The 114,826-nt window shown below is 39.0% G+C and carries 118 protein-coding genes, 1 tRNA gene, 1 other RNA gene and 1 pseudogene (2 of these 121 cut by a window edge); 73 read left to right on the forward strand and 48 right to left on the reverse strand.

Going from position 1 to position 114,826, the window contains the following annotated elements; translation table 11 throughout:
- Together AC0VYT_RS05905 and ilvA are read right to left on the reverse strand one after the other, a co-directional pair.
- Nucleotides 1-103, reverse strand: partial view of a potassium channel family protein gene (locus AC0VYT_RS05905; RefSeq protein WP_005014642.1) — the beginning only. The gene continues 548 nt to the left of window position 1, outside the view; the window shows 103 of its 651 coding nt (coding positions 1-103); it begins with the start codon at nt 101-103; its stop codon lies off the left edge, out of view.
- A gap of 246 nt (nt 104-349) precedes the next feature.
- Nucleotides 350-1,888: a threonine ammonia-lyase, biosynthetic gene (gene ilvA, locus AC0VYT_RS05910; protein ID WP_005014641.1), complete on the reverse strand. Its 1,539-nt coding sequence runs from the start codon at nt 1,886-1,888 to the stop codon at nt 350-352.
- A gap of 105 nt (nt 1,889-1,993) precedes the next feature.
- On the opposite strand from ilvA, the gene rpiA reads away from it, so the two are divergent.
- From rpiA to AC0VYT_RS05945, 7 genes are all read left to right on the forward strand, one after another.
- A complete protein-coding gene (gene rpiA / locus AC0VYT_RS05915; protein ID WP_005014640.1) occupies nt 1,994-2,665 on the forward strand; it encodes a ribose-5-phosphate isomerase RpiA in 672 nt (223 codons plus the stop codon).
- A complete protein-coding gene (locus AC0VYT_RS05920; RefSeq protein WP_005014639.1) occupies nt 2,665-3,339 on the forward strand; it encodes a YgjP family zinc-dependent metalloprotease in 675 nt (224 codons plus the stop codon). Before rpiA ends, AC0VYT_RS05920 begins: the two co-directional genes overlap by 1 nt.
- 80 nt (nt 3,340-3,419) lie before the next feature.
- The gene (gene argC / locus AC0VYT_RS05925) at nt 3,420-4,475 is read left to right on the forward strand and encodes an N-acetyl-gamma-glutamyl-phosphate reductase (protein ID WP_171053870.1); all 1,056 of its coding nucleotides are present in this window, start codon (nt 3,420-3,422) and stop codon (nt 4,473-4,475) included.
- A gap of 76 nt (nt 4,476-4,551) precedes the next feature.
- Nucleotides 4,552-5,301, forward strand: a complete 750-nt coding sequence (locus tag AC0VYT_RS05930) for a DUF6776 family protein (RefSeq protein WP_005404179.1) — start codon at nt 4,552-4,554, stop codon at nt 5,299-5,301.
- Between the two features lie 16 nt (nt 5,302-5,317).
- On the forward strand, nt 5,318-5,731 hold the full coding sequence (clpS, locus tag AC0VYT_RS05935; protein ID WP_005014635.1) for an ATP-dependent Clp protease adapter ClpS: 414 nt from the start codon (nt 5,318-5,320) through the stop codon (nt 5,729-5,731).
- 9 nt (nt 5,732-5,740) lie between these two features.
- Nucleotides 5,741-8,017: an ATP-dependent Clp protease ATP-binding subunit ClpA gene (gene clpA / locus AC0VYT_RS05940; protein WP_005014634.1), complete on the forward strand. Its 2,277-nt coding sequence runs from the start codon at nt 5,741-5,743 to the stop codon at nt 8,015-8,017.
- Between the two features lie 55 nt (nt 8,018-8,072).
- Nucleotides 8,073-8,426: a YnfA family protein gene (locus tag AC0VYT_RS05945; RefSeq protein ID WP_005014632.1), complete on the forward strand. Its 354-nt coding sequence runs from the start codon at nt 8,073-8,075 to the stop codon at nt 8,424-8,426.
- A 35-nt stretch (nt 8,427-8,461) separates the two neighbouring features.
- Here AC0VYT_RS05945 and AC0VYT_RS05950 read toward each other — a convergent pair whose 3' ends face one another.
- From AC0VYT_RS05950 to AC0VYT_RS05960, 3 genes are all read right to left on the reverse strand, one after another.
- A complete protein-coding gene (locus AC0VYT_RS05950; protein WP_005014630.1) occupies nt 8,462-8,929 on the reverse strand; it encodes a hypothetical protein in 468 nt (155 codons plus the stop codon).
- Between the two features lie 94 nt (nt 8,930-9,023).
- The gene (gene argF / locus AC0VYT_RS05955) at nt 9,024-9,944 is read right to left on the reverse strand and encodes an ornithine carbamoyltransferase (protein ID WP_005014629.1); all 921 of its coding nucleotides are present in this window, start codon (nt 9,942-9,944) and stop codon (nt 9,024-9,026) included.
- Between the two features lie 103 nt (nt 9,945-10,047).
- Complete coding sequence (locus AC0VYT_RS05960) at nt 10,048-10,626, reverse strand: TetR/AcrR family transcriptional regulator (RefSeq protein ID WP_005014628.1); 579 nt, start codon at nt 10,624-10,626, stop codon at nt 10,048-10,050.
- Between the two features lie 329 nt (nt 10,627-10,955).
- On the opposite strand from AC0VYT_RS05960, the gene prpB reads away from it, so the two are divergent.
- Together prpB and prpC are read left to right on the forward strand one after the other, a co-directional pair.
- Nucleotides 10,956-11,840, forward strand: a complete 885-nt coding sequence (prpB, locus tag AC0VYT_RS05965) for a methylisocitrate lyase (protein WP_005014627.1) — start codon at nt 10,956-10,958, stop codon at nt 11,838-11,840.
- 4 nt (nt 11,841-11,844) lie between these two features.
- Complete coding sequence (gene prpC, locus AC0VYT_RS05970; protein WP_005014626.1) at nt 11,845-12,987, forward strand: bifunctional 2-methylcitrate synthase/citrate synthase; 1,143 nt, start codon at nt 11,845-11,847, stop codon at nt 12,985-12,987.
- 62 nt (nt 12,988-13,049) lie between these two features.
- On the opposite strand, the gene AC0VYT_RS05975 is transcribed toward prpC, so the two are convergent.
- From AC0VYT_RS05975 to glnL, 3 genes are all read right to left on the reverse strand, one after another.
- Complete coding sequence (locus tag AC0VYT_RS05975) at nt 13,050-13,685, reverse strand: hypothetical protein (RefSeq protein WP_005014625.1); 636 nt, start codon at nt 13,683-13,685, stop codon at nt 13,050-13,052.
- Between the two features lie 199 nt (nt 13,686-13,884).
- Nucleotides 13,885-15,360 (reverse strand): nitrogen regulation protein NR(I), encoded by a 1,476-nt coding sequence (gene glnG / locus AC0VYT_RS05980; protein WP_005014624.1) that lies wholly within the window; start codon nt 15,358-15,360, stop codon nt 13,885-13,887.
- Nucleotides 15,347-16,456, reverse strand: coding sequence for a nitrogen regulation protein NR(II) (gene glnL, locus AC0VYT_RS05985; RefSeq protein WP_005014623.1), 1,110 nt, complete (start codon nt 16,454-16,456; stop codon nt 15,347-15,349). The genes glnG and glnL overlap by 14 nt, the downstream gene beginning before the upstream one ends.
- Before the next feature lie 339 nt (nt 16,457-16,795).
- On the opposite strand from glnL, the gene rimO reads away from it, so the two are divergent.
- The 12 genes from rimO to lpxA all read left to right on the forward strand — a co-directional run bounded on the left by rimO (nt 16,796) and on the right by lpxA (nt 29,120).
- A complete protein-coding gene (rimO, locus tag AC0VYT_RS05990) occupies nt 16,796-18,139 on the forward strand; it encodes a 30S ribosomal protein S12 methylthiotransferase RimO (protein WP_005014622.1) in 1,344 nt (447 codons plus the stop codon).
- A gap of 58 nt (nt 18,140-18,197) precedes the next feature.
- Complete coding sequence (pyrH, locus tag AC0VYT_RS05995; protein ID WP_005014620.1) at nt 18,198-18,926, forward strand: UMP kinase; 729 nt, start codon at nt 18,198-18,200, stop codon at nt 18,924-18,926.
- A 77-nt stretch (nt 18,927-19,003) separates the two neighbouring features.
- On the forward strand, nt 19,004-19,558 hold the full coding sequence (gene frr, locus AC0VYT_RS06000; RefSeq protein WP_005014619.1) for a ribosome recycling factor: 555 nt from the start codon (nt 19,004-19,006) through the stop codon (nt 19,556-19,558).
- 3 nt (nt 19,559-19,561) lie between these two features.
- Nucleotides 19,562-20,311: a polyprenyl diphosphate synthase gene (gene uppS, locus AC0VYT_RS06005; RefSeq protein WP_005014617.1), complete on the forward strand. Its 750-nt coding sequence runs from the start codon at nt 19,562-19,564 to the stop codon at nt 20,309-20,311.
- Nucleotides 20,312-20,314: 3 nt separating this feature from the next.
- On the forward strand, nt 20,315-21,139 hold the full coding sequence (locus AC0VYT_RS06010) for a phosphatidate cytidylyltransferase (protein WP_005014616.1): 825 nt from the start codon (nt 20,315-20,317) through the stop codon (nt 21,137-21,139).
- A complete protein-coding gene (gene ispC, locus AC0VYT_RS06015) occupies nt 21,140-22,336 on the forward strand; it encodes a 1-deoxy-D-xylulose-5-phosphate reductoisomerase (RefSeq protein WP_005014615.1) in 1,197 nt (398 codons plus the stop codon).
- A 2-nt stretch (nt 22,337-22,338) separates the two neighbouring features.
- Nucleotides 22,339-23,694 carry an RIP metalloprotease RseP gene (rseP, locus tag AC0VYT_RS06020; protein ID WP_005404177.1) on the forward strand — a complete coding sequence of 452 codons (1,356 nt, stop codon included), beginning with the start codon at nt 22,339-22,341 and terminating at the stop codon, nt 23,692-23,694.
- Between the two features lie 24 nt (nt 23,695-23,718).
- Nucleotides 23,719-26,223, forward strand: coding sequence for an outer membrane protein assembly factor BamA (gene bamA / locus AC0VYT_RS06025; RefSeq protein WP_005014612.1), 2,505 nt, complete (start codon nt 23,719-23,721; stop codon nt 26,221-26,223).
- A 46-nt stretch (nt 26,224-26,269) separates the two neighbouring features.
- Nucleotides 26,270-26,767, forward strand: a complete 498-nt coding sequence (locus tag AC0VYT_RS06030) for an OmpH/Skp family outer membrane protein (RefSeq protein WP_005014611.1) — start codon at nt 26,270-26,272, stop codon at nt 26,765-26,767.
- Nucleotides 26,768-26,770: 3 nt separating this feature from the next.
- A complete protein-coding gene (gene lpxD, locus AC0VYT_RS06035) occupies nt 26,771-27,841 on the forward strand; it encodes a UDP-3-O-(3-hydroxymyristoyl)glucosamine N-acyltransferase (RefSeq protein ID WP_005014609.1) in 1,071 nt (356 codons plus the stop codon).
- Nucleotides 27,842-27,847: 6 nt separating this feature from the next.
- Nucleotides 27,848-28,324, forward strand: a complete 477-nt coding sequence (fabZ, locus tag AC0VYT_RS06040) for a 3-hydroxyacyl-ACP dehydratase FabZ (protein ID WP_005405310.1) — start codon at nt 27,848-27,850, stop codon at nt 28,322-28,324.
- Nucleotides 28,325-28,331: 7 nt separating this feature from the next.
- Nucleotides 28,332-29,120 carry an acyl-ACP--UDP-N-acetylglucosamine O-acyltransferase gene (gene lpxA, locus AC0VYT_RS06045; RefSeq protein WP_005014606.1) on the forward strand — a complete coding sequence of 263 codons (789 nt, stop codon included), beginning with the start codon at nt 28,332-28,334 and terminating at the stop codon, nt 29,118-29,120.
- 80 nt (nt 29,121-29,200) lie between these two features.
- Here the strand turns inward: lpxA and AC0VYT_RS06050 are convergent, their stop codons facing one another.
- Nucleotides 29,201-30,025 carry a YbgF trimerization domain-containing protein gene (locus tag AC0VYT_RS06050; RefSeq protein WP_005014603.1) on the reverse strand — a complete coding sequence of 275 codons (825 nt, stop codon included), beginning with the start codon at nt 30,023-30,025 and terminating at the stop codon, nt 29,201-29,203.
- A 338-nt stretch (nt 30,026-30,363) separates the two neighbouring features.
- On the opposite strand from AC0VYT_RS06050, the gene ffs reads away from it, so the two are divergent.
- An RNA gene (gene ffs / locus AC0VYT_RS06055) (signal recognition particle sRNA small type) lies at nt 30,364-30,460 on the forward strand.
- A 9-nt stretch (nt 30,461-30,469) separates the two neighbouring features.
- Here ffs and AC0VYT_RS06060 read toward each other — a convergent pair.
- From AC0VYT_RS06060 to AC0VYT_RS06075, 4 genes are all read right to left on the reverse strand, one after another.
- Nucleotides 30,470-30,955: a regulatory protein RecX gene (locus tag AC0VYT_RS06060; RefSeq protein ID WP_005014602.1), complete on the reverse strand. Its 486-nt coding sequence runs from the start codon at nt 30,953-30,955 to the stop codon at nt 30,470-30,472.
- 53 nt (nt 30,956-31,008) lie between these two features.
- Nucleotides 31,009-32,055 (reverse strand): recombinase RecA, encoded by a 1,047-nt coding sequence (recA, locus tag AC0VYT_RS06065; protein ID WP_005014601.1) that lies wholly within the window; start codon nt 32,053-32,055, stop codon nt 31,009-31,011.
- Nucleotides 32,056-32,203: 148 nt separating this feature from the next.
- The gene (locus AC0VYT_RS06070) at nt 32,204-32,644 is read right to left on the reverse strand and encodes an RNA-binding S4 domain-containing protein (RefSeq protein WP_005014594.1); all 441 of its coding nucleotides are present in this window, start codon (nt 32,642-32,644) and stop codon (nt 32,204-32,206) included.
- Nucleotides 32,628-33,314 (reverse strand): HAD-IA family hydrolase, encoded by a 687-nt coding sequence (locus AC0VYT_RS06075; protein ID WP_005014592.1) that lies wholly within the window; start codon nt 33,312-33,314, stop codon nt 32,628-32,630. Before AC0VYT_RS06075 ends, AC0VYT_RS06070 begins: the two co-directional genes overlap by 17 nt.
- A 757-nt stretch (nt 33,315-34,071) precedes the next feature.
- Here AC0VYT_RS06075 and AC0VYT_RS06080 point away from each other — a divergent pair.
- Nucleotides 34,072-34,920 (forward strand): 3'(2'),5'-bisphosphate nucleotidase CysQ family protein, encoded by an 849-nt coding sequence (locus AC0VYT_RS06080; RefSeq protein WP_005014588.1) that lies wholly within the window; start codon nt 34,072-34,074, stop codon nt 34,918-34,920.
- Between the two features lie 62 nt (nt 34,921-34,982).
- Nucleotides 34,983-35,729: a phosphoglycerate mutase family protein gene (locus tag AC0VYT_RS06085; RefSeq protein ID WP_005014586.1), complete on the forward strand. Its 747-nt coding sequence runs from the start codon at nt 34,983-34,985 to the stop codon at nt 35,727-35,729.
- A 225-nt stretch (nt 35,730-35,954) separates the two neighbouring features.
- Here AC0VYT_RS06085 and rpsT read toward each other — a convergent pair whose 3' ends face one another.
- Entirely contained in the window at nt 35,955-36,224 is a 270-nt protein-coding gene (gene rpsT / locus AC0VYT_RS06090; protein WP_005014584.1) for a 30S ribosomal protein S20, read from the reverse strand.
- A 213-nt stretch (nt 36,225-36,437) separates the two neighbouring features.
- On the opposite strand from rpsT, the gene AC0VYT_RS06095 reads away from it, so the two are divergent.
- The 7 genes from AC0VYT_RS06095 to AC0VYT_RS06125 all read left to right on the forward strand — a co-directional run bounded on the left by AC0VYT_RS06095 (nt 36,438) and on the right by AC0VYT_RS06125 (nt 44,744).
- A complete protein-coding gene (locus tag AC0VYT_RS06095; RefSeq protein WP_005014583.1) occupies nt 36,438-37,103 on the forward strand; it encodes an NAD(P)H-binding protein in 666 nt (221 codons plus the stop codon).
- 13 nt (nt 37,104-37,116) lie between these two features.
- A complete protein-coding gene (gene rraA / locus AC0VYT_RS06100) occupies nt 37,117-37,626 on the forward strand; it encodes a ribonuclease E activity regulator RraA (protein ID WP_005014582.1) in 510 nt (169 codons plus the stop codon).
- 15 nt (nt 37,627-37,641) lie between these two features.
- Nucleotides 37,642-38,415 (forward strand): glutathione S-transferase N-terminal domain-containing protein, encoded by a 774-nt coding sequence (locus tag AC0VYT_RS06105; protein ID WP_005014580.1) that lies wholly within the window; start codon nt 37,642-37,644, stop codon nt 38,413-38,415.
- Between the two features lie 175 nt (nt 38,416-38,590).
- Nucleotides 38,591-38,950, forward strand: a complete 360-nt coding sequence (locus tag AC0VYT_RS06110) for a hypothetical protein (RefSeq protein ID WP_005014579.1) — start codon at nt 38,591-38,593, stop codon at nt 38,948-38,950.
- 96 nt (nt 38,951-39,046) lie between these two features.
- A complete protein-coding gene (mfd, locus tag AC0VYT_RS06115) occupies nt 39,047-42,508 on the forward strand; it encodes a transcription-repair coupling factor (RefSeq protein ID WP_005404176.1) in 3,462 nt (1,153 codons plus the stop codon).
- 228 nt (nt 42,509-42,736) lie between these two features.
- On the forward strand, nt 42,737-43,171 hold the full coding sequence (locus tag AC0VYT_RS06120) for an HIT domain-containing protein (protein WP_005014577.1): 435 nt from the start codon (nt 42,737-42,739) through the stop codon (nt 43,169-43,171).
- Between the two features lie 64 nt (nt 43,172-43,235).
- The gene (locus AC0VYT_RS06125; protein ID WP_005014576.1) at nt 43,236-44,744 is read left to right on the forward strand and encodes an adenylate/guanylate cyclase domain-containing protein; all 1,509 of its coding nucleotides are present in this window, start codon (nt 43,236-43,238) and stop codon (nt 44,742-44,744) included.
- Between the two features lie 53 nt (nt 44,745-44,797).
- Here AC0VYT_RS06125 and fdx read toward each other — a convergent pair whose 3' ends face one another.
- From fdx to AC0VYT_RS06165, 8 genes are all read right to left on the reverse strand, one after another.
- Nucleotides 44,798-45,136 (reverse strand): ISC system 2Fe-2S type ferredoxin, encoded by a 339-nt coding sequence (gene fdx, locus AC0VYT_RS06130; protein ID WP_005014575.1) that lies wholly within the window; start codon nt 45,134-45,136, stop codon nt 44,798-44,800.
- A gap of 17 nt (nt 45,137-45,153) precedes the next feature.
- Nucleotides 45,154-47,013 (reverse strand): Fe-S protein assembly chaperone HscA, encoded by a 1,860-nt coding sequence (hscA, locus tag AC0VYT_RS06135; protein ID WP_005014571.1) that lies wholly within the window; start codon nt 47,011-47,013, stop codon nt 45,154-45,156.
- A 37-nt stretch (nt 47,014-47,050) separates the two neighbouring features.
- Nucleotides 47,051-47,566 carry a Fe-S protein assembly co-chaperone HscB gene (gene hscB / locus AC0VYT_RS06140; RefSeq protein ID WP_005014570.1) on the reverse strand — a complete coding sequence of 172 codons (516 nt, stop codon included), beginning with the start codon at nt 47,564-47,566 and terminating at the stop codon, nt 47,051-47,053.
- Between the two features lie 82 nt (nt 47,567-47,648).
- Nucleotides 47,649-47,969 carry an iron-sulfur cluster assembly protein IscA gene (gene iscA, locus AC0VYT_RS06145; RefSeq protein ID WP_005014569.1) on the reverse strand — a complete coding sequence of 107 codons (321 nt, stop codon included), beginning with the start codon at nt 47,967-47,969 and terminating at the stop codon, nt 47,649-47,651.
- Nucleotides 47,970-48,003: 34 nt separating this feature from the next.
- The gene (iscU, locus tag AC0VYT_RS06150) at nt 48,004-48,390 is read right to left on the reverse strand and encodes a Fe-S cluster assembly scaffold IscU (protein WP_005014568.1); all 387 of its coding nucleotides are present in this window, start codon (nt 48,388-48,390) and stop codon (nt 48,004-48,006) included.
- A gap of 68 nt (nt 48,391-48,458) precedes the next feature.
- Nucleotides 48,459-49,676 (reverse strand): IscS subfamily cysteine desulfurase, encoded by a 1,218-nt coding sequence (locus AC0VYT_RS06155; protein WP_005014567.1) that lies wholly within the window; start codon nt 49,674-49,676, stop codon nt 48,459-48,461.
- Between the two features lies 1 nt (nt 49,677).
- Nucleotides 49,678-50,151, reverse strand: a complete 474-nt coding sequence (locus AC0VYT_RS06160) for an Rrf2 family transcriptional regulator (protein ID WP_005014565.1) — start codon at nt 50,149-50,151, stop codon at nt 49,678-49,680.
- A 111-nt stretch (nt 50,152-50,262) separates the two neighbouring features.
- Nucleotides 50,263-50,907 (reverse strand): hypothetical protein, encoded by a 645-nt coding sequence (locus AC0VYT_RS06165; protein WP_005014563.1) that lies wholly within the window; start codon nt 50,905-50,907, stop codon nt 50,263-50,265.
- A gap of 202 nt (nt 50,908-51,109) precedes the next feature.
- On the opposite strand from AC0VYT_RS06165, the gene AC0VYT_RS06170 reads away from it, so the two are divergent.
- The 3 genes from AC0VYT_RS06170 to AC0VYT_RS06180 all read left to right on the forward strand — a co-directional run bounded on the left by AC0VYT_RS06170 (nt 51,110) and on the right by AC0VYT_RS06180 (nt 54,016).
- Nucleotides 51,110-51,586 carry a phasin family protein gene (locus AC0VYT_RS06170; RefSeq protein ID WP_005014562.1) on the forward strand — a complete coding sequence of 159 codons (477 nt, stop codon included), beginning with the start codon at nt 51,110-51,112 and terminating at the stop codon, nt 51,584-51,586.
- A 157-nt stretch (nt 51,587-51,743) separates the two neighbouring features.
- On the forward strand, nt 51,744-52,016 hold the full coding sequence (locus AC0VYT_RS06175; protein ID WP_005014561.1) for an HU family DNA-binding protein: 273 nt from the start codon (nt 51,744-51,746) through the stop codon (nt 52,014-52,016).
- A 128-nt stretch (nt 52,017-52,144) separates the two neighbouring features.
- Nucleotides 52,145-54,016 carry a SurA N-terminal domain-containing protein gene (locus AC0VYT_RS06180; RefSeq protein ID WP_005014559.1) on the forward strand — a complete coding sequence of 624 codons (1,872 nt, stop codon included), beginning with the start codon at nt 52,145-52,147 and terminating at the stop codon, nt 54,014-54,016.
- Between the two features lie 54 nt (nt 54,017-54,070).
- Here the strand turns inward: AC0VYT_RS06180 and AC0VYT_RS06185 are convergent, their stop codons facing one another.
- The 5 genes from AC0VYT_RS06185 to AC0VYT_RS06205 all read right to left on the reverse strand — a co-directional run bounded on the left by AC0VYT_RS06185 (nt 54,071) and on the right by AC0VYT_RS06205 (nt 59,294).
- On the reverse strand, nt 54,071-54,562 hold the full coding sequence (locus AC0VYT_RS06185; RefSeq protein ID WP_005014557.1) for a GNAT family N-acetyltransferase: 492 nt from the start codon (nt 54,560-54,562) through the stop codon (nt 54,071-54,073).
- Nucleotides 54,563-54,653: 91 nt separating this feature from the next.
- Nucleotides 54,654-55,853, reverse strand: a complete 1,200-nt coding sequence (locus AC0VYT_RS06190; protein ID WP_005014550.1) for an acyl-CoA dehydrogenase family protein — start codon at nt 55,851-55,853, stop codon at nt 54,654-54,656.
- A gap of 31 nt (nt 55,854-55,884) precedes the next feature.
- Nucleotides 55,885-57,177 (reverse strand): acyl-CoA dehydrogenase family protein, encoded by a 1,293-nt coding sequence (locus AC0VYT_RS06195; protein ID WP_005014548.1) that lies wholly within the window; start codon nt 57,175-57,177, stop codon nt 55,885-55,887.
- A 222-nt stretch (nt 57,178-57,399) separates the two neighbouring features.
- Nucleotides 57,400-58,773: an ABC1 kinase family protein gene (locus tag AC0VYT_RS06200; protein WP_005014542.1), complete on the reverse strand. Its 1,374-nt coding sequence runs from the start codon at nt 58,771-58,773 to the stop codon at nt 57,400-57,402.
- Nucleotides 58,774-58,991: 218 nt separating this feature from the next.
- Nucleotides 58,992-59,294 carry a hypothetical protein gene (locus AC0VYT_RS06205; RefSeq protein WP_005014541.1) on the reverse strand — a complete coding sequence of 101 codons (303 nt, stop codon included), beginning with the start codon at nt 59,292-59,294 and terminating at the stop codon, nt 58,992-58,994.
- Nucleotides 59,295-59,481: 187 nt separating this feature from the next.
- Between AC0VYT_RS06205 and AC0VYT_RS06210 the strand changes: the two genes are divergently transcribed.
- The 3 genes from AC0VYT_RS06210 (at nt 59,482) to aroC (ending at nt 62,101) form a co-directional block, all read left to right on the forward strand.
- Nucleotides 59,482-59,856, forward strand: coding sequence for a hypothetical protein (locus AC0VYT_RS06210; RefSeq protein WP_005404174.1), 375 nt, complete (start codon nt 59,482-59,484; stop codon nt 59,854-59,856).
- A 130-nt stretch (nt 59,857-59,986) separates the two neighbouring features.
- On the forward strand, nt 59,987-60,997 hold the full coding sequence (gene prmB, locus AC0VYT_RS06215) for a 50S ribosomal protein L3 N(5)-glutamine methyltransferase (RefSeq protein ID WP_005014538.1): 1,011 nt from the start codon (nt 59,987-59,989) through the stop codon (nt 60,995-60,997).
- Nucleotides 60,998-61,009: 12 nt separating this feature from the next.
- Entirely contained in the window at nt 61,010-62,101 is a 1,092-nt protein-coding gene (gene aroC / locus AC0VYT_RS06220; protein WP_005014537.1) for a chorismate synthase, read from the forward strand.
- A gap of 34 nt (nt 62,102-62,135) precedes the next feature.
- On the opposite strand, the gene AC0VYT_RS06225 is transcribed toward aroC, so the two are convergent.
- A complete protein-coding gene (locus tag AC0VYT_RS06225) occupies nt 62,136-62,615 on the reverse strand; it encodes a CinA family protein (protein WP_005014535.1) in 480 nt (159 codons plus the stop codon).
- Between the two features lie 265 nt (nt 62,616-62,880).
- Here AC0VYT_RS06225 and AC0VYT_RS06230 point away from each other — a divergent pair, with 265 nt between their 5' ends.
- The 6 genes from AC0VYT_RS06230 to AC0VYT_RS06255 all read left to right on the forward strand — a co-directional run bounded on the left by AC0VYT_RS06230 (nt 62,881) and on the right by AC0VYT_RS06255 (nt 65,273).
- The gene (locus AC0VYT_RS06230; RefSeq protein ID WP_005014533.1) at nt 62,881-63,114 is read left to right on the forward strand and encodes a hypothetical protein; all 234 of its coding nucleotides are present in this window, start codon (nt 62,881-62,883) and stop codon (nt 63,112-63,114) included.
- Nucleotides 63,115-63,348: 234 nt separating this feature from the next.
- Nucleotides 63,349-63,792, forward strand: a complete 444-nt coding sequence (locus tag AC0VYT_RS06235) for a hypothetical protein (RefSeq protein WP_005014532.1) — start codon at nt 63,349-63,351, stop codon at nt 63,790-63,792.
- Nucleotides 63,793-63,806: 14 nt separating this feature from the next.
- Nucleotides 63,807-64,358, forward strand: a complete 552-nt coding sequence (locus tag AC0VYT_RS06240) for a M23 family metallopeptidase (RefSeq protein WP_005014531.1) — start codon at nt 63,807-63,809, stop codon at nt 64,356-64,358.
- A 98-nt stretch (nt 64,359-64,456) separates the two neighbouring features.
- Nucleotides 64,457-64,651: a hypothetical protein gene (locus AC0VYT_RS06245; protein WP_005014529.1), complete on the forward strand. Its 195-nt coding sequence runs from the start codon at nt 64,457-64,459 to the stop codon at nt 64,649-64,651.
- 86 nt (nt 64,652-64,737) lie between these two features.
- Nucleotides 64,738-64,814 (forward strand) — tRNA-Met (locus AC0VYT_RS06250).
- A 249-nt stretch (nt 64,815-65,063) separates the two neighbouring features.
- Entirely contained in the window at nt 65,064-65,273 is a 210-nt protein-coding gene (locus tag AC0VYT_RS06255) for a cold-shock protein (protein ID WP_005014527.1), read from the forward strand.
- A gap of 73 nt (nt 65,274-65,346) precedes the next feature.
- Here AC0VYT_RS06255 and AC0VYT_RS06260 read toward each other — a convergent pair whose 3' ends face one another.
- Nucleotides 65,347-66,027 (reverse strand): DUF421 domain-containing protein, encoded by a 681-nt coding sequence (locus AC0VYT_RS06260; protein ID WP_005014525.1) that lies wholly within the window; start codon nt 66,025-66,027, stop codon nt 65,347-65,349.
- A 235-nt stretch (nt 66,028-66,262) separates the two neighbouring features.
- Here AC0VYT_RS06260 and AC0VYT_RS06265 point away from each other — a divergent pair, with 235 nt between their 5' ends.
- The 3 genes from AC0VYT_RS06265 (at nt 66,263) to AC0VYT_RS06275 (ending at nt 68,670) form a co-directional block, all read left to right on the forward strand.
- Nucleotides 66,263-66,859 (forward strand): phosphatase PAP2 family protein, encoded by a 597-nt coding sequence (locus tag AC0VYT_RS06265; protein ID WP_005014523.1) that lies wholly within the window; start codon nt 66,263-66,265, stop codon nt 66,857-66,859.
- A 262-nt stretch (nt 66,860-67,121) separates the two neighbouring features.
- The gene (locus AC0VYT_RS06270) at nt 67,122-67,478 is read left to right on the forward strand and encodes a BLUF domain-containing protein (RefSeq protein ID WP_005014522.1); all 357 of its coding nucleotides are present in this window, start codon (nt 67,122-67,124) and stop codon (nt 67,476-67,478) included.
- A 271-nt stretch (nt 67,479-67,749) separates the two neighbouring features.
- Nucleotides 67,750-68,670, forward strand: coding sequence for an alpha/beta hydrolase (locus AC0VYT_RS06275; protein ID WP_005014521.1), 921 nt, complete (start codon nt 67,750-67,752; stop codon nt 68,668-68,670).
- Between the two features lie 359 nt (nt 68,671-69,029).
- Here the strand turns inward: AC0VYT_RS06275 and AC0VYT_RS06280 are convergent, their stop codons facing one another.
- Entirely contained in the window at nt 69,030-69,395 is a 366-nt protein-coding gene (locus AC0VYT_RS06280) for a NirD/YgiW/YdeI family stress tolerance protein (protein WP_005014517.1), read from the reverse strand.
- 314 nt (nt 69,396-69,709) lie between these two features.
- On the opposite strand from AC0VYT_RS06280, the gene AC0VYT_RS06285 reads away from it, so the two are divergent.
- From AC0VYT_RS06285 to AC0VYT_RS06305, 5 genes are all read left to right on the forward strand, one after another.
- A complete protein-coding gene (locus AC0VYT_RS06285) occupies nt 69,710-70,483 on the forward strand; it encodes a glucose 1-dehydrogenase (RefSeq protein ID WP_005014515.1) in 774 nt (257 codons plus the stop codon).
- A complete protein-coding gene (locus tag AC0VYT_RS06290; protein WP_005014512.1) occupies nt 70,476-71,678 on the forward strand; it encodes an alpha/beta hydrolase family protein in 1,203 nt (400 codons plus the stop codon). Before AC0VYT_RS06285 ends, AC0VYT_RS06290 begins: the two co-directional genes overlap by 8 nt.
- A 405-nt stretch (nt 71,679-72,083) precedes the next feature.
- On the forward strand, nt 72,084-72,251 hold the full coding sequence (locus tag AC0VYT_RS06295; RefSeq protein ID WP_005014510.1) for a hypothetical protein: 168 nt from the start codon (nt 72,084-72,086) through the stop codon (nt 72,249-72,251).
- Nucleotides 72,252-72,513: 262 nt separating this feature from the next.
- Entirely contained in the window at nt 72,514-73,083 is a 570-nt protein-coding gene (locus AC0VYT_RS06300) for a hypothetical protein (protein WP_005014508.1), read from the forward strand.
- 988 nt (nt 73,084-74,071) lie between these two features.
- Nucleotides 74,072-74,515: a BLUF domain-containing protein gene (locus tag AC0VYT_RS06305; RefSeq protein ID WP_005014506.1), complete on the forward strand. Its 444-nt coding sequence runs from the start codon at nt 74,072-74,074 to the stop codon at nt 74,513-74,515.
- Between the two features lie 649 nt (nt 74,516-75,164).
- Here AC0VYT_RS06305 and AC0VYT_RS06310 read toward each other — a convergent pair.
- Both AC0VYT_RS06310 and AC0VYT_RS06315 read right to left on the reverse strand, forming a co-directional pair.
- Entirely contained in the window at nt 75,165-75,605 is a 441-nt protein-coding gene (locus AC0VYT_RS06310; protein ID WP_005014499.1) for a BLUF domain-containing protein, read from the reverse strand.
- A 391-nt stretch (nt 75,606-75,996) separates the two neighbouring features.
- Nucleotides 75,997-77,580, reverse strand: a complete 1,584-nt coding sequence (locus AC0VYT_RS06315; protein WP_005014494.1) for a sensor domain-containing diguanylate cyclase — start codon at nt 77,578-77,580, stop codon at nt 75,997-75,999.
- Between the two features lie 299 nt (nt 77,581-77,879).
- On the opposite strand from AC0VYT_RS06315, the gene AC0VYT_RS06320 reads away from it, so the two are divergent.
- From AC0VYT_RS06320 to AC0VYT_RS06330, 3 genes are all read left to right on the forward strand, one after another.
- Complete coding sequence (locus tag AC0VYT_RS06320; RefSeq protein ID WP_005014493.1) at nt 77,880-78,008, forward strand: hypothetical protein; 129 nt, start codon at nt 77,880-77,882, stop codon at nt 78,006-78,008.
- Nucleotides 78,009-78,745: 737 nt separating this feature from the next.
- Nucleotides 78,746-79,054, forward strand: a complete 309-nt coding sequence (locus AC0VYT_RS06325; RefSeq protein ID WP_005014488.1) for an I78 family peptidase inhibitor — start codon at nt 78,746-78,748, stop codon at nt 79,052-79,054.
- A gap of 801 nt (nt 79,055-79,855) precedes the next feature.
- Nucleotides 79,856-80,092 carry a hypothetical protein gene (locus AC0VYT_RS06330; RefSeq protein WP_005014486.1) on the forward strand — a complete coding sequence of 79 codons (237 nt, stop codon included), beginning with the start codon at nt 79,856-79,858 and terminating at the stop codon, nt 80,090-80,092.
- A 329-nt stretch (nt 80,093-80,421) separates the two neighbouring features.
- On the opposite strand, the gene AC0VYT_RS06335 is transcribed toward AC0VYT_RS06330, so the two are convergent.
- The gene (locus tag AC0VYT_RS06335) at nt 80,422-81,912 is read right to left on the reverse strand and encodes an amidase (protein WP_005014485.1); all 1,491 of its coding nucleotides are present in this window, start codon (nt 81,910-81,912) and stop codon (nt 80,422-80,424) included.
- A gap of 236 nt (nt 81,913-82,148) precedes the next feature.
- On the opposite strand from AC0VYT_RS06335, the gene AC0VYT_RS06340 reads away from it, so the two are divergent.
- A complete protein-coding gene (locus tag AC0VYT_RS06340; protein ID WP_005014484.1) occupies nt 82,149-82,637 on the forward strand; it encodes a hypothetical protein in 489 nt (162 codons plus the stop codon).
- Between the two features lie 98 nt (nt 82,638-82,735).
- Here AC0VYT_RS06340 and accC read toward each other — a convergent pair whose 3' ends face one another.
- The 7 genes from accC to tusD all read right to left on the reverse strand — a co-directional run bounded on the left by accC (nt 82,736) and on the right by tusD (nt 87,329).
- Complete coding sequence (gene accC, locus AC0VYT_RS06345; RefSeq protein WP_005014482.1) at nt 82,736-84,109, reverse strand: acetyl-CoA carboxylase biotin carboxylase subunit; 1,374 nt, start codon at nt 84,107-84,109, stop codon at nt 82,736-82,738.
- 15 nt (nt 84,110-84,124) lie between these two features.
- Entirely contained in the window at nt 84,125-84,544 is a 420-nt protein-coding gene (gene accB / locus AC0VYT_RS06350) for an acetyl-CoA carboxylase biotin carboxyl carrier protein (protein ID WP_005014474.1), read from the reverse strand.
- A gap of 16 nt (nt 84,545-84,560) precedes the next feature.
- Nucleotides 84,561-85,019, reverse strand: coding sequence for a type II 3-dehydroquinate dehydratase (gene aroQ, locus AC0VYT_RS06355; protein ID WP_005014473.1), 459 nt, complete (start codon nt 85,017-85,019; stop codon nt 84,561-84,563).
- A gap of 913 nt (nt 85,020-85,932) precedes the next feature.
- Nucleotides 85,933-86,247: a TusE/DsrC/DsvC family sulfur relay protein gene (locus AC0VYT_RS06360; protein ID WP_005014471.1), complete on the reverse strand. Its 315-nt coding sequence runs from the start codon at nt 86,245-86,247 to the stop codon at nt 85,933-85,935.
- 16 nt (nt 86,248-86,263) lie between these two features.
- A complete protein-coding gene (locus tag AC0VYT_RS06365; protein WP_005014470.1) occupies nt 86,264-86,548 on the reverse strand; it encodes a hypothetical protein in 285 nt (94 codons plus the stop codon).
- Between the two features lie 18 nt (nt 86,549-86,566).
- Nucleotides 86,567-86,917, reverse strand: a complete 351-nt coding sequence (locus AC0VYT_RS06370; RefSeq protein WP_005014469.1) for a hypothetical protein — start codon at nt 86,915-86,917, stop codon at nt 86,567-86,569.
- Nucleotides 86,918-86,960: 43 nt separating this feature from the next.
- Nucleotides 86,961-87,329 carry a sulfurtransferase complex subunit TusD gene (tusD, locus tag AC0VYT_RS06375; RefSeq protein WP_005014468.1) on the reverse strand — a complete coding sequence of 123 codons (369 nt, stop codon included), beginning with the start codon at nt 87,327-87,329 and terminating at the stop codon, nt 86,961-86,963.
- 87 nt (nt 87,330-87,416) lie between these two features.
- Here tusD and AC0VYT_RS06380 point away from each other — a divergent pair, with 87 nt between their 5' ends.
- Complete coding sequence (locus AC0VYT_RS06380) at nt 87,417-88,424, forward strand: NAD-dependent epimerase/dehydratase family protein (RefSeq protein ID WP_005014467.1); 1,008 nt, start codon at nt 87,417-87,419, stop codon at nt 88,422-88,424.
- Between the two features lie 120 nt (nt 88,425-88,544).
- On the forward strand, nt 88,545-89,939 hold the full coding sequence (fumC, locus tag AC0VYT_RS06385) for a class II fumarate hydratase (protein WP_005014466.1): 1,395 nt from the start codon (nt 88,545-88,547) through the stop codon (nt 89,937-89,939).
- Nucleotides 89,940-90,583: 644 nt separating this feature from the next.
- On the opposite strand, the pseudogene AC0VYT_RS06390 reads toward fumC, so the two are convergent.
- Nucleotides 90,584-90,730, reverse strand: a pseudogene (locus tag AC0VYT_RS06390) (DMT family transporter); the annotation flags it as partial.
- A 449-nt stretch (nt 90,731-91,179) separates the two neighbouring features.
- Between AC0VYT_RS06390 and AC0VYT_RS06395 the strand changes: the two are divergent.
- Nucleotides 91,180-91,656: a GNAT family N-acetyltransferase gene (locus AC0VYT_RS06395; protein ID WP_005014465.1), complete on the forward strand. Its 477-nt coding sequence runs from the start codon at nt 91,180-91,182 to the stop codon at nt 91,654-91,656.
- 182 nt (nt 91,657-91,838) lie between these two features.
- On the opposite strand, the gene AC0VYT_RS06400 is transcribed toward AC0VYT_RS06395, so the two are convergent.
- Both AC0VYT_RS06400 and AC0VYT_RS06405 read right to left on the reverse strand, forming a co-directional pair.
- A complete protein-coding gene (locus AC0VYT_RS06400; protein ID WP_005014463.1) occupies nt 91,839-92,195 on the reverse strand; it encodes a hypothetical protein in 357 nt (118 codons plus the stop codon).
- Nucleotides 92,196-93,278: 1,083 nt separating this feature from the next.
- The gene (locus AC0VYT_RS06405) at nt 93,279-93,491 is read right to left on the reverse strand and encodes a hypothetical protein (RefSeq protein ID WP_005014460.1); all 213 of its coding nucleotides are present in this window, start codon (nt 93,489-93,491) and stop codon (nt 93,279-93,281) included.
- A 551-nt stretch (nt 93,492-94,042) separates the two neighbouring features.
- On the opposite strand from AC0VYT_RS06405, the gene AC0VYT_RS06410 reads away from it, so the two are divergent.
- Nucleotides 94,043-94,534 carry a hypothetical protein gene (locus AC0VYT_RS06410; RefSeq protein WP_005014458.1) on the forward strand — a complete coding sequence of 164 codons (492 nt, stop codon included), beginning with the start codon at nt 94,043-94,045 and terminating at the stop codon, nt 94,532-94,534.
- 85 nt (nt 94,535-94,619) lie between these two features.
- Here AC0VYT_RS06410 and AC0VYT_RS06415 read toward each other — a convergent pair whose 3' ends face one another.
- On the reverse strand, nt 94,620-95,822 hold the full coding sequence (locus AC0VYT_RS06415) for an MFS transporter (protein WP_005014457.1): 1,203 nt from the start codon (nt 95,820-95,822) through the stop codon (nt 94,620-94,622).
- Nucleotides 95,819-96,256 (reverse strand): MarR family winged helix-turn-helix transcriptional regulator, encoded by a 438-nt coding sequence (locus AC0VYT_RS06420; protein WP_005014456.1) that lies wholly within the window; start codon nt 96,254-96,256, stop codon nt 95,819-95,821. The genes AC0VYT_RS06415 and AC0VYT_RS06420 overlap by 4 nt, the downstream gene beginning before the upstream one ends.
- 268 nt (nt 96,257-96,524) lie before the next feature.
- On the opposite strand from AC0VYT_RS06420, the gene AC0VYT_RS06425 reads away from it, so the two are divergent.
- The 7 genes from AC0VYT_RS06425 (at nt 96,525) to AC0VYT_RS06455 (ending at nt 102,428) form a co-directional block, all read left to right on the forward strand.
- Complete coding sequence (locus tag AC0VYT_RS06425; RefSeq protein WP_005014455.1) at nt 96,525-96,959, forward strand: DUF2946 family protein; 435 nt, start codon at nt 96,525-96,527, stop codon at nt 96,957-96,959.
- Nucleotides 96,960-97,242: 283 nt separating this feature from the next.
- Nucleotides 97,243-98,688, forward strand: coding sequence for a cytochrome ubiquinol oxidase subunit I (locus AC0VYT_RS06430; protein ID WP_005404114.1), 1,446 nt, complete (start codon nt 97,243-97,245; stop codon nt 98,686-98,688).
- Complete coding sequence (cydB, locus tag AC0VYT_RS06435; RefSeq protein ID WP_005014451.1) at nt 98,681-99,685, forward strand: cytochrome d ubiquinol oxidase subunit II; 1,005 nt, start codon at nt 98,681-98,683, stop codon at nt 99,683-99,685. The genes AC0VYT_RS06430 and cydB overlap by 8 nt, the downstream gene beginning before the upstream one ends.
- A gap of 16 nt (nt 99,686-99,701) precedes the next feature.
- Nucleotides 99,702-99,809, forward strand: coding sequence for a hypothetical protein (locus AC0VYT_RS06440; RefSeq protein WP_005014449.1), 108 nt, complete (start codon nt 99,702-99,704; stop codon nt 99,807-99,809).
- Nucleotides 99,810-99,947: 138 nt separating this feature from the next.
- Nucleotides 99,948-100,760, forward strand: a complete 813-nt coding sequence (locus AC0VYT_RS06445) for a hypothetical protein (RefSeq protein ID WP_005404113.1) — start codon at nt 99,948-99,950, stop codon at nt 100,758-100,760.
- The gene (locus AC0VYT_RS06450; RefSeq protein ID WP_005014443.1) at nt 100,753-100,902 is read left to right on the forward strand and encodes a hypothetical protein; all 150 of its coding nucleotides are present in this window, start codon (nt 100,753-100,755) and stop codon (nt 100,900-100,902) included. Before AC0VYT_RS06445 ends, AC0VYT_RS06450 begins: the two co-directional genes overlap by 8 nt.
- A 53-nt stretch (nt 100,903-100,955) precedes the next feature.
- Nucleotides 100,956-102,428 (forward strand): aminotransferase-like domain-containing protein, encoded by a 1,473-nt coding sequence (locus tag AC0VYT_RS06455; protein WP_005404112.1) that lies wholly within the window; start codon nt 100,956-100,958, stop codon nt 102,426-102,428.
- Here the strand turns inward: AC0VYT_RS06455 and AC0VYT_RS06460 are convergent.
- Nucleotides 102,425-103,345 carry a LysR family transcriptional regulator gene (locus AC0VYT_RS06460; RefSeq protein ID WP_005404111.1) on the reverse strand — a complete coding sequence of 307 codons (921 nt, stop codon included), beginning with the start codon at nt 103,343-103,345 and terminating at the stop codon, nt 102,425-102,427. The two genes, AC0VYT_RS06455 and AC0VYT_RS06460, sit on opposite strands and share 4 nt — an antisense overlap.
- A 91-nt stretch (nt 103,346-103,436) precedes the next feature.
- On the opposite strand from AC0VYT_RS06460, the gene AC0VYT_RS06465 reads away from it, so the two are divergent.
- From AC0VYT_RS06465 to AC0VYT_RS06485, 5 genes are all read left to right on the forward strand, one after another.
- Nucleotides 103,437-104,678 (forward strand): acyl-CoA dehydrogenase family protein, encoded by a 1,242-nt coding sequence (locus AC0VYT_RS06465; RefSeq protein WP_005404110.1) that lies wholly within the window; start codon nt 103,437-103,439, stop codon nt 104,676-104,678.
- A 20-nt stretch (nt 104,679-104,698) separates the two neighbouring features.
- Nucleotides 104,699-105,820, forward strand: a complete 1,122-nt coding sequence (locus AC0VYT_RS06470; protein WP_005404109.1) for a phosphotransferase family protein — start codon at nt 104,699-104,701, stop codon at nt 105,818-105,820.
- Entirely contained in the window at nt 105,817-106,515 is a 699-nt protein-coding gene (locus tag AC0VYT_RS06475; RefSeq protein ID WP_005014429.1) for a histidine phosphatase family protein, read from the forward strand. The genes AC0VYT_RS06470 and AC0VYT_RS06475 overlap by 4 nt, the downstream gene beginning before the upstream one ends.
- A 12-nt stretch (nt 106,516-106,527) precedes the next feature.
- The gene (locus AC0VYT_RS06480) at nt 106,528-107,271 is read left to right on the forward strand and encodes an SDR family oxidoreductase (protein ID WP_005025800.1); all 744 of its coding nucleotides are present in this window, start codon (nt 106,528-106,530) and stop codon (nt 107,269-107,271) included.
- Between the two features lie 186 nt (nt 107,272-107,457).
- Entirely contained in the window at nt 107,458-108,048 is a 591-nt protein-coding gene (locus AC0VYT_RS06485) for a uracil-DNA glycosylase family protein (RefSeq protein ID WP_005404999.1), read from the forward strand.
- 81 nt (nt 108,049-108,129) lie between these two features.
- Here AC0VYT_RS06485 and putA read toward each other — a convergent pair whose 3' ends face one another.
- Complete coding sequence (gene putA / locus AC0VYT_RS06490; protein WP_005405000.1) at nt 108,130-111,882, reverse strand: trifunctional transcriptional regulator/proline dehydrogenase/L-glutamate gamma-semialdehyde dehydrogenase; 3,753 nt, start codon at nt 111,880-111,882, stop codon at nt 108,130-108,132.
- Nucleotides 111,883-112,018: 136 nt separating this feature from the next.
- Between putA and AC0VYT_RS06495 the strand changes: the two genes are divergently transcribed.
- Nucleotides 112,019-112,507, forward strand: coding sequence for an Lrp/AsnC ligand binding domain-containing protein (locus AC0VYT_RS06495; protein WP_005014418.1), 489 nt, complete (start codon nt 112,019-112,021; stop codon nt 112,505-112,507).
- A gap of 32 nt (nt 112,508-112,539) precedes the next feature.
- Here AC0VYT_RS06495 and putP read toward each other — a convergent pair whose 3' ends face one another.
- A complete protein-coding gene (gene putP / locus AC0VYT_RS06500; RefSeq protein ID WP_005404104.1) occupies nt 112,540-114,030 on the reverse strand; it encodes a sodium/proline symporter PutP in 1,491 nt (496 codons plus the stop codon).
- 432 nt (nt 114,031-114,462) lie between these two features.
- On the opposite strand from putP, the gene aspA reads away from it, so the two are divergent.
- On the forward strand, nt 114,463-114,826 hold the start of the coding sequence (gene aspA / locus AC0VYT_RS06505) for an aspartate ammonia-lyase (protein ID WP_005404103.1). The gene runs 1,091 nt beyond the window's last position; 364 of the gene's 1,455 nt are visible here — the first part of the coding sequence; the start codon lies at nt 114,463-114,465; the stop codon falls past the right edge of the window.

Raw genomic sequence — 114,826 nt, forward strand, 5'->3', positions numbered from 1 at the left:
GTTTAACCAGATCTATACCAATCACGTCATGCTTGAGGCGGGTAAGTTCGGTAGCGACAGTAGCTCCAAAGCTACCCAGACCAATTACGGTAAATAAAGCCATTCAGAAAACCTGCTATCTTTCTTCTAAAGTCTGCACTGTAAAGAGTACAAAGCTTAATCTATTATACAGCGTGATAATATCACTTTAGTTTTAATTATTTTGAGGTTGCTGTGTTACAAAAAATACAGGGTATTACCTTAATAAAAAAGAAAATTTTAAAGTGTTTTAAAACCCCAAACGGATAGGTTTAAATAAAATGATATAAAATAAAAAACCGGCTCTAGGCCGGTTTCTATTTACCAGAAACTATTTAAGAAAACGCTTATAGCCAATATTATGAGTTATTTCTTCATACGGATAAGTGATTGTTTTCAAGGTTTCAATTATTCCATCCGGATTCTGCTTGGCATCTGTCGCTTCCATACCCACCAGAACCCGTCCTTCAGCTGCGCCATGGTTGCGGTAGTGGAACAGGGTAATATTATGAGTCGGGCCAAGGCGTTCAAGGAACGTCAGCAGGGCACCTGGACGTTCCGGAAACTCTACCCGGAACAGGCGCTCATTTTCAATATTGGCATGGCCACCAATCAAATAGCGGATGTGCAGCTTGGCAACTTCATCATCGGACAGGTCATCCACCTCGTAACTTTCTTTTAGCAGGTTATGGATTTCATGGCGTTCTGCTTCACCACCTTTTAAACTGATGCCCACAAAAACCTGTGCCGAGTCACTTTCACTGGCGCGGTAGTTAAATTCAGTAATATTACGACCTTGCAGGGTCCGGCAAAATTGTAAAAAGGCACCTTTCTGCTCAGGAATGGTTACAGCATAGATTGCTTCACGACGTTCACCCAGTTCTGTACGTTCAGCGATATAGCGTAATCGGTCAAAGTTCATGTTTGCACCGCAAACAATAGACACAATATTTTTACCAGTCAGTTTATGCTGTTCAATATACTTTTTAATACCTGCCAATGCCATTGCACCAGAAGGTTCGACAATACTGCGGTTTTCATCAAATGTTTCTTTAATTGCTGCACAAATTTCGTCTGTATTTACCAGAACAACCTCAGGCTCAACAATCGGGCCCGAATTATCAGATTTCTGCAAGCGGATTACTTCAAAAGGCTTTTCACCAATCTGTGCTACTGCTGTACCATCTGCAAACAGGCCTACCGATGGCAAAATTACACGCTCACCAGATTCTAGGGCTGCCTTTAAACAGGCTGATTCATCATATTCGACAGGAATCACTTTTACATGTGGCGCAACATCACCTAAATAGGCAGCTATACCTGCTATCAGGCCACCGCCACCTACTGCAACAAATACATATTCTACATCACGCCACTGGCGCAAAATTTCATTGGCGATGGTCCCTTGTCCGGCCATAACCAGTTCATCGTCATAAGGCGGGATAAAAGTCATACCTTCTTCTGATGCACGTTGAATTGCATATTTGTTGGCAATATCAAAAGAATCGCCGTGTAGAACCACTTCACCACCAAGGCGTTTTACAGCCTGAATTTTAATATCTGGTGTGGTTTTTGGCATAACAATAATGGCACGAATTCCCAGTTTCTTTCCAGACAGGGCAACACCTTGGGCATGGTTACCTGCTGAAGCTGTAATTACGCCACGTTCTAGCTGAGTTTTGGGTAATTGGCTAATGCGGTTATAAGCACCGCGCAGCTTAAATGAAAAAACTGGCTGTAAGTCTTCACGTTTAAAGCGAATATTGTTGTTTAGTTTTTCACTAATTCGTGGCGCTGCTTCGAGTGGGGTTTCGATTGCAACATCATAAACCGTTGCTTGTAAAATTTGTCGAACCAAACGAGACAGCATGTTAATCTTCCATCTAACAGTTTAAAATAGGGGCTTATTGTAACAAACCCCTGTACATTTGCGCCGTTTAATTGGCCAATTTGCTAAAAATAGTTGAGTGAAGTCATGAGTCTGTATACCACCCAAGATGAAAAAAAACAGGCAGCTGCCAAAGCGGCGCTAAAACATTTGCCTCGAGGCGGTATTTTGGGCGTAGGCACAGGGAGCACGGTTAATTTCCTGATCGAGTTATTGCCAGAGCTGCAACTTGAAGCAGCAGTGGCCAGTTCTAATGCAACAGCAGAGCGACTGAAAAAACTGGGCATTGAAGTGGTTGACATGAACCATGTTGGCGGTTTGGATGCCTACGTCGATGGTGCAGATGAAATCGACCGTCATATGCATATGATTAAAGGGGGCGGTGCAGCACTGACTCGTGAAAAGATTGTTGCTTCAATTGCTAAGAAATTTGTTTGTATTGTAGATGACTCGAAGTGGGTAGAACAGCTGGGCCGTGATTTTCCTTTGCCTGTAGAAGTCATTCCTATGGCACGTTCTGCGGTAGCACGTAAACTGGTAAGTCTGGGCGGCGATCCGGTATATCGTGAAGGGGTGATTACAGATAATGGTAATGTGATTCTGGATGTCTATAATCTGAATATCTTGAATGCACTCGAACTTGAAAAAACCATCAATAATATTCCGGGAGTAGTAACCAACGGTATATTTGCGATCAACAAAGCTGATATTGCAATTGTGGCTACCAATAATGGCATTGAAGAACGTACAGCCATTTAATGCAGCAGGCTGAATTACCTGAAATCAGAATTGTTCGGCATGCAACAGCAAAACGCTTGCGCTTGCGTGTCGAACCACAAGGGGTGCGGCTCACTGTACCTCTGCGTTGTACTAAGAAACAGATAGAACAGTTTTTATCTCAGGCAGAGAACTGGTTATTAGAGACATGGCATAAACAGCAGAGCCAGATACCAGATCTGTTTTCTATTCCAGAGTCTATAAAATTTTTTAATTGCCCTGCCGAGCTTGCAATAAAGCAATGTGCGCAAAAAAACTCTTTTATTTTAAATATAGAGCAGCAGATTCTTATTAATCAGAATCACCCTGAACATAGCTTAAAAGCCTGTGTAATAGATCAGGCAAAGCAGCTTCTACCTGATTATCTCGAATCCATAAGTCAGGAAATTGGGTTGCCTTATAAAACATGCAGTATTCGCCAGCCCAAGACCCGTTGGGGGAGTTGCAGCAGCGTACATGATATTATGCTGCATGCAGGCGCGATATTAATGCCAGAGCAACTGGTGCGCTACCTGTGTATTCATGAACTGGCACATACCCGGCATTTTAATCATAGTCCTCTGTTTTGGGCAGAAGTGACGCGGCATGATCCAGATTATCTGGTGCACCGTCAGCAGCTTAAGAGTTATAAGTTACCTGGCTGGTGGTATGTATAGACTGTGATCCGATGCAGTTGCACATTGTAGAAAATGAGATGAACTGCCATACTAGCCGGGTTTAGGTAAACCTTGAGGAAATAAGAGTGATTTCTGTCGGAATTGTGGGTGGTACAGGTTATACAGGCGTTGAATTGCTACGTCTTTTATTACGGCATCCCGATGTTCAAGTCAGTGTACTCACCTCACGTACAGAAGCAGGCAAGCGTGTAGATGACATGTTCCCAAGTCTGCGCGGCCATACCGATCTTCAGTTTTCAGATCTGGATATGAATGTCCTGAAACATTGTGATGTGGTGTTTTTTGCTACACCGCACGGTGTTGCCATGAAGCACGCTGCCGAGCTGGTTGCTGCTAATACCAAAGTGATTGATCTGGCAGCTGACTTCCGTTTACAGAACTTGCAGCAGTTCGAGAAATGGTATGGTCTGGAACATAGCTGTCCGGATATATTGACTGAATCAGTTTACGGTTTAACCGAACTTAACCGTGAAAAAATCAAGCAGGCTAAGGTAGTAGGAAATCCGGGCTGTTATCCAACTACGGTTCAACTTGGTCTGGCGCCACTATTTAAATCTGAACAAGAGCTGGTTAAACCAGCCAGTATTATTATTGATGCTAAGTCTGGCGTTTCAGGGGCGGGTCGTAAAGCCAGTCTTGGCATGATTTACAGCGAAAATGCCGATAATTTTAAAGCTTATGGTGTTGCCGGTCACCGTCATCATCCAGAGATAGTAGAGGCGTTAGAGAACATTTCTGGCCAGAGCGGTGTATTTGACCAGATTCTGTTTATTCCACATCTGGTACCGATGATTCGCGGTATGTTCAGTACTATTTATGTTGATTTAACTGAACAGGGACAAAATACTGATCTACAGTCACTTTATGAAATCTTTTATGCCGATGAACAGTTTGTTGATGTAATGCCATCCAGTAGCTCACCTGAAACTCGTAGTGTACGTGGTGCCAACCAGTTACGTATTGCCCTGTATAAGCCACAGCCAACAAAACTGGTTATTTTAGTGGTTCAGGACAATCTTGTTAAAGGTGCAGCGGGTCAAGCGGTACAAAATATGAACCTAATGTTTGGTTTTGCTGAAAATGCTGGTCTGACCGGTATTGGCTTATTACCATAAAAAACGCTTTTGAACTTCACACATATTTATTTTTAGATTTAAATGTGTGCTTTGAAAAAATTTTTGTATTTTAGAGATGACGATGCAAAACACAGAACCTAATACCACGTCACATAAAGTGAAGAAGCCATTTTTGCAAACCAATATACCATTGGTTATGGGAGGAGCACTTCTGACATTAGGAAGCCTGGCATTAGGATATTCAGTTGGCCATCGTCAAGGCTTGTCAGTGGTCGGTTATGATGCAGATGCCGAGCAACTGGTTGAAGTGGTCCAGAAGCAGAAAACTGCTCTAAATGCCTTAAACAAGAGCTTGAATGCAGCAATTCAGGAGCGCGATGTGGCGGTAAGCAATTCTAACGATTTGTATACTGCATTAAATGAAGCCCGTGCCAAGCAGTCTCAGGTTGAGGGTATGAGCCTGATCTATCGTGAAGTACTACGTGACCGTGGTGGCCTGAGTCTGACTATACAAAATTTGGGAATTAAACCGCTTCCTGAAAATGCTTATGAGTACCAGCTTGATCTGGTACAGGTCAGCCCCAATAAACGTCGTGCTTCAGGTTCGGTTGAGCTGCGCCTGATTCAGGGCACAGAGGTGCTGGTTGTACCTCTTGAAGACAATAAATTTAATTTCGAAGACTTTGAGCGTCTGACCGGGCGCTGGACTATGCCAAAAGGCTTTACACCTCAATTTATTGAGGTCCGTTTAACTGGAGCAGGCACGCCAGTCATCAAGCGTTTCAGCTGGCAACGTGGAAAACCTGTTGAAAATTCATCAGCATTTATTTCTGAAATTCCTCAAGCAGAAGCAAATGCACAGTAAGTGAAATAAAGATTGTATGCGAGCTACTAAGCGTAAAATAACCTTAAACGAAGTGAAAGCCTCTTTTTGTCAGACCGGCCTAGTTGATTGGCATCTTAATCCACGCTTAAGCGATTCGCAAAATGATGAAGCTGATGGAGAAATTGCAGTTAAACCTGCACCTCCGCAGTTAAAAAAACCACCCCTGTATGCCGTTGTTTTACTAAATGATGACTACACCCCAATGGACTTTGTAATTGAAATTTTACAACAATACTTTGCATTAAATCTTGACCAGGCAACTCAAGTAATGCTAACAGTACATTATGAAGGAAAAGGGGTTGCTGGCATCTATCCGCGAGATATTGCGGAGACCAAGGCAAACCAAGTAAACAATTATGCTCGGTCGCAAGGTCATCCATTACTTTGCCAAATTGAGCCAAAAGATTAAGGGGGTCGCATGCTCAGTCGTCAACTCGAAGTATCCTTACGTTTGGCTGTAAGCATGGCTCGACAAAAGAGACATGAGTTCCTAACGGTTGAACACCTATTGCTGGCTTTGCTGGACAATGATTCTGCAGTCAATGCGTTAAAAGCATGCGGTGCAGATATCGTTTTACTGCGTAAAGAGCTAGAAGAATATGTAGAACAACATACCCCTAAACTTGGTGAAAACAGTGACCAGGCACCACATCCGACAGAAAGCTTTGACCGGATTCTGCAACGTGCTATTTTTCATGTACAGTCCAGTGGCGGTGACCGTACTGTAGAAGGTGCCGATGTTTTGGTTGCAATGTACTCTGAGCGGGATTCCTTTGCAGTCTATTTGCTCAAGCGTCATCAGATTAACCGTTTGACCCTGACTCAATATCTTTCGCATGGTACTCGAAAAGACGAAGTACATATGGAAGAAGAAGCTGAAGATATTGAAGGCGAGGCTACCAGTTCTGCCAATGCAGGGCCGCTGGAACTCTATACTACAAATCTGAATATTGAAGCTCAAAAAGGTAAAACTGATCCACTGATTGGTCGTGAAAAAGAAATCGAGCGTGCCGCACAAATTTTATGTCGTCGCCGTAAAAATAACCCGCTTCTGGTGGGTGATCCAGGTGTGGGAAAAACTTCAATTGCTGAAGGTCTTGCATGGCTGATCGTCAATAACAAGGCGCCTAAGCCGCTGGCGAATGCTGAAATTTACAGTCTGGATATTGGTGCGCTAGTCGCAGGCACCAAATACCGTGGAGACTTTGAAAAGCGTTTAAAACAGCTGTTAAATGCCCTGAAGAAAAAACCGGAAGCTGTGTTATTCATTGATGAAATTCATATGATTATTGGTGCTGGCTCTAGCATGGGCAGCACGATGGATGCATCAAACCTGATTAAGCCAGCGCTGGCAAATGGTACTTTACGTTGTATTGGTTCAACCACGTTCCAAGAATACCGTCAAGTATTTGAAAAAGATCATGCCTTATCACGTCGATTCCAGAAAATTGATGTAAACGAACCCACAATTTCAGAAAGTATAGATATTCTACGTGGCTTAAAACCTAAATTCGAAGACTTTCATCATGTAGAGTATGAAGATAGTGCCTTGGTTGCTGCGGTAGAGCTATCATCCAAGTTTATTAATGACCGCTTTCTGCCAGACAAGGCAATTGACGTAATTGATGAAGCGGGGGCACAGCGGAGATTAAAAGCTGATGCAGACAATACCCTGATTACAGTTGAAAATATTGAAGATATTATTTCAAAAATTGCCCGTATTCCACCCAAAACTGTCTCTAAAGATGATAAAACAGTACTGAGTCATTTAGAGCGTGATCTAAAACGTGTTGTTTTTGGACAGGATGAAGCAATTACTGCACTGGCTTCAGCAATCAAGCTATCGCGGGCCGGCCTTAAGTCGCCAGATAAGCCGGTTGGCAGTTTTGTATTCGCAGGACCAACAGGTGTTGGTAAAACTGAAGTGACCAAACAGCTGGCAAAAATTTTAGGGCTTGAGCTGGTACGCTTTGATATGTCCGAATATATGGAGCGTCATACGGTTTCACGTCTGATAGGTGCTCCTCCTGGTTATGTTGGTTATGATCAGGGTGGTCTGCTGACTGATGCAATCCATAAAAATCCGCACTGTGTATTGCTTCTGGATGAAATTGAAAAAGCTCATCCGGATGTATTCAACCTGTTATTACAAGTGATGGATCATGGGTCACTGACAGACAATAATGGCCGTAAATCAGATTTTCGCAATGTGATCCTGGTTATGACTACGAATATCGGTGCAGAAAGTATCTCGCGTACTAGTATTGGTTTCGTAGAGCAGGACAACAGTAATGATAATCAGGAAGCAATGAAGAAAGCGTTCTCACCAGAGTTCCGTAATCGTCTGGATGGCGTAATTCAATTTAAGCCATTACCAACTACGATTATCGAATCTGTAGTAGACAAGTTCCTGACAGAACTGCAAGCACAATTGGATGAGAAAAAAGTTGTGCTGGAAGTGGATCAGAGTGCGCGTGAATGGTTAACAGAACAGGGTTATGACCGTCTGATGGGTGCACGTCCAATGCAGCGCTTGATTCAGGAACATCTGAAAAAACCGCTTGCAGAAATGATCCTGTTTGGTGAGCTGGCTGAACATGGCGGTAACGTTGCGGTATCCGTGAAAAAAGAAAATGGACAGGCTGTTGGACTGAAACTGGAAGTCTTTGAAGACCAGACAGCTGAACCTGCTTAAGCTCTATTTAAAGCTATAACCCGTGTTTCGACACGGGTTATTTTTTGGAAATTTTATGGACTTACAGTTTACCAAGATTTTAACAACTTTCTTTTTATTCTTTATGACAGCGTTGGCTGAAATTCTTGGCTGTTATTTTCCCTATCTGATATTAAAAGACGGTAAGTCAGCCTGGTTGTGGCTACCCGCAATAATCAGTCTGGCAATTTTTGTATGGTTGCTGACTTTACATCCGGCAGCCTCAGGAAGAATTTATGCAGCCTATGGCGGAATTTACATATTCACAGCGCTCTTATGGTTACGCTGGGTTGACCAGGTCATACTGACGCGCTGGGATCTGTTAGGCGGAGCAATTGTGCTTTTGGGTGCAAGTATTATCATTTTACAGCCTCAAGGGTGGCTACGTTAAAGCACCTATAGTAATTTGCCCCTTGAGTCTTTATTTTAAAACTTGCATTGGGTATTTTTCATTTTAATCTGATATCGTCCATAGTCAGAATTAAGTGTCATGTTTAATTCATATGGGTTAACGCGCTGAAACTCATGTTCAAAAAAGTGCGAACAGTTGTTGATGACTCCTTTTCTAAATAATTGTTCTACTTTATTTTGTCCTACAGACTGGGCAAACTGCCTAAAATCAGGTGTAACAATTAGTCCCTGTACCTCTATATGATCTGCATAGCTCATGACCTGTTCAAGTACAGTATTTTCATCGACCTGATAAGGTAGAACACGTGAATTTTCTTCACTCAAAGCTTGTAGCACATCATTCAGACGGTTTTTATCAGTAATCTTATAATCGGAGCTTATAATGCGCTCTTGTATTAAGTACTGATCTAGACTGGTGGGCTGTGCGTATAGAGTAAAACTAGATAATAGGGCAGAAAGGAAAAGAGTCGTTTTAATCAGCATTATAAAATCACATATAAATATTATGGTTTTTATTATATGAAGATCAAGGCTTAAAAAAGCACCCGAGGATGCTTTTAATACAAAAAGATACTTATTAAGACTGTTTCATATTTTCATTGAGCAGGAACTCTACCAATGCTTTTTGAGCATGCAGACGATTTTCGGCTTCATCCCATACTACTGCATTTTTATGATCCAGCATGTTCTCTGAAATCTCTTCACCGCGGTGAGCAGGTAAACAGTGCATAAACAGACAGTCCGGATGTGCAAGTCCCATCAATTTTTCATTTACTTGAAACTGTGCAAACGCCTGTTCACGGTGTTTCTGTTCTTCTTCCTGCCCCATGCTGGCCCAGACATCTGTTACGATCAAATCGGCATTGACGGCAGCATCTTCTGCATTGTTAAAGACTTCAACACAATGTGCAAATTCGGTAAGAAATTCTTCTTTAGGTTCATAACCTGCTGGAGATGCAATCTTGAGTTTAAAGCCCATCATATGTGCAGCTTCAATATAGGAGTTACACATATTATTGCCATCACCGATCCACGCTACAGTTTTGCCTTCAATCGAACCACGATGCTCGATATAGGTTTGCAGGTCTGCTAGTAACTGACAAGGATGATGATCATCGGTTAAGCCATTAATTACTGGAACTTTGGAGTAAGAAGCAAACCGTTCGACAATGTCATGACCAAAAGTACGGATCATGACAATATCGAGCATACTTGAGATTACACGGGCTGAGTCTTCAATAGGCTCACCTCGGCCAAGCTGGGTATCACGTGAAGACAGAAAAATTGCATCGCCACCAAACTGGCTCATACCGGCTTCAAAAGAGATACGGGTACGGGTGCTTGATTTTTCAAAGATCATTCCCAATACTTTACCAACAAAGGGTTGATAGACTTCATTGTTGTGCTGCATGCGCTTGAGTTCGCTGGCGCGTTCCAGGATGCGGTTGAGTTCCAGACTTGATAAGTCGCGTAAAGTAAGAAAATGCCGTAGAGTCATGTTTGCTCCACAATAATTGCTGTATAAAACAACAATTAGTTGCTTGCTGTTAGTGGAAAGGAAACGAATTAATATACTATAAGAGAATCAAAATGCAAAAGAACTAAGCCTTTTGATGGCCTTTTAAGAATAAATCTACACAGTAATGAATATATTCCATCATTTCCTGATGATCTTCAGCAGGTGCAAGGCCCATCAGGATCCGCCATTCAAAATTTCTCAAAATTCCAAAAAACATCATCGCAGAATAATTAGGATTAGGACAAACCAGTTTACCTTGCTGATGGCCTTTATCTAAAGCGACCGCAATACACTGCTGGATATGTTGTGGGCCTTGAGTGTGTAAATAGAGTGCCAGCTCAGGGTTACGCTGAGCCTGTTCAATCACCAGACGCATAAATGCCATATTTTCAGGCTGTATCAAGTGTTGATAGAAATTGATGGGTGTATGCGCAAGATAGTGACGTAACTCGCTAATATGAAAGTCGAAAGGAATACAAATATCTTTAAAAAATAATTCCCGGCGATAGTCACAAATCGCTGTAAACAAACCTTCCTTATTACCAAAATATTTATAAATTGATGCTTTTGAACCTCCGGCATGTTGGACAATATCATCAAGCGATACCGCATCATAACCCTTATCAAGAAACAGCTCATTCGCACTAAGCAACAAAGCCATTCGGCGTTCCTGTCCTCGACGGGTTTGCGGTTTTTCGCAATCAGTAGATGCAAGATGGACCAATGAATGATACCTACAAAGAAACAGTAAGAAAGGAAGATAACAATAAGTTTAAAATAATATAGCAAAACTATGCGCTAATTTCTGTAACGCTGTGTGGTCTCAAAAGCTTAATGTCAGTCATAATTTAATAAACAAAAAAATGAAAATGGATTCATTTTTCTTTGACTAAAGTTTTAGAGTCTGTATTCTAAAAGGCCATACCGGTTTAAAAGATTAAACCTTATACTGAAAATTCAATAACGATAGAAAGAACTGTGGAAGAGATCATGACACAACAAATGTCTGCAGGTTTAAGATTTAGACAAGCATTGGAAGCAGAGAAACCGCTACAGATCATGGGCACAGTGAACGCCTATGCAGCCATGCTGGCAACCCAGGTAGGCTATAAAGCAATATATTTATCAGGTGCAGGTGTTGCGAACTATTCATACGGTTTACCTGATCTGGGCATGACCAGTCTAGATAATGTTCTAGAAGATGTATGCCGTATTACTGAACGTGTAGATACGCCACTTTTGGTCGATATCGATACCGGCTGGGGCGGCGCTTTTAATATCGCCCGTAGTGTCAAGCAAATGATCCGTGCTGGTGCAGCAGCAGTACATATTGAGGATCAGGTTGCCCAAAAACGTTGTGGACACCGTCCAAATAAAGAAATTGTGTCACAGCAGGAAATGGTTGACCGTATTAAAGCTGCAGCCGATGCAAAAATTGACCCCAATTTTGTCTTGATGGCACGAACCGATGCGCTGCAAAAAGAAGGCCTGCAGGCAGTAATTGACCGGGCCTGTGCTTGTATTGAAGCAGGTGCAGATGCAATTTTTGCCGAAGCCATGACCGATATTACCATGTACCGCACTGTATGCGATGCTGTGGGTGTGCCAGTGCTTGCCAATATAACCGAGTTTGGTGATACGCCGTATTATACAACGGAAGAGCTGGCTGAGCAGGGCATTCGTATGGTGCTGTATCCGCTTTCTGCAACACGCGCCATGCAAAAAGCAGCGCTTGAAGTGATGCGCTCCGTTCGTGAACAAGGTACACAGGTGCATGTTTTAGATAAGATGCAACCACGAAAAGAACTTTACGAATTTTTAGATTATCACTCTTTTGAAAATACCTTAGACAAACTCTTCAAGCAGGAGAATTAAAACAATGGCTGAAGGAAAAGTACTGACAGGCGCTGGACTGCGCGGACAGGTTGCTGGTAAAACTGCACTTTCAACTGTAGGAAAAAGTGGAGCAGGCCTGACTTATCGTGGTTATGACGTACAGGATCTGGCAGAAAACTGTCAGTTTGAAGAAGTAGCTTATCTGATTTTCTTTGGTGAGTTGCCGACTGCTGAGCAGCTGGCTTCTTACAAGGCGAAGTTAAAGTCTTTGCGCCAACTGCCCCAAGCTTTAAAAGAAGTACTGGAACGTATCCCGGCTGATTCACATCCGATGGATGTTATGCGTACTGGTGTTTCAATGCTGGGAAATCTGGAAACAGAAGAATCATTTGACCAGCAGCAGGATATCGCGGACCGTATCCTGGCGACTTTACCAGCAATTATCTGCTATTGGTATCGTTATAGTCATGATGGTGTACGTATTGAAGAAAGTACTGATGATGATTCTATTGGTGCACAGTTCCTGCATTTGTTACATGGTAAAAAACCCAATGAACTGCATGAACAGGTGATGAATGTATCGCTCATTCTGTATGCAGAGCATGAATTCAATGCTTCAACTTTTACTGCACGTGTCTGCGCTTCTACTTTATCTGATATGCACTCGTGCATTACTGGCGCAATTGGTTCATTACGTGGTCCGTTGCATGGTGGCGCCAATGAAGCCGCTATGGATATGATTGAAAACTGGCAGTCTCCAGAAGAAGCTGAGCGTGAGATGCTGGGTATGCTGGAACGTAAAGAAAAAATCATGGGCTTTGGTCATGCCATCTATAAAGATAACGATCCGCGTAATGGGATTATTAAAGTCTGGTCTGAGCGTCTTGCGAAAGATGTCGGAGATACTGTTCTATATCCGGTATCGGTACGTTGTGAAGAAGTCATGTGGCGCGAGAAAAAGCTATTCTGTAATGCGGATTTCTTCCATGCCTCTGCTTATCATTTTATGGGTATTCCAACAAAGCTGTTTACACCGATTTTTGTAATGAGCCGTGTTACTGGCTGGGCTGCTCATGTGATGGAGCAGCGTGCAGATAACCGTATTATTCGCCCAAGCGCTGATTATATCGGTCATGAACTGCGTAAAGTTATACCTATTGCTGAGCGTAGCAAGCAGTCTGCTTAATACTGAAATATAAAAAGCAGAGGCATAATGCCTCTGCTTTTTTATGAAGTATAAATTTAGCGTTATATTTTACTTTTTACTGTTAAAGAAATCGGGTCTTCAGTGGTATAGCCCGTTTCTTCAGGAAATGCCAGATAACGTACTGTTACCAAGACTTGGTTTTGTGCAGGAATATAATATGCTTGTTTGACTGAAAGTGAAGGTTTATAGCTGACAGCCTGCTGTAGCTGACTGTTGAACCATATAGAACTCACTTTATATTGATAAGTGTATTGAGGTACTTTGAGAGTTTTATCTATCCAAATTGCTGGCACATTCGTTTGCTGTTTTTTTAAAATATGAATATTAAAAATTTTGGGAGTAATAAGCTGTAAAGGTTGAAGTCGTTGTTTTATTTTATTGAGCTCAGGCTGAAGTACATCGATTGACTGGTCATAATCAATCTTCCGGGTGCGTTGATTAATGTATAAAGAATTTACTTTAAACAGCTTGGGTGGTTGATTAGCTTTATAAAACTGATAGTAATAAAGTTGCGGCAGGCGGCCACGTCCATCTTCATAATGGCGTAACAAATAAACTTTTTTGTCGGTAGGTTCATACCCTAAAAATTCAATATACTGCCCACCACCAACTGTAGCATGACTGATCATAGGTATAGCTATACATAAAGGTATAGTAAATAAAATAGGCTTTAACATAGCTTTTGTCCTACCAGATAGTCATAAGCTATAAATGCCATAAACTGGTAAATTTTTAAAGAAGACTTTTACATGGGGACTATCAGCAATAAAACAGATTTTTACTTATTCTTTTAATTATTCCAAGCTGGTTATGAGCAATAAAAAGTAAATAATTTCAATAGCACTTTAAAAAAGTGCTATTGATAACAGGAAGAAGTTAATCTTCAATTTCTTCTTCGATCTCATCGTCGGCTGTACTCATACCCAGTTCTTTAAGTTTACGAGTCAGCGTGTTACGACCCCAGCCTAAAAGCTCGGCAGCATGACGTTTACGTCCACGAGTTTGTTGCAGTGCTGCCTGAATCAAAGTACGTTCAAACAGGGGTGTGGCAATATCCAGAATTTTCATTTCACCATTTTGCAGTTTCTGAATCGCCCACTGACCTAACAGTTCATCCCACTGCTGGCTGGAGGCACGCTGTATGCTAGGAGATGAAATGGAGGCGTCTTCAGCCCTCTGGATGGGTATCTGTTTAAGTTCTGGAGGAAGATCTTCTGGATAAATTTCTCGGCCAGTAATCATGACCGTTAGCCAGCGGCAGGTATTTTCAAGTTGACGTACATTACCCGGCCAAGGAAGTTGCTGCATATACTGTACGGTTTCCTGTCGCAGTATTTTTGGGCTAACTCCCAGTTCTTTACCTGCACGCGCCAAGAAATGCTGAGCCAGCATTGGAATATCTTCACTACGGTGCGCAAGTTTAGGAATATGAATCCGAATAACATTTAAACGGTGAAATAAGTCTTCACGGAAACGGCCATCGTGAACCAGTTTTTCCAAATCCTGATGAGTTGCAGTCACAATACGGACATCAACTTTTACTGATATATGTCCACCCACCCGATAAAATTCGCCATCGGCCAATACCCGTAAAAGGCGGGTTTGTGTTTCAAAAGGCATATCTCCAATTTCATCAAGAAAAAGAGTTCCGCCATTGGCCTGTTCAAAACGTCCCTGACGCTGACTGTTTGCACCGGTAAAAGCACCCTTTTCATGACCGAACAGTTCAGTTTCAATCAGATCTTTTGGAATAGCCGCCATATTCAGGGCAATAAATGGTTTGTTTTTTCGTGGTGAATGCTTGTGTAAAGCATGTGCTACCAGCTCTTTGCCTGTACCCGATTCACCATTGATTAAGACAGTAATATGAGACTGTGTTAAACGGCCAATTGCACGGAATACTTCCTGCATCGCCGGCGATTCACCTATTATTTCGGTTGACTGGATAGGAGCAGTGACTCGGGATTCCTGTTGCTGCAATTTACTGATATGCAAAATTGCACGCTGTACCAGAGCCAAGGCTTCATCGATATCGAAAGGTTTGGGTAAATATTCAAAAGCACCTGTCTGGTAACTTGATACTGCAGATTCAAGGTCAGAATGTGCAGTCATAATAATGACTGGTAAATCGGGGTTACTCTGTTTGACTTTGCTTAGAAAGGTGAGCCCGTCAATACCAGGCATGCGTATGTCGGTTAAAATAACATCTGGTGGTGCCAGCATAAGCTGATCCAGGGCAGACTGGGCCTCTTCAAAGCTTGTTACCTCGAAACCTTCTTCTTTGAAAGTTTTTTCCAGTACCCAGCGCATGGTGCGGTCATCATCAATAACCCAGATTTTATTTTGCGGCATGGTTTAACTCCCAAGGTAAATATAAGCTGAATATGGTTTGTCCTGGAACAGACTGGCATTCAATCATGCCGTTATGCTGGTGCATAATGTTCTGTGCAATGCTTAAACCTAGTCCAGTGCCTTTGGCACGTCCGGTAACAAGTGGATAAAAAACAGATTCCTGTATCTCTTCTGGAACACCTGGTCCATTATCTTCAATATCTATACGTATAGCAGAGCGATGTAATAATCCATTAATTGTCACCAGTCGCTGTATGCGTGTTCTAAAAATAAGTTCAGGCCGGTGATGCACAAAAAAATCCCTGTTTTCTGATATTGCCTGTACTGCATTTGCACCAATATTGAGCATAACTTGGATTAATTGATCGCGGTCAGCATGAACTTCAGGTAAGGACAAATCATAATCCCGCACAATCTTGATTTTATTTTTAGTTTGATTGGCAATTAATGAGCGTACACGTTCTAATGGTTCATGAATGTTGACATTTTCATAGCTTGGTAGCTGACGCGAACCCAGCATGATATCTGCCAGATTTCTAAGCCGGTCTACTTCATTAATAATAATATCGGTAAATTCTGCATATTGCGGGTCATTCAGGCTGCGTGCCAGTAGCTGGGTGGCCCCTCTGATACCTGCCAGCGGATTTTTTATTTCATGTGCTACACCACGGATCAATTGCCGTGCGACCTGATGCTGCTGAATAAAGTTCTCTTCTTTGGAAATTTTGAGCATGCGGTCAATCGGATTAATCTCGATTATGAGCAGGGGGTGATAGGATTTACCCGAATTTAGCTCTGAAACGGTATAATCTACATGAATATCCTTAAAATTGACGCTAACAATTGCCTCACGGCGGGTATAAGGCTGGCCTGTTTTAAAAGTGTTGAGCAGTGCTTCTTCTGTATTAAAAGTATCATCCGGTGTTTGCAGTAAATTAATAACAGGAAGGCCACTTGCACGTAACAGGCTAATATCAAACAGTGCTTCACAAGAAGAATTCAGGTAGAAAATATCGAGATTGCTATCGACAAGTAAAATTGCTGTAGTCAAGTGGTCTACAAGTAAACGATAGTCAATTTCTGTATATTGCTCCATTATTTGATCATTCCTGTATTAAAATAGCGCAAAGCTTTCTTCATAAAACTCTTTCATGACTTCATTTAAGTAAAATTAAGCAAAATATAAGCCAACTCTAAAAGATTTGAAAATTTTTTAGTTTATGAGGGCTAATAATTTAAAAACATAAAAAATACTTAAATTATAAAATGTCTACTTATTTAAGTAAAAAATATTATGAACCAAATTGGTGCAACTATAACATTTATATATAATGTTGGATGTATATTGGTGCATTGCATAAAGAGTCGGGATTTAACCTATGCTTGGAACAAGAAAAGACATACAATACGCGCATTCTAGTGGAGCGCAGGATTCATGAAGTCCCCCAAAGTCGGTTTTGTTTCTTTAGGTTGTCCTAAGGCATTGGTAGATTCTGAACGAATCTTAACTCAGTTGAAAACTGAAGGTTATCAAGTAGCATCAGATTACGATGGTGCTGATTTAGTTGTTGTAAATACCTGTGGTTTTATCGAATCGGCAGTACAAGAATCCTTGGATGCGATTGGCGAAGCCATGAGTGAAAATGGCCGGGTCATTGTAACCGGTTGTCTTGGAAAAGATGAAGACAAGATTCGCCAAATGCACCCGAATGTCCTGAAAGTGACTGGTGCAGCAGCGTATGAAGATGTTATGTCTGCAGTACATCAGTATGTACCGGCACCACCCAAGCATAATCCTTTTATTGATCTGGTTCCTGAACAGGGCGTTCGTCTGACCCCTAAACATTATGCATATTTAAAAATATCAGAAGGGTGTAATCATCGTTGTACATTCTGCATTATTCCAAGTATGCGCGGTGATCTGGTTTCACGTCCGGTTGGTTCTGTGCTTGAAGAAGCTGCTGCACTTAAGCGTGCCGGTGTAAGAGAAATTCTGGTCATTTCTCAGGATACTTCAGCCTATGGTGTCGATACCAAGTATAAGCTTGATTTCTGGAATGGACAGCCGGTAAAAACCAAATTCTTCGACATGTGTGAAGCACTAGGGCAACTGGGAATTTGGGTGCGTCTGCATTATGTCTACCCTTACCCACATGTGGATGCTGTTATTGACTTAATGGCGCAAGGTAAGATCTTACCTTATCTGGATATCCCATTCCAACATGCCAGTCCGCGTATTCTGAAGTTGATGAAACGTCCCGCGCATAGTGAAAATACGCTAGAACGCTTAAAAGTATGGCGAGAAAAATGTCCTGATCTCGTGATTCGTTCGACATTTGTAGTAGGTTTCCCCGGTGAAACTGAAGAAGATTTTCAAATTTTGCTGGAATGGCTCAAAGAAGCTCAGCTTGACCGTGTAGGCTGCTTTACCTATTCACCTGTAGAAGGTGCAACTGCAAATGATCTGCCAGATCATGTGCCAGAAGAAGTAAAGCAGGAGCGTTATGAGCGTTTTATGCAGGTACAGCAGGAAATTTCAGCTGCAAAACTGCAAAAGCGTATTGGTCAAACTATGACGGTGCTAGTTGATAATCTGGAAGAAGAATTTCCAGTTGCTGTTGCCCGCTCTTATGCTGATGCGCCAGAAATTGATGGTAATGTATTTGTAGAAGATATTGATAAGAGCCAGATCAAGTCCGGCGATCTGCTTGAGGTGGAAATTACAGATGCAGATGAATATGACCTGTTTGCAAAGCTGATCCGTATCAAGTCGGTTTAAACACCGTAGCTTAATATACAAAAAAGAATTTAATTTTAAACCGATTTGGAGTGAAATTATGGCAGATAGTAATAGCCCGCGTTATTCACGCATCCTGCTTAAATTGTCAGGTGAAGCCCTGTCAGGTAATAAAGACATGGGTATCGATGCGAATGTGCTTGATCAAATGTCTTTATCTATTGCGCACTTGGTAGGTCTGGGCGTACAGGTAGGTATTGTGGTAGGTGGCGGCAATCTTTATCGTGGAAGTCAGCTGCAAAAAGATGGTTTGGTAGGTCGTGTAACAGGGGACCAAATGGGCATGCTGGCTACAGTGATGAATGGCCTGGCCCTACGTGATGCTCTGGTGCGCCGTAACATCAAAACCCGGTTAATGTCAGCATTACCGATTGGTACGGTGGTTGAGTCTTACTCTAGTCGTGATGCGATTCGTCATCTGGGCCAGAACGAAGTATGTGTATTTGTAGCAGGTACAGGTAACCCATTCTTTACAACTGATACAGCGGCTTGCCTGCGTGGTATTGAAATTGAGGCTAACCTGATTCTAAAAGCTACTAAAGTTGATGGGGTTTATAATAAAGACCCAAGCAAATATGATGATGCGGTCCGTTATGATCATTTAACTTTTGATCAGGTATTGGATGAGAAGCTAGGTGTGATGGATTTAACAGCAATCTGTCTATGCCGTGATCACAATGTACCGTTACAAGTATTTGATATGAATAAGTCAGGTGCTTTACTTTCAGTGGTAATGGGTGAAAAAGAAGGTACGCACGTTACGAACTAATGTACGTGTGACCTAAAGCTCTTTATACTATTGCTATTTATACTCCTTTGATTCTATTAAAGTAAGGAAAATCACATATGATTAACGACCTTAAAAAAGACAGCGAACAGCGTATGCAAAAGTCCCTGGAGTCTTTGGAACAGGGTTTTGCTAAAGTCCGTACTGGCCGTGCCCATCCGTCTATCTTAAATGGCGTTATGGTTCCTTACTATGGTTCTGATGTACCATTAAACCAGGTTGCAAACGTTGGTGTTGAAGATTCCCGTACTCTGGTGGTTCAGCCTTTTGAACGTACGATGGTCTCTGCAATTGATAAGGCAATTCGTGAAAGTGATTTGGGTCTGAACCCGATTACTGCAGATGCTATTCGTGTTCCAATGCCTGCACTGACTGAAGAAACCCGTCGTGATATGCAGAAGGTTGCGCGTACAGAAGCTGAAAATGCTAAAGTTGCTATCCGTAATATTCGACGTGACGTTCTAGGTGATATCAAGGCATTATTGAAAGAAAAAGAAATTTCTGAAGATGATGAGCGCCGTGCTGGTGAAGAGATCCAGAAAATTACTGACAAATATGTTGCTGAAGTTGATAAACGTTTGGCCGCCAAAGAAGCTGAATTGATGAAGGTCTAATTCATGACCGCATCCGAAGAGAAACATCTTCCTGAGCATGTTGCCATCATTATGGATGGCAACAACCGCTTTGCTAAAAAGAATCAGATGCAAAAAGGTGAAGGACATCGTGAAGGTAAAAATGTCCTCGATCCTATTGTTGAGTGCTGTGTAGAACAGGGTGTAAAAGCTTTAACTGTTTTTGCGTTTTCAAGTGAAAACTGGAATCGCCCGCAGTTTGAGGTCGAGTTGCTCATGTCTCTTCTTGAAGAGACAATTCATGACCAGATGCCACGGATGGAAAAGTTCGATATCTGTCTGCGTTTTATCGGAGATCGCTCACGGTTACCTGCACATTTGCGTGAATTAATGTTGCAAGCTGAACAAAGGACTGCTAATTTCAGCACAATGACGCTTGTTATTGCTGTCAGTTATGGTGGTATGTGGGATATTGCAGAAGCTGCAAAGCAGATTGCTCAAGATGCAGTAAACCAGAAAATCCAGATTGAAGATATTAATGTTGATTTGTTCGGACAGTACGCCTCGCTTGGAGATTTACCTCCTGTTGATCTGCTGATTCGTACCGGCGGAGATTATCGGCTTTCGAATTTCCTGCTTTGGCAGGCTGCTTATGCCGAGCTATATTTCACCCCGACGCTATGGCCTGAATTTACCGTAAATGAGTTCAACCACGCGCTCAACATTTTTAATAGCCGTGAACGGCGCTTTGGCAAAACTTCAGAGCAAATCCAACAAAAGAAACTTGAGAATTAATAAATGTTAGAGCGGATAATTACCGCATTGGTGTTGGTAGCAGTAGTACTGAGCTGCATGTTTGCTACCCAGTCAGATTATCCAATGTTAGGGCTTATGGTGTTGGCAGCGGGGGTCGCAGGATATGAGTGGTTTAAGCTCATGCCCAGAACTACAAAATATGTGATAAAACCGATTGCTTGGTCCTATGGTGTTCTCAGTGCCGCCATCTCGGCTCTGGTTCTCTATTTAAATGATATTGCCCTGTTACTGTGGGCTGCCTCTATTTTAACCTGGATTTTTAGTATTTACTGGGTAAAGTCATACCCTGAATACGATAACTGGTACAATGCTACACTTAAGGGTATTGGTATTATTCTTATATGTGCGGCAGTTACAGCAATTTTTGCAGTCTGGCATAGCTCACCTTGGTGGCTGATGTATCTGTTTCTGCTGGTCTGGGGTGCAGACAGTGGTGCTTACTTTGTTGGTCGTAAGTTTGGACGAAAAAAACTGGCCCCCTCGGTTAGCCCAAATAAATCGGTAGAAGGCCTATATGGCGGAGTAAGCGTAGCCGCTATTATTATCGTTGTGGTGGCATGGATCTATCTCGATCTTACACTGATTCAATATCTGCTCTTCATTATACTTTCTGTAGCTACGGTACTAGGTTCAGTACTGGGTGATCTTTTTGAGTCCATGATTAAACGCCGCGCAGGCATTAAAGATTCCGGTCGTGTTCTTCCAGGACATGGCGGTGTACTCGATCGTATTGACTCTCTACTGGCCGCTGCACCTATATTTGCAGCGGGTATGTATCTGTTAAAACTTATTGGTGTAGATTTATAGATGTCACAATCTGTTTGTATATTGGGTGTTACAGGCTCTATTGGTCAGAGTACTTTAAAAATATTGGAGCAGCATCCAGATCAATATTCGGTGTTTGCAGTAAGTGCTTATAGCCGTATAGATGAGCTTGCCCAGATATGCAGACAATATCAGCCTAAAATAGCTGTAGTGCCCGCTGACCGTGTGGATCAGCTTAGCCGGCATTTAAAGGATTTGCAGCTCAGCCATATTCAAATCTTGAGTGATGAGGCAGGCCTTATAGCCGTAGCTAAACATCCGGAAGTTGATGTGGTAATGGCAGCAATTGTCGGAGCAGCCGGGCTTTTACCGACTTTATCCGCTGTTAAAGCAGGTAAGCGAGTACTGCTAGCCAATAAAGAAGCACTCGTTATGTCCGGTGACATTATGATGCGTGCAGCGCGAGATCATCATGCTTTACTTTTGCCGGTAGACTCTGAGCATAATGCCATTTTTCAATGTTTGCCTCATGACTATATGAATGCTGATGCGCATGGCAAACCTGTAAAAGGGGTGTCGCGTATTTTGCTTACTGCATCAGGTGGCCCATTCCGTCAGCATAGTCTTCAACAGTTGCATGAAGTCACTCCACAGCAGGCCTGTAAGCATCCAAACTGGTCAATGGGACAAAAAATTTCAGTTGATTCAGCTACCCTAATGAATAAGGGGCTGGAATTAATTGAAGCCTGTCATCTATTTTCAATTGCTGAGCACTTTGTGACAGTTGTGGTTCATCCGGAAAGTATTATTCATTCCATGGTGCAATATGTAGATGGTTCAACTTTGGCACAAATGGGGAATCCGGATATGTGCACACCGATTGCTCATGCATTAGCTTGGCCTGAGCGTATACAGACTCATGTACCTGCACTTGACTTGTTTGCACAGCAGCAATTGAATTTTCAGGAACCGGATATCGTACGTTTCCCCGCGTTAAAGCTCGCAAGAGAAGCAATGAAAGCGGGAGGCGTAGCCCCTGCAATTTTAAATGCAGCCAATGAAGTGGCAGTCGCAGCTTTTTTAAAAGAACAAATCCGTTTTACTCATATTGCTGAAATAGTTGAGCAGACCTTAAATACCGTTCACAATAGGTCTGCAGAACAGCTTGAGACCATACTTGAGGCTGATACGCAAGCGCGTGAAGCTGCATTTGACTCTATTGGAAAAATGAGAAGCTGATGATGAATGCTTTGTTTATGATTGTCGCAGCCATACTTTTACTCGGACCGCTGATTGCAATTCATGAGTTTGGACACTATTTTGTGGCACGTAAACTGGGTGTAAAAGTTCAGGTTTATTCGATTGGCTTTGGGCCAACCCTGATCAAGTGGAAATCAAAAAAATCAGGTATTCAGTATCAGCTTTCAGCCTTGCCTTTTGGTGGCTACGTCAAAATGCTGGATGAGCGTGAAGGAAATGTTGCTGAAGAAGACTTGCCGCAGGCATTTAACCGCCAGTCTCCCTGGAAGCGTATTGCTATTGTTGCGGCGGGGCCGCTCATTAATCTGGTATTTGCGATTGTACTTTTCTGGATTTTATTCCTGCCTTCACAAGAGCAGTTAAATACACGTGTAGGCAAGATTTTTCCCGGTACCCCCGCTGCAGCTGTGCAAATGCAGACCGGTGACAAAATTACTGCTATAGACGGCACACCAGTGAGCACTTGGGAAAAATTAAATTACGCTATAGTAGATCGTGCTGGTGAAACTGGAGTGATTCAGGTTCAGGTTGAACGGCAGGGACAATTACAACAGTTTAGTCTACCAATACAGAATTTCCTAAAAGATCAAAGTAAATCTCCTTTGGAAACTTTGGGTTTTATTCCTTATCGTCCACAGATTCCGGCAGTGGTGACCAAGCTGAGCGAAGATGGTGCAGCGATACGTCAGGGAATAAAGGAAGGTGACAAGATTGTTGCAATTGATGGCGTAAAAATGAAGGACTGGTTCGATGTAGTTGAAATCGTGCAAGCATCACCAGAGAAGCTTCTAAAGATAGATGTATTGCGTAATGGCGAAATCAGGCAGCTTGATGTGATGCCACAAGGGCAACGAGACAATATGGGAAATGTCATTGGCATGCTGGGAGTACAAAGTACGCCAGGTAAAGTTACAATTCCTGACGAATATAAACAAACAATTCAATATAATCCTGCACAAGCTTTAATGATGGCAGTAGATAAAACTGGTCAAATCTCCGGGATGATTTTGAACTCGATGGCTAAAATGGTTCGAGGGCTGATCGGTCTGGATAATTTGTCTGGTCCAATTACAATTGCCAAGGTGGCAGGCCAAAGTGCCGAGATGGGATGGCAAACTTTTATTTCTTTTATGGCTTTAATGAGTATAAGCTTGGGAATTTTAAATCTGCTTCCAATACCAATGCTTGATGGCGGACATTTAGTCTATTATTTTATTGAAGCGATTCGTGGTAAGCCCGTTTCTGAACAAATACAAATATTTGGTTTGAAAATTGGTATGGTACTGCTCGGTAGTATGATGCTCCTGGCATTATTTAATGATTTTATGCGTTTATGACGTAGATGATGGAATAAACTAACTATGCGGCACACACATCTATTTATGCCTCTAGCTCTTGTTAGCGCTATGGCAGCAGTACAACAAGTATATGCAGCAGACGAGTTCATTGCTCGTGATATAAAAATACAGGGACTTGTACGTCTGTCGCCTGCAAGTGTCTCTACCATGTTACCCATTAACAGTGGTGATCGGGTAGATGATGCAGCGATTTCAAATGCTGTACGGGCACTTTATGCTACCGGCCTGTTTGATGATATTAAAGCTTCCAAAGAAAATGACATACTGGTATTTAATGTGGTCGAGAGACCAATTATTTCTAAAGTAGAGTTTCAGGGTAATAAGCTGATTCCAAAAGAAGCACTGGAAGATGGCTTAAAAAGAATGGGCGTGGCTGAAGGAGAAGTATTTAAGAAGTCTGCAATTCAGACAATTGAAACTGAACTTGAGCAGCAGTACACCCAGCAAGGCCGTTATGATGCAGATGTACGTGTACAGACTATTGCCCGTCCAAATAACCGTGTAGACCTGAAACTTGAGTTCGTTGAAGGCACTGCAGCAAAAGTGGTTGATATCAACATCATTGGTAATACCGTTTTTAAAGAAGACGAGATCAAACAGGTTTTTGCAGTACGTGAAAGCAGCTGGAGCTCAATTGTTACACGTAATGACCGTTATGCACGTGAGAAAATGGCTGCAAGTTTGGAAGCTTTACGCGCTCTATATCTGAATCGTGGTTATATCAATTTTAAAATCAATAACTCTAACCTGAACTTGAGTGAAGATAAAAAACATATCTTTATTGAAGTTTCTGTAGATGAAGGCGAGCAGTTTAAATTTGGCCAGACCAAGTTCTTGGGCGATGCGCTTTATAGTCCTGATGAACTCAAAGCACTAAAAATCTATAAAGATGGCGATACATATTCACAAGAAAAAGTAGATGCAGTCAAACAACTATTACTTCGTAAGTATGGTAATGCTGGTTACTACTTTGCCGAAGTGAATGTTGCACCGCAAATTAATAATGAAACTGGTATCGTAGATTTAAACTACTATATTAATCCAGGCCAGCAGGTTACTGTACGGCGTATTAACTTCTCCGGTAACAGTAAAACAGCAGATGAAGTACTGCGTCGCGAGATGCGTCAGATGGAAGGCGCATTAGCAAGTAATGAAAAAATTGATCTTTCTAAAGTACGCCTTGAACGTACCGGATTCTTCGAGAATGTTACGATTAAGCCGGCACGTATACCGGGTGCACCGGATCAGATTGACTTAAATGTCGATGTAAAAGAACAGCACTCTGGTACTAGTACACTAGCAGTTGGCTATTCACAAAGTGGCGGTATTACGTTCCAGGCCGGTTTAAGCCAAACTAACTTTTTAGGTACGGGTAACCGTGTATCTATCGATCTGTCCCGTTCGGAAACTCAAGATTACTATAATCTGAGCGTAACTGATCCATACTTTACCATTGATGGCGTCAGCCGCGGTTATAACCTGTATTATCGTAAAACCAAACTTGATGATGACTATAACGTCAATAACTATGTAACTGATAGTTATGGTGGAAGCCTGAGTTTTGGTTATCCGATTGATGAAAACCAAAACCTGAGTGCTTCTTTAAATATTGATAATACAGAAGTAACTACAGGACCATACGTTTCTACTTATGTTCGTGATTATCTGCTTGCCAATGGGGGTAAAACTCTAGATACCACCCAATATTGTCTTGTTGATCGTGTAAAAGATGAAGCCACTGGGGCTTATAATTGTCCTGAGGGTCAACTTTCAGATCCTTATGGAAATAAGTTTGGGGGTGAATTCCTGACCTATAACCTAAATTTAGGCTGGTCTTATAATACTTTGAACCGTCCTGTATTCCCAACCAATGGTATGTCGCATCGTATTAATGCTGAAATTGCACTTCCAGGCAGTGATGTGGAATATCAGAAATTGACTTATGATGCCCAGGCATTCTTCCCGTTAGGTAAGGATTTTACTTTACGTACCTATGGTAAGCTTGGCTATGGTAATGATTTGCCATTTTATAAAAACTTCTATGCGGGTGGGTATGGTTCGGTCCGTGGCTATGACGTAAGTACTTTGGGTCCTAAATATCCGGGTGTAACCTATTCTGAAACTAAAGTAGAAGATCCGTCTCCTGAAGAAGTCGGGGGTAATGCTTTAGTACAGTTTGGTACTGAACTGGCACTGCCACTTCCATTTAAAGGCGACTGGACCCGCCAGGTGCGGCCTGTAATCTTTGCTGAAGGCGCACAGGTATTTGATACACAATGTGACGTTTCAAACTCAACCATTTTCTATAAAGGGCAAAGTTTAGATAGTAAAAAATACTGTGAAGATAACTTTGGCTTTGATTTGGGCGAAATGCGTTATAGTGTGGGTGTAGGCTTTACTTGGATTACCATGATTGGTCCTATTTCACTCAGCTATGCATATCCTCTAAATGATAAAGAGGGTGACGAGACCCAAGCTGTACAATTTGAAATTGGCCGTACTTTCTAAGTACGGTTTGATACTAACTACATTAAATATGACAGGGATGTTCTACATGAAAATAATAAGACCACTGGTGGTAAGTTTAGGCCTGAGTCTGGCTGGTCTTACTCATGCGGCAGGGTATGGGGTGATTGATCTGGAGCGTATTGTTGAAAACAGTACCTATCTGAAGCAGCAAAATGCCAGCTTGAGCCAGTCAGTCAAACCTTCTAGCACCCGTCTGGAACAGATTGGTAAAGAGATTGAAGCTTTACGCCAGAAAGCACAAAGTAATAATAAAATCAGCGAGACTGAAGCACAGAAACTAAGTGCGCAGTATCAAGCTAAAATGGGCGAATTTAATACACTGCAGCAATCTTTACAGACACAAGTGCAGACTACACTTCAAACTATGAATAGAACCTTTGAGGCTCGTGTCAAACAGGCTGCTGAACAATTGCGCCAAGAAAATAACCTTGATCTTGTTTTGAATAAAAACTCGGCACTTGCCTATGACCCTAAACAGGATTTAACTGATAAAATGATTCAAAAGGTCAATGCAATTAAATAATCAATGAAACAACAACGTTATCGTCTGGAAGAGCTGGCTCATCTGGTACAGGGGCAGCTTGTCGGACAACCGCAATTCGAATTGCAAGGGCTTGCCAGTCTGGAAAATGCCCAGAATAATCAGATTGCTTTTGTAAACGGGCATAAATATCTTGAGCAGGCACGTTCTTCCAAGGCGGGCGTGCTGATTACCACTGCAGAGCTACAGGCACAGCTTCCAGAGCATCAGAATTTCTTGATTGTGCCTAATCCCTATCTAGCTTTTGCCATCTTAACCCATGCTTTTGAGAGAAAAACAAAAGCAGTAGGTATTGAAAATACGGCTCAGATTCACTCTTCCGCAATTATATCTGATACGGCTTATATAGGTCATTATGTGGTTATTGGTGAGGACTGTGTAATAGGTGATCATACAGTTATACAGTCACATGCAAAGATTGATGATGGTGTGGAAATTGGCAAGCAATGTTTTATTGACTCCCATGTGACCATTACCGGTGAATCTAAAATTGCTGACCGTGTCAGAATTCATGCTAATACTGTTATTGGCAGTGAAGGTTTCGGCTTTGCACCTTATCAGGGAAAATGGCACCGAATTGTACAGCTAGGCTCAGTTCATATAGGGAATGATGTGCGGATCGGTTCAAATTGCAGTATCGATCGGGGCGCACTTGACGATACAGTTATAGAGGAAGGTGTAGTTATTGATAACCTTGTGCAAATTGCACATAACGTTCATATTGGTGCACATACTGCAATTGCGGCCAAATGTGGTATTGCAGGAAGTACCCGAATTGGCAAAAACTGTATACTGGCTGGAGCATGTGGGGTAGTAGGACACCTGACTATTACTGATAATGTGACTCTGACGGGAATGTCAATGGTCACAAAAAATATTTCTGAGCCTGGAACGTATTCTTCAGGTACAGGTATTTTTGAAAATAATCATTGGAAACGTACAGTTGTACGGCTAAGACAATTAGCAGATGTGCCATTGACCCAACTGACCAAACGACTTGATCATATGCAATCTCAAATTGAGTCTCTTGAATCAACTTTTAAATTGCGTAAATAGAATATGATGACCGAGTCTAAAATCCCAGCATTTGCTGTGCCTGAATTACCAATGCACATTCAAACCATCCGCGAATATCTTCCACACCGTTATCCTTTTCTGCTAGTAGACCGGATTACTGAGGTGACAGAAAATGGAATTGTCGGATATAAAAATGTATCGATTAATGAAGAATTTCTCCAGGGACATTTTCCTAACTATCCACTTATGCCGGGGGTACTGATTGTAGAGGCACTCGCTCAAGTATCTGGTATTCTTGGCTTTATCATGAATGAACAAAAGCCATCAGAAGGTTCTCTGTTTCTTTTTGCAGGAGCTGAGAAAGTAAGATTTAAAAAACAGGTGGTTGCGGGTGACCAACTCGTATTAAAATCAGAGTTGGTAATGCAAAGACGCGGCATTTATAAATATCAATGTACTGCCAGCGTCGATGGTATAGTAGCAACTACAGCGGAAATTATGGTTTCGCATCAGCAAGTATAGAGCAGGCATGAGCAATAACGACTTCATTCATTCTACCGCTATTATTGACTCATCTGCAGTAATTGCTCCAGATGTACAGATTGGACCTTATTGTATTGTTGGTCCAAATGTGACTATTGGAGCTGGTACAAAACTCCACTCACATGTTGTAGTGGGGGGCTTTACCCGAATTGGCGAGCAGAATGAAATATTTCAGTTTGCCAGTGTCGGAGAAATATGTCAGGACCTGAAGTATGCAGGTGAAGAAACTTGGCTTGAGATTGGGAATCATAACTCGATTCGTGAACATTGCAGTTTACATCGGGGGACTGTTCAAGATAAAAGTTTGACTAAAATCGGTGATCATAATCTGTTGATGGTGAACACCCATGTTGCTCACGACTGTGTTATTGGTGATCATAATATTTTTGCAAATAATGTAGGAGTAGCAGGTCACGTTCATATCGGTGACTTTGTAATTGTTGGTGGAAACTCTGGTATCCATCAGTTCTGCAAAATTGATTCTTATAGCATGATTGGCGGCGCATCGCTTATTTTAAAAGATGTGCCTGCATATGTAATGGTATCAGGTAATCCTGCACATGCATTCGGTATGAACGTTGAAGGTATGCGACGTAAAGGCTGGTCAAAGAGTGTAATTCAAGGGCTTAGAGAAGCTTTTAAGCTGATCTATAAAGCCAGTCTGACGACAGAGCAGGCTATTGAGAAAATTCGTGCAGAAATTCTTCCTGAAATTAGTGAAGTACAATTATTGATTGATTCACTGGAACAGTCAAAGCGTGGTATTGTGCGCTAAGCATGAGCTGTTATAAAAAAAGACACCAAGTGGTGTCTTTTTTTATAAGCTGGTTTAGCTAATTTAGCTAAAATAATTTTCTATGATTTAAAATAGCCTGCTTCTTCAGATTTTGGATAGGTGCTAATGAGTTTGTTTTTAAATCGGTTAGCAGAAGCAGTATCTTTATCGACATCCTTGGCAATGCTGTAGAGTTGATACAACGCTCGTGAGGCTTTGGCTGAGGTCGGGTATTGGTCTGCTACTATGGCATAGTTTTTCTTGGCTTCTTTATAATTTGGCGGCTCTACTGCCAGATTAAACTCAGCCAGCCAGAAGTAAGCATTTCCCGTATAAATACTGTTTGGATGGTTCTTGATAAAATTCTGCATTGGGGCTATAGCTTTCTTGGCACCGCCCTGTTTGTATGCATCCAGAGCGACTGTATAAGCTGCTTTTTCTAAGTCGCTCGGTGCCTGAGTAGAACTATTACCTTGAGGCAAATTGCTAGAAGTACTATTAGATGCGATAGGGCTTACTGGAGTAGCAGTTGCTGGTTGAGCCTGTGTTTCTTCACTACTTGTCTCTTCATTTGCATTAGCGCTTTCAGGGTCAATTTTTTGAAGTAATAGTTCAATACGCTGATCAAGATCTGTATAACGATTTGTTAACTCTTTTTTGAGCTGGTCAATTTCATTTGCTTGTTCTTCAAGCTGACCACGTAAAGTACGTATATCATTTTCCAGATTCTGGTTTTTCTGTACCAAATCCCAAGTCGGATTACTGTTGACAGTTGGTGTGGCAGTAGAAGAAGTACTGTTATAGCTAGAGGATTGCGAGAGGCCTCTCGATTCAATTGGAACGGCTGCGTACAGTTGAGTTGTACAAAGCAGGGCAATGAAAAGAAGGGAATGCTTATTGAGCATAATTTTGGTCCATCATATCGAGTGATTGGTCATCACTTTATTGTCTTGTCCAGCTAGGATCTAAAAATATCTAGCTGAAGTTCTACAGTATGCAGTCATTAAAAACGGCTGGCTCAAGAATTGCAATAACTCTTTACAATGTTCAGGCATATTTGGCGAGCATGAGCTTTTCCGGCTAACCTATAATATTAATAGTTATACCTGTAAATGAGTTTCATTGTTTAAATCTTTAAGATCGTTGAGGAAATAATCAATTGAACGCTCAAGGTGCGAAAATAAGGAGCAGAGACTTGCAACTTGGTTAAAAAACTCTATACTTGGTTTTGCAATGGTAGCCCCGCTGGTAGCCTCGCAATTGTACTCTGTGAACCCCGCCAGGACCGGAAGGTAGCAACGGTAGCAGATCTATGATGTGCCGAAGTTTTGCTAGTGGGGTTGCCACCACTATTCTTCATCAGCCATTCGGTTGACTGCTTTCATAATTGCTTCCATTTCAAAACCACGATATTGTAAAAAGCGGATCTGTTTTGCTTTGAGTTTTGGTTCCTTTTCAACCTCAAAACCAAATTTTTTCACTTTCAGACGATAAGCTTGCTCCGCCCAGTCTATATCAGATAAATCATCTTGAATTAATTCAGTATCCAGCTGCTTGGTTTTAAGAGCCAGTTTAATTCGATTCGGGCCTTTGCCTTTGCGTAATTGACTTGATAGCATCGCTTCAGCTACCCGCTGATCACTTTGATAAGAGTTTTCACTCAGTTCTTCAACTAATGTTCTTACTTCATCTGGATTCTCTGCATAGAGACAAAGTTTTTCAATCAGTTCGCCTTTTGAATATTCGCGTTTAGTCAGTAGGGCAAAAGCATAAGAGCGTAAACGTATTCCGGTTAAAGGTTTTCGTTGAGTTTGCTGATTTCTTTGCTTAAACATGCAGTCCTTCCTTAAATGGAAAAACGCCCCGTAGGGCGTTTCTTTCAGTTCAATTAACTTTCTAGGAAGTCCGGGACTTCTTCTGCTTCATCTTCTGCCAGCGGCGCATTATTAGTAGTTAAGAGCAGCTCACGAATAAGACGCTCAACTTCTACTGCCAGCTCCGGATTCTCTTCCAGATGGCGAATCACATTATTCTTGCCTTGGCCAATTTTATTACCTTGGTAGGAGTACCATGCACCAGCTTTCTGGATGATTTCTTGCTGAACGGCTAAATCAATCAACTCGCCGAGATGGTTAACCCCTTTGCCATAAAGAATCTGAAATAGTGCTTCTTTAAATGGAGGCGCCATTTTATTCTTGACGACTTTAACTTTGGTTTCAGAGCCAATAATTTCATCGCCTTCTTTTACCTGACCGATACGACGAATATCCAGACGGACTGATGCATAGAATTTTAATGCATTACCACCAGTTGTGGTCTCAGGACTACCAAACATTACACCGATTTTCATACGAATCTGGTTAATGAAGATTACCATACAGTTAGAACGCTTAGCATTACCGGTAATCTTACGCAGTGCCTGGCTCATCAGTCGAGCTTGCAGCCCCATATGTGAATCACCCATTTCGCCTTCAATCTCGGCACGTGGGGTCAAGGCAGCAACGGAGTCGACTACGATCAGGTCAATTGCTCCCGAGCGTACCAGCATGTCTGCAATTTCTAATGCCTGTTCACCATTATCTGGCTGGGAAACCAGCAGGTTATCAATATCTACGCCAAGTTTACGTGCATACTGCGGGTCAAGTGCATGCTCTGCATCAATAAACGCACAAGTACCACCAGCCTTCTGACACTGCGCAATTGCCTGCAATGTCATAGTAGTCTTACCTGAGGACTCAGGGCCGTAAATTTCAACAATACGACCCTTAGGCAAACCGCCAATACCCAGCGCAATATCTAATGTTAAAGAACCGGTTGATACAGCTTCTACTGCCTGCACGGTATTATCACCCAAGCGCATTACCGTATTTTTACCAAACTGTTTCTCAATTTGGCTTAACGCGGCATTGAGCGCTTTGCTTTTGTTCTCATCCATCTCACAACCTCAAAACTTTCGTAATATCACTATTCACTCAAGTGGATGTATCAAAGTAAAAACTTGTTTCCACCAGATTATAGTGACAGATTTATAATGACGTTTCTATGTGTTTTCCGGTCTGGGCGACACAATATGACGTGTAATTTTAACCATCATTATATGACCAGGAGTGGTCATTCTGATGATCATTTCCTTGTTTAAACTTGTTGATATCGCGACGATCTTTTTTGCTCGGACGATGATCTGGTCGTGCTAGATTATGCAATTTTCGTTGCGATGCAATCAATTCACGACGAGCGATACTTACGGGTGTTTCTTCATAAAGCATCTGGGCAACTGGTGCAGGACCACGAATGTTTGACAGGGCTTTAATAGTTACGGTTTTACGGTCAAATCCTTGCTGAATGGTTAACTCCATTCCTATCCGTATTTCCTTGGAGACTTTTACCCGTTCACCCTCATGGTGGACTTTACCACCTTCAATGGCTGCTTTCGCAACTGAGCGGGTTTTAAAAAAACGCGCTGCCCATAGCCATTTGTCTACGCGCATGCTTTCAACGGCAACATCTTCATGCTGTTTTAACATTGATTTCCTTGTAAGCAGTTTCTGAAATAAAAGGAAAGAGTTCAATTAAATTATCTATGGCAGGATAACCTAGTTGTTCTTGCAGGCGAGGTGCTTGCAAACTTGAAGGTTGAAGAATAGTGAACAGGTTTTTAATTCCAAATTGCTTGGCACTGTGTAAGACCTGAGCTGTATCATCAATCAATACGGCCTGTTCCGGATTGAAAGAATGCTGTTGCTGCAGGTGCTTCCAGAATGCTAGAGTTTCTTTAGGATAGCCAATCTGTTCACTGCTGATGATTAAATCAAAATGAGGGCGCAGTGGTATATTTTCAAGTTTTAATTCTAGGCTTTTACAGTCAGCATTGGTGACTAGCCAGCAGACATGCCCAGCAGCCTTTAGCTGCTCTAAAAGCTCTAAACTCCCAGCTCTGAGACAAATTTTACTTTCATGGTTTTGCTGCATTTTTAGTATATTGATACCAGTTTGTAGGCTCCAGAATGCAGAAGAATACCAGCTCAAAGTGTGTTTATGATCTAGATAAAGCTGCTGTAGATATTGATGGCTTTTCTCTAAGGAGTAGCCATGAAACTGGGCATAGTGCTCAGGCAAGCATTGATTCCAGATATAGTCGTCAAAAGCCAGATCCAACAGTGTGCCGTCCATATCAAACATTATTGGTTTAAGCATAGTTGTCCTGAATAAAGTTATTTTTTCCTCAAAATTATAACTTAAATACAAATAATTTTTATTTAAGCTGACTTAATTAGCTAAGATTTTAAAATATATAATTTTTGAATTTATCTTCTAATAAAAAATATTAAATATAGATAAGTTAAAATATAAATAAGCTTATGCTAATTAAAATTATAAGTATTATTAAAGTACATCTAGGTTATTTTATTAATATTAAAATATAAGTTTTTGAAATTGATATTATTTAAATATTTTTCAGCTGAAGGGTGAAAATAGTATTCTATTCAAATTACTATTTTTGTTTTAATATTTTTGGTCATATGAAAAGTTTTAGATTTCTTTAGAATTATAAGGGTTAAGTAATAAGGAGAAACAAATGAATAATAAGTTACTCATCATTAGTCTTATAAGTCTTATTATTTTACTTGGGTTTATAGCTAAAAATGAAGTTTATGAAAAAATGCAGAAGGATAATCATCAAGTTATATTGGAAAATAAAGGAATTTCTAATAGGATTTTTTAGTTTACTTAATCTTTAAAAATAGATCTATGGGATTTTAAATAAAAATTTTCTACTTAATAAGTGTGATATGTATCACGTTCTTGATTTATAATAGGAGCTCTATTATTAAAATATAATGTTTTAATAACTAAAACTGAGAGAAGATAAAAATATATTTCACTTTCGTATACAAGCAAATGATGAAAGTTAGTGGTAGCCTTAACACATCCAAGTCCGGACTCTGTATTTATGTTTATTCAATCTCAAGCACCTACAGATGAACTTATGCTTAAGCTTTTACCTATGCTTGAGCAAGCTGGCCAAACTCTTTTAGAAGAGTATGAGGGTTATTGTGCAGGAAATGATTTTAATATTAATAAAAAAATAGACCAGTCACCTGTAACTCAAGCTGACTTAAAGATTAATCATTATATACTGGAACAGTTGGCATATCTCACACCTGAAATACCAGTTTTATCAGAAGAAAGTGATTATTCAAAACGTCATCAATGGCCGCTTTGCTGGCTGCTAGATCCTCTTGACGGCACTAAAGAATTCATTCATGAACGTGATGAGTTTACGATTAATCTCAGCTTGATTAGGCATCATAAAACTATATTTTCAGTCATTGTTGTACCTTGTGAAAAGCGCATGTACATGGGCTATCTTCAAGATTTACCATTTCGCTATCAATTCAGTCAGCGGCAATGGTATCAGTATCAGCAAAATCTAGCAGATTATAAGCAAATCCAGGTAGGGTTAAGCCACGGCAGCAAAGATATACGCTATCAGCAATTTATGGATCATATTGCGCAGCAGTACCCCGTGGTACGACGTGAAGCGGGGAGTGCTTATAAATTTTGTATGATGCTAGAAGGCGTGATCGATATTTACCCGCGCTTTCACCCGACTTCTGAATGGGATACAAGCGCCGGGCAGGGGCTTTTGGAAAGTATCGGTGGTGGCCTGTTGAGTTTACAGAAAGAACCTTTTGCCTATAATGCGCGTAGCAGTGTATTAAATAACGGGTTCATAGCATTTACTAATCAGGTAACCCGGACTCTCTCGCTTGAGGCTTTGGCGCAAGTAAAGCTTTAACCCTGAACATCAGCTTACTCTCATGCTATAGTAATAGATAAATTGAGTTATTAAGAAATTCTATGTCGCTGAAGTTACTGCCGCCCAGTATGCATAAAGCCTTGGAACTGTTACCTGAAGCCTCAGTGCCTGTAACCTTGTTTACGCGGCATTCTTTAAGAGAAATTGTAGCAGGGCAGGGATTGGCGGGGTACGACCTGCAGTTAACAGAACAAGGCCGTGACTTAGCCCATGAATGGGGTGCTTATCTCATTAAAAATACGGATCGCTTGATTCAGCACTGTATTTCGAGCCCTATTCAGCGCTGTATTGATACAGCTGCTTTGATGATTGAAGGGGCAGATCAGGTAACTCCTGCTTTAAATACACATTCGATTGAAATTGTTGAGCAGGGTCTACTGGTGGAACCTGGAAGCTTTGTACTGGATATCCAGCAGGCTGCACCTTATTTTAAACAGCAGGGTGCATTGGGCTTTATCAACAGTTTTGTCAATAACACATTACCTGGTATGAAGAACCCTATTATGGGCGTAATGGATGTACTTGAGCTGATTTACAGCACTCATCCGCAGAACTGTCGAGGTCTAAGTCTGGCAGTAAGTCATGACACCATTATTGCTGCTATTGTCGCCATAATTTCAGGACACACTCAAATTAGCCAAGCTGACTGGCCACAAATGATGGAGGGATTATTTGTATGGTTTGAAGGTGAAGATTTTGACCATAGTAAACTGAAGTGGATTTGGCGAGGTGAGTTAAAAGAACTGTCTATTCAGCAGTTTCAGGCCCAGCAAGCAAACATTTCCTGAGGGTAACGACTGACAGGTTCCGTAGAAAATTTTATAATAATTGATAGATAAAAAATATTCAGTAAGTCAGAGGATATAAGTAATAATCCTTTAAATTTTATACAGAATAATATCAGTATTCTTATTTTTTAATAATATCCACTACTCTAAATAGCAAAAAAAATTGAGCTAGAGAAATTTTAGCCAGAAAAAAAGCCCATTATAGGGCTTTTTTACATATATCACTTAGTTAGAAGCTAGAGCTTTAACTTGAGTGTTTAAGCGGCTCTTATGACGAGCTGCTTTATTTTTATGGATGATGCCTTTATCAGCCATACGGTCGATTACAGGAACAGCTTTTTTATAAGCTTCTGTAGCTACTGCATAATCACCAGCAGCAATTGCACTTAAAGTACGCTTGATGTAGGTACGAACCATAGAACGCAAGCTCGCGTTGTGTTTGCGCGCTGTAACGTTTTGACGCGCACGTTTTTTTGCCTGAGCAGAGTTTGCCACTCTTGCACTCCTTGAAATAGATTGGTCTGGGCGGGCTGTAGTTGAAACTGACCTTCACCAGAAGACACCATAACCAGCCCGTAAACAAGTGCCATATTTTGATGAAATGGCACGCCGAAGTCAAGTGTCGCGACGCTTTCACAACATTTTACTTGAAGATAAAAATGAGAGAAAACGTTAGATTATAAGAAATTTAAGAAGATAGGCTAAAAAATGACTGAAAATATCAAAAGTGCCATCGTAATTGGAGCAACAGGGCTAGTTGGACGAGAGCTAGTTCGAGAATTACATCAACTGGCTGAATGTGAACGCATTACTGTAGCAGTGCGGCAAGAAGATGCCGAATATAAGCAAATGTCTAAAGTAGAGCAGTTGGTCGTATCTGACTTTTTTATGTTAAATGATGAGGATGTAAGTGGCCATACTCATGCATTTAGCTGTCTTGGCACTACCATCAAAAAAGCAGGTTCTAAACAGGCATTTTATAATACTGATTTCGGCATTAATGCGCATTTTGCTGAGCTGGTTCAGGATGATGTGCTACATTTCCTCTTGGTAAGTGCAATGGGTGCAGCATCTGAATCTATATTTTTTTATAACCGGGTTAAAGGTGAGCTTGAAGATTATATCCAAAGCATGGATATGAACCGGATATCATTTATAAGGCCTTCGCTATTGCTCGGAGAGCGTCAGGAAAGCCGTATTCTGGAGGATTTAAGCCAGAACCTGTTTCGTACAGTTGAAAAATATATTCTTGGTAATTTTAAATACAAACCTGTGACAGCTCGGCAAGTAGCTCATACTATGGTCAAGGCAGCGCAAAATCAGACTGAAAAATATAAAGTTTATGATAATTTAGCTATACAAAATATGCCGTAATTGGAGACAAGACATGAATACAGAATTCGTAACCTGTGACCTGCTAGATGATAATCCTGATAAAGAACTACAAGTAATGTGTCCATCAATTGATGGTAAATACTTCAAAAGTTACGGGTTGCGTAAAACCTTTGGTGGACAAGTGGTTACAGTAAAATGTTTCGAAGACAACTCAAGGGTGAAAGAGCTTCTTGCTACAGATGGAACGGGTAAAGTACTGGTAGTAGATGGCGGTGCTTCCATGCGATGTGCACTTATGGGTGACATGATTGCTGAATCAGCTGTAAAGAATCATTGGAATGGCGTAATTATTTATGGCTGTGTACGTGATGTTGATGCAATTGCAGAGCTGGATCTGGGGGTGCATGCATTGGCTGCTATTCCACAAAAAAGTAACCGTAAAGGCATTGGCGAAGTTGATATAACTTTGTATTTTGGTGGAGTGACTATTCATGCCGGTGATTATATTTATGCCGATAATAATGGTATTGTCATATCGAAAGAAAAGCTTGTAGAAGCATAATTATAAGGAAAAAATATGGTGAATCATCAAACTAAAGTAATTCAGGCGCTGGTTTCTAGTTTTACAGAAGGTGGAAGAGGTGTATCGGGAACGCCCCATCCTCATCAGCCCGAAAAACCACTCAAGCTTTATGAGTTTGAAGCTTCACCATTTTGCCGTCGTGTACGGGAAGTATTGACACTTTTAAATCTGGATGTGGAAATCTACCCTTGTCCACGTAATGGTACCCGTTTCAGGCCCATAGTCCAAAAAGAGGGCGGTAAACTGCAATTTCCTTTTCTGATTGATGAAAACACCGGCGACAAACTGTATGAATCGGAGCAGATTATTGCTCACTTATTCAAGTACTATGGCAGGAATGGGCGAGTACCTAAAGCCTATCAGAATTATCCGAAAATACCTTATGTTGCTATTGTGGGAACTCTTGTTAATGGGTTGAGAGGTGCTTTTTCTAAGGTCAATACAGGTGATGCGCCTGAGCAATTACTAGAATTATGGAGTTTTGAAGGCAGCCCTTATTCACGCGTAGTTCGTAGCGTAATGAGTGAGCTGGAAATTCCATATATTTTGCATAATGTTGCTAAGGAACGCTGGCAAGATATGGGGCCAGCAAAATTAAGACTTAAGCCAGGCAAGTATGTGCCTGTTTCTGGTGGGAAACGTGAGCAAGTCATGCAGGTAATGGGGCGAGATATTCAGGTCCCTTATCTGATAGATCCAAATACTAATACTAAGATGTTTGAGTCAGCAAAAATTGTTCGTTATCTTCAAGAGCAATACGGTAGCTAACTAAAGCGCAAAAAAACTGCATTAAATACCAGTAAAAAGCACTTGCATAAAAGTGCTTTTTATTTTGATCTGAATAGCCTAAGCTTTTTAAGCTATTATCTTCCTATTCAATCTGTTTATTTTGATAATCTATATTTAGACTCAAAATTTATATTTTAATCTGTGATTTAGAAATATGTTTAACAAAATTGCCCGACTCTTCAAAACTACAGCTAAAGAGACCGAAGAACAATCCTATTTACGTGAACAAAATATTCACTTTGATCAAGACCAAGGGCCTATCGTTGATGGGATTGTGCTAAGTGATTTAAATAATCGTCTTGAATATTTTTCAAATCGTAAGCTTGAAAATTTTCAAGATTTAAAAAAATTATTTGAAATCAGTTTGCAGATTAATGAAAAAATAGATCTGGAAATTGCCACAGGCCGTTATGTTGAGCGCTTGGGAAATAATGAGCAAAATTTAAAAGAACTGAAAAAAGTTATTGAAAAGCTGAATAGCTACTATAAAAAATTTCTGCGAGATAGGGTATAGATAGTTTTATTCTTCAAGGTCTTTATTAAAAATAACCAAAAGCCAAAAAACATCATGATATTATGGGCAATGACATTTAGGCCTAAATCTATCTACATGTTCCAGAAAGAAATCTCTCAACTTAATTTAAAACAATTGAAAGCAGGTGAAAAGCGCTGGGTAGGCTCTTTACTTGGTTCTTCAGCCGCACTATTGCTTAAAGAAATTGCTGAACAATCACGGCAATTATTAGTCTTGGTGGCTAAAAATAACCAGCATGTAGCCCAGCTCGAGAGTGAGCTGGAGTTCTACGGTATAAAACCGATTATTTTCCCGGATTGGGAAATCCTGCCTTATGACCGGTTATCTCCCCATCAGGATATTGTCTCGGAGCGCCTGGCTATACTTTCTAATATGCCTCAGCAGGGCATATTACTACTTTCAGCCTCTACATTGGCACAGCGAGTTGCTCCAACTTCCTGGATATTAGGCGAGCATTTCGATATACGTGTCGGTCAAAAATTTGATCTTGAACAGCAGAAACTACGTCTGGTACAGGCTGGTTATCTTTTAGTAGATACAGTTTACGATCATGGAGAGTTCGCGGTACGCGGTAGTATTATGGATATCTATGCTTCGGGTCAGGAGGCACCCATCCGTATAGATCTGTTTGATGATGAAATTGATAGCCTTAAATTTTTTGATCCGGAAACTCAGAGAACAACAAGTAATTTAACTCAATTCAAGGTTCTACCAGCAAAAGAGTTTCCGTTAAAGGACGGACGTTCTACCTTCCGTGACCGTTATGCTGAGAGCTTTCCGACTGCCAATCCAAAAAAGAATCCTATTTATCAGGATGTCATGGAAGGTATTGCATCACCGGGTATTGATTTCTATCTGCCATTATTCTTTAGTAAACAGTCAATTCAAACTCAAGGTATGCTATCGGCATACTTACCTCAGCATTCCATTGTCATTACAGATAGGGATTTAGATGAATGTTTGATCACCTTCTGGAAGGATGTTAATCGTCGTTATGAAGATCGACGTCATAATGCAGACCAGCCTATTCTGCCACCAGAAGATTTATTCTTAAAACCGAATGCTTTACTTGAGTTACTCAATCATTTTCCCCGAATTATTGCATCATCTGAACAATTTGAAGAAAAGGCGGGTGTGATAAATATGGCGGTTTCAGAGCCGCCCCGGCTTCCGGTTAATCCTAAACATGAAAAACCATTTCATCAGGTTAAAGAATATATCGATAACGCTCAGCATCCAGTTTTACTGGTAACTGAAAGTGCAGGACGTCGCGAAAGTTTACGTGATGCCTTACGCTCGACTCTGGGTGATATTCCTACTGTTGCAAATTTCAATATTTTTCAGAATGATCAGTATAAAATTGCAATTACTACTGCTCCACTTGAGCGTGGATTAATCATTAATGATCAGCTGACCGTTATTTCTGAAAATCAGTTGTATGAGCACCGGGTAGTTCAGCGACGTCGCAAGCGTCAACAGGAAGTTTCTGAAGAATTTTTAATTCGTAGTCTGACTGAACTGAGCATTGGTGCACCTGTTGTACATATTGACCATGGTGTAGGACGTTATGCAGGGCTGGTTACCTTAAGTATTGATGATCAGGAGTATGAGTTTCTGCAGCTGGATTATGCAGAAGGTGCGAAAGTATACGTGCCCGTTACTAACTTGCATCTTATTAGCCGTTATAGTGGCGGTGACCCGGATTTGGCTCCGCTACATAAGATTGGTAGTGATGCCTGGAACAAGGCTAAACGGAAAGCACTTGAGCAAATTCATGATGTGGCTGCAGAACTCCTGCATATTCAGGCCCGCCGTCATGCCAAGCCCGGATTTGCTTTTGAAATAGATCAGAGTCTGTATATGCAGTTTGCCAGTGGTTTTGCTTATGAAGAAACCCTGGATCAGGCAAATGCTATTGAAGCGACATTATATGATATGCAAAAAGCTGAGCCTATGGACCGGCTGGTCTGTGGTGATGTAGGCTTTGGTAAAACCGAAGTGGCAATGCGTGCCGCTTTTGTAGCAGTACAGAATAATAAACAGGTCGCGGTACTGGTACCGACAACTCTGTTAGCCCAGCAACACTATGAATCATTCAAAGACCGTTTTGCAGACTGGCCGGTTCGTATTGAAGTGCTATCTCGTTTTGGTTCAAACAAGGCCCATGTAAAAAATATTCAGGATCTTGCAGACGGTAAAGTCGATATTGTAATTGGGACTCATAAACTTTTACAGGAAAATGTACAGTTTAAAGATCTGGGACTAATGATTGTCGATGAAGAACACCGTTTCGGGGTGCGTGATAAAGAGCGTATTAAAGCAATGCGTGCAGATGTCGATATGCTTACTCTGACAGCAACACCGATTCCACGTACATTAAATATGGCATTTTCAGGCATGCGTGACCTGTCGATTATTGCCACTCCACCAGCACGCCGTCTGGCTGTAAAGACATTTGTACAGGAGCATACTGATGCTTCTATCAAAGAGGCTATTTTGCGGGAATTACTTCGCGGTGGTCAGGTATATTTCCTTCATAATGAAGTCGACAGTATTGAACGTACTGCAGAGAATATCCGTGCACTTGTTCCTGAAGCACGAGTTGCCGTTGCACATGGACAAATGCGTGAACGTGAACTCGAGCAGGTAATGCAACAGTTTTATCACAAACAGTATAATGTGCTGGTTTGCTCGACCATTATTGAAACTGGTATTGATGTCCCTAATGCAAATACTATTATTATTGAACGGGCAGATAAATTAGGTTTGGCACAATTACATCAATTACGTGGGCGTGTTGGGCGCTCCCATCATCAGGCTTATGCCTACTTGCTGGTACCTTCGATTAAAGCTTTAAAAGGTGATGCAGAGAAACGTTTAGATGCCATTCAACGTGCTTCTAATCTGGGCGCCGGTTTTATGCTTGCTACAGAAGATCTTGAAATCCGTGGGGCGGGTGAACTGTTAGGTGAGCAGCAAAGTGGTTCTATGCAGGCTATTGGCTATAGTCTATATATGGAAATGCTTGAAAAAGCGACCAAAGCAATTCAGCAGGGCAAGACCCCAAATTTTGATGCTCCGCTTTCCTTAACTGCAGAGATTAACCTGCACATGCCAGCACTCATTCCAGATGAATATTTAGGGGATGTACACCAGCGGCTCTTGTTTTACAAGCGTATCAGTAATGCCGATACACAAGATAAGCTCGATAATATTCGTATGGAGCTAGTTGACCGTTTCGGTCTTGCACCGCAACCAGTCAAACAGTTATTCAGTGTGCATCAGATTCGCCTGAAAGCGGAACAACTTGGAATTACCAAGGTGGATATTGGGAGTCACGGGGGAAGTATCGAATTTTCACCTGATACAGCTGTTCAGGCGATCAGTATTATCCAGCTTATGCAAAAACAGCCGACTCACTTTCGCATGGAGGGTGGGCAACGCTTAAAGGTGCTGGTCATGCTAGAAGAGTATGAACAAAGAATTGAGTTTATTTTGAAACTTCTTGACCAGTTAACTGCAGACTTAAATCGCTAAAATAAGGCGAGGGCTGAACAAGTCTTCGCAAATCTTTTTGACGGGTTAAGTATCAGTAAGTAATAAAAAAAACTTAAAGGAATAGGTACTTTTATTCATTTATCTTGGACTTATAAAATTTGAGATAAATTAATAATTATTTGTAAGGAAAGGCAGTTCTCAGAATATTCACACCATATTGGATGTGATAGTATTAGCTATCATTGTTATTGCATCATTTATAAAGATATGTTTAGTTTGCATCCACAACTTGCTCAAGATACTTTTTTTGTTGGCGATTTTCCGCTTTCAACATGTCGTCTGATGAATGATATGCAATTCCCGTGGCTTATCCTTGTGCCACGTGTACCTGGCATTACTGAATTATACGAACTTAGCCAAGCTGACCAAGAACAATTCTTACGCGAATCAAGCTGGCTATCAAGTCAGCTTGCCCGTGTGTTCCGGGCAGATAAAATGAATGTAGCTGCTTTGGGCAATATGGTTCCACAATTGCATTTCCATCATGTTGTTCGCTATCAGAATGATGTTGCATGGCCTAAACCTGTATGGGGCACACCTGCTGTACCTTATACCAATGATGTTCTGGCACATATGCGTCAGACATTAATGCTGGCCTTGCGTGGTCAGGGTGATATGCCGTTTGATTGGCGTATGGACTAGTAGTAGACACCTGTTCAAGACCATGCTACCGGTATGGTCTTCACGCAGTTACTGGAGAGCGGGAGTGTCGCTAAACCGTGTAACAGGAAAGCAGCATCCTTTACATTTCGAGTTTATACATCGATTAATTGGTTATCTCATGCTGTCTTTGACAGTGGTGATCTATTATTTCACCGCTCCAGAGACCAATTATCAAATTTATCTTCCATTTGCTTTTTTGGGGATTTTACTAGTAAGTCGGCGCCTAGAGCGTTGGTTGAAGTACCGCTTTGACTATAAAATAAAAAGAAATATATTATTCTTACTAGATGTGATTGTTGTGGCCACTACATTGGCTGCTGTACACCTGAGCTTGACCCTTACTTTTCTGGCTATCTTTGGTCTGGTTTACACATCAATCAATAATAAAATTTCTTTTTTGATGGCTTCGGTTGCTGCCTTACTGAGCATAATTATTTTTTATTTTCATAGCCTGTTTGTCTTTGGCACTCTCCAGTACTTTGAAGTTACTTCACCAGAACTGACAGTCATCGGTTTATTATGCCTCATCATTTTTATTAATTTAGGTAATTATTATCAGAATCAGCATATTCAAAAGCTCGATCAGCAGCGTCTTTACTATTTTGAACAAATGAACCGTTATATTGAGTTTGCAAATCAGTTAAGCCGCTATGCTCCTTTACAGCTCTGTCAGCAGATTATGAATGGTGAAGTAGAGGCTAAAATTGAATACAAACGAAAAAAAATGACAATCTTTTTTTCAGATATCCAAGGATTTACTGAACTTTCTGAGACTCTGATTCCTGATGATCTGGCATTTTTATTAAATGAATATCTGAGCCATATGACAGATATCGCCAAGCAATATGGCGCTACCGTTGATAAATTTATGGGTGATGCCATACTGATTTTCTTTGGTGATCCAGATAGTCAAGGCGTAGAGCAGGACGCGAAAACTTGTATCGAAATGGCAATTGCTATGCGCCAGCAGATGAAGTTATTACGTGAACGTTGGAAAAAAATGGGATATCCGGCGTTACATATCCGTATGGGGATCAGTACAGGATATTGCCATGTGGGTAATTATGGTGCTGCTCATCGTATGGCTTATACGATTGTGGGTCGAGATGCTAATTTGGCTGCACGTCTACAATATGCCGCCGAGATTGACGAGATCCTGATTGCGGATGAAACTTATAAACTGATCAGAAGTGAATTTCTGTGTGTTCCTAAAACACCTATTTATTTAAAGGGATTTCAGGAACCTGTCCGTACTTGGCAAGTTATGGAAAAATTCTCGGTACATCGGCTTGAGCATCAGCAATGGTTTGATTATGAATATAAAGGATTTCATCTGATTCTTAATCTGGAAGAAATAGAAAACTTTGAATATAGTGAGCTGGTGGAAGTACTGGAGCAAATGATTGAGCGCATCCGTACCCAGCAAAAATTAACGAATTCTCATGGCGTAGCTAAGCTTAATCTGGCTGATGAAATCAAGCCGGTCGAGCAAGAACATGTGAATACCTCAAATCGTAAAAATTTTAATGATATGAAGGTTGATCAGTTTTAAACTCTTGTTATTAATGTTCCTATTAAAAAAGCCCCTTACGTAAGGGGCTTTTTTTAGTGATTTTCAGAAGCGTGGTTAATAGTGTATTTAGGTATCTCAATTTCCAGATCTTCCTCTACCACTTTTACCTGACAGGAAAGTCGAGAGTCAGGCTCTAGCCCCCAAGCACGGTCTAGTAGATCTGCTTCTACATCATTCATTTCTTTAAGGCTGTCGAACCCCTGCCGTACAATGACATGGCAAGTCGTACAGGCACAGGACATATCACAGGCATGTTCAATTTTGATGCCATTTTTCAATAGGCTTTCACAGAGATTGGCATTGTGTTCAACTTCAAACTCGGCACCTTCTGGGCAAATTTGCGCATGCGGAAGAACTTTAATACGTGGCATAAGTCATTACCTGTTTTCTAGTTTGAGTTTGACCAATCATCAAGTTTAGTACCTTTTAATGCATGATCAATATGCTGATTCATACGTAAGGCTGCGAAAGTATCACTATGGACTTTGAGCTGTTTAACTGCCTGCTCAATTGAATGAATATCATTTTGCTCCAATTGGCCTTTTAAAGCATTTTTTGCAGCTTGAAGTTCGGTTAACTGGTCTTTGGATAAAAGCTCGGCATCAACCTTTAATGCTTGCTCCAGTGCTTCCAGTTCACGTTGTGCTTCTACTTTGGTTTCTTGTAGGTGCCGTAAATCTTTATCTTCTTCAGCATATTTGAAACCCTCAAGGAGTAAACGTTCAGTATCTGCTTCTGAAAGGCCATAAGAAGGTTTAATATCAATTTTGGCATTTACACCAGACGTAGTTTCTTTGGCACTTACTGTTAGCAAACCATCCGCATCCACCTGAAAGGTGACCTCGATACGGGCCTGTCCGGCAGTCATAGGTGGAATACCATGTAATACAAAACGTCCCAAACTGCGGCAGTGTTCTACTAGATCACGTTCACCTTGCACGACATGAATCAGCATAGCAGTCTGACCATCTTGATAAGTCGTAAATTCTTGGCGGCGAGCTACCGGAATAGGGGTGTTACGCCCAATCAGACGTTCTACCAGTCCACCCATGGTTTCAAGACCAAGCGATAATGGTGTAACATCTAATAATAATGAACCTTCTTGAGTATTACCAATCAGTTGGTTCGCAGTAATAGCTGCACCAATTGCCACAACTTCATCCGGATTAATAGTACAAAGCGGTTCCTGATTGAATACTTCTGCAACAGCACGCTGGACTGCATAAGAGCGAGTAGATCCCCCAACCAATACAACATTCTGAATATCCGATAATTCAAGTTTAGCATCACGCAAAACACGTTTACAGACGCTAATCGTTTTATCCAGTGCAACTTTAATAATGCTTTCAAAGGTTGGGCGGTCAAGCTGTAAGGTATGGTCCAATATCGTCAACATGGTCGAATCGGCATTTGTTAACGCTTCTTTTGCCCGACGTGCAGCAAATAATACCTGTGCATATTCCTGATTATTGAATGTTTCAATATTAAGTTCTTTTTTTGCCCACTTTACAATTAACCGATCCAGATCATCACCACCTAAGGCTGTATGGCCTCCAGTAGCCAGAACTTCAAATACACCTTGACTGAAACGTAAAATTGAAACGTCAAAAGTACCGCCACCTAGGTCATAAATCACATAGTTACGGTCAGTTGCGAGATTGGTTGCCTGATCTAAACCATAAGCTACAGCTGCTGCTGTAGGTTCATTTAATAGACGTAAGACATTAAGTCCGGCAAGCTGAGCTGCATCACGGGTAGCCTGACGTTGAGCTTCATCAAAGTAGGCTGGTACGGTAATGACTGCACCATTTACCGGATTTTGTAAGCTTACTTCAGCACGGCTCTTTAACTGCTTTAGAATATCTGCAGAAATCTCAACAGGAGTTTTACGGCCTTGTACAGTTTCAAAGGCAGGCATCTGACTGGCTTCACCCAACAATGTGTATGGATGCTGAAATTTAATATCTGTCTGTGAGCGTCCCATGAAGCGCTTAACAGAAATAATGGTGTTTTTGGAGTCACTAGTAACAAAAGGCTTGGCGTCTTCGCCATAGTGAGTCGAATCTAAGCCGTAATGCACAATAGATGGGAGTAATACACGACCTTGTTCGTCATTCAGTACTTTAGTTTTTCCTGATAATACGGTCGCGACAAGCGAGTGCGTGGTTCCTAAGTCAATTCCGATTGCAATACGGTGTTCATGTGGCGCACTTGATTGACCCGGTTCAGCAATTTGCAAGAGAGCCATGTATTAAATCCCTTGTAAACAAGTAATAAAAATAAAATTAATAGTCATCATCTAAATCAAAGCTATCATCATCTAACAACTGGTCTTCAGCTTTATCAATATCATGCAGAACTTTCTGAAAGAAACGCAGTTTACGCACAGTATCACGTGCTTCAGCCCAGTCTTCTTCCTGATAATCAATCTTGAATTCACGGACCAGTCCATCGATCCATTGTCTGACTTCTTCTTTGAGTGTTTGAAGCTGCTCAGTATCGGTAGCTTCATCTAGCTGTTCCCGAATTTCCAGAGCTGACTGCAAGAATTCAAAATCATTAATAGATTGGTCAAGATGATAGTCCTGCTTTTTTAAGGCCAGCAAATAAGCTGCACGGCTATCAACCTGTGATAAAACTTTGTATGCCTGATTGATTTCACTTGATTTGATCAGTGCTTGATCTTTATCTGTGGCTTTATCTGGATGATACTGTTGCTGCAATTTTAAAAACTGATTTTTTAAAATTGCCAAATCAATATCGAGTGCTACAGGAAGATTGAACAACTCAAAGTGATTCATGAAAGATAATTTCCAGGCTGGTAAATACAGTTAAAACAGTGCTAGAAGCACTGTTTTAACTTCGATACATGAGAAAGGTAATTTAGACTGTGAAAGATTCACCACAACCACATTCACCTTTCTGGTTCGGGTTGTTGAACTCAAAGCCTTCATTTAAGCCATTTTTTACATAGTCCATTTCTAGACCATTCAGGTAAACCAGACTTTTAGGATCTACAAAGACTTTTACACCGGCCTGGTCAAAAACTTGATCATGTTCATTAATATCATCAACAAATTCAAGAACATAAGCCAAACCGGAACAACCAGAAGTTTTCACACCAATACGAATGCCTTCACCCTTACCACGGTTCTGCAGGTAATTTCGAATATGAGTTGCAGCAGTTTCAGTTAAGTGGATCATGAAAACTCCATTAATTTATCTAGGATACGTCTAATCAGGCTTGAGATTTCTTGCTACGATAATCTTCAATAGCTGCTTTAATCGCATCTTCTGCCAATACAGAGCAGTGAACTTTAACCGGCGGTAATGCGAGTTCAGTCGCAATATCAATATTCTTGATCGCTTGTGCCTGATCAAGAGTCTTGCCTTTTAACCATTCGGTAACTAGGGAGCTTGAAGCAATAGCAGAACCACAACCATAAGTTTTAAAACGTGCTTCTTCAATTACACCGCTATCGTTCACTTGAATTTGAAGACGCATAACGTCACCACATGCTGGTGCACCCACCATGCCAGTACCTACATTTTCTGCGTTTTTATCTAACACGCCCACATTACGGGGATTTTCGTAATGATCAATTACTTTTTCGCTATAAGCCATGATGCTTCTCCAAACCTCGGGGTCAGCCTTAATATTAATATGAGGGTAAAAACACTTATTTCAATAAATCAGTGTTCAGCCCATTCAACTGAAGAAAGGTCGATACCTTCTTTATACATATCCCAAAGCGGAGAAAGTTCACGTAATTTCTCAACAGCAGCTTTGGTAATTTCCAATACGTGATCAATATCTTCTTCAGTTGTATATTTGCCGAAACTGAAGCGGATAGAGCTATGTGCGAGTTCGTCTGACAAACCTAGTGCACGCAGTACATATGATGGTTCGAGGGTTGCAGAAGTACAGGCCGAACCACTTGAAACTGCAGCATCTTTAAGCGCCATCATTAAAGATTCACCCTCAACGAAATTGAAGCTGACATTTAAATAGTTGGCAACGTTCTGAGTCGGGTGACCATTTAAGAAAACTTGTTCAAGATCTTGCAGACCATTCCAGAGCTTGTCACGTAATACACGTAGACGTTGCTGTTCAGCTTGGAGGTTTTTACCTGCCAGTTCGAATGCTTCGCCCATACCAACAATTTGATGTGTTGGCAGAGTACCAGAACGCATGCCACGCTCATGACCACCACCATGCATCTGAGCCTTTAAACGTACACGTGGAGTGCGGCGTACATAAAGGGCGCCCATACCTTTAGGGCCATATATTTTATGAGCTGAGAAACTCATCAAATCAATTTTCATGGTAGAAAGATCAATTTCAACCTTACCGGCTGCCTGTGCAGCATCTACATGGAAGAAGGTTTTATTGGCACGGGTCAATTCACCAATAGCAGCAACATCAGTAATGGTACCGATTTCGTTGTTAACCATCATTAAAGATACAAGAATAGTATCCGGACGAAGAGCTGCCTGAACCATTTCAGGCGTAATTAAACCTGTTTGTGGCTGTGGTTCCAGGTAAGTAACTTCAAAACCTTGCTCTTCCAGCTCACGGCAGGTATCAAGTACAGCTTTATGTTCAATTTTGCTGGTAATAATGTGTTTGCCTTTGGAAGCATAGAACTGAGCTACACCTTTGAGCGCAAGGTTGTCAGATTCTGTTGCACCCGAAGTCCATACAATTTCGCGTGGATCAGCTTTAACCAGATTCGCCACCTGCTCGCGAGCGTATTCAACTTTTTCTTCTGCCTGCCAGCCATATGCATGTGAGCGAGAAGCTGCATTACCAAAAGTACCATCAAAGGTTAAGCATTCCATCATACGTTCAGCAACCTGTGGGTCAACTGGCGTAGTTGCTGCATAATCAAGATAAATTGGACGTTTCATGTCAAATACCTGTAACCGATAAAAGAGCTGAATCAAAACCTGGTGCGTTTTGGCGAATAGCAACGGTCTGTACGTTGTCACGGGCTACAAGATCAGCCAGAGTGATTTTCGCAAGATAATCGGCAATGTGATGGGAGAGTTCTTGCCATAAATCGTGAGTCAAGCACATTGCACCATTTTGACAGTTACCCTTATGGTCGCAGCGTGTTGCATCAACAGTTTCATTTACAGCTTCAATAATTTCTAACACAGTAATTTCATCTGCAGTTCGTGCAAGGTGATAACCGCCATTAGCACCGCGAACACTGGAAACTAAACCATGACGCTTCAATTTTGCAAATAACTGCTCAAGGTAAGCGACTGAAATAGTTTGGCGGGCAGCAATTTCTGCTAGCGTGATCGTTTGTTCAGTTGGCTGCAAAGCTAAATCAAGTAGAGCAGTCACTGCGTAGCGACCGCGAGTGGTTAAGCGCATGACTCGATACACATGTTGAGACTAGATATATAGATTTTAAGAATCCCGACTAAAATAGTCAAGTTTTTTTACGGTTAATTGTAATGTTTTAAAACCTAAGTAAAAATATTTTTATTTTGGCCATAAAGTATATATCAATAAAGCAATAAAAAGCAGGCTTATAACCAATAAAGATAGCTTTAAATATTTGTTTTTTTGCTCAATGCGCCGAATACGGCTTTTATGCAATTTTACTTCCACCAAAAGTGAGTTAATTTGTACTCGCTGCTGGTCAATTTTTTCAAGTAGAGGCGCAATACGTTTTCTTGATGCAATGACTTCATCTTCTTGAGGGGCTTCTTTTAACCACTGACGCCAGTCAGCAAATAGTTTTGGTACACTAAAGTGTAAAATAAGATCACGAAACTCGTCACGTAATAAAGGATCTCCTGCAATACGCATGGCTTTAATACTACGACGATTACCGAAAATAATGATGCGTAATAAATCTAGCAGGGTGGAGTTAATCTCTAAATCAACCGGCTTTACAGGAGCACGGCTGTCAAAAAGCAAACCATGAGGACTAAACTGTACATAAAAATCAAAGTAGGGTAGATAACTATTAATTTTAAGTACGATTTGCTTTTCAACAAATTTTTTGGCGTGTACGCGAACGACCCGATCATGCTTCAACACAAAAGAAAAAACCGTTTCCAGTACGATCATCACAATGGTGAGCAACAAATGATGATTTGTTCTTTGTTGCGACTCGCTCATATATCTTTATCCTTTAGTATTTAATAGAGCGTCCCGTCTCTAACCCGAACTGAGACTGCTGCATACTCTTAATAATTTACTGATTTAATGTGCTTTGTAGAACAGTTTAATCAAACGATCAAGCCCGGGCGTTGTTATTATAGGGCTATTTTTGTAGCTAAATGCAGTATAATGTTTATAAAATATTCAGGAGATTGTTTAAATGGATAATACCAAAACGGATCTGGTTGAAGAAACAACATTAAATAGAAAAATTCCTGGAACCAAGAACAGTACAAGAAGCGGCCGAAAGTCTGCTCTGGATTTCAGAAAATATACTAAACAGATTTGGCTGGCTGGCTTGGGTGCATTTTCTCGTGCTGAAGAAGAAGGAAATAAATTATTTGACTCACTGGTCAAGGTTGGAGAAGAGCTGGAATCTAAGACATCAGATTCTGCTGAAGCTGGTAGTAAAATAACTGAACCCTCTCGAAATCCGGTTCATGAAATCAAGGATGGCGTAGAAAAATCTATAGATCACAGTATTCAGAATTCATTAAGCAGGATCGGACTGGCTACTACTAAAGATATTCAACATCTGGAACAGTTAATATTACAATTACATCATAAGGTTGACGTTTTAGTAAAAGAAAACCAGATATTGAAAGAACAAGAGTTGAAAAAGCAGTCTGAATCTTAACTTTCCTAATTTTTCAACATTTTTTTAGCATTAATTTTTGCGAAATCTTATTTTTCAGTATTGCGTTTTCCCCTAAAGCATTGCTATAAAGGCGTCATGGCCTTTTAAACTACAGCCTTGGTTCTTAAACAAACGATATCAAGAGGACGTTATCTTCATGAATAAATCAGAATTAATTGATGCGATTGCAGAAAAAGGGGGATTGTCTAAAACTGATGCTGGTAAGGCATTGGATGCGACTATTGCTTCAATTACAGAAGCGCTTAAACAGGGTGATACTGTAACTCTAGTGGGTTTCGGTACTTTTGGCGTGAAAGAACGCGCGGCTCGTACTGGCCGTAATCCTAAAACTGGTGAAGAATTACAAATTAAAGCAAGCAAAGTGCCTAGCTTTAAAGCAGGTAAAGGCTTAAAAGATTCTGTAGCTTAATCTTTTGTGGCTCAAGAACGCGCCAGAAGGCGCGTTTTTTATTAAAATGAAGAAAAGCCTGGCTTTATACATTCATTCACTTGTGTTTTTCAGTTAAAATCCCTTCGAAATAAAATATTGGAATACTTATGGAATCTTTTCGTAAAGTCATAAAGGGTTGGCTTGGTATCGTCCTGCTAATTTTGTTTTTGACCCCTTTAGCATTTGTAGGTATTGAAGGATATTTTAGCGGGGGTAATAAAGAAAATGTCGCTGCTACAGTAAACGGGCAAGAGATCTCCAAAAAAGAACTAGAGTCACTGACTAAATCTTATAAAGAACAATATTTAAACTTTGTAAATGGCGATGAGACCTTGCTGAATCAGCCTTTTATTCAGCAAACGGCACTGGATCATCTGATTGCACAGAATCTGATTTTACAGCAAGCTGAAAAACTGGGTATTTCTTTAAGTGATGCACAAATTGAGCAGATGCTGGCCCAACAGCCAAGCTTCCAGCAAAATGGACAATTTTCTCAGACATTATATGAAAACTACTTGCGTTCTGTCGGGTTAACCAGTCAGGGCCTAATTGCAAACTTGCGACAAGACCATGCTTTAAAAATGTTAAATAGTACATTTGTAGATTATACGCTGGTCAGCAAAGTTGACATGAATCAGATTGCTAACTTGCAGACTGAGCAACGTACATTATTCCTGTCCAGCATTCCGCTAGATGAATATAAAAAGAATATTCAGGTTAGCCAGCAGGACATTGCTAACTATTATCAGAAGCATAAAAACAGTTTTAAGCAGACGGCCCATGTAGATGTGGATTATATTGTGTTGTCACCTGAACAGGTAAATACTAAAGCAGCACCTGTTACGGATGCTGAGTTGCAGCAGGCTTATGCAAATTTTGTCGAAGCTCAAAATAAGAATGCAAAGCGTGAAGTTAAGCATATTCTTATTGCAACTTCTGATACTCGAAATGAAAACCAAGCGCAGAAACTCGCTAATGAGGTTTATGCAAAGATTCAAGGGGGAACGAACTTCGCACAGGCAGCTGCACAATATTCAGATGATATAGACTCTAAAACGAAAGGTGGCCTGATTGAAAGTTACCAGACAGGAGTTTATTCTGAAGCTTTTGATAAAGCTGTTCTGGGTTTAAAAGCAAATCAGATATCTCAACCCGTAAAGACCCAATATGGTTATCATATTATTCAGGCACAAACACTTGCGCAGAATATTCCTTCGTTTGAAGCTGAAAAGAGCCGTCTGGCTGCTGAAATTCAAAAGTCTAAAGTTGCAAACTTGTTTACTGATACGGTAAACAGTTTAAATGAAATGGTTGTTAGTAGCGATTCACTTGATGTGGTGCCTCAAGAAATCAAAGGTACACGCATAGAAACAGTTAAAAATGTTGGTTTAAATACTCGTCATCCAGTTTTAAATGACCCAAGTGTGAAAGCCCGTATTTTTAATGAAGATGTTAAAAATGGCGATCGTAATGTAACTAGCAATCTGCAACTTGCTACAGGGGAAGCAGTTTGGGTTAAAGTACGTGATTATCAGCCTGAAGGAGTTCAGTCGCTAGCTCAAGCTACTCCTGCAATTAAAACTAAAATAATTGACGAAAAAGCTGCCGGTTTAGCTGCCGCGAAGCTTAAAACCATGCTGGATGAATTTAAAACCCAACCAGCTCAACAGGTTTTAGCTAAACATAAAGTAGCTTTCCAGAGTGCTGGTACATTTACCCGTTCTCAAGGCTTAAAGCGCGACGTTGAACGTGCTGCTTTTAGTGTAGCAGCCCCAAAATCAGGTATGTGGTCTGTAACTACAGCAGCCTTGCCTAATGAGCTGGTATTGGTTGCTGTGGCAAATGTTAATAAAACCACTTCTAATGCTTTAACACCGGAACAGCTTCAGGAGTTAAGTAAACTCTATCAGCAGTTACGTGGGCAGCAGGAGCTGGAAGATTACACCCAATATCTAAAATCTAAAGCTAAAATTAAATAGCCTTTAAAATAAAAAAAGCACTTCGGTGCTTTTTTTATTGATCAGCTTTTTATATTAATAAGCCAGTTTTTTCGCCATCCATATTTCACAAGCATTACTATGTCCTGTATTACCTAAAGGCTGATCAAGACGTTCGAATGCTAGTCGTTCATAAAGTTTGACAGCTTGATATAAGGTGGCAGTTGTTTCCAGATATATTGTCTGGAAGTTTTGCTGTTGTGCAAATTCAAAACATTGTTGTAAAAGCTGTTTGGCCAAACCGTATCCTCGAGTTTCAGGAAGAAAATACATTTTCTGGATTTCCAGAATTGAAGTATCTCCCTGTAGCGGTGCAATACCACCACCTCCTACTATTTTTCCCTGTGTGCTCTCTACTACCCAATAGCGACTGTTAGGTTCTTGATAAACCTGATATAGATCATCCAAGATGGGATCAGAGACTGCAAAACCTGCATCACTGGCAAGGCCGAATTCCTGAGAGACAGTACGGATAATTTGGGCAATAGATGGATTATCTTTAGATTGAATAAGTCTTAAATTAAACATATTGGAATTAGTCAGAACTTAAAAAGAAGACAGACTGTTATAACAAAAAATCAGTTAGTTGTAAGTCTGTCTCTCTATAAGTGGATCTTTACTATTTAAGTTCGCTAGAAGTTTTTCCTAACTCGCGCCGGGCAATAATCAGCTGTTGAATCTGCTGAGTACCTTCAAAAATATCCAGAATTTTTGAGTCACGTGCCCATTTTTCTAACAGTTCATCTTCCCCATAACCCACGCTACCTGCCAGCTCTACACATTTTAGTGTAATTTCATTACCAATTCGACCTGCTTTAGCTTTGGCAATTGATGCTTCTTTTGAATTCGGTTTCTTGTTGTCTGCCATCCAGGCAGCTTTTAATGTGAGTAAACGTGCTGCTTCCCATTCCGCCTCCATTCTATAAATCTGTGCAGCAAGATATGAAGTTTGTAAATAAGGTGTAGCATAGTTCTGGTCAAGCTGGTCTTTAAAAATTTCCTTGATACGTTCCAGAGAAGCCCGGGCGCAACCTACTGCCATAGCAGCCACCAGCGGACGTGTATTGTCAAAAGTTTCCATCACTCCAGCAAAACCTTTCGCTATATCAATATCCGGATTTCCAAGTAAGTTTTCAGCTGGTACACGGCAATTAATAAAACTGATAGCCGCTGTATCTGAAGCTTTTATTCCTAGTTTATGCTCTAGTCGTTCTACTTTCATACCCGGTGTACCTTTTGGCACCACAAAAGATTTGATTGCTGCACGGCCGAGCTTAGGGTCAAGTGTAGCCCAAACTACAATTGAGTCAGCACGCTGGCCTGATGTTACAAAGATTTTTTCACCGTTCAGTATATAATCTGTTCCGTCTTTAATTGCTGTAGTTCGGATTGCTGCAGAGTCAGAACCACAGTCCGGTTCGGTAATTGCCATTGCAGCCCACATCCCTTTAAAGCGTTCTAACTGTGAGTCATTGGCCACTGCTGCGATGGCAGAATTTCCCAAACCCTGACGAGGCATACTGAGCAATAGTCCTGTGTCGCCGTAACACATTTCCATAATGCCCAGAGCTGTGGACATATTTACACCATTTTTATTACCCTGTATGTCGGCGCCACGTTTTCCGACTGCTGCACCTGCATTCAGTCCTTCGACCCCTTCATTCATTCCATCGATGAGAGAGGCAATCATATCCAGTTCTTTAGGGTAGCTGTGTTCAGCTTTGTCATACTTACGAGAAATAGGACGTAATACATGTAAAGCGACCTCTCGAGCTTGCTGTACCATCAGCTTATACTTTTTTGGATTCTGCAAATTCATTTTTTAACCTTTTTTATAATAATGGGCTGATTTAAGCGTGTAAGCCAGAATACAAAATCGCTGTGGCTCGCAAGTCCCGATACCAGCGCTCTACCGGATATTCCTTGGTAAAACCGTGACCTCCTAAAATCTGTACACCATCAGTACCAATTTTCATGGATTTTTCTGCACATAAAAGCTTTGCCAGATAAGCCTCCCGGTGAAAGGGTTCTCCTGCTTCTGCAAGGCTGGCGGCATTCCAGAGCATCATACGCATTGCCTCAATCTCAATGGTCATATCTGCAATTATAAAAGCGATACTCTGACGATGCGAAATAGGCTCACCAAATGCCATACGCTCATTTGCATAACGAACACAGTAATTTTTTACAGCCTCACAAGTGCCGATAGCCAGTGCGCACCACATTAGCTGGCCTAAATCTAGAAAAGCGCTATAGTCAAAGTCTTCATCTCCCAGTCGCTCAGCAGGAGTTTGATTAAACTTTAATGTGACAGTTTCACAGGCTTTAAGTCCCATGGCAGGGCATTTTTTATAACTTATCGTACTATCGCGTATTGCTACGAATACGTCAGCTTGTCCATTATAGTCAGCACTCACAAGGAGCAGATCAGCGGTTTCACCTAAGAGGACCAAGGTTTTTTCTCCAGTAATATAAAACTGCTGATCTTTAAAAATAGCCTGAGTATCTAGCTGAAAAGGGTTAAACGCCGAAGAGTTTTCTTGAGTTGCGAAAGTAGCCTTAAGATCATTGAGGTGGTTAAAAGCGGTCAGGTATTTAGCCTGAATCTGTTCAGAACCCCATCGACTCAAGGCATTAATTGCACTAAAACCAGAAAGTAGCCCAGCAGCCAGACTGAAATCTCCTTGACCAAGCTGTTCTGTAATCAGAATATTGCTAACAATATTTAAGTGGTCTGCTACTCCTCCAAGTGCTTCAGGCAAAGCATATTCATTAAGTCCTAGGTCTTTTGCGTGTTGCCAGAGTTCTTGAGGAAAAGTCTCATTATGATCAGCGCGGGCTGCCAGAGGGTAAAGTATCTCCTGTGCAAATTGGTGCATACTTTCAACGAGCATCTGTTGTTCTTCACTCAAGTTTAAATCAAACAGGTTTTTTCCTTGAGGTGATAAGCGCTGTTTTTTTAGTGACTGACTTTTAAAAAATTTTTGTGATTGACTCAAACTTTTAAAACCAGCTTTAGAGCCTTGGTAAAGTGACTTTTCAATGAGCTTTCTCAAGTTAAACTGATCAATTATTTCAATACCTGCAATTCGGGTAATCAGTGATAGGCCTAGCCCTTGTGCTTTATTCATCATTTTTGTCATATATTTTCCAGCAGTTTTTTATCGTTATGCGGGATATGCTGACATAGCTTATGATAAAACACCATGTCAGATATGACAGAAGTTGATTGGCTCTATTAGAGTATAATGATTATATTATTTAAGAAGTAAGCATTTGAAGTTTATTATCTATTTTTACAGATTTTATAATGAAAACAGTAAAGAATTGACCGGATTGACATGAAGTCATCCGGCCGGCTGTATTTAAAGGTGGTCACGAATCATTTTGCGCACATTGGTTTTAGCATTAATCACAGTCATAAAGGTATAGGCCCCGATAAATTTACGGCTGATAAACATAAATTCTTTTGGCGGTACGCTAAAATAGCGTGATGCCATTGATCTTGATGCCTGCTGCATTACGCGTGCATGAAGCTGGCTTTTCTTCCAGTCATAACGTTCCTGATCATCCATAACATCTGGTGGTAAGTCAGGATTATTTTCTTTACTGCTGAATGCTTCTGTAGCCAGCAGAAAAACTTTTGCCATATCAGGTTTGATACTTTGTGGAATAGAGTCAAAAAACTCATAACCTGTCATCGCCTCTACCATAGCTGTCGAGTCATGGTTATAACCTGCCTGGATCAGGTTGCGCGCTACACTTAGCAGATGCTCATCAAACTGCCGGATTGCCCCAAAATCGAGTAAAATAATCTTGTCTGCAATATCTGCGCCATTGCCGAGACGGACCAGATAGTTTCCAAAATTGGGATCAGTCTGCATCTCGCCCCATTCAAAAATCTCACGTACTGCAATTTCTAGCGAAGCTTCACCCAGTCTGTTACGACGCTCCTGGGGTAATGACAGCATAACTGGGCTGTTAATGGGTACACCACGTTCAAAGGTCATGCAAAGGACTTGGGGAGCACAAAACTCATCTACAATTTGAGGAACAATATAACGTGGATCATCTTTAAGCCGCTCAGCAAAGCGCTGAGTGGTAGCCGCTTCTATACTGTAATTTACTTCGCGGTGCATCATGTCCCGGACTTCATCAAACCACTGATCAAATTCACGGGTTTGCGGTACCATCCGGGTCAGTTTAAGCATGTTTTTAAACAGGCTCATATCCGAGTCAATCGCGTCAGCCACTCCGGGATACTGAATTTTTAATACCAGCTCTTGACCATCAGATTTTCTTACTGCCCGATGCACCTGAGCTAATGAAGCTGTACCTATAGGCTCATGGTCAATCGTAAGCTGATCCAGTTTAGAGCCTAATTGGTCTTGAAGATGGGCTTTAATAGCAGGCCAAGCTAAAGCAACAGTCTGGTTATTTAAGGTATTTAAAGCCTGTGTAATCTCTTCAGGCAAAAAGTGTTCACCATAAAGTGCCATCATTTGGCCAATTTTAACAATTGATCCCTTTAGCTTGCCAATTTCAGAAACCAGATAGTTTGCCTGATCTGTCATGGCTTTTTTACGTTTCTTTTCTTTTTCTTCATCACTGGCAAAGAAGGAGCCGGCATTAGCTGTTGCCCAGCGGGTACCAGCAAGTAATGAGGCTTTCGCAATCGATAAGCGTCGGTCCATAGAGGAAGTTTTTAAATTCTTAAGCTTATCGTTTTGATGTGTCATGAAAGTAAAATCCTTTAGGAGTCGGCCTGATGAGCAATTTTAACCAATATTAACTGTTATCCGCGTATTAAAACAGTTGGACTTAAGGAACGGAGAGTTAAAAAATGCTAATAGCGGAACAAAACATACTTAAGTCACTAAATAGCCTAAGCATATGCTTATATAACGATATTCAACGAAAAAGTAAACTTACGCCCTCTATTTCAAAAGTAGAGCAATTATCGATATTGAACTTTTAGGGGGTGACGCTGGTTCAGTAAAGTTTTATTACGTATCAGATGCTGTATGATCAAAGCTTTTACACTCTCATGCATAAATCCTAAAGCATAACCTTTTACAATGATTATACTGGGTAAAGTAAAGAAAAAATAACGTACATCTTCTAAATTAGGCTCTGTAAATACATGATATTCAGCCAGAACTTGCTGAAAGAACAGTTTTTCATGTTGGACTTTGACCGACTGCTCGTCATTCCAGTAGGACTGACGCATAGCCAGTAAATTATTATGCTTGTAACTCATGGTAGAAATATAACAGAAGAACGTATAATAAAATATGAGGACGGTTCTTTAAGATTCAATACGGAGAGTGATAAATTGCAAAAGCAGAATTTCCCGATATATTTTTAAATTTTTATATCGAACTTAAAGAATTTTATGAAAAATCAAAACTAAGCGTTGCAACTGGTATTTAGTTTGGGGAACAAAGATGCGATTAATATTAGGGTCAGGACTTATCTTGATTTCAGCTCAGGCAGCTGCCATTGCTCAGCAAGGTTACTCTGAAACTTATACGCGCTGTATAAACCATGCGTATGGACAAACTGAAGTATTGCAGAAGTGCATCAATCAAGAGTTAAAGCAACATAAAAAACGATTAAAGAAAAGTTATCGCGCCTATTATAAGGTAAGTGGTCAGCACCAGACAAATGTGATCCAGCAATATGAACTTTGGGAGCGCCGTGTTCAAAGCCAATGTTATACAGCTATGGATAATCAGTTTGGTCGTCTACAACAATCACGTTGTATATTGGCGCAGGTGATTGAGCAGGCTAACTACTATGGGACCAGATATATTCCTTAAGCTATACTTCTATGACAGATAAAAAATAGCCTCCCAAAAATACCGCTTTTACTGAGACAAGCATTATAAAAGCCCGCAAAAAACGGTATCATAAGGCCATTTTTGAAAAGTTGAACTTGGAGAGCCCTGAGTGGAGCAATCGACCATTAGCCCTGAACATTTACAGGAAGCTGCCGAAAATTTAACAACAATTCGTGATTTCATTCGTTTTGGTGTCTCTGCCCTGCGTCAATATGATGCACATCTGGGACAGGGGACTGAAGATTATTTTGCAGAAAGTTCAGCATTGGTATTACAAACGCTCTCTCTAGAATGGGCAGCCAATCCTGAAATCCTGGATGCAAAACTTTTACCAAGTGAAAAAGAAGAGTTTTTAAATCTGCTGGCGCGTCGTGTTAATGAGCGTATTCCTACTTCATACTTGTTAAATCTGGCTTATTTTTTTAATAAACCTTTTTATGTTGATGAACGGGTCTTAATTCCACGTTCACCGATTGCAGAATTGATTGAGAACCGCTTTGCTCCATATTGTCTTGATGAACACGGCCAGTTACGGGAAGCTCATAATAATCTTCCAGTAAATTCAGATCCGCAAACGCCGCGGCGTATTTTAGATATGTGCACAGGTTCTGGTTGCATTGCCATCGCACTGGCTTATGCGTTCCCTGAAGCAGAGGTTGATGCAACCGATATTTCCAAAGAAGCACTTGAAGTGGCTGCCATTAACACTGAGCACCATAATATGCAATATCAGGTTGCCTTGATGGAATCGGATCTTTTCTCAAAAATTCCAGCAGAAAATCAATATGACCTGATTGTTTCTAATCCGCCATATGTTGATGCTGAGGACATGGCTGATCTGCCTGAAGAGTTTCTGCATGAACCTGAGCTTGCCTTGGCTGCCGGTCAGGACGGCTTGGACTTGGTCCGTAAGATGCTGTCTCAGGCTGCAGATTATCTGACTGAAGATGGTCTGATTGTGATTGAAGTGGGGAACTCAGAATGGGCAATGAAGCAGAATTTTAATACGGTAGATTTCCACTGGCTCGAGTTTAAAAAAGGCGGCTCAGGTATTTTTGCACTGACTGCCGAGCAGTGCCGTCGCTATCAGCAACTGTTTCAAGAATCTGTTGAAGTATAAGGAAGATGAAGCATGGCGGGTAATAGTATTGGGCAACTCTTTCGTGTAACCACCTGTGGTGAGTCGCATGGAGTTGGCCTCATGGCAATTATAGATGGTGTGCCTCCAGGTATTGAGCTATGTGAAGCAGATTTGCAAAAAGATCTCGACCGCCGTAAGCCAGGAACTTCAAAGTTTGCCACCCAACGTAAAGAGCCTGATCAGGTTGAAATTGTTTCGGGCGTTTTTGAGGGTAAAACAACAGGTACATCGATTGGTTTGCTGATCCGTAACACTGACCAGAAGTCTAAAGACTATGGCAACATTGCTCAAACTTTTCGTCCTGGTCATGCCGATTATACTTATACTCATAAGTATGGTTTTCGAGATTATCGGGGCGGTGGGCGTTCTAGCGCACGCGAAACAGCAATGCGTGTGGCTGCCGGTGCAATTGCCAAAAAATACTTGGCAGAAAAATTTGGTATTGTGATCCGTGGCCATGTAACCCAGATTGGGCATGAAAAAGCTGAAAAACTGGACTGGAATGAAGTTGCTAATAATCCGTTTTTTTGTGGAGACATAGAAGCAGTTCCACGCTTCGAGGCGCTGGTGACCTCTTTACGTGAACAGGGAACCAGTTGTGGGGCGAAACTGGAAATTATTGCTGAGAACGTTCCGGTAGGCTGGGGGGAACCAGTATTTGACCGTTTAGATGCAGATATTGCCCATGCCATGATGAGTATTAATGCTGTAAAAGGTGTTGAAATTGGTGATGGTTTTGCCGTAGCTGGACAGTTTGGGCACGAGACTCGTGATGAACTGACTACAGAAGGATTTCTGGCAAACCATGCAGGCGGAATTTTAGGCGGGATTTCTAGCGGCCAGCATATCCGGGTAGCAATCGCACTAAAACCTACCGCCAGTATTACGACGCCAGGTAAAACGATCAATCTGGACCGTGAAGATACCGATGTGCTGACCAAGGGTCGCCATGACCCATGTGTGGGCGTACGTGCAACACCAATTGCAGAAGCAATGCTAGCTATTGTGCTAATGGATCACTATCTCAGACATCGTGCACAAAATGCAGATGTGATCCCTCCCTTTAAACCAATTGCCCCATAAACTTTAAATAAAGAGCCCCAATTACGGGGCTTTTTTATCGTTGAATGATTTGTATGATCTCTTGAGCAACCAGCTGGGTAAGTTGGTTCAATTTTTCTATTGGCGTACCTTCCAGAAAGTATTTAATCTCATAAAAATGATTGTGATCAGAAATTGCAATAAAAAATGTACCCACCGGTTTTTCAGATGAAGCACTACCGCCTGGTTTTAGAAGTCCTGTACAAGCAATAATTATATTAGCGCCTTTAAATAATTTATGACCTTGAGTTGCCATGGCAGCTGTAACTTCTGCCGACTCAGCTGTGTATTGTTCAATAAGCATAGAATCAATTTTTAAAACATCAATCTTGATACTTGGGTCATAACTGACTAATCCTCCTAACAGGATATCTGCGCCGCTATTTTTAAAAATAGAAAACTGACTGGCCAGATAGCCAGAGCTGGCACTTTCAATAAATGCAATTTTTAATGTCTGTGTTTCAAGTAATGCGCAACATTTTTGAATTATGACCATGCTTATAGCTCTAGTTCTTATTTATTCTTAATTACTATATCTGAAAAACCACCTGATTCCACATTAAAGGAAACTGGCTTTAATTGAGTAATTTAGGTCGTAGAACTTCAATCATAAAGTCTTTTTAAATGACCTTTAAAGGATTCTGTTGGGTTTTATAGCTTAGTTGTTGCTTTAACAGGCACTAACTACTAAAGATGCATTTCTTAAAGGAAGAAAACCTGTTAAAACTAAAAATAAAGTGTGTAAAGAAGACAGGCCTTTTATGAAAACAATAGTAAAGTACATTGTGTTAAAAAGTAAGGAGTATCAATTAGGCACGCCGTTATTTGAAGAAGAACTAGATGTGGGGAGCCAGTATTTTGACCAGATTCCGAAAATTATTAACTATCAGAATCATGACTTTTGTGTAAAGTCTAAAGAGCTCAGCCGTAAGCAAATTTTTGATGATTTTGAAGAATCACAAGTTATTATTGTTAAAGTAATTGCATTAAATTGAAATTGTATAGGGCAACAGTAATGTTGCCTTTTAACTTCTATTACTGAAAAAATTATTAATAGTTTTAAGAAAGTAAATATAAATTTTCATCGCTGCAATCTTTAAATTTGTAGTAACTGAAACATGAAAAGAACAAATCATACTCATATTAAAGATTAGTAGACCAAACAAGAGTACTTAGTTGATATAAAAACATCAAAAATATATATCCCTTCTCTGCTTATAGGGAATATCATGAAATTTAAAGAAATACTTGATCTGCTGATCGATCCGGAACGTACTGGATGGATAGGCGTAAAAAAAACCAATAAATTTTTTAAATATGAAAATATCTATTTAGGTATTCATATCGGTGATAAAGCCATTATTGATATGAGTCTGGTACCTCATGGAGTAAGAGAATGTTATTGTCATTTTGAAAAAACAGGCTTCAAGCTAAAGATTATTTACACTTTTGAAGCAGACTTGGAATATGATCATAGAATACTCTCTAAGCTTAATATTTTTTGTTTTGATGGCGTAGGAGGACAGCAAGCGATTATTCCTGATCTTGACACTGAGCAGGCGCCTATTGAGTTTAAAAAAGCTTTAATAGAACTCTTAAATACAGATAAAAAAATAAGGAAATATATCTTGAATCATTTTGATTTTCATCCAAAAAAAGCTTGTACAAACTAACTTTTTGTAGATATATGAGAAAATATATACCCTGTTTAAGTATACTTATATTAATCGCTAGTTTAGGGCTGATTTCCGGATGCCAGCCACCTGCCTCTGGAGAGTCCGCTGGTTTTCGTTATCCTTTTCTTTATAGTCAGCTCATGAACAAAAAGTTATCTGGCCAACTTCCTGTGCCTGTAGAAGGGGTAACAAGGAAACAACTGCAAGATACTTGGGGAGCTGCTCGAAGTGAAGGTAGAAAACATGAAGGAATCGATATATTCGCTAAACGGGGGACACCTGTGCTCAGTACAACTGAAGGTATAGTTAGGCAGGTGGGTACTAACAATCTTGGTGGACAGGTAGTCTGGGTAACTGGTCCTGATTTAACTCATCATTATTATGCCCATTTAGAGAATTATGCTGAAAATATCACTGCGGGGGATTGGATCGAAGCAGGTGAAGTGATTGGCTATGTGGGAAATACAGGGAATGCGCGCGGAACACCGCCACATTTACATTATGGAATTTATATAAATGGGCAGGGAGCAATTAACCCTTATCCTTATTTAGAACCAAACTGAAAAATGAAGTCAAACAGAGAAATTTAAAATTAATTCGCTTAAAATGGTGTCTATAGATACACTTATTAAGTGATTTTTCATTGAAAAGAGATGATAAAATGGAAAGTGGATTAGTTCAGCTTGTGGATTCTTTAAAACTTGAAAAGGAAGGGTGCGAGCCTATACTGTTAGAGCTGGGCACCGTCCTGAAAGTGGTCTATCGTACTTCTGATATTTATCTGGTCAGTACAGACGATGGCTTTACTTTTACGCTTGCAGCGAGTCAAGAAGATAAGGTATGGAAAAAAGTATAAAAGTCAAATAAACCTACGATATTTTATAATAATTAAAATATAAATTGACCTATACCAATTTAAGGCGTATAAAGCTAATTCATTGATGCGGGATGGAGCAGTCTGGTAGCTCGTCGGGCTCATAACCCGAAGGTCGTTGGTTCAAATCCAGCTCCCGCTACCAATAAAAATTTAAGGTTTATAGCCCAGTCTTCTATGATTGGGTTTTTTTATTTTTAAAATATGGGTTGCTAATCTAAAGGAAACCTGTATAATTGCCGCATAACTAGAAATATAGTTTTGTTTCAATAATCTCTCAGCTCGCAGTTTTTTATTAAATCCTTCGTCTTTATCAGATTTTAGTCTCATATATTATTTTCAAGTTATCCTAAGAGTTAAAAACTCTCTTTATTTAAAAATTCAGGATTATATTATGTCTAATGTCGTAAAAGGTACAGTGAAGTGGTTCAACGAGACTAAAGGTTTTGGCTTTATTCAACAAGAATCAGGTCCAGATGTATTTGCTCACTATAGCGAAATCACTAACCAGGGTTTCAAAACTTTATATGAAGGCCAGCAAGTGCAATTTACTGTAGTTGACGGTAAAAAAGGCCCTCAAGCAAGCAACATTACTTTAGTGTAATAGCTCGTCTGCCTTGAATAATAAAAACCCATCTTTTGATGGGTTTTTTTATAACTAGTGCTACTTTAAAATATTAAACTGAGGTGCGACTCGTTCTTAAAGATTCCGCCCAGTCACTATGGTGACAACGTGGACAACTCTGATCTATCTTGGTCAACATTCTGGTTTCTCCGCATTTCATGCAAGAGTAAAAAGTATTTTCCTTAACAAATGTAGCTTTTTGATAAGCCTTTGGAAAAATTGGAAGTCCCCATTTTATATCCTTTTTCTCAAAGAAAAGTAAGCTTAATGCTCCATCTGATTCTAATAGGGCAGTTCTGATCTGACCTAAATGTTCTACATTCTGCTGGCGCATTTCGGCAAAAAATTCATCATGAGAGAAAGTCTCTTTTTCCAAATCCTTAAAAACTAGTTTGCCATCTTCTACTATACAAAGGGGTAAGCCTTCTAGCAATGCTTCTATTTTTTTATTTTTTACCATACTCCAAGTCGTAATCCGATATAGCAGTAGAATAGTAGCGACTACTGTAAACGTTTGTATAATCGGCAGTTCCTCCATAAACATCGGATCACCAGCTGCCGAACCCAAACACAAGATTATTGCAACTTCAAAGATTGAGAGTTGCCGTATGCCACGTTTGCCTGATAACCGCAGAAATATAATAATAATTAGATACATCACTACGCAGCGAATGATGATTTCTAAAATAAATTTCCAAGACGTATCTCGTATAAAGATATCTGCAAAATCCATTTTAATTTTTGCCTACCTATATGATAAAAAATCTTAATAAATAATGAGTTAATTGAACAATAACTAAATTAGAGCACGAGAATGTATGGTTTTGAGACACATTTGGTTAGATTAGTTTAAATCTTGCAAGCTGATGAGGTTTAAATTTTTATACATAAATCCAGCTAGTGCTGCTTTCTTTATTTATTAAATATGTCAGTATCATGACCGTAATAATTTTATATATACCCAGCTTATGTCTTTGGAAACCTTTAACTTAAATTTATTCAGATTAATTAATGCATCTGAGAATGCAACTGATTTGAGTATTAATGTGGCCATCTTTATCGCTAATGACTTGCTCTATATTATGCTGGTAATATTTCTGGTTTTATGGTTTAAAGGAAATTTAAATACTAAAAAACAAATACTTAAAGCTTTTATTTTTACCAGTATTGCCATTGCAATCAGTCAGATTATTTCTCAGCTTTTTTATCATCCGCGCCCCTTTGTAATGGAAGTGGGAAGAACAATTATCTTTCATGTGCCTAATGGCTCATTTCCAAGCGATCATATGCTCATTTTTAGCACAATTGCCTTTTCATACTTTTTCTCTAAACAACGTATTATTGGTTTAGGACTGATTGGATTAGCTTGGCTGGTTGCTTGGTCTAGAATATATCTTGGGGTACATTTTCCTTTGGATATGTTAGGAGCATTTTTTATTGCCTTGGCAATCAATATACTAGGTTTAACCTTATGGAAAAACTATAGTAATATATTGATGCAATTTATATTAAAAATATATTATTTTTTATTTAAGAAAATAATAGATAAGGGCTATATACGATAGATTAATTTTTATTATATTAAGATTGAGTTATATAGAAATTTAATGTTCTGAATCTAATGAAATAGAATGGGTTTTTGATAAATCTATAACTTATATGTTTGATTTTTAATATGATATTAAGTTGGTGTGATGATATATAAATCAAGATATAATATAGTTTTATTATATTTTAATTAAAGTAATAAAATACTACGAAAAGCTATGGGAGATTAATTTTTTAATATCAAGTTTATATCTGACTAATTGTGGTAGAGGAAATTGAATGCTTATTCAACTTTGCTATGCAAGTGAAAGAATAGAACACTTAAATAGTGATCTTTTGGAGGATTTAAGTAATATTTTAACTAAATCAAAACTGTTTAATCAGGAACAGCAGATCTTTGGGGTTCTTTATTATGCTAATGGTTTTTTCTTTCAGTGTCTTGAGGGAGAGAAATCTCAAGTAGAGGCTCTTTTTGTAAAAATACAAGATGATAAGCGGCATCATAAAATTAAGTTATATAGAACTGTTATTATAGATGAGATTAATTTTAAAAGTTGGTCTATGAAATATGTTGAAAAAAATACTTGTATAGAACGCTTCTTTCATAAGCGTGGTAAAAAAAGTTTCAGCCTTTAGAGCTTTTACAAGAGGATATCGCTTCCTTATTAGAGGTATTGATTGATTCTGTAGAGTCGGAATTGCCTAAGCGAACAAGACAAGGACTTAAATATCGTGGAGTGAACCGATTTCTATAACTTAGCCCTTCTTAGAGAGAATATGTCTCGTCTCAAACTAATAGTTTAATTTTTTAAAGGTTTAATGCACAAAATATTTAACGGTTTTTATTGATAATGATTATTAATTAAAGTAGGGTGGATAATAATTTTTAATTTGCTTTTTATCAAATATGGCTAAAATCTTTTTTTTGGGCAAAAAAATCTTAGAAATATTTCTTGTTTTAGGCATGGCTAGTACGGTTGCAATAACTGTTCATGCTAAACCTGATCTCAAACCCTTAGGTAAAAACATTGCAGATACAGGTTCACAAGTTTATAACTTTCAAACTAAAAAATTCATCTCTAAAGATCAAAAGCGAATTTACAAGGTTTGGTTAGGTATTCCTAAGCAAAAAAAGAATCTATCAACTGGAAGTACTGCTATTTTTATGCTGGATGGTAATTCCGTAATGTCCCGCCTGAATGAACATCTACTTCAAGGTATGGCCGAGCAGGATGCACCAGTTTTAGTTGCGATTGGTTATGAGACTAATCTGCCTTTTGATTCTAAGGCGCGTTCACTAGACTATACACCTGCAGATAAAACAGGTGAGCTGGCAGTTGACCCTCGAAACCCTGAACGATTGAGTGGTGGAAGTAAGGCATTTCGAAAAATTATTATACAAGAAATAGCACCGTGGGTAGAACAGCAGGTCAAATTAGACCCTAAAAGAAAAATACTCTGGGGACATTCATACGGCGGATTATTTGTATTGGACAGTTTAATAGCTGGACAGTATTTCAGTCATTACTTTGCGGCAAGTCCTTCGTTATCATGGGCAGATCAACGTATAATGAAAAAATTAAGGAGTACAAAAGAACCTTTTGCTGAGTCTAAACAACTTATACTTATGGAAGGAGATATTACTCCTCAAAAAAATCAAAAAGTTAGTCCAAATTTTAACAAAGATATGATTGTGAATAATCGTGAGCTACTTTCCTATGTACATAGTCAAGGAGTAAGTGCCAAATTAATAATTTATCCGGAATTAAGCCACGGTGAGGTATTTGGGGCATCATTAAAGGATATATTAATGAATAAGCTTTTTTAATTTATATGACTTAATCAATCTAATAGAACTGATTAAGATTTGGTGAAATAGTTAATTTTACTTAAAAGTAATTAATAAAATTTAAAAATTTTTACTAAAAGGTAGGCTGGCAAAATATAAAAGGAAGATTTGAAGTGTTCGCTCAAAATTTCTGAAGAGAAAATATTAATACCACTAATTTTAAATACATTATACGGCATTCTATGTATATGAAGGGTCTAATAGCACTCTAAAGAATTATCTAGATGGGGCATGGCAAAATATATCAGTTTATTGAAATGCCAGCCCTCTAGAGATTTAAGCCTCAATTAAGCTTAATTATTGCTGAAAAGTAAGAAATTCCCAAAAAATAGGGTTAATCAACAAAGTATCTCTATTTTTGCTACGTCGATATCAGTAGGTTTATAGCGGTGGGTATCTACTTCACCCATTATGCGTACTTTTGTGCCTGGTTTAAGTTGAGAAGGAGTCGCCAGATCATCATCAATTTCAACATTTATGGTACCGGTTGAATCTTTAAACTCATAATAATCACTCTTAATGTAGCGAGTTATTTTTCCAGTCAATGTAACAGCTGTTTCATCTTTTGCTTTAATTGCCTGAGCCACAGTTACCTTATTTTTAATGGCTGCATTTATAAGTTTTTGGTCATTAGTATCTGCAAATATTTGAGTAGATAATACGGAAATTAAACCAGTTACTATAATTTTGACAATTTTTATCATGAATTATTTCTTTCATTATTAAAATAAATTTATAAAAAATTTAGCTTAGATTTAAAATATCTATATTATTAAATTGTTATTTAATTTATAGGTGGCTGAAGTTAAATAAAATTTAAATTTTTATAAAAATATTAAGATTATAATTTTTGATACTTTTAGTAATTTTCAATTTACTTTTAAATTTATAAGATTAATTTGTTTATTGTAAGTATTAATAATTTTAAATAAATTCAGGAGATATCTTGAAAAGAATAATCTTAAGCTAAGACTTTAAATCTTTCATATATTTTTATCTACAGGAGAAGAACAAGAAAATGTATCAGTCCCTATTAGATTTATCCGGCAAAACAGCATTAGTTACAGGTGGAGCCGCAGGCATAGGCCGGGCCTGTGCTTCATTATTAGCTGAAGCAGGAGCTAATGTGATGATAGCTGATCTGAATTTAGAGGCCGCTCAACAGACTGCTGAGTACATTAAAGAACAGACAGGAGGTGATATACGCAGTATCGCATGTAATATTCTCAAAGATAGTGAGCTAGTAGGAGCTGTTGAAAGTACATTAGAAGCATTTGGGCATATCCATATACTGGTCAATAATGCTGGCGGAGGCGGAGGCGGTCATGAAGCACCTGATCAGATCAGTGTAGATGATTTTGTTCGTGACTTTCAGCTGAACGTATTCGCTGCCTGGCGTCTCTGTCAACTTGTGGTTCCGCATATGAATATAGCAGGCTACGGTTCAATAGTTAATATCACTTCTATGAGTTCTGTTAATAAGAGTCCTGCTATGAGCGGCTATGCTGCTTCTAAGGCTGCGTTAAATCATATGGGTGCTAATTTAGCACATGACTTTGGGCCTGTAGTACGCATTAATGCAGTAGGACCAGGGGCTATTCGCACAGCTGCACTGGCAAAAGTTCTCACTCCTGAAATTGAAAAACGCATGCTGGCTCATACCCCATTGCAGCGTTTAGGTGAACCGGAAGATATTGCTAAAGCAGTCTTATTCTTTGCTGCTCCTATCTCTTCATGGATCAGTGGTCAAACCTTATTTGTAAATGGCGGCGGAGTACAAACCCTTGATTAAATTATCTCATCCTTTAAAATTTCTAATCGCAGCCCTTAGCTTTGGCTGTACAACTTTAGCTGTTAGCCAAACTAACACTACTGTAGCTTCTAAAAATTATCATATTTCCAGTACTAAACCTGGCACAATTTTATCTGCTCAGGCACAGCAGCCGGGAGTGGGCTATGCACATGCAGGACAACGGTTTCTGATTAATTATCGGAGTCGGGGAGTATATGGGGAGCCCATTGTTGCCTCAGGCTTTATTATTCTCCCTAAAGGCAAAGCACCAAGACAGGGCTGGCCAGTACTTGCCTGGGCACATGGTACTACAGGGGTAGCAGACACATGTGCACCTTCAGAGGATTATGCAGGCGGGCCAGTCCATAGTTATCAACAAGTCGCTGATGCTGCTTTAGATACTTGGTTAGCACGCGGTTATGCGATAGTTGCACCTGATTATCAAGGTTTAGGCACTCCAGGCGGGCATCCTTATATGAATGCTACTAGCCAATTACATACAGTAGTTGATGCAGTGCGTGCACTACATGTTTTAATGCCAGGCCAGATTAACAAGCAATGGTTAGTAATGGGTCATAGTCAGGGAGGAGCAGCTGCATTAGCGGTAGCTGCATATGGACAAAAAGATGCACCTGAGCTTAATCTGAAGGCGGCATTGGCTCTTGCACCAGGTGGATATCAGTATGAGGGTATTGCTGAGTATGCCCAAACTCATCCTAAACCTGACACCAACGTTGCTGCTTTTTTTCCAATAGTTCTACTCGGCGCTCAAGCTGCTGACCCTAGTATAAATCCTGATAATCTGGTAAGTCCGGAAATGCAGCTTTTACTTGATCAAGGACGTAAACGCTGTCTGAGTGAAATGCAAACAGAGCTAAAGCAGTCGCCAGATCGTATATTTAAGCCAGAAGCCAATTTAAAACCATTGCTTGATTACCTTAAATTGCAGTCTATTGAGCGGATGACTCCTACTGTACCTCTCATGCTTGTACAAGGCACGAATGATCAGCTAGTAGATCCACGCGGAACCTATGCTTATTATCAGCAAGTTTGTAAAGCTCATAAACCAGTTGTATACCATTCTATTAATGGAGGTGACCACCGAGATGCAGTACGTCAAAGTCCAAATTTTTCAGCAGAGTTTTTAAAGACTCTCAATAATGGAAAAATACCAACTTCTTGTTCGACAAAATAATAGTTAACTTAATAAAAAATTATTTCGAGAGAGATAGTTTGAAATAGTAAAATTGTATTAATGATGAGACACTGAAATTAAGATTATTTCAGTGTCTTTATAATAATTGGGAATTAAAAATATATTCTAATAGAATATTTTATTAAATTAAGAAGATTCAAATTCCCGAGTTTGAGTATGGAATCTTTAACCTATAAAAATAATTTTAAGTAATTTATGTAAATAAAAGAATTTATAGATGCAATAAATATAATGAATATAAGGCCTTATTTTTAAGGAATATAATTTCAAATTACATTTATATTATTTGATACACTCTTGAAATATATATTTAAAAGAAAGGTGTATGTTAATAGAACTAGATAGAAATCTAGCCACTCTATTAAGATTATGAGGAATTTTAAAATGTCAAATCAACAAAATCAGCAAAATGATCAACAACATCAACAAGGCCAACAGAATCAGCAAAGTGGTCAACAAGGTCAGCAGAGCAGTCAACAAGGCCAGCAGAATCAGCAAAATGATCAGCAGCGTCAACAGAATGATCAAAATCAGAATGATCAGCATATGTAATAGTAAATATTAGCAAGCTGAACCTTAGCCTGTTAAAAAAGCCCTCTCTTAAAGTCTGGGCTTTTTTATTTTAATATAAAAAATTATTTAATTATAATTACGAAAACAATCTTAACTTAAACTTCTTAATGTTTTAGCTTGAAATAATTAAAACTTTAGTTTTATAAAAACAAATATATTAACTAATGTTACGTTTTTACATCTTTTTTAAAAATACTAGGATTTAAGATAATTAAAAATTTTTATTGAAAAGATGATTATAATGAAAAAGAAGTTAATAGAGAGTAGCAGGAAATCTTATAAATTATGGTTTAACTCTATGTCTGATGAGGAAAGAGAAGAATTAAGTGCAATAGGTATACAGTGCAGAGCCGATGCTCAGTTTTTTAAACAGGAAATTTTAGATATTCATAGCCACTTAAATAATCTCAAGTTAAAAGAGAATAGACTATTATTTAATAAATTTATTAATAGATTTCTTGCACTTATTCCAAAAAATATCCATTCTTATATTGATAGGGAATCTTTAGAAGCAGACTCTGATTATCGGGCTTGGCTAATTAGTCGTCAAATGTTTGTATTTAACTATCTTATTGCAAAAAGTAATTTCGATTTAAGTAAAGGTGAGAACTATAGTCATATTTTATGGTCTCCTGTGATTGATAGTACTACTCCTCAACAATGTTATGACTTCAATAATAAAATTTTTAAAATTACTGATATAGAGTTTCAAAGATCAGCTACAGAACACTGGAGTAAACCAAAAAAAGGCTGTAAATGTAGTTTGATATCTATAAATAATCGTCAAGCTGAAAAATATATAAGTTTATAGATTACAAGATAGGCTAATAAAATTTGCAGATGGTCCTGATATATTTTATAGACTCTAACTAAAAGTATATTATTATTTAGTACTCGTAAAATATAAAAATAGAGTAAGAATAAAATAATTATCTTTACTTAGGTATTGCATTATCCATATGGAGCACTTCATATCTCTAAACTCTCAACATTAGCAAGTAACTTTAAGTACTTCTGTACCAGAGGCATTCGAAGAAATGATTTCGTTATTATTTTAGTAAAATACCAGATTAGATATATAAATTTTAAGTCATCTTCTTAGTCTGTTTCAGAAAACGCGGTAATTCAAATAGAGGGTGTTTTTAATTAAGCCTGTTAAGGCTTATATAAGAAAATTTTATATGGGACTTCGAATATCTTTAGAAGAAATAGTTCATTAAAACCATAAAGTCTTTAGCGAATCAAAGATAAAAAGCGACTCAATTACTCAATATTTGTTCATACATAGTAGCAAATATTTCTTATGATACATTTTTTAGATTATCATCAGGCTTCATTAAAAAGGTTAACTGTTGAAAGTAAAAATAGTTTTTTGTTAATTTGGTTCTATAGTTCTTCAAATAGTATGCAATGACATTACTGTTGTAGAGAGTCAATGAGTATTATTCTTTACGGTTTAACTTTGCATAAAGCTTGCAAGATCCTTAGCGTATTGATTCATATTACGACTTTCCCAAAGTCGGGAAGAATGATCATGACAGTCATAGCTAAGTGTAAAAAAACTATGGGTTGCCGGATAAGCCGTTCCGCTTTTAAATGCATCATGAAAAAATGACCAACGATATAACAGGCCAATAGGTATGTCTTCATCTTAATCTTCATAAGAAAGATAAGTAGCATCACTGATGTTAATAGAGTTGTGGTTCATCATTTATTCATACAGGAAAAAGATAATTTATATAAGGTCGGTTTTTAAAGTTTTTTATGTGGGTTTTTATATGTCTGGTTTGGAGGTGAACGTGAGTGATGTAAGATTGTTGTATGTAAGCAAGTTAAAAGACTGTGCTAATCCTATGAATGAATTATTCAACATTCTTACAGAAGCATTAGATTTTAATAATCCTAATCAAATTTATGGAGCCCTTTACTACGGTAATAATTATTTTGTTCAGTGTCTTGAAGGAGACAAAGAAAAAGTAGAACATTTATTTTATAATAAAATTTTAAGAGACATACGTCATGAACAATGTGAAATTATGTTTTTTGAGAATATAAACGAACGTTTATTTTCAAATTGGCATATGAAATATGCAATTTTCCATAAGGATATATTAAGCTTTTTTTGTGAACATCACCTTGATGAGTTTAATCCGTATTTACTTAATACTGGAACTATACCTAATTTTATAGATCTTCTAGCTAAACAGCCAGATAGCTACTATAGCCTAAAGCAAAACTGCTAGCAGCAAATAGACTATATAGCTTTAGAAGTTATATAGTCTAATAACTTGTATTAAAAAATAAGCTATAAAATATTTATAATTAGAAGATTATATTAAATATATTTATGTCGATAAAAATAATATTAAAACTTACAATATGCTTACCAGATTTTGAATAAGATAATGTTATAAATAAATTCTTCTAATGATATAAGGTTCTAAAGTTTTTGATAAAGCATCAAGAAAATTTCTGTCCAGATTTATATGATTACCTTTATAGTCAGACTTTAAAGGCGTACAGACCTGTAAAGTCGAAAGAACGAAATAAGATTTTATTCTTAGCTAAAGTCATAGAAGTTTTTTCAAACCTAGAAGCGATAGAATATGATTTAGAAATTGGAGCTATTAGTATAACATTAGAAATTAATTTTAAGTTCTATACCTTTTGGAGTGTAGAGATGCCGAGGATTGAAAATAAAACACAATTTGTAAAATACCTTAGCTCTCAACTGGAAAATATTTTTTTAAAAACTTAAATAATGAGTTTTTATATTTAATTATATAGCATCACTATTCCCTGTTAAATTAACAAACATTAACATAAAAATTTATTTTAGATCAACTGATTATTAAACTAAATGAATTTATAAAAATTAATTTTTTGAGGTTACTATTTTAACCTTAGAGTACTAATACCGTCTTTTTGTTTAGCCAGTAAATTAATAAAAGGAGAGATAGTATGGTTCGTTAATAAATAAGGATTAAAAGCTTCTAGATGGTGATCTTTAAAAAAGTGCATGACTTCCTTGTTAAAAGCTGCATATTTCATATGCCAATTTGCAAATAGGCGACTTTTGATCGGTTCAAGATAAATAACTTCACATTGCTCATGTCGAGGATCTCTAATGATTTTTTTATAAAAAAGATGCTCAAGCTTATCTCTTTCGCCTTCAAGACATTGTACGAAGTATCCATTTCCAAAATATAATGCTCCATAAATCTCATGGGGACTATTATATGTTATAGCTTCTGTAAGAATATCCATTAAATCTTTAACGGCATTTTTATTTTTTTTAAGCTTACTTACGTATAGCAGCCTCACCAGATTCATATATATTTGCTCAAAGTAATGATTTTAGTTCCTTGGTTTATTTTATAGAATTTTTAATAAAAAAATAGTTATTTCAATAAGTTACATAAAATCCAAAAATCGGTTTTTAAAAATTAAATTTATAAAAAACAAAGGTTTAATTTTTAGATTAGGTTTTAAATAACCTGTTTTTTTGTATGAGAAATGTAATAACCCTATGATATTTTTAATTTTATATAATGAGTTTTATCTTATAGTTTTAAGAGGGTGGTACAATATATTTAAATAAAAACACAATCTTAGTCTCTTATATTGATATAAGGTCAGCATTTTAATTTAAATATTATATAATTTTATTAAATGAAATAATTAAATACTTATTATACAGATTATTTCTGTCGTTTTATTATAACTAGCTATATTTAATCTGATTACGGCCATTATTCTTTGCATAGTAAAGATTATTATCAGCAATCTTTAAAACTTGTGCAAATTCTTCTGCACTGTCTGGCCAGGATGCGATACCTATAGAAATGGTAATTCTACCTACATTATTAATTTCAAATGCCTCTACAATACGTCGAAATCTCTCTGCACTTTCATAAATTTCCTGCTTATTATTATTTGGAATAACCACAATAAACTCTTCACCTCCGTAACGACAGCACAGATCTTCTTTACGAAAATTTTCCTGTATAAGTTTCGCTAGAATTTTTAATACCTCATCTCCTATATCATGGCCATAAGTATCATTAACGCGTTTGAAACGGTCTATATCTATAAGTAGTATAGAAAAATGTATATCAGAATCTATCATTTCTTTAACAAAAATTTCCATGCCCCTACGGTTAAAGAGTTGAGTAAGGGCGTCAGAATTAATATGAAAGTTCATTTCATCAATTTTACTGCTAAATTTTTCAATACTAGAAAGTAATAAAAATTTGAATTTTTGTACTTCGTAATACCATGGCTTAATTTTCTTAATTTTCTTAATTTTTGTTTTAGTCTCAGGTTGATTCAAAGCACTCGCCATCTTGGCAAGCTCATGGAGAGGTGAGGCTATAAAAGCAGATGCTCTCCAGACAATATAGAAAATTAATAGATAAAATATAAAGATTACACCACTTAATCTAAAAATAATTGATTTGGTTTCATCAATTAAATCGGCCAATGGTTCTTGTGAAACAACAATCCATCCGGTTGTAGGTATGTAGGCGAAACCAGCTACATATTTTGTTCCTATATCATTGATTAATTCAGTTTTTCCACTTTTTCTATACTCTATAGAGGCCATACTACTATTCTGGGCTACGAGACCCCCGATTTTTTTCCTATTCGGATCAAATACAATTTTTCCATTTCTATCAATGATATAGATTTTGTTATTTTTATAGTTATATTCCAGTGGCAGTAATTCATTAATCATGTTAGTTTCTTTTAAATGAATTAAAGTGCCTACATACCCCTTATAGATATGTTTATTATCAAAGATTGGCTGTGAGATAAAGATTACCAAATTATTTCTGACTGAATAATAGGGCGGTGAGATATAAGCATGCTTACTTCGTAAAGATCCCTGAACTCCCAGTGAGGTAGACACTTGTCTTTGATCAAGATTAAGCTGCTTTAATGTGTATTCAGTAACCGATCCTTGGCTATTACCTATAATTAAAGTGTCAAAGTGATGAGAAAGATTTTTAAGTCGCTCAACTTCATGTTCTTTAAATGTACGCTGATCAAAGCCCTGACCTATTATATCTGCGCTGTATTTCAGTTCGTTTAAAGTAACTTGAAGTTTCCTGTCAGTATTCGAAGCAATTTTAGAAGCATATTCATAGTTGAGAAAAAGTGATTTCTTGACTAATTCTTTCTTAAAAAGGATATAACTTGCTACTAAGGAGATAACAAATAAAAATGAGACTGCTAAAGCAGTTAAAATTAGAATTAATTTTCTTAAATTAAGTTTAAAAATTTTTCTTTGGTAAGTATTTGGCATGCCAGAAAGTTAGCCAGCTATTAATTCTATTAAATATACACTACGATATGAGTATCCACGTAGTAATTTGTTTTTGTAAATTCTATCACAAGAGTAAAAAAATTATATAAATAGATAATTAAAGTGAATCATTTTTTACTTAAATATATATGTAGTTTATAGGAGAAAAGATAAATTTTATATATTTTCAAAGACAAATTTTTATACGTATTTATAACATTTGTACTATATAAGTAGAAAGAATTAGTAATTTATATCTTCTATAATAACGAACTAGGTAATGAAAAGTTAGGAAAAATATGAAAAATTTAACTATAACTGGTGTTATTTTAGCTGTAACTCTTAGTCTAACTGCTTGTGCGAACAAGAAAGAAGAAAGTGATAAAAACCAACCTGAGTCTCCTCATACATTAGAGCAGGATTCATAAAAATTTATTTATGAAGTTAAGTAAATTATCAAAATATCTATTTTAGTTAATGGTAGCTCATTTATTAAATATTAGAGTTTATTTAAAAAATAGACTACTTAATTTATATGTAGGCTCTTGTTAGATGAATTTATTTTTCATGATTTTGGGTCTAATTTTATTATGTGTTCTGTATGTTTTAATAAATATAGAGCTTTTTAGAGAGAAAAGCAAAAATGAATCCTATAACAATAGATATCCAAAAGATAATAATTCTGCGTCAGATAATAATTCAACCTAATACGAATAACAAAATATTTAATATATTAACCTCTAAGCTTTAAAAGTAAGTTATACGTCGACAACAGAGTAATTATTATGCTTTATGTAGTCTCTGGTTTAATTATATTACTCTTAATTTTTATAGGCTATAAAAAATTTAAGTATCGAAGAAACAAAAGTTTACGCTACTGCGGACCAATTAAAAACTCATTTCATGAAATTAATTGTAGTTATCATTATATAAGCACCCTAGAGCAGGATTCCTCATCAAAGCATACAGAATATACAGGGGATAATGGTTCATTTAGTGGGGGAGGAGCTACTGGCCCTTGGGATAATACTAATAATGATACATCTTCAAGCTCTGAGGGCAGTAGCTCGAATGACTAGTTAATTCTACAAATGAACTATATATGTTTATTGATTATAAGAATACTTTTTTGTTAGGGTTGTTTTTTTGAAGAAGGGTAGTAGAGATGATGAAAAAAATTATTTATTTAGCTTTAACGCTGGTCGCTACAGGATTAACTGCTTGTGCAAACTCTCCAGAAAATGGAGTATCCAATAATACTAATATGGGTCAGGCTCAGTGTCTTCCAGCAGAAGCTAAAAAACTGGTTGGACATACTGGTTTAAGTGATGAGCAAATTAAACAGAAAACTGGTTCTAAAATTGTTCGCACTCTTACTCCTAATCAGCCAGCTACGATGGACTATCGTATTGAGCGCATTACAGTAATTATAGATCCTGTAACTAACCAGATTAAAGATGCTTCATGTGGTTAAAGAGTTTAAATAAGAACTAAACTATAGTTACATCTTGTGGGTAGTATGTTTTTTGATTAAAAAAGAGTCTACTACAGAGATGAAGATTTATTAAGTTTACTCTATGAATATGCAAAAAAAAGCTTGTCATTTGGCAAGCTTTTTTTATATACATCCTTTTACATGAGGTACAGAAAGTAAGAGAAAAGGGGTTGGAAGGCTACATATTAGAATGATAATTTTATATTCAGTCAGTTAAATAATTTGAGGTGAGCAATGAAATTGTTGACTTTATTTGGTATGAGTATGGTAGCTAGCTATTACTATAAAAATTTGAAACATAATAAGCTAAATTTTTCACAAGCTAATTTTGATGAAACTATTAAACAGTTTATATTAAGAGATTTTCATAGTTAAAGTAACTAATAAAACTCATATATGAATACAATTTAAAAAGCTCATTGAAAGATGAGCTTTTTAATTATCTATAATATATTAAAATATTAATATGATAATGCTAAAAAAGACATCTAAATTTATAGCTTATTATTCATTTTCTAATGCAAGAGACCTGGGACCTGTTTCTTAGTTGAAAATAGTTTAATAGCCATTGAGCAATTAAAGTCACTTTTAGTTTTTTCAATCCAGGCATTGGGCTGCATAAAGTTAAATCAAGATGTATTAAAAATCATAAAATTTTTAATTAATTCTAGTTAAAACAATGAAATTTCAATATATATTTGAATCTAATAAAGAGTAAATTCATCTTTTAGTCATAAAAATAGAAGAAAATTGAGTCTTAACTTTTTGAGTAGCTCAATTATGCCAAATATCAATGTTAAAAATCTAGATAATATGCTTGCTAGAATTAAGGAAGAAAATCAGTCGCCAGAAAAAATATTGATTGGTTATAAGGCTTATGGGGAATTAATGAATGATAGAGCCTTTTTTGAAGAAGTAGCAGGCTCTGCTATAGACCCTAATAAAAGAAGATATAAAAAGATTAAAATTAAAGTTACTCAAGATGAGTATCAGATTGAAGTAAAGTGTAAGAACTAAAGCGACTTATTTGGGATAACTTCACACCCAAGCAGCAAGCAAAGTCGGGGTCAGGCATTATATAGTACTTATATGGGGATGAGGTATAGCATCAGATAATGCACTGGAAGGCTATTACTGGCAGATCTTGTGAGGTCAGACTTTTTTATGATTGCAAGCGCGTCAAGGTCGAGCTAATATTACTCTTTGTATGGAACTCAACAAATCATTCTGAAAGAATATTAGAGCCTTAATTTTTAATTTTATATATAAACTGCGCTTATATGTAAAATCGCTGAGGCTTCAGATAAACTAAAATGAAGCCTGTGTGATAACAGGCTTTTATAGAGCTAGACCTTAATTTCTTGATACTTGCTTATCCATGGTTGAGCCTGTTCTAACTGAGTAGCCAATTGGAAGAGGAGGTCTTCACGGGCAAACGGTGCAATAAATTGAGAACCTAGTGGGAGATTTTCCTTGTTCCAATATAGTGGAACTGACATTGCTGGAAGTCCGGTAATATTTGCCAGCTGGGTAAAGGGTACCCATTTCAGATTTTCACGAATAATTTGTTCGACCAGTTTTCCGCGTGTAAGATAATGTGCTTTACCTAATTTAATTAACATTTTCAGGATCGGTTTTTGCCAGCTTGGTGTGGTAACCTCTCCATTTCTAGGGGCTACTGAAGCAGTAGCGGGGATTAAATAAAGATCATACTGATCAAAAAAATAATTCATTTGTCTGACATAACCGCCCCAGTTACTGAGATTATGAATATACTCATTAGCACTAGTTTGTGCTCCGAAGGCAGCCAAGGCTAGAGAATCCAGTTCAAAATCCTGATCTTTAGCATGAGTCTGCTGCTTGATCTGTGCCAACATATAAGAGAACTGGCTAAACCATGTCGTAATAAAATCTTTGGCTAAGGCCATACCATCGATTGCGGGCTGGTCTTCTATAACAATATGCCCTAAAGACTCTAAAATTTTAGCAGTATACTGAATTGCATTAACAGCATCTTTAGAAACTGGTGTACCAATAGGTGAAACAGTAGAAAAAGCTATTTTTAATTGCTTGGGTGGCTGCTGAATAACTTCACTATAAGGCTGTAAAGGAGCCTCAATTTTAAAGAGCGAGCTAGATTCAAATCCTTGTGTTGCATCAAGCATAGCTGCACTATCTCGTACTGTTCGTGTCAGAACATGCTGCATAGCTGCGCCGTGCATGGCCTCACTCATACCAGGGCCCCATGGCGTACGACCACGACTAGGCTTAAGTCCGAACAAACCACAATAGGATGCAGGAATCCGGATAGAACCTCCACCATCTCCTGCACCTGCTACCGGTACAATACCTGCTGCTACAGCTGAGGCAGAACCACCGGAAGAACCGCCACTGTTGTGTTTTAAATGCCATGGGTTAGCACAGCTCCCCCATGCATCTGGTTCAGTAATTCCTTTGATACCAAATTCAGGTGTATTGGTGCGACCTAGTGTAATAATACCTGTATTCTCCCAGCGATTTACAATCTCCGCATTAAACTCGGGAATGTAGGGGAGCTTTTTTAATGCTTGACAGCCATAACTGGTCGGTATGCCTTTGTATTCTTGAAACAGGTCTTTTACTAAAAAAGGCACACCAGCAAATGGACCATTTAAATCCAGTTTTACCCGCTTTTGAGCATACTCATACATAGGAATAATAATTGCATTGAGCTCAGGGTTTGCAATTTCTACGCGTTGTATAGCAAGTTCTAAAAGTTCGGAAGCCTGTACCTGTTTATTCTTAATAAGATGAGCTAGTCCCAGGCCATCATATTGCATATATTCTTGAATTTTCATTATTTAAATTTTTCCTATGTACTTTTATATCTTTGATCTTTTATTTCTGGGATGTACACGTATATTATGATACGGAGCAAATTAGCTTAGCTGATTTTTATAATATTGCCTACTTGTAAAACCCCTCCGCAATAAATCAAGAGTGAAGATAAATATTGTTTTATAACGTTATTCAAACAAGTTTTTTTACAAATTTATGCTAATTTAAATTTTATGGGGACAAGGTTAAAAAATTCATGAAAAAACTATATCTTACAGCTCTTATTACACTTTGTTCAAGTTGGGTATGGGCAGAACAGCAACCAGTACCAACATCTTCTGCGCAAACTGAAGCCCAGTCAGAAAAATTATCTGCTAATACGATCCGTATTTTTACTCGTCCTGAAATTATGGGTCTATGGGGCATGGAAATTCCTAACAATAAAAAATGTGTAGAATATTATAATTTTCGAAATGACAATGAAGTAATGATTAAAAGTGGTCAAGAGTGGTCGTATGCACTTTATGATTATCAACCTTCAGATGACTTAAAAGACAAGTTGCCTGCGTTAATCATACAGGTAAGATACGATAATAATCAAACTGATTGCTCTGGTCGACGAGAAGACCAGACGGGTGAGATTTCTCAGTACTTTGTCCAATGGAAAAATACTCATACGATCAATTTCTGTGCTACAGAAAAAGGGCAGGAGTGTTTTGCTACATTAAAGCGAATTTTGCCTTAAACTTCTTTGTATTCTTTAACTTTAGTTTTCATAAATTATAAAAAATCAGTTAATAAAAAGCCTCTTGAATCAAGAGGCTTTTTTATCATGATACATCACTAGCTGGCTTTGGGGGCCTCTTGCTGACCTTCAAGCTGTTTAAGTAAATGCTTTTCCAGATAGTGAATATCCATAGCTTGGCTACAGAAATTCTTATCTTGTAAAATAAGATCTTTATGCAATGGAATATTGGTTTTAATTCCAGAAAGAATCATTTCATCTAGTGCCTGTTTCATCCGGGCAATTGCAGTTTCACGATCTTTACCGTGTGAAATCAGCTTGGCAATCATAGAGTCATAATAAGGTGGAATACTGTAGCCTGGATATATGTGTGAATCTAAGCGAATACCTGCACCACCTGGAGCATAAAACTGCTCGATTTTACCTGGTGACGGCATAAAGGTTGAAGGATCTTCTGCATTGATTCGACATTCAATTGCATGGCCGCGTACTTTAATATCTTCCTGTTGAAGATCAAGCCCGATACCTGCTGCAATACGCAACTGCTGTTCAATAATATCTACCCCCGTTACCATTTCAGTCACCGGATGTTCAACCTGAACTCGCGTATTCATTTCAATAAAGAAGAACTCACCATCTTCAAATAAAAACTCGAATGTTCCTGCGCCACGGTATTGCATTAATTTGCAAGCGTTTACACATGCTTCAAGAATATCTGCACGTGCCTGTTCTGGCAGAAATGGTGCAGGTGCTTCTTCTAGAACTTTCTGATGACGGCGCTGTAAAGAGCAGTCACGGTCATAAAGATGAATGGCATGACCATTGCCATCACCCAAAATCTGAACTTCTACATGACGTGGTTTTTGCAGAAAACGCTCCATATAAACCGTATCATCACCAAACCACATTTCAGCATCACGCTGGGCAGCCTGGACAGATTCAAGCAGAGTGTCTACACGCTCGACAATACGCATACCACGACCACCACCGCCTGAGGCAGCTTTAACAATCAGCGGAAAACCGATTTCTTTTGCTTCAGCAAGGGCATTATTGGTCGTTACAGCATGAGCTGAACCAGGTACGGTCGGTACACCAGATTTTTTCATCGCCATGATTGCTGAAACTTTATTACCCATCAGGCGAATATGTTCAGGACGTGGACCAATAAAAATGAATCCTGAACTTTCTACGATTTCTGCAAATTCAGCATTTTCAGATAAAAAACCATAACCCGGATGAATTGCATCTGCACCGGTAATCTCTGCTGCTGTAATAATAGCCGGAATATTCAGATAGCTTTCACTGCTGGTACCAGGCCCTATACATACTGCTTCATCACAAAAGCGTAGATGCATCAAATCCTTGTCGGCATCGGAATAAATACCAACGGTTTTAATTCCTAAAGTTTTACAAGCCCGGGTGATGCGCAAGGCAATCTCACCTCGGTTTGCAATTAAAACTTTCTGCAACATATGAATCCCCGGGTATTAAGCGCGATAGCGGAATAATGGTTGACCAAACTGGATGACTTCACCATTTTTGACCAGAATTTCTTCAATTACACCGCTTTGAGTGGCTTCAATCGGATTCATGATTTTCATTGCTTCAATAATACCTAACGTATCACCGGCAGAAACAGTCTGGCCAATTTTAACAAATGGCGCTTCACCTGGGCTTGGTGCGGCATAGAACACGCCGACCATTGGAGACGTTTCTACTGCACCACGTGGTGCTTTAGCTGCAGGGGCTGATGCAGCAGGAGTTGGCATCGCAGGAGTAGCCGCCGCTGCAACGACCGGCATACGGCGTGTCAGGGCGATAGACTGATCGCCTTCTTTGACTTCAATCGCCTGCAGGTCGGATTCAATCATCAAGTCGATGAGTTTCTTGATTTTGCGGATATCCATGGATGAGTCTTCCTAATTATGATTGGTGAGAAGAGGGTTTAATTTTTTCGATCGCATAGTCCAGAGCAAAATGATAGCCTTTTGCTCCTAAACCACAGATCACACCGACTGCTTTGTCGGATAAATAAGAATGATGACGAAAAGTTTCGCGGGCATGCACATTAGAAAGATGGACTTCAATATAAGGAAGCGCAACGCCAAGCAAGGCATCGCGTAAAGCTACTGAAGTGTGCGTCAGTGCAGCAGGGTTGATAATAATAAACTGTGTACCATCATCTTGAGCCTGATGAATCCGGTCAACAATTGCACCTTCCCAATTGCTTTGAAAAGTATTCAGAGAAAATCCTGCTTTTTGAGCATGTAAAGTCAGACTTTGATTGATATCCTGAAGGCTAAGACGACCATATACTTCCGGTTCACGTTTACCTAGCAAATTTAAATTCGGTCCATGAATAACCAAAATGGTTGAACTCATCCAGCCTGCTCCAATATCAAAAATATATGCATTCTTTGCAAGATGTCAGCAAAATTTACGTATTATGGCATATTATTCTGCAAATTCTTTATAATTTGTATTAATTGAAACAGAAGATCAATGCCAAAATTGAGCTATATATTGAAAACTTTGCAGGGAATTGGCAATGTTAAAAAATGACAAATTTATAATTTTTTTAAATTTTAAAAGATATCATGAACTGGCTAGGTGTATTAAAATTTCTAGTAATGGGTTAAAAGGTTACTTATTGCTCTTATAAAATATTTTTATTTACGAATTTTATCATTAATTTTTCTGTAAATATTTTTTTATAGATTTAAAAATTATTACATAAATTTTTAAATCTATAAAATGTTTGATTTATGCGGAAATTCGAGGATTCTATTTTTTAATTTAATATCTTAACTGAATGATAAATAAAAAATTTATTTTTAATAATATATGATTAAACTATTGAAATTAAAAAAATTTTTTTAAAAAGAAGAGGATTTTAACGAGAGTCCTATTAAAGAAGGTTTGCATACATAAAGTTGGGTTTTTCTTCATTTACTCATGAATCTACTTAAAAATTTTTAATTGAAAAATTTACTAAAGGTGAATTTATAGTTATTAAGTAGCCAATAGATCTAAAGGAAATAAATAGGAGATTTACTTAATCTAAATAAATTTTCAGTAAAAATATATAGTATAAATATCATACAGCAAGTTGACCTTTTTGTTCATACTAGCTGGAACTTGATCTCATCCCAGTCTGAGTATTCAGCAAGTCATATTGGCAAAATCTTAATTACCAGTAAGTTTTCCTGTTTATATCTTGAGCAAAAGAAGAGGAAACAAGAAGTTATTCTATTTTAATTGGCTTCATCTTGCTCATTTCCTATTTAAAATACTTTTAAAGGCAGTTAGCAGGTTTAGGAATACCAGCAAGACGGCTCAAGTGCCGAGCAACTAGACCGGTATTAAATTTTTCCTGTAAAAGGGCATTATCAATTAATGGATCATCCAGAGTCTTGATCAGATACTTAATTAGCGGGCGGGTGGCAGGAGAATGCCCATACTGATGGTAAAACTGACGTACGGCTTGTAAGACTCTGAAGTGCCAAGGAGTTAATTCAAGCTCCAGTGATTTTGCCAGTTGCTGAGCAACCTTTTCATTCCACAATGTATAATCGACCAGATGGCCGTCCTGATCCAGTTTAAGATTCATAAAAATAGCCTAAGTATTATTTCAAGCGAATACAACGATTGAATTGCAAAATAATATCTGCAAATTTTAAATAATCAATTTGATCAATAAAATCAGGGAGTTCTTCTATTAAAAGTTCTGTATCAGTTCTTAATATGAAAAGGGAGGTACACTCTTTTAACCACTCGACAGAAAAATACAGCACTGCTTCACCCATAAGGACTATGGTATCTTCAGGACTATAAATTTTCTCTAATTTGCTTAATGCCTGAGGAGTGGAGGAGTAATCTGACTGTACAAGAAAAAGGGTTTTATCTGTCATATATATTACTCGTGAAAATTACCAATACAGAACATGATCAAAAGAGCGAATTAATTCGGCATCAAACTTTACAATTTGAATTTCCTGCTGAGTATTTTTTACAAAAGAAGAGTTTTGGTCTTCTTCCTCTATAAGTACAGGTGTTAAATCATAAAATTCAAAACTATCTAACAGATTTGATGCAATCTTGAAGGCATAGCGTAACTGGTCAAATTCTAATTTGGAGCGTAATAGAGTGAGAGCTGCATCTTGCAGTAACACTTTGACTTGACAGCCAAAAGTCGCCAAAACCATTGTGGCTGAAAGGCTTTCATGTATCTGTAAACTACCAAGGTTAGGCTGGGTTAATATAACAAGTACAGTTCTCACACAATTCACCTTTTAAAAGCAACAATCTATTGAAAATAACAACTTAGAATTGAATTAAACGTTGAGCAGACTGTACGGCATCTGCCAGTTCACCTAATCCAACCAGTTCAAATCCCTGAGCAAGGTTGTATTGACTGATCTGATGACGCTGTGCATTCTGCTCATCAGTAATGCCACGTGCTAGTGCTGCACTGACACATACCGGTAAGCGAATATTTAGTTTTTGCCACTCGTGAGTCAAACTGCGCTGATCATCTGGTAACCATTGCAAGCTATTGGCTACCATTACACCATCTTGGTAAAAAAATACACGAAAGTTTTCATCTTTAGTTTTTAAGGCCTGAGCAAGACCAAGTGCATGCCAGGCATATATTGAAGTCGGAGCAGAGGTAATTAGTAGTAGGGTACTCATTAAATATTCATTCGGTTTAGATCAGTGATTTGTTTCGATCAGGGTTATGACGGAGCAATACGCATCATCATTTAAGGGTAGTATACAATGATTTTAGTGACTGGTGGTTTAGGCTTTATCGGCTCGCATGTAGTTTTAAACTTGCTAGCTCAAGGGCAAGAGGTCATTATTGTTGATAATCTGGCCAATGCTAATTTGCAAACTCTGGAAAGACTTGAATATATTTCCGGAATGTATGTGCCATTTGTAAAAATTGATGTACGTAATACGCCTGCCCTGAATAAAGTTTTTGAACAGTATTCAGTTGATGCTGTGATTCATGCTGCTGCATTCAAGTCTCTTGAAGAATCTAGATTAAAACCACTTGAATATTACAATGATAATGTCAGTTGTATCATGAGTCTGTTACGTTCAATGCAGCGCACAGGTGTCCGCTCTCTAGTACATTTATCTTCTTTGGCGGTATATGGTAAATCCGGTTTGGATCTCACAGAAGATGAGCCATTTAACTATACCTACCCGAATCCTTATGTTAAATCTCAACAGATGGTTGAAGAGATTATTTATGATACTTATAAAACAGATAATGAATGGAAAATAGCTATTTTAAGGCTGGGTAATGTGGCGGGAGCTTTTGAACACGGAGTTTTAGGTGAATATGTGACACCTTTACCAAAAAACATTATGCCGATGGCTATGCAGGCCGCAGCAATGCAACGGGAATATATTGAATTACAGCGTCACGCAAATACAGAGGATCACACTGTAGAGCGAAGTTTTTTACATGTACTTGATGCATGTGATGCAATAATTTCAAGCTTGCTCTGGCTGCAAAATCAATATCATTGTTGTGAAGCATTTAATATTGCCGGAGAGAAAGTAGTTTCTATACAAGCCCTATTAGATCAGGTAGCGACTCATACTCAATCAGACATTCGTACCATCGATGCAACCCATAAACTCGATGAGCTTGAGCAGTTAGGTGCTAATTTGAATAAAGCTAAAATTCAGCTTCAGTGGGGGCCTAAACGCACCTTGAAACAGATGATTGAGGATGAGTGGCGTTTTTATCAGAATACACTACAAGGGCAATAATTACTTTAATAAAAATGATTATTATTTACATAAAGGTGATTATTGCTTAGCATAATAGATTACGAGCAGTTTTAAATGATTGAATATATTCTTAATTCAGTACAAAGATAGAGGACGTTTATGCAAACTCGAATCGAACACGACACTATGGGTGAGGTTGAAGTCCCAAATGAAGCTTTATGGGGAGCTCAAACACAGCGCAGTTTGCAAAACTTTAAAATTGGACAGGAACGTCTGCCGCGTCCTATGATTCGTGCAATGGGGCTGGTTAAAAAGGCGGCAGCAATGACCAATGCCGAACTTGGCCAGATCACAGATGAAATTTCTGGTTATATCGTTGGTGCTGCTGAAGAGGTGATTGAAGGTAAATGGGATGCCCAGTTTCCGCTAGTCGTATGGCAAACTGGCTCAGGCACCCAGAGCAATATGAACTGTAATGAGGTAATTGCCAATATTGCCAACCAGAAATTGGGAAATGCTTTAGGTTCACAAAAGCCGGTTCATCCAAATGATCATGTAAATCGGGCCCAATCTACTAATGATTCATTTCCGACTGCAATTCATGTAGCAGCCAGTTTGCAAATTAATGAACTTCTTATACCGGCGGTCACCAGATTAAAAGATACCTTAGAACGAAAATCTAAAGAATTTAAAGATATTGTTAAGATTGGTCGTACCCATTTGCAGGATGCAACCCCCTTAACGTTAGGTCAAGAATTTAGTGGCTATGTATCACAGTTAGATCATGGATTAAAACGTCTGAATCAGGCTCTTGAAGGATTGTACGAATTGCCACTAGGGGGTACAGCAGTAGGCACAGGTTTAAATGCTCATCCCCAATATGCTGAAAAAGCTGCAACGCGACTGTCACAGTTCACTGGCTTGCCTTTTGTAACAGCCCCTAACAAATTTGAGGCTCTGGCAGGCCGTGATGCAGCTGTATTTGCATCAGGTGCTTTAAAGACGCTTGCTACAAGCCTAAACAAGATTGCTAATGATATTCGCTGGTTGGCAAGTGGGCCACGTTGTGGCTTGGGAGAGTTATATATTCCTGAAAATGAACCGGGCTCAAGTATTATGCCTGGAAAAGTGAACCCGACCCAAAGTGAAGCCATGACTATGGTGGTTGCTCAGGTATTGGGCAATGACACCACAATTAATATTGCTGGAGCTTCAGGGAACTTTGAGTTAAATGTTTTTATGCCAGTGATTGCATTCAATTTATTACAATCAATCCAGCTTCTAGGTGATGCATGTAATAGTTTTAATGATAACTGTGCAGTAGGTATAGAGCCGAATCGTGAAAAAATAGATTATTTCTTGCATAACTCGCTTATGCTTGTGACGGCTTTAAATCCAGTGATTGGATATGAAAATGCAGCCAAGGTAGCTAAAACAGCTTATAAACAAGGAAAGACACTAAAGCAGGTTGCTGTAGAACTTAATCTGGTCACTGAACAGCAATTTGATGAAGTAGTCAGACCGGAAAAAATGGTTTCACCAAATACTAAGTAATCTAGACAGGATTATTTTCTAGCCAATTAAACATCGGCAGTTTTTATCAGGCGGATAAATTCGTCCAATAGGTATTAACTGCTGATGATTTGGTTAGATATATATTAATTTCCAGGAAAGATATAACAGCTATTTTTCATAATATTTTTATATGATTAGTTTTATTTAAAAATATGCCCAAATCGCTACTTGGGAAACCATGTAAAATAAAGGATTATGATCTAGCTTTACTGGCTACTTTCCTGTTATTTTATCCAATAAATAAGCCACAAGAAGTGGCTTATTTTTTATTCATATCAAAGGGAAGATCAATCCCAATATCTGCCTCATTTCAGATAAGTTTATGCCTTGAAGTATATATTTCTGTTATTCTTTTAGTTGTATGGTCTGCGAGGGTTTAGGCTGATTTTCCAGCTTTCTTATACAAGGGAATGGAAGTATAGGTATTTCATGAAAGCTTGGTAAGTGCCGACTACTTAATCCAAGATTGACATTGACTTGCTTAATCGCTGTTAAAAATGTTCTTGATAGATATTGTGTCGTGTGAAGCAGCATTCTTGCCAGATTTAAGGCTTAAAATCCCCAACTTATGTTCGAAGTTTGATAACTCTGGTCAATGTTAGCAGCAATTTCTATACTCAGGTCATTGCACCAATGTCTGTCCAGATGGTGTAAGCCGTACCAAGGGAAAGTGTGCGCATTGAATAGGCAAGCACACCAAAACTAAGAACCATAAAGAAAAGGGTAATAATACTAGGGGTGAGTTTAGTAAAGTCTGCTGATAGCTTCATTGAATACGCCCAGACAATCTCAGAAATACCTGCAACAAGTAGAATAACTCATGCCATAATCGCTAACTTTAAATAGCGATCAGCTCGTCCCGACAAGTGTAAACTGGTGCAGCTTAGTTTAAAATGCACCAGTAGAAGTCGTCTACTTTGAATATAATAAGTGGACCTTAAAGTAAAACTAATAAGAGAATAGTAAAAGGTGTATTGCTTACTCAATATATGCTTGAATAAAAATAATAAAAACACAGGACTAGTATGGATATAATAACAAGATAATTGAGTTTAGTTAGCCCTAATTTTACTGTTATCTATCCTCTTAACGAAAAGAAAGGTGAGGGTTATTTTTTTATCTAAATTTACCTTTAATTAAAACCGGATAGACACTGTGTCAAATGGCTATGTACAATCTGGGTTGTTGAGATTATTCATGCCACCATTGGATACTTATAATGCTAAGAATAGAACGTATTGATCCCCAATCGAAAGCGTGGCAGGATTTTATTGTATTGGGCTGTGAATATTTTCAGCGTCACTGGCCGAATGTTTACACTAATAATAGTGAAACCAAAATTCAAGAACTGATCTCATCCGATTTGAAGCAACGATTTAAGCAGGGAGATCGAGGATTTTTTATTATGTATCTCAACGATGAACCTGTTGCCATTGCTAATGCCTGGCTTAGCAAAGATGACGATATTATCCTGAATGTTGCAGAGTTTTATGTCCGTGATGAATACCATCGGCATGGTCTTGGAAAAGCGCTATGGCAGAATGTAATAAGTTGGGGGCAAAGTCTTGGCGCCGTTCTTGTCGAACTTGAAACCGATGAGCTTAAACCCGCAAATTTTTTCTGGAAATCACTAGGACTTACTGTGACTCATACCGCTCCAAGGCTTCGCTATAGCTTGACCCTCGTTAATAAGTAATAGATTAGTTATTAACTGTTTATTAGCTCTTAGTTACCTGTATTTGTAAAGCTCAGATAGCGGCCTCATAAATTACAGTTTATTCTATGATCCTTAAAATATTGCTTATAAGTGTAAATAAAATAGATTTGGTTCAACGCTAGCTAGAAGATCAGCTAATTAAAGAATAAGCGAGTCTGGTGTTACTCGTTACAGATTACCTTATCTTTCTGAACATAATAGTTTAATGCAATCTTCATATCCTGAAGGAGTTTAGGCTCAGTATACTCATTTGGTGAGAGCTTTAGTACAGCCGGTATATACTCATTTTTATAAACAACAGGGTAGTCTTTACAGATGATCTGGGTGCGCCGTTCCTGTGATGTATTAGGATGATCAAGCTGGTCCAGAAAGTCTGTGATTTTTTTATCTGCCTGATCAAATTCTGCTGTTACTGCAGGTTCATTCGAAGGCTCAGCAGCCATAGGCTGTTCTGGTTGTTTTTGACATGCAGTAATGGTTAAAGTGAAAAGAAGGATAAGTACTACTTCTGTTTTCATCGAAGTTTGCCTTTAATTAAAGCTTGCTAATTATAAATTTTAGTTTGTAAAAAAGAAACTTTAAAAAGATTAATTCTTTGATTTAAAATAAAAATATAGAATTCAATATAATAAGCTTTTACTGAGATGATTTTGGATCTCATATCCTGCATAATAAAATCAGAAATCATATGGAGCAAGAGGTGCGGGTTTTTTGAGTATGTTGCTAAGTATCTTTTTATCTAATTTTTCAGGATTCTATTTAAAAGAAAAACCTACCGTTGAAGGTGGAAAGTATTAAGAATATTCAACTTGCTAGAAATTTAGATAGAAGCTGAACCTTAGCATAACTAGAAAAAATTCTCTGCTCTAATTTGTACTTATTATTCTCTAAATCATCAATAATCTTATTGAATGAAATATTACTATTAAGGTTTTTAGTCTCAATTATTTTCTGGAGTTGAGCATTTTTCTTATTTTTATCCGCTTTAATATAATCAATAAATGTCGCATAGTGGGCAAAGTTGAAATCATATTTTTTACTGAATGTCCTATAAGTTTAGGACTGACTTCAATAGATGAAAACTTTCTTTCAAGAACTACTCTTATAGAAGTTAAAATATCCTCTATAGCTTCAAGGCTTCTAGACCTATATTGGTAATTAATTAGTTTACTAAGAAGTTCAGTATATTTAATAATTGTGAAGTCGAGTTGTTTAAGAGAGAATCCTGCTATTAGATAACCATTTTCAATAAATGTAAATTTGTGTGATTTACAGAAATATTTAATCTTGTCTATAGCATCAAAATTATAAATATATAAAGATTCTTCAAAGAGGGAAAAATTAGAGAAAAAGTAAAGCCGCAACTCCCCCGCAAGCGGTTCTATTAGACCATTTGACCTGGTTTACAAATTGATATTTTTAGCAAAAAGTTGAAGCCAATTTTGTCATTTGTCAAATTCTCTACTAATTCATAAATATCAATACTAAACTCTCATAAAAACTGACTTGTCTTCCTTTTTTAGGAAAATCTAAGTAGCATTACTAGAGTACTGTGTCTAACACACTCTCTTATTTAGTTATTTTCTATCCTAATATATACATCATTCTCTATCATCCATCAGCTTTCTAAAGTCTGAGTCCGGAAACTCAATCACATGTAGGCACTTACCATATAGACGTAAATAATATTCGCGTACAGTAGGCTTATGGTACTTTTCCTGGTCTTCTGAGGCTTCGACCTCGGCTATGTACTTCATAAGCTCAAAAGCCACTTGTTCTTTTGCCGTATGGCAAATTTCAGATTTGGTGGTCATTCTTTTTATTCTCCATAAATATTGAAATAGTATGGCTTCACAATTAACAGGTTTTATTGACTATTTATATGTCGATTATAATTTTATTATGCCGAATATTTGAACATTTAACACCCGAAATTTAACTACCATCTTTATAGATGAGATTTGCCAAACCCCGACAATCACCTTGAATTGTTGTTCTTCTATTTCCTCAGCAGTTAATAAAACTTCTAGTACTTCGTAATAGTATCCGAAACAATCCTGACTGCACTCATCGGCAGAGGTTGTAAAGCCCAACATGACTAAATTTGCGCACATTGATCATAAAAAGAGAATGATGTGAGATGTCTAGCTAATTAATAAACACTAGAGCGTAATACATGCAAGAGTAACCCCCAAACTGAGGGCTTTTTATAAGTTCAATCATTGGCCAAATAACATTGAATTAGTTGGCATAATTGCTAAAATGCAAACTGCTTTTTAATACTGTTTTGCAATTATTTTGCTAAAGTTTTGCTGGGTAAACTTTAAACCATTATAAAACAGTAACTTATTTATGGAAATTTTTAATGCTCGATATTTATTTAACAGATGTTCAGAAACAAGTGCAATTTAAGGATTATCCGGGTGAACATCCAGTTAAATTTATTCTGAATTTTAAAAAGATCTTTCCTAGCGTGATGGAGCTGATTTTACCCGTTTTACCGGATGATGAAAATCTGGAAAAAATGACTTGGGAATCAACAACCCAGGATTTTGAACTATTCAAGAAACTTTTGAATGGCTGGGGAATCATTGAGCTACGTTTAGGTGCTATTGCCAAGTTTAAAGATAAAAAATTTGCAGATCAGTTAGTTAAAAAGGCCCAAGCAAAACGTAAAGCTTTATCATTAGAGCATCCTGAGTTATCAGATATAGATTTAGATTATCTATTTATGCATGAAATCCATGCTTTGATTGATGCCGAACTGGTAGAAGTGGGTGAAAAATTTTATTTACCTGTTTTACGTGATAGCTGGAAATCACTTGTTTCACACCGGGTTTTAATGGCAAAGCTATAATTTAAAAATGATTGAAAAAGGATAGCAACAGCTATCCTTCTTATTTAAAGATAATTTATTCTTAAAATCAGAATAGAAAAATATTCTATAAGTTTACTGTTTTAAATGGTGCGCGTACCTTGCGACCATGCAGCAGATAATATAGGACAATGCAAATAAGAGCCAGAAGACTGCTTATAAAATATAACTGCGAGTAGTTTATATATTCCAGTAATTTTCCGAGTATATAAGGCCCAAATCCCAACCCCGCATCCAGAAAAATAAAGAAGGTTGAGGTAGCGAGTCCCATGCGTTCTAAACTGGTACTTTTAACGGCAATGGTCTGACACACTGACTGAATATTTCCAAAACCTAATCCTAATAAACCCGCACAAATTAGTAGCATACTTGCAGTTTGAACTTGGCTCAGCAAGAACAAGCCGAATGCTAAAATTAAAATAGCCGGATACATGATGATATTTTCACCTCTTCGGTCCATTAAAGGGCCAGTAAAAGGACGAGAAAATAGTATCGCTAATGCATACATCAGGAAAAAAATAGAAGCCGCCTTAGCCAGATCTAAAGTTTTTGCATAGAAATTAATAAAGGAAAGAACACCTGAATAGCAGACTGATGTTAATAGTACAATAATGGCAATTGGCACAGCACGCGGCTCAATAAACTGTGTAATCCAGCTAGATTTTGGAGGTGCAGCTGTTGCTGTTTCCTGTCTGCTTACTAAGTTGGGCATTTTAATACCTAGAGCAGTAAACAGGCAGCAGAATGCAATTATGCTTGAGAATATAAAAATTACATTATAATCAAAATTTAAACTAAGCCAGATTCCTAAAAATGGCCCGATAGCAGTGCCCAAGGTACTGCTCATACTATAATAACCAATACCTTCACCACGGCGAGAAACTGGTAAAATCTGTGCAATCAGGGTTCCTAGAACAGTAGAAGCCACGCCCATTGTGAAACCATGAATAGCACGTACAAACAGTAAAAAGCCAATACCATATTCTATAAAATAAAGGCCAGAAAACAGGAAAAATCCAATAAGGCCAGTAAGCAAAGTAAGCCTGTGTCCAAAGCGAGATAAAAATTTTCCAATCAGCAGGCGCCCAAATAAGGTTCCTACAATATAAAGACCAGAAATCAGGCCTGCCTGTGCGGTGGAAGCACCTAGTTCAGCGACTGCATAACCTACAATAACCACTATCAGAAGATAGAAAACCAGAATAAGCTGAAAGTTAATAGCACTGGCCAGAATAAAATTTCGGGTCCATAAGGGAGCACTGTCTTTCATATTGCACCTCTTTTGGAGTCTTGAAGTTGCTTCAACACTAATTCCAGCGTGGCTTTTACAAGTGCCAGTTGTTCTGGTTCAATGTGCCGAATTAATGAATATTCAAATTGATCAATACAACTGCTGCATTGTTCAAACAGGGACAAGCCTTTTGAAGATAAAGTTAGCATTTTTTGCCGTTTATCTTCTGTATCAATTTGCTCCAGAAGCTCAAGCTCTATCAATATATGTGTTCGCTTTGCAACAGCAGGTTTGGAGATATTTAAATATTCAGCAATATCAATTGAGGTACATGAATGTTTAAAGTGAATGGTATGTAGTACCTGCCATAATGAATAATTCAAGCTGTAAGGTTCAAGAATGGTATTAATCTGATCACTCATCAATCTAGCCGAAACCAGAAGTGCAGAACGAAAAGTAGGAAGATTAGACATATAGTTAACTAGGGTAACTAAAATCTGATAATATAGTTCCGAGTTTAGTAAGAATCAAGGTCCTACTACATATCTGTTATAAGTTGTGTTTGGAAAGGTATTAAAAACAGACCACATTAAGTTTTTAACTCAGGCCACTTTCAAAATATGTTTTTATAAACTATAGTAAGGAAAGAGTGAAAGCATACACAAAAAGTTGGAATTATTTTTCAATGTTTTTCATGCTTTAGCTTATCAATCGGAAACCCGTTCAGGTCGAGATTAAGCTTTGCTATTACGTGCTGGATTGTTGCTGGCCTTGGCAACAGTATGTTTACAGATTGCAGTATTCTTGCAGCCGTTATTACCGCAGCGATATCAGGTTGCGCCAGTCTGTGAGAAAATTACTCATGTATTACTTGCGCCTCCGCACCAGCATGAGCTGTATTTTTCTTTGGATGACACATCACAGTACCGGTTTCTCTCTGATTCCTCAGTTCATGATCATGACAGCAGTCACCATGATCCTAATCATCAATGCCAGTACTGTACAGTCTATGGGAATCTAGTTCTTCCCCCTTATTTAGATTTTAAAGAAATCCTGATTCGTATACAGATTCGTCTCATTACACTTGAACAAATATTTCGGCATATCTATTTTAGTCTGCAAAGACTGTTCCTACTTCCGCAGGGACGAGCGCCCCCTTTATATATTCCTGTCTAAATCATTAACTTAAACTTTAGGGTAATCATTACTCTAGACCAGTTTTATCTAAATTTAGAAAGAGAATAGTTATGCTATTACTATCTTCAGACGCTACAGTACGGCAAGTTAAATCTATCGTATGGATTATTACTGATATCTTGCGTACAAAACAAAACATAAAGCCACATGCTTCTTTTGAACAATCTCAGTACTGTGAATTGATAAGCTTCTTTAAACTCCAACCTCAACTTGTGCTTAACAATAACAATACAGTACTCTGTAGAATAATATAGGTGAAGTAATGGACTTAGGTTTGACAGCGCTTGAGCTTGCACGAATACAATTTGCCTTTACGGTTTCTTTTCATATCATTTTCCCCTCAATTACCATTGGGCTGGCAAGCTTTCTTGCTGTACTCGAATGGAGATGGTTGAGAACCCGAAATCCAATTTTTCAAGATCTTTACAAGTTCTGGATTAAGATTTTTGCTGTAGCATTCGGTATGGGCGTAGTGTCCGGTATCGTAATGAGTTATCAATTTGGTACCAACTGGAGTGAATTCTCACGTTTTGCAGGTGGTGTCACCGGGCCATTGCTGACCTATGAAGTGTTAACCGCATTTTTCCTTGAAGCTGGTTTCTTGGGTATTATGTTGTTTGGCTGGGGCAGGGTCGGTCCTAAAGCACATTTCTTTGCCACTCTTATGGTCGCTCTAGGTACCTGTATCTCAATGTTCTGGATTCTGTCTTCCAATAGCTGGATGCAGACACCTGCGGGCTATGCTATTGAAAATGGCATCATTGTACCGCAAGACTGGCTAGCGATTATATTTAACCCCTCATTTCCATACCGTTTATTCCATATGGGAATGGCAGCTTTTCTGGTCTCGGCTTTACTGGTCTGTGCAACTGCAGCATGGCATCTGTTAAAGGGCCGTCGCGATGCTATGGTAAAAACTTCTTTCTCTATGGCACTCTGGATGTTGCTGGTGCTTGCCCCATTACAGATTTTCATTGGCGATATGCACGGTCTGAATACTTTGAAGCATCAGCCAGCAAAGATTGCCGCAATGGAAGGACATTGGGAAACCAACCACAATGAAGGAATGCCACTTTACCTGTTCGGTATTCCAGACATGGCAGCAGAAGAAACCAAATATGCGGTCGGTATTCCCAACCTGGGTAGCTTAATCCTGACTCACAGTATGGATGGTACCGTAAAAGGCCTCAAGGATTTTGCTTCAGAAGATCGTCCAAATTCTCTGGTTGTATTTTGGAGTTTCCGGATTATGGTCGGTCTGGGCATATTAATGCTGTTACTGGCTTTAGGAGGATTACTGCTACGTAAAGGTGGTCGTTTATATGAAAATAGAGGGCTACAATATTTTGCTTTAGTAATGGGACCGGCGGGATTTGTAGCGCTGCTTGCTGGCTGGTTTACAACAGAAGTAGGGCGTCAGCCTTGGGTAGTATATGGCGTTATGCGGACTGCAGATGGCTTGTCGCCTGTACCGGCAAGTCAAGTCGGTCTGACACTAATCATTTTTGTAGTGGTTTATACGGTGGTATTTGGAATCGGCATTTATTATATGCTGCGTCTGATGCATAAAGGTCCGGAATTTGTTCATGCAGATCCTGTCGATCATGGCGGACCGGGACATTTTAAAACACCAATGCGCCCACTTAGTGCAGCTACTGAAAAAACAGACACAACCGATCAAGATATAAAGGAGAAACATCATGATTGATTTATCTCTGATCTGGGTAGCCATTATTGGCTTGGGTGTATTGATGTATGTAGTAATGGACGGATTCGATCTGGGCATTGGTATCATGTTTCCCTTTATTCAAGGGGAACAGGAACGCGATGTAATGATGAATACCGTAGCTCCCGTTTGGGATGGTAATGAAACCTGGATGGTACTCGGTGGTGCAGGGTTATTCGCAGCATTTCCAATTGTCTATTCCGCCGTGCTGTCTGCATTGTATATGCCCATAATTTTGATGGTTGTATTTTTGGTTTTTCGTGGAGTGGCATTCGAGTTTCGCTTTAAAGCCAACCGGACAAAACATTTTTGGGATAAATCATTCATTTTAGGTTCTTTGCTGTCAAGTTTTTTCCAAGGTGTGATCTTGGGCGCGTACATTCAGGGAATTAAAATTGCAGATGGCCGATATGTAGGGGGTGCATTAGACTGGCTAACGCCATTTTCTCTATTCACTGGAGTAGGTGTGGTCGTAATGTACGCAACTCTGGGCTGCGGTTGGCTCATTATGAAAACTGATCATGATCTACAACAGAAAATGTTTCATTTAATGCCAAAAATGCTGATCGCTTTACTGGTTATTTTTGCAGCTATTAGTTTATATACACCTTTTGCTCAGCCACTTATAGCAGAGCGCTGGTTTACTCAGCCGTATTTAACCTACTTCAGTCCGGTACCAATTCTTGTAGTAATCTTCACAGTTCTTGCTTTACGCGCTGTCAAGAAACAAAATGAACATAAGCCATTTATTTTTACTCTAGCGCTGGTTTTTCTGGCTTTCACTGGCTTCCTGATCAGTCTATGGCCTTACATTATTCCTTATGACGTAACGATCTGGCAGGCAGCAGCCCCACATAGCAGTCAGCTGTTTACACTGGTGGGCGCTGTAATTCTTATTCCGATTATTCTGGTTTATACCGGCTTGGCATATTGGGTATTCCGCCATAAAGTTCGGGTAGGAGATGAAGGCTATCACTAACTAGAAGGAGGTTATAATGAAGCTTTCAGAAAAGCAGTGGTTTGCAGTGTTATGGCTGGCGGGATTTTTCAGTCTGGTTTTAGTGGCCGGTCTATTTCGTGTCTTAATACAGCTTGCCTATTAATTGTACAGTTTGCAGTATAGTATTAAAAAGTGGTCTGTTTAAAACAGACCACCTCCATTTAGTGCTTCAGACCACTTTCCCAGCAGTCTTCTCTATAGTGAAGCAGTAATATTTAAGGCCGATATTTTTGGAATAAGTATGACTCCTTTGCTTGACCGAATTCTTCAGACGTTTCAAGCTACAGCTTCCGATCTTGATACTGTACTTCCTTTTTTTAATATCACTTCTGGCCAGATGATGGAGCAGAGATTAGGCTATGCTATCTATCAGCGCCAGAATTTTCCTGAATCTTGTGAATATGTACATATAGCACAAATTGAAAATAAACAGGAAAATATAGCTTATCTTTTTTCTCCATTTATTCTTGCTGTTCTCCAGTACAAGATAAGTTGTTATTTACCTGTAAGCTCCAAGTTATGGTTAGGTCATTATTTAAATATAGATAATCTTCATTTTATAAAACAAGAAAAATCTCTGGATGAAATGGGACTTTTTATTCAGATAGCACCACAGCAGTTAAACAGTGTGCAAACCAAGCTATACAGCCTATTAAGAGCTTTTCTTGATCCGAAACTTAGACAGGTGATTTTTATTGACCTTCAAAATTACGATGATAAAAATCTGAAAATGTTAGAGCAATCTCTGCATGCGAAGATTATCTATCTGCCGTTTTCTAGCAGTAAACTGCAAATAACCAGGTCAAGCTTAGCTGGCTTATTAGGTAAGAAAAAAACTCAGTCGGCGGCAGAAATATGTGAGCTCATTGCTGAGACCAATGCAGAATTACTTAGTACCTTAAATAATAGCCTAAGTATTAATAATAATTTAAAGCTTATTCAAGACTTACTATATAGCGAACATATTCTGGAAAAAATATCTGTTTATGAAGAATTTATAGACACTATTTTTAAACATAAAACCGAATTAACTAAGAGAGCCTCTTATGTCTAAAAAATCCTCCTCCAAGTTTCCTATTATTACAGTACTGATCAGTATTTTACTTGGCTGTATGTTTTTAGGATTCTTTTATCTGGCTGTTACTCAGGAACCGGAATATATGCCTTCATATCAGAAAAAAATGGCGAATCAGTGATAGCATTATAAAATAGTAGCCTCAGTAAATCTGGGGCTTGTTTCAGGTGGCTAATGAATAATAATGAGTTTTTCCAGCGCGTTAAAAATGGGCTCAAACATAGCTCCGAAAGGCGGCTTACTCTTAAAGTCTTTCAGGCCATTAAGAATTTTTTACAGGAATCAGATTATATTCAGGAATTTAAGTTTCCCTCTAGCCGCTTCCTTTCTGAAAGTTTGGGGATTTCACGGGATACTATTGAAAAAGCGTACGAACTTTTAGAAAACGAAAAACTAGTATATCGGGTCAAGGGTAAAGGGACTTTTAGTATTCCTTCTCAAATTCCACGTACTATTCAGGAAGAAAGCAACTTCAGCTTGCCTGAACAATTGATTCAACTGGAGACTCTATTTTTTGATCAAAATCTGGATTTTTTCGCAGATGGTATGCCAGAGGTACGAAATTTTCCGTTTAAAAAATGGTATGACACCGAAAAACTGGCTTTAGAGCAGAACGGACTAAATATCTTTTTAAAAGATAATACTCAAGGTCTTCCATTACTCAGACAAGAAATCGCCAATCTGGTTAATACACAGCGTCATAGCCGGGTACAACCAGAAAATATACTGATCGTAAATAGTACACAGCAGGCATTATATTTATGCGGACGAGTATTATTTCACCCTAATGACCGGGTAATCATGGAAAATCCTTACTATTCCAATGCCAGTCATCTTTTTAAAATGATGGGGCTAAATATACACTATTGTGATATTGATGCCCAAGGTTTAATGATTGAGCACTGCCATCATTTTACTGATATTAAAGCTATTTATGTGACACCGGCAAGCCAGTATCCAACTGGAATACAAATGAGTATGCAGCGCAAAAAAGAAATTGTGGCATACGCCCGGCAGCAAAATAGTTTTATTATTGAAGATGATTATGATGCCCTACTTTTAAATAGATCAGAAAATGACGCAATACTGGGTCTGGATTCCTGTCAGCGCACTATTTATATCGGGTCTTTTAGCAAATATATATTACCAAGCCTGCGTATGTCTTACATGATTTTGCCCAATGCACTGGTAGATGCCTTTACTCGTTATCGGAACTATATAGATGGCAGTGCACCTTCCCAGTATTTTCAAACCATTCTTGGGAAATTTATGCAGCGGGGTTATTACGCTGAATACCTTACTCAAATGCAGCGGATCTATCACGAGCGTTATGAAGCCTTTATTTTTTATTTTCATCAGTATTTAAGTGAATTTTGTTTTATCCATGAGCATTCGCCTGCAATGCAGGTTGCCTGTTACTTTAAAGAAAATTTACCTGATGAACTTGAGGAAAGTCTTGTCCAGGCGGCAGCACTCAAGAATATTAGTTTGACTCGTTTAAGTCAGTTTTATGCACAGCATCCGAGCTATGGTTTTGTACTGGGGTTCAGCTCACTGAACCCGACAGAAATTAAGTCATGTATGCTACAACTGCATAGCCTGATTACGACAGAACTGAAGCGAGTGAATAATATTATTGTTCCCTAGGAAAATAGATTAAAAATTTCATTCCTTAAAAACTGATGTCTTATATTTTTATCTAGATCTTTATGCCAATACATTGCCAGATTTAAGGCTGGCAGTTCAAAAGGTAACTCATATACCTGCACCTGTTTTGAGTAGTGAAGATTGTCTAATATATTTTTTGGAATAGTTAATATGAACTGATCACTCTGTTCCAAAACCTGTAAGGCAGTAGAATAATGCTGGCAGCGCAGAAAAATTTTACGGACCAGTTCCTGACGGTTTAAATAAATATCTTCCAGCAATACACCACTACGCCGTGATGACACACCAATATGCTGGGCCGAAAAGTATAACTCTTTAGACATTTCAGGTAGCTGTGTACACACTACAAAGCGGTCTTCAACCAGCCTTTCATTGCAAAGTTTTTGTCCAAAATCCTGTTCGAGATCAATGACAAAATCCGTTTGTTGTGTAGCAAGATCACTAATAATCATTTTTCGGTCAAGTTTACTGCTCAAAAATTCAATATCACTGTTCAGCTTCTGAAAATGATGAATCAGTTTGGGGAAAATTAATGGCTCGATTTCATCGTGAATAGCGATCTTTAAATTGTGAACCATGCCGACATCAAAATTTTGATGCTGAAGGACTGAAATTCCCTGAAGCGCCAGTAAGGCATGTTTGACAGGTAAATAGATTTGTTCGGCAAAAGGAGTAGGCCGCATCCTCGCTCCGCTACGTATAAACAGTTCATTTTTTAAATGTAATCGTAACCGTTGCAAGGCATGGCTTGCTGCAGACTGGCTGATGCATAGAACTTGGGCTGCCTTGGAGATACTTTTTTGCTCATAAACTGCAATGAAAAGAGGATATAAATTGATATCCATATGATGAAAAATGGCAATGTCGAGATAGTTTTCTTTATGAATTTCATGCATATTTGAGTATTGAATAAAATCATTTGGTTCATATTAAGTTTCAGGCTATGGTAATGTAAATAGAAAATAAGATGATTTCTAAGGATAAAAAATGTTTGAGCTCTCTTCACGTGCACAAGATTTTGTTCAACGTACCCGTAAATTTATAGAAACAGAAATCGAACCTGTAGAAAAAGTATTCTGGGAAGAAGTACATCAACTTAATCCCGATGGAAACTGGAAGAGCTGGCAATGGCCTGAACAGTTGACGGTATTAAAAGAAAAAGCTAAGGCTGCTGGCCTGTGGAATATGTTTTTACCAGATGCTGAGCTTGGTGCAGGGCTTTCTGTACAGGAGTATGCTCATATAGCTGAACTGACCGGCCGTAGTCTGCTGGCGCCTACTGTATTTAACTGTAATGCGCCAGATAGTGGCAACATGGAGCTACTCTGGCGTTATGGTAGTGAAGAGCAAAAGCAGCAGTGGCTCAGTCCATTGCTGGCAGGCGAAATCCGGTCAGTATTTTGTATGACTGAACCTGCTGTGGCTTCTAGTGATGCTACCAATATGCAGGCAACAGCAGTCATTGAAGGTGATGAGATTGTACTTAATGGCCGTAAATGGTGGTCATCAGGTTTAGGGGATCCAAATGCTAAAGTTATTATTTTTATGGCCCATACGCCAGATGAGAGTAAAGACCGGCATCACCAGCATTCTATGGTTTTAGTACCCATTGATACAGCAGGCGTGACTATTGAGCGTATGTTACCTGTTTTTGGTGATTATGATGCTCCGCATGGACATGGTGAAATCAGCTTTAACAATGTACGAGTACCACTCAGTCATTTTATTGGCGGGGCAGGTCAAGGGTTTGAAATTGCCCAGGGACGTTTGGGACCAGGGCGTATACATCATTGCATGCGATGTATTGGAGCTGCGGAAAAATCATTAGATTTAATGATTGAGCGTGGTATGTCAAGAACTGCATTTGGTAAGGAAATTCTAAAACTGGGAGGCAATCTCGAGCGGATTGCAGAAGCACGTGTAGCTATTGATCAGGCCCGACTTTTAACCTTGTATGCTGCCTACAAAATGGATACTTTAGGAAATATGGCAGCTTTAACAGAGATTTCTGCAATTAAAGTGGTGGCGCCTAGCGTACTTGAGAAAGTTGTAGATATGGCTATCCAGATTCACGGTGGTGCCGGTATGTCACGTGATACGGTATTAACAGGTTTCTTTGCACAGGCACGCAGTCTGCGTCTGGCAGATGGCCCTGATGAAGTACATAAGGGTATGATTGCCAAACTAGAACTGGCAAAACGTGGTTATAGTACCCGAAGAAAAGCTTAAAAATTCCAGGAATAGAATAAATGACGGTAATTGATGTTGGTGGACAGATCAAAAAAGGCGAAGAACTAGATATTGAAGCTGTAGAACAATGGCTAAAACAGCAGGGTATTGATCTGCAGGGTAAGGTTGAAGTAACTCAGTATTCGGGAGGGGCTTCAAATTGGACTTACCGTTTGAAGTATGAAAATCTGGATCTGATACTACGTCGTCCACCTAAAGGGACTAAAGCCAAATCTGCACATGATATGGTTCGTGAATATACAGTACAGAAAAATCTGGCACCTTATTATCCGGTAGTACCAGAAATGGTTGCTCTTTGTGAGGATGAGTCTGTCATCGGTTGCGACTTTTACGTGATGAAGCGTATAGAGGGTATTATTCCACGTGCCAAACTGCCGCCAGAGCTTCAGTTGGGTGAAGCACAAGTACATGAGCTATGTATTAATGTCATTGATAAGCTCATTGAATTACATCAAGTACCTTATCAGGGAACTGAGCTGGAAAAACTTGGTAAAGGCGAAGGCTATTGCCGGCGTCAGGTAGAAGGTTGGGACAAACGCTATGAAAAGGCCAGAACCATCAATGTACCTTCTTTTAAGTATGTCCGAAAATGGCTGCTGGATAACATACCAGAGGATTCAGAGACCTGCTTAATTCATAACGACTGGCGTTTTGACAATGTAGTGTTGAGTCCGCAGCAGCCCACACAAGTTATTGGTGTTTTAGACTGGGAAATGGCCACCTTGGGTGATCCATTAATGGATCTGGGCAGCGCCTTGGCTTACTGGGTAGAACCAACTGATAATATGATCTTCCGTTCTACCCGACGTCAACCAACTCATTTACCGGGTATGTTTAGCCGCAAACAAGTGGTTGAATATTATCTGGATAAAACTGGCCTGAAACCTGATAACTGGACCTTTTATGAGGTATTCGGTATTTTTCGTTTAGCGGTCATTGCCCAACAGATTTATTATCGTTATTTTCATAGGCAAACTCGAAATCCAGCCTTTAAAAACTTCTGGATCATAATTCAGGCCTTGCATGTACGTGCATTGAAACTGATTGCTCAGCAGAAAATTCATGAAAACCCGCTGGCCCAGAAATATGTACATAAGTTGCAGGAGATCCTGAAAAAATGACTACAATATATCTGGTTAGACATGGTCAGGCTTCGTTTGGCGCCACTAGTTATGACCAGCTATCTCCTAATGGAGAACTGCAGGCTAAACTTCTAGGTCAGTACTTCAATAAGATTCTAAAAGATGAACCTTATGTAGTAGCAGGAAGCATGCGGCGTCATCAGCAGACCGCTCAACTGGCACTTGCAGAATACTTTCCTGAAGTTCCGGTCCAGACATTGAGCGAATGGAATGAGTTTAACCATCAGCAGGTTTTCTCTCGCTATGAACCCCGTTTTAATGAGCCTGCACTGCTCAAGCAGGATGTTGCCAAAGAAAGCAATCCACGCGCTTACCTGGCTAAAATCTTCGAAGGTGCCATTCAGCGTTGGACAGGAGGTGATTATCATCATGAATATGATGAATCATGGCCTCACTTCAAGCAACGTGTAGAAACAGCACTCGTAAACCTGTGTAATGAGCTAGAAAAATCTAAACCACGTTATGCAATTGTTTTCACTTCAGGAGGGGTTATATCGGTAGCAGTCGGCAAACTTCTGGAGCTTAATCCTGACCGGACTTTTGCGCTTAACTGGGCAATCGCCAATACCAGTCTAACTACTATGCGTCTGGTAGGTAATGAGCCACAATTGCTCAGCCTAAATGAACATCATTTTATCAAGGCTACTCACCCTGAATTACTTACATGGATATAAAAGGAATAAACCATGGCTAAAACAATCTTAATTACTGGCGCCAGTTCTGGGTTAGGCGCGGGTATGGCACGCGAATTTGCACAAAAAGGCTATAATCTCGCAATTTGTGCGCGACGGATGGAGCGCTTGGAGCAGCTGAAGCAGGAGCTGGAGGTTCAATACGGTATTAGAGTTATTGCAAAAACTCTGGATGTAACGCATTACAATGAAGTTTTTGAAGTATTTAAGGCGTTTAAGCAAGAGTTCGGAAAAATTGATCGAATTATTGTAAATGCAGGAGTGGGTGAAGGCCGCCGTATTGGTAAGGGAAATTTTGAAGTTAACCGTGCTACAGCAGAAACTAACTTTATTTCTGCTTTAGCCCAGTGTGAAGCAGCTGTGGAAATTTTCCGTGCACAAAATGCCGGTCATCTTGTCGTAATCTCATCCATGAGTGCTATGCGTGGCTTGCCAAAGCACCTTTCTACCTATGCTGCCAGTAAAGCGGCTGTAGCGCATCTGGCAGAAGGAATCCGTGCTGAACTTTTAAATACTCCCATCAAGGTTTCAACAATTTTCCCTGGTTATATTCGAACCGAACTGAATGAAGGGGCTAAAAAACTTCCATTTGAAGTGGATGAAAAAACCGGTAGCAAAGCACTCGTCGAAGCCATTGAAAGAGAGCCCGTTAAAGCTTATGTTCCAAAATGGCCATGGTTACCCATGGGTATCGCAATGAAGATATTGCCTTTAAAACTGGTGAATAAACTTAGCTAGTACCAAGACTCTCCGGAGTCTTTTTTTGAACAGAATTAAAAAGAAATGTAGGTACTGTTTACCGAAATTAACAGCCTGAACAAAGTATGCATGGAACTATATCTGAAACTAAAGTAATTTTTATAAAGATTAGATTTTGAAGACCAAAAAATCAAAGTGCACACGTGATTCAGGAAATTAGTCAGTATGCTTGAAAACCAGATTAAAACTCATCCTTTTACACCTTTTTTACCAGAAAATGCAAAGCTGTTGATGTTAGGAAGTTTTCCACCATCGCGTGAGCGCTGGAAAATGGAGTTTTACTATCCGAACTTTCAAAATGATATGTGGCGAATCTTCGGTCTTATTTTTTTTGAAAATAAAAACTATTTTCTTGATATGGATAAAAAAAGTTTTAATGAAACTTTAATTTGCGAGTTTCTGGTAGATAAAGGTATAGCCATTTATGATGTTGCGGAAAAAGTAATTCGTCTAAAGGGCAATGCTTCAGATAAATTCTTGCAAATCGTGACTACAGTCAAGCTTGAAGAGCTGCTTATGCCGATTCCTGAATGTCATACTCTAATGACCACAGGAGATAAAGCAACAGAAACACTAATTTCCCTTTTACCTGAAGGAACTGAAAAACCCACTATTGCTATGCCGAGCCATACCCATTTTATGGGCAGAGACCTGAATCTATACCGTATGCCATCTTCATCACGCGCATATCCATTAGCTCTTGAAAAAAAAGCGGAATTATATGGGAACTTTTTTCAGGAAATTGGCCTGATTTAATGAATCTGATCATTTCAAAAGGATCCATATTAAAAAAGCGGCCTATATAGACCGCATTTTTGTTAGATTTTTATAGCCAGCTTATACCAGCGTCATCAGGCTGGCATTACCACCTGCAGCAGCAGTATTAATACTGATTGCACGTTCAATAACTAAACGCTCAACCGGAATCTGTAACTGTTGCGGCTCTAAGTGAGTAATTCCAACAATTGCACCTTCGCGCTGTGCGATCTGTTTCTGCAGATTCATAAGTTGGTTTTGACTACCATGATGTAACACGGCATCAAAATCACCAGTTTGAATATTTTCAATGATGTGGAATTGCTGACGTATAACTTCAGGTAACCTGGCTGCATGTTTTTGATAGAAGTTATTACCTTTAAGTAAAACTGGTTGACTGCCTACCGAGAAAATTGCAATAAGTTGAGCAATCTGTTCCTGCTCACTCTCTGCCAGACTTAAAGTTCTTTTACGTGGTAACACAGCATACTGGTTTGATTCCCCGGTTGGTCCCTGCAATTCAAATACTTTCCCTGCAAAGAAGCTTTGCTCTTGGCCCAAAGTATATTGTGGCAGATTCTGTTTTACCCAAGCCAGAAAATCGACATATAACGGATTAGCACTTGTATGGTTCACTGTCTGTACTGCAAACGGCTGTTCCAGTTTTTTAGGCTGACAATTTTGCATCAAGCGGTATAGATAGAGCGGACCACCCGCTTTTGGCCCTGTACCAGATAAACCTTCTCCGCCAAAAGGCTGTACACCTACCACGGCACCTACAATATTACGGTTAATGTAAAGGTTGCCTACTTCTGCATGTTGAATAACCGTTTGAACTGTTTCATCAATGCGTGTATGTAAACCCATAGTCAAGCCATAGCCTTTAGCATGAATGGCATCAAGTAACTGCGCAAGCTGGCCCTGTTTGTAGGTAATTACATGCAATACCGGTCCAAAGACTTCACGTTTGAGTTCATTAAGGTTTGGTAACTCAATAAGTGTTGGAAGAATAAAAGTCCCATCTTTAAACTGGTTTTGCTCCGGATTATGCGCAAACTGGTATACCGGGTAACCTTGTTTCTGCATTTTCTGGATGTGATTTTCTATATTGGTTTTTGCTTCCTGATCAATTACCGGTCCGATATCTGTATTCAGATAAACCGGATTGCCAACCCGTAACTGCTGCATGCCACCTTTTAGCATATGTAAAAGCGGTTTTGCATTATCTTCCTGCACACATAAAATACGTAGTGCGGAACAGCGTTGGCCGGCACTGTCAAAGGCTGAGCTCAAAACATCGAGCACCACTTGTTCAGTTAGGGCAGAGGAGTCCACAATCATCGCATTCTGACCGCCTGTTTCAGCAATGAATACCACTGGCTGACCATGACGGGTTACACGACCTGATACGGTTTTTTGCAGAATCTTGGCAACTTCAGTTGAGCCGGTGAACATGATGCCCTGGATACGTGCATCCTGGCTAAGTAATGCCCCTACAGTTTCACCACGGCCTGGCATAAGCTGCAGCACGCTATGAGGAATACCAGCTTCCCATAGCAGTTCAACGGCAAGAGCAGCAATGAGAGGAGTTTGCTCTGCCGGTTTTGCAACTACACAATTACCGGCCACCAGTGCCGCAGCGATTTGTCCACTGAAAATTGCCAGCGGGAAGTTCCATGGACTGATACATAAAACGGTACCCAACGGTGTGACTATACTCTGAGCCGCAATTGACTCCATTTGAGTAGCATAATAACGCAGGAAATCTACCGCTTCACGAACTTCGGCAAGACCATTTGCATAGGTTTTACCGCTTTCACGAGAAAGAAGAACCAGTAACTCCTGAATACGTTCTTCCATCAAGTCAGCTGCTTTTTTCAGCATACCTGCTCGCTGGTCCGGTGTGGTATTTGCCCAGTCTGATTCAGCTTTTTGTGCCAGAGTCAGTGCCAGTTCTACATCTTGAGCTTCCGCTTCATGTACATAACCCACAATATCCTGATGAGAAGATGGATTTAATACCGTGACCAGACTACGTTCCAGGCTGGAATCAATTTCCTGTCCCAGCATAGGCTGGCTAGACCAGGTTTGATCATGAAAACGGGTTGCTGCATCATTTAGAGCTTTCAATACCTGGTCATTTGCCAAATCCAGGCCTTTAGAGTTGTGGCGCAGATTGCCATACAAATCTTGAGGGAAAGGAATGGAAGGATGTTTCTGTCCCAGTTTTCCGGTAAAGGCTGCAGTCTCTCTAATTTCCTGAACAGGATTGCGGATCAGGCTTTCGATGCTCAGATTCTTGTCAGCAATACGGTTTACAAATGAAGTGTTGGCGCCATTTTCGAGCAGGCGACGTACCAGATAGGCCAAAAGAGTTTCATGGCTGCCGACAGGCGCATAAATACGGCATGGAATGCCCAGTTTTTTGTCCTGACGTGAACCTACTACCTGCTCATATAACGGCTCACCCATACCATGCAGACACTGGAATTCATACTGACCCGGATAATATTGTTCCGGTTTAGCCAGTTGGTAAATCGTTGCCAGTGTTTGCGCATTGTGTGTGGCAAACTGCGGATAAATCTGTTCAGGTGCGGCGAGAAGTTTCTTCGCACATGCAATATAAGACAGGTCAGTATGGACTTTTTGAGTAAATACCGGATAGTCCGACATACCTTCAATCTGGGCTTTTTTAATCTCACTATCCCAGTAAGCACCTTTAACCAGACGGATCATCAAACGTTTTTCAGAACGTTTTGCCAGATCAACCAGATAATCGACCAGATTGAAGCAGCGTTTTTGGTAAGCCTGAATAACAAAGCCAATACCTTTCCATTGGGCCAGAGATGGCTCGAAACATAGACGTTCTAATAGTTCTAGAGACAGTTCCAGACGTTCGGTTTCTTCAGCATCAATATTCAGGCCAATATTATAGCCTTTGGCCAGCTCGGCTAATTTGAGAATCTTAGGATAAAGCTCTTCATGTACTCGGATAACCTGAGCACGTTGATAACGCGGATGCAGGGCGGAAAGCTTGATTGAGATACCCGGGCCATCATATACATCTTTGTCTTTAGAAGCCTGACCGATTGCATGAATGGCCTGGCTGTAATCATCATAATAGCGTTCAGCATCTTCAGCTGTGAGGGCAGCCTCGCCCAGCATGTCATAAGAATAGCGGAAACCTTTATCTTCAAGTGATTTCGCATTATTCAGTGCTTCACCAATGGTTTCACCTGTTACAAACTGCTCGCCCATCATACGCATGGCAACATCAACAGCTTTACGAATAATGCCACGCCCGCTACGTGCCAGAATACCTGTCAGGATGCTTGACAGGCTGGTACGGGTTGGTGTTTCCATCAGTTTACCGGTCAGCATTAGCCCCCAAGCTGCCGCATTTACAAACATCAGGTTGCTTTGGCCCAAATGTTCTTTCCAGTTGCCCTGATTAATCTTGTCACGGATGAGCAGATCCCGGGTAGCTGTATCTGGAATACGAAGAAGAGCTTCAGCCAGACACATCAGTGCAATACCTTCTTGCGAAGATAAAGAAAATTCCTGTAAAAGTCCCTGTACAATTCCAGCCTTACCCGAACCTGATTTACGGTCACGTAAACTGTGTGCCAGATTAAAAGCCAGTTCATGAATTTTCTGGTCCAGCTCTGCAGAAAGCTCAGCTGCCTGTAATAGCTCTTCTACCGCTTCAGGCTCCGCACGGCGCCAGGCAGTATTAATCTGTTCTTCAAAATTACTTTTTTCCTTGAAAGCAGTGATGTAGCCGAAGTGTGGCTGGGCATTTTCCCGAGCGCTGTATGTATCCATTACATTCATGTCAGTATCCGATGACAATATTAAAAACTGTGATGATCAGTCACTTTAGATAATTTTATAATTACAAAATAAATAGCGAATAACTCACTAAAAATAGTTCATAATTTAGTGAATTATTCATGGAAGACAGGAAATTATGCTGGATCGTACAGATTTCAAAATACTTGAACTATTACAGTGTGATGGACGTATTGCCAACAGTAAACTGGCTGAGTTAGTTAACCTCTCTCCCACAGCTGTAATTTCACGGGTACAAAAGCTTACCAAGGAAGGATATATACTTGGTTATGAAGCTAAACTTAACCCAAACAAGCTGGATGCCGGCTTTGTTGTTTTTGTCGAGGTGATGCTGGACAAGACAACCCCAAATGCTCTTGAAGAGTTTGAAGAGGCAATTCTGGACTATCCGGAAATTTCTGAATGCCATTTAATGAGTGGAGGATTCGACTTTCTGCTTAAGGTGCGCAGTGCCAATATGGAAGAATTTCGTAAAATGGCAGGACAGGTGCTCTGGCAACTGCCAGGCGTAAAGGAAACACGCAGTTATCCGGTGATGGAAGAGCTCAAAACCACAACCCGATTAAAGCTTAAAAGTAAAACAGCAGTTAAAAATAAAGGGGCTTAAAAGCCCCTTTGTTTTAGATATGGATATCCGGTTTATTTCTGCTCATGATACAGACGGTCAGCTTCTTCAAAACGATCAGTTACCTCGCGACCTGGCACTTTACCCATCAGGCTGACCAGTATGATCACTGCCCATGCCAAAATGAAACCAGGAATAATTTCATAGATACCAGTTTCAGCAAACAGGTTTTTCCATAAAATTACTACCACTGCACCTGTGATCATTCCGGCTAAAGCACCATTTAGGGTCATGCGCTTCCAGAACAGGGACAGAATAATGAGTGGACCAAATGCAGCACCAAAACCTGCCCATGCATAAGAAACTAAACCTAAAACCTTGCTCTCTGGATTACCTGCAAGAATAATCGCCAACACTGCAATTGCCAGAACCATAAGGCGGCCTACCCAAACCAGTTCCTTCTGGGAAGCATTTTTGCGTAGGAAAGTCTTATAAAAGTCTTCAGTCAAAGTACTTGAACATACCAATAACTGGCAGCTTAATGTACTCATCACAGCTGCTAAAATCGCAGCAAGAATAATACCTGCTATCCAAGGATTAAAAAGGATCTTGGTTAATTCCATAAATACAGTTTCTGGATTCTGAGTCACTGCACCTGCAAGTTCAGGGTGCTGTGCAAAGTAGGGAATACCAAAAAAACCTGCTCCAACTGCACCGCCTAAACATAGAATCATCCAGGTCATGCCGATACGACGTGCAGCCGGAATTGACTTGACTGAATCTGCTGCCATAAAACGTACAAGGATATGCGGCTGGCCAAAATAACCCAGACCCCAAGCCATGAGAGATAAAATAGCCACTATACTCAAATTGGAGAACATGTCGAATGCAGCAGGTCGAGCAGTTTCCAGCAGTGTCATAACTTGAGTAGTGTCGCCAATACTTAAAAATGTAATTACGGGTGTTAGTAGTAAAGCAAAAATCATCAGGCCAGCCTGGAATGTATCAGTCCAGCTAATAGCCAGAAATCCGCCAATACATACATAACTGATAGTTGCAATAGCACTGATCCATAGAGCAGTCTGGTAAGACATTCCGAAAATACTTTCAAATAGACGTGCCCCTGCAACCATACCTGAAGCACAGTAGATTGCGAAGAAAATCAAAATAATCATTGCTGATGTAATCCGCAGGATTTTCTTGTGGTCTGCAAAACGGCTAGTGAAATAATCTGGAAGAGTTAAAGCGTTATGCTGGACTTCGGTATGTACCCGCAGACGACCTGCAACCAGTAGCCAGTTTAGCCAAGCACCAATAATTAGGCCGATGGCAATCCATGCTTCAGAAAGTCCAGACAGGTAGATTGCACCTGGAAGGCCCATGAGCAGCCAGCCACTCATATCTGAAGCACCGGCTGAAAGAGCGGTGACGAAGCTGCCGAGGCTTCGACCACCGAGAATGTAATCTGAAAAATCGCTTGTGGCTTTATAGGCATACAAACCTATACCTACCATAGCGATGATATAAAATATAAATGTGATGAGGGTAGGGTTAAACTGTTCCATGCCTGCCTGTCCTTATGCTGTATATGTGCATTCCAGCAAATAGCGCATTATATCTGATTCACCTGGAAAGGCTGTGATTCAAGCACAAAAGTGATTTTTTGTACTGTTACATTTGTAATACAATTTTACATGCAAAATGTTACTTTGTGTAACTTTAGTTACAATAAATTTATTGTAATGATTTATAAAGATTAATTTCTAAACTCATAACTATAATTTTGCATTAATGTAAAATAGTGAAAAAATTTAACTTTTATATAGCGCTTCAAATAGAAAAGTTCAAATTTCTGTCAAAAGTTACATTAGTTGCAGAACTTGATAAAAATTAGTAAAAACTTTCCAAATGTTTCATATTGTAAGTAGTGAAAATTATAACAACTCCTATTATACTTCTATTGCACTATAATTGTGCACAATTTAAGAGTTAACGGAATGAATATTGGACAAAACAACAGGTTTCGCACCGAAAAGGATTTATTAGGCACCAAAGAGGTGCTTTCTTCAAGTTACTATGGCATTCATACTTTAAGAGCCTTAGAAAACTTTCAGATCTCTCAGCAGAAAATAGGTGAACAGCACCATTTCATCCGCGCTTTGGCTCAGGTAAAAAAAGCTTCAGCACAAGCTAACCAGTTTTTTGGAAAACTTACCGAACAGCAGAGCCAGGCCATTCAGGCAGCATGTCAAAAACTAATTGATACTCCAGAGAATTGGGAAAAACATTTCCCGCTAGATGTCTATCAGGGCGGCGCTGGTACTTCTATTAATATGAATACTAATGAGGTAATTGCCAATC

It is taken from the genome of Acinetobacter sp. QJM3NY_42, assembly GCF_056173745.1.

Coding starts and splice junctions, on each gene's coding strand:
- ilvA (WP_005014641.1), bottom strand. CDS start 1,888: ATGCTGTCTCGTTTGGTTCGACAAATTTTACAAGCAACGGTTTATGAT.
- rpiA (WP_005014640.1), top strand. CDS start 1,994: ATGAGTCTGTATACCACCCAAGATGAAAAAAAACAGGCAGCTGCCAAA.
- AC0VYT_RS05920 (WP_005014639.1), top strand. CDS start 2,665: ATGCAGCAGGCTGAATTACCTGAAATCAGAATTGTTCGGCATGCAACA.
- AC0VYT_RS05930 (WP_005404179.1), top strand. CDS start 4,552: ATGACGATGCAAAACACAGAACCTAATACCACGTCACATAAAGTGAAG.
- clpS (WP_005014635.1), top strand. CDS start 5,318: ATGCGAGCTACTAAGCGTAAAATAACCTTAAACGAAGTGAAAGCCTCT.
- clpA (WP_005014634.1), top strand. CDS start 5,741: ATGCTCAGTCGTCAACTCGAAGTATCCTTACGTTTGGCTGTAAGCATG.
- AC0VYT_RS05945 (WP_005014632.1), top strand. CDS start 8,073: ATGGACTTACAGTTTACCAAGATTTTAACAACTTTCTTTTTATTCTTT.
- AC0VYT_RS05950 (WP_005014630.1), bottom strand. CDS start 8,929: ATGCTGATTAAAACGACTCTTTTCCTTTCTGCCCTATTATCTAGTTTT.
- argF (WP_005014629.1), bottom strand. CDS start 9,944: ATGACTCTACGGCATTTTCTTACTTTACGCGACTTATCAAGTCTGGAA.
- AC0VYT_RS05960 (WP_005014628.1), bottom strand. CDS start 10,626: ATGGCTTTGTTGCTTAGTGCGAATGAGCTGTTTCTTGATAAGGGTTAT.
- prpB (WP_005014627.1), top strand. CDS start 10,956: ATGACACAACAAATGTCTGCAGGTTTAAGATTTAGACAAGCATTGGAA.
- prpC (WP_005014626.1), top strand. CDS start 11,845: ATGGCTGAAGGAAAAGTACTGACAGGCGCTGGACTGCGCGGACAGGTT.
- AC0VYT_RS05975 (WP_005014625.1), bottom strand. CDS start 13,685: ATGTTAAAGCCTATTTTATTTACTATACCTTTATGTATAGCTATACCT.
- glnG (WP_005014624.1), bottom strand. CDS start 15,360: ATGCCGCAAAATAAAATCTGGGTTATTGATGATGACCGCACCATGCGC.
- glnL (WP_005014623.1), bottom strand. CDS start 16,456: ATGGAGCAATATACAGAAATTGACTATCGTTTACTTGTAGACCACTTG.
- rimO (WP_005014622.1), top strand. CDS start 16,796: ATGAAGTCCCCCAAAGTCGGTTTTGTTTCTTTAGGTTGTCCTAAGGCA.
- pyrH (WP_005014620.1), top strand. CDS start 18,198: ATGGCAGATAGTAATAGCCCGCGTTATTCACGCATCCTGCTTAAATTG.
- frr (WP_005014619.1), top strand. CDS start 19,004: ATGATTAACGACCTTAAAAAAGACAGCGAACAGCGTATGCAAAAGTCC.
- uppS (WP_005014617.1), top strand. CDS start 19,562: ATGACCGCATCCGAAGAGAAACATCTTCCTGAGCATGTTGCCATCATT.
- AC0VYT_RS06010 (WP_005014616.1), top strand. CDS start 20,315: ATGTTAGAGCGGATAATTACCGCATTGGTGTTGGTAGCAGTAGTACTG.
- ispC (WP_005014615.1), top strand. CDS start 21,140: ATGTCACAATCTGTTTGTATATTGGGTGTTACAGGCTCTATTGGTCAG.
- rseP (WP_005404177.1), top strand. CDS start 22,339: ATGAATGCTTTGTTTATGATTGTCGCAGCCATACTTTTACTCGGACCG.
- bamA (WP_005014612.1), top strand. CDS start 23,719: ATGCGGCACACACATCTATTTATGCCTCTAGCTCTTGTTAGCGCTATG.
- AC0VYT_RS06030 (WP_005014611.1), top strand. CDS start 26,270: ATGAAAATAATAAGACCACTGGTGGTAAGTTTAGGCCTGAGTCTGGCT.
- lpxD (WP_005014609.1), top strand. CDS start 26,771: ATGAAACAACAACGTTATCGTCTGGAAGAGCTGGCTCATCTGGTACAG.
- fabZ (WP_005405310.1), top strand. CDS start 27,848: ATGACCGAGTCTAAAATCCCAGCATTTGCTGTGCCTGAATTACCAATG.
- lpxA (WP_005014606.1), top strand. CDS start 28,332: ATGAGCAATAACGACTTCATTCATTCTACCGCTATTATTGACTCATCT.
- AC0VYT_RS06050 (WP_005014603.1), bottom strand. CDS start 30,025: ATGCTCAATAAGCATTCCCTTCTTTTCATTGCCCTGCTTTGTACAACT.
- AC0VYT_RS06060 (WP_005014602.1), bottom strand. CDS start 30,955: ATGTTTAAGCAAAGAAATCAGCAAACTCAACGAAAACCTTTAACCGGA.
- recA (WP_005014601.1), bottom strand. CDS start 32,055: ATGGATGAGAACAAAAGCAAAGCGCTCAATGCCGCGTTAAGCCAAATT.
- AC0VYT_RS06070 (WP_005014594.1), bottom strand. CDS start 32,644: ATGTTAAAACAGCATGAAGATGTTGCCGTTGAAAGCATGCGCGTAGAC.
- AC0VYT_RS06075 (WP_005014592.1), bottom strand. CDS start 33,314: ATGCTTAAACCAATAATGTTTGATATGGACGGCACACTGTTGGATCTG.
- AC0VYT_RS06080 (WP_005014588.1), top strand. CDS start 34,072: ATGTTTATTCAATCTCAAGCACCTACAGATGAACTTATGCTTAAGCTT.
- AC0VYT_RS06085 (WP_005014586.1), top strand. CDS start 34,983: ATGTCGCTGAAGTTACTGCCGCCCAGTATGCATAAAGCCTTGGAACTG.
- AC0VYT_RS06095 (WP_005014583.1), top strand. CDS start 36,438: ATGACTGAAAATATCAAAAGTGCCATCGTAATTGGAGCAACAGGGCTA.
- rraA (WP_005014582.1), top strand. CDS start 37,117: ATGAATACAGAATTCGTAACCTGTGACCTGCTAGATGATAATCCTGAT.
- AC0VYT_RS06105 (WP_005014580.1), top strand. CDS start 37,642: ATGGTGAATCATCAAACTAAAGTAATTCAGGCGCTGGTTTCTAGTTTT.
- AC0VYT_RS06110 (WP_005014579.1), top strand. CDS start 38,591: ATGTTTAACAAAATTGCCCGACTCTTCAAAACTACAGCTAAAGAGACC.
- mfd (WP_005404176.1), top strand. CDS start 39,047: ATGTTCCAGAAAGAAATCTCTCAACTTAATTTAAAACAATTGAAAGCA.
- AC0VYT_RS06120 (WP_005014577.1), top strand. CDS start 42,737: ATGTTTAGTTTGCATCCACAACTTGCTCAAGATACTTTTTTTGTTGGC.
- fdx (WP_005014575.1), bottom strand. CDS start 45,136: ATGCCACGTATTAAAGTTCTTCCGCATGCGCAAATTTGCCCAGAAGGT.
- hscA (WP_005014571.1), bottom strand. CDS start 47,013: ATGGCTCTCTTGCAAATTGCTGAACCGGGTCAATCAAGTGCGCCACAT.
- hscB (WP_005014570.1), bottom strand. CDS start 47,566: ATGAATCACTTTGAGTTGTTCAATCTTCCTGTAGCACTCGATATTGAT.
- iscA (WP_005014569.1), bottom strand. CDS start 47,969: ATGATCCACTTAACTGAAACTGCTGCAACTCATATTCGAAATTACCTG.
- iscU (WP_005014568.1), bottom strand. CDS start 48,390: ATGGCTTATAGCGAAAAAGTAATTGATCATTACGAAAATCCCCGTAAT.
- AC0VYT_RS06155 (WP_005014567.1), bottom strand. CDS start 49,676: ATGAAACGTCCAATTTATCTTGATTATGCAGCAACTACGCCAGTTGAC.
- AC0VYT_RS06160 (WP_005014565.1), bottom strand. CDS start 50,151: ATGCGCTTAACCACTCGCGGTCGCTACGCAGTGACTGCTCTACTTGAT.
- AC0VYT_RS06165 (WP_005014563.1), bottom strand. CDS start 50,907: ATGAGCGAGTCGCAACAAAGAACAAATCATCATTTGTTGCTCACCATT.
- AC0VYT_RS06170 (WP_005014562.1), top strand. CDS start 51,110: ATGGATAATACCAAAACGGATCTGGTTGAAGAAACAACATTAAATAGA.
- AC0VYT_RS06175 (WP_005014561.1), top strand. CDS start 51,744: ATGAATAAATCAGAATTAATTGATGCGATTGCAGAAAAAGGGGGATTG.
- AC0VYT_RS06180 (WP_005014559.1), top strand. CDS start 52,145: ATGGAATCTTTTCGTAAAGTCATAAAGGGTTGGCTTGGTATCGTCCTG.
- AC0VYT_RS06185 (WP_005014557.1), bottom strand. CDS start 54,562: ATGTTTAATTTAAGACTTATTCAATCTAAAGATAATCCATCTATTGCC.
- AC0VYT_RS06190 (WP_005014550.1), bottom strand. CDS start 55,853: ATGAATTTGCAGAATCCAAAAAAGTATAAGCTGATGGTACAGCAAGCT.
- AC0VYT_RS06195 (WP_005014548.1), bottom strand. CDS start 57,177: ATGACAAAAATGATGAATAAAGCACAAGGGCTAGGCCTATCACTGATT.
- AC0VYT_RS06200 (WP_005014542.1), bottom strand. CDS start 58,773: ATGACACATCAAAACGATAAGCTTAAGAATTTAAAAACTTCCTCTATG.
- AC0VYT_RS06205 (WP_005014541.1), bottom strand. CDS start 59,294: ATGAGTTACAAGCATAATAATTTACTGGCTATGCGTCAGTCCTACTGG.
- AC0VYT_RS06210 (WP_005404174.1), top strand. CDS start 59,482: ATGCGATTAATATTAGGGTCAGGACTTATCTTGATTTCAGCTCAGGCA.
- aroC (WP_005014537.1), top strand. CDS start 61,010: ATGGCGGGTAATAGTATTGGGCAACTCTTTCGTGTAACCACCTGTGGT.
- AC0VYT_RS06225 (WP_005014535.1), bottom strand. CDS start 62,615: ATGGTCATAATTCAAAAATGTTGCGCATTACTTGAAACACAGACATTA.
- AC0VYT_RS06230 (WP_005014533.1), top strand. CDS start 62,881: ATGAAAACAATAGTAAAGTACATTGTGTTAAAAAGTAAGGAGTATCAA.
- AC0VYT_RS06235 (WP_005014532.1), top strand. CDS start 63,349: ATGAAATTTAAAGAAATACTTGATCTGCTGATCGATCCGGAACGTACT.
- AC0VYT_RS06240 (WP_005014531.1), top strand. CDS start 63,807: ATGAGAAAATATATACCCTGTTTAAGTATACTTATATTAATCGCTAGT.
- AC0VYT_RS06245 (WP_005014529.1), top strand. CDS start 64,457: ATGGAAAGTGGATTAGTTCAGCTTGTGGATTCTTTAAAACTTGAAAAG.
- AC0VYT_RS06255 (WP_005014527.1), top strand. CDS start 65,064: ATGTCTAATGTCGTAAAAGGTACAGTGAAGTGGTTCAACGAGACTAAA.
- AC0VYT_RS06260 (WP_005014525.1), bottom strand. CDS start 66,027: ATGGATTTTGCAGATATCTTTATACGAGATACGTCTTGGAAATTTATT.
- AC0VYT_RS06265 (WP_005014523.1), top strand. CDS start 66,263: ATGTCTTTGGAAACCTTTAACTTAAATTTATTCAGATTAATTAATGCA.
- AC0VYT_RS06270 (WP_005014522.1), top strand. CDS start 67,122: ATGCTTATTCAACTTTGCTATGCAAGTGAAAGAATAGAACACTTAAAT.
- AC0VYT_RS06275 (WP_005014521.1), top strand. CDS start 67,750: ATGGCTAAAATCTTTTTTTTGGGCAAAAAAATCTTAGAAATATTTCTT.
- AC0VYT_RS06280 (WP_005014517.1), bottom strand. CDS start 69,395: ATGATAAAAATTGTCAAAATTATAGTAACTGGTTTAATTTCCGTATTA.
- AC0VYT_RS06285 (WP_005014515.1), top strand. CDS start 69,710: ATGTATCAGTCCCTATTAGATTTATCCGGCAAAACAGCATTAGTTACA.
- AC0VYT_RS06295 (WP_005014510.1), top strand. CDS start 72,084: ATGTCAAATCAACAAAATCAGCAAAATGATCAACAACATCAACAAGGC.
- AC0VYT_RS06300 (WP_005014508.1), top strand. CDS start 72,514: ATGAAAAAGAAGTTAATAGAGAGTAGCAGGAAATCTTATAAATTATGG.
- AC0VYT_RS06310 (WP_005014499.1), bottom strand. CDS start 75,605: ATGAATCTGGTGAGGCTGCTATACGTAAGTAAGCTTAAAAAAAATAAA.
- AC0VYT_RS06315 (WP_005014494.1), bottom strand. CDS start 77,580: ATGCCAAATACTTACCAAAGAAAAATTTTTAAACTTAATTTAAGAAAA.
- AC0VYT_RS06320 (WP_005014493.1), top strand. CDS start 77,880: ATGAAAAATTTAACTATAACTGGTGTTATTTTAGCTGTAACTCTTAGT.
- AC0VYT_RS06325 (WP_005014488.1), top strand. CDS start 78,746: ATGATGAAAAAAATTATTTATTTAGCTTTAACGCTGGTCGCTACAGGA.
- AC0VYT_RS06330 (WP_005014486.1), top strand. CDS start 79,856: ATGCCAAATATCAATGTTAAAAATCTAGATAATATGCTTGCTAGAATT.
- AC0VYT_RS06335 (WP_005014485.1), bottom strand. CDS start 81,912: ATGAAAATTCAAGAATATATGCAATATGATGGCCTGGGACTAGCTCAT.
- AC0VYT_RS06340 (WP_005014484.1), top strand. CDS start 82,149: ATGAAAAAACTATATCTTACAGCTCTTATTACACTTTGTTCAAGTTGG.
- accC (WP_005014482.1), bottom strand. CDS start 84,109: ATGTTGCAGAAAGTTTTAATTGCAAACCGAGGTGAGATTGCCTTGCGC.
- accB (WP_005014474.1), bottom strand. CDS start 84,544: ATGGATATCCGCAAAATCAAGAAACTCATCGACTTGATGATTGAATCC.
- aroQ (WP_005014473.1), bottom strand. CDS start 85,019: ATGAGTTCAACCATTTTGGTTATTCATGGACCGAATTTAAATTTGCTA.
- AC0VYT_RS06360 (WP_005014471.1), bottom strand. CDS start 86,247: ATGAATCTTAAACTGGATCAGGACGGCCATCTGGTCGATTATACATTG.
- AC0VYT_RS06365 (WP_005014470.1), bottom strand. CDS start 86,548: ATGACAGATAAAACCCTTTTTCTTGTACAGTCAGATTACTCCTCCACT.
- tusD (WP_005014468.1), bottom strand. CDS start 87,329: ATGAGTACCCTACTACTAATTACCTCTGCTCCGACTTCAATATATGCC.
- AC0VYT_RS06380 (WP_005014467.1), top strand. CDS start 87,417: ATGATTTTAGTGACTGGTGGTTTAGGCTTTATCGGCTCGCATGTAGTT.
- fumC (WP_005014466.1), top strand. CDS start 88,545: ATGCAAACTCGAATCGAACACGACACTATGGGTGAGGTTGAAGTCCCA.
- AC0VYT_RS06395 (WP_005014465.1), top strand. CDS start 91,180: ATGCTAAGAATAGAACGTATTGATCCCCAATCGAAAGCGTGGCAGGAT.
- AC0VYT_RS06400 (WP_005014463.1), bottom strand. CDS start 92,195: ATGAAAACAGAAGTAGTACTTATCCTTCTTTTCACTTTAACCATTACT.
- AC0VYT_RS06405 (WP_005014460.1), bottom strand. CDS start 93,491: ATGACCACCAAATCTGAAATTTGCCATACGGCAAAAGAACAAGTGGCT.
- AC0VYT_RS06410 (WP_005014458.1), top strand. CDS start 94,043: ATGCTCGATATTTATTTAACAGATGTTCAGAAACAAGTGCAATTTAAG.
- AC0VYT_RS06415 (WP_005014457.1), bottom strand. CDS start 95,822: ATGAAAGACAGTGCTCCCTTATGGACCCGAAATTTTATTCTGGCCAGT.
- AC0VYT_RS06420 (WP_005014456.1), bottom strand. CDS start 96,256: ATGTCTAATCTTCCTACTTTTCGTTCTGCACTTCTGGTTTCGGCTAGA.
- AC0VYT_RS06430 (WP_005404114.1), top strand. CDS start 97,243: ATGGACTTAGGTTTGACAGCGCTTGAGCTTGCACGAATACAATTTGCC.
- cydB (WP_005014451.1), top strand. CDS start 98,681: ATGATTGATTTATCTCTGATCTGGGTAGCCATTATTGGCTTGGGTGTA.
- AC0VYT_RS06440 (WP_005014449.1), top strand. CDS start 99,702: ATGAAGCTTTCAGAAAAGCAGTGGTTTGCAGTGTTATGGCTGGCGGGA.
- AC0VYT_RS06445 (WP_005404113.1), top strand. CDS start 99,948: ATGACTCCTTTGCTTGACCGAATTCTTCAGACGTTTCAAGCTACAGCT.
- AC0VYT_RS06450 (WP_005014443.1), top strand. CDS start 100,753: ATGTCTAAAAAATCCTCCTCCAAGTTTCCTATTATTACAGTACTGATC.
- AC0VYT_RS06455 (WP_005404112.1), top strand. CDS start 100,956: ATGAATAATAATGAGTTTTTCCAGCGCGTTAAAAATGGGCTCAAACAT.
- AC0VYT_RS06460 (WP_005404111.1), bottom strand. CDS start 103,345: ATGCATGAAATTCATAAAGAAAACTATCTCGACATTGCCATTTTTCAT.
- AC0VYT_RS06465 (WP_005404110.1), top strand. CDS start 103,437: ATGTTTGAGCTCTCTTCACGTGCACAAGATTTTGTTCAACGTACCCGT.
- AC0VYT_RS06470 (WP_005404109.1), top strand. CDS start 104,699: ATGACGGTAATTGATGTTGGTGGACAGATCAAAAAAGGCGAAGAACTA.
- AC0VYT_RS06475 (WP_005014429.1), top strand. CDS start 105,817: ATGACTACAATATATCTGGTTAGACATGGTCAGGCTTCGTTTGGCGCC.
- AC0VYT_RS06480 (WP_005025800.1), top strand. CDS start 106,528: ATGGCTAAAACAATCTTAATTACTGGCGCCAGTTCTGGGTTAGGCGCG.
- AC0VYT_RS06485 (WP_005404999.1), top strand. CDS start 107,458: ATGCTTGAAAACCAGATTAAAACTCATCCTTTTACACCTTTTTTACCA.
- putA (WP_005405000.1), bottom strand. CDS start 111,882: ATGAATGTAATGGATACATACAGCGCTCGGGAAAATGCCCAGCCACAC.
- AC0VYT_RS06495 (WP_005014418.1), top strand. CDS start 112,019: ATGCTGGATCGTACAGATTTCAAAATACTTGAACTATTACAGTGTGAT.
- putP (WP_005404104.1), bottom strand. CDS start 114,030: ATGGAACAGTTTAACCCTACCCTCATCACATTTATATTTTATATCATC.